The following is a 112,311-nucleotide window of genomic DNA, read 5'->3' as shown; positions in this document are numbered from 1 at the left end:
CCTTGGTGTCCGGCTCTCCCGGGACGGGCAGTTCGCCGCGGTCGGCGCGCTCCAGCAGCCCCTTCCAGATCGATCTGACGTCCTTGCCGTGCTGGACGCAGCGGCTGTCGCGGTCGCACCAGGCCACGAACTCGTTGAAGGCGTCCTGCGCGCCCCAGGTCTCCGTGTCCATGAAACCCCGCGTGTCCAGGCTGTGGTCCATCGTGCTGTCGAGCACGAAGGCGCGGACCCGCGACGGGTAACGCTCGGCGTACAGCTGGCCGAGGAGGGTGCCGTAGGAGCCGCCCCAGAAGGTCAGCTTCTCCTCGCCGAGCGCGGCGCGGAAGGCGTCGAGGTCGGCCGCGGTGCTGAGCGAGTCGACGTGGTCGAAGAGCGGGCCGGTACGGGCCCGGCAGTCGGCACGCAGGCGGTCGTTGTAGGCCAGCATCCGGTCGAAGTCGGCCTGGCTCTTCAGGAGCGGATCCGGGGCCTGCATCATCACGTCCGTGGAGCAGACCACGGGGTGGCTGCGGTTGGTGCCCCGCGGGTCGAGGCCGACGATGTCGAAGCGGCGCAGGATCTCGGGACTGAACGTGTGCGGGCTGCCGAAGACCAGCCGCACCCCGGATCCTCCCGGGCCGCCCGCTCCCAGCACGAGCGCGCCGATCCTGGCGGCGGGATCGGTGGCCTTGCGGCGGGCCACACCAACCTCGAACGTGCCGCTCGACGGCTGGTTCCAGTCGATGGGCACGGTGAGCGTTCCGCATTCGACGGCCGGCTCCTCCGGACACGGCGTCCACGAGATCGTGTCCCGTGGCTGCGCGGCCTGCGTGGTGGCGGCCGAGACCGGCGTGAGTAAGGCGAGCGGCGAAATGAGTCCTAACAACAATGCGGTGAGTCTTCGCATGCTCTGATCTTCAACGGCCTCCGGACAACTGTGAATCGGGCGCAAGTATGGACCGGCGACTCCTTCGCGAGGACGACGGCACTGGGTCTTTGGTCCTATGCACCGGTTTCCATTCATTCCGGAGGTATCGATTCTCATCAAAGGTCGGGCGCCTAGCGCCTGGCGGCGGACTCGCCCAGGCTGTGCGTTTCCACCCGGGCCAGTAGCTTCTCCCACGTTGTAGCGGGCACGCCGCGATACGCTCGCGGCGTGTCCGACGATGCCTCCGCGCAACCTCCCTTACCGGAGCTCACCCGAATCCTGATCGGTCCGCCTGGCAAGGCGCTGCTTCCCCTGGTCGTCCTGCTCGCGCTGATCATCCTGAACCACTGGAGCCTGCCGGGCGGCGGTCCCTTCCCGCTGGTGTTGACGGGCTTGCTGCTGGGGCTCGCCACGGTCGTCGTCTGGACCGCCCGGTTCCTGGTGGGCCTGCTGCGTTCGGACGGCCGCGCCGGGCTGCGACGGCACTGGCTGCGCTGGGCGTGCGCGCCGGTCATCGGGGTGGCCGTGATCGGCCTGGTGTATACCGACCTGCCGTTCGCTGCCCGGTTCGCGTTATCGGAGGCGAGCCTGGAGCAGCTCGCCCGGACGGTCGCCTCGGGGGACGAGGCCGGCGGGCACGACGACCAATGGGCGGGGCTCTACCCGTTGACGTCGATCGAGCGGATCGAGGGCGGGGCTCGGTTCCTGGTGAGCGGCACAGGGTTCCTCGATGGGTACGGCTTCGCGTGGAGCCCCGGCGGTGAGCCGCCGGACGAGTCCCACACCGGATACACGCATATCCGGGGCCCCTGGTACGTATGGGAGAGCCGGTTTTGAGAGTCCCCGGAACGCCCGGCTTCTGGGTCTACCTGGCTGCCGCGCAGCTGATTCCCGCCTGGTACGTCTCCGGGGAGATCGGCTGGCTCGTCGCGCCCGCCGTCGCGCTGCTCGCCATGATCGCCGCCGTGGTCCGGGCGTACCAGGACGCGGCACACCTGCGAACCGCGGAGGATTCACCACCGGACGAGCAGTAGGGGTGCCGCTGACCAACGTCTCCTGGCAGTACTTCACGCAGCACGGGCGCTTCCCACGCGGGTGAGCTCGGACCATCACCATCGGCGGCGGCATTGTTCGACGACTTCACGCCCGAAGAGCGAGGTAGGCCGGCGTGCGGGTCGCCGGAGTGGCGCCAGAGATCGAACAACTGGTCGCCACCTTCTGCGTGCCTACTCGGGGACGGGGAGCCGCGGCGCCGGGAACAGATCGCCGACCAGCAGCGTCGCCGCTTGCGTGGCGATGGCGAGGATGTCGTCGTCCGTGGCCTCGGTGCCCTGGGCGGCCAGCACGGCGTTGTGCACACTGAGCAGGGCCATCCGGACGCGCAGCCGGTCGGTCAGCGGCGCGTCGGGGCCGAGGAGGAGCTGTGTGGCCCTGCCTATCCGTTCCAGCGGGCCACCGTCCCGCAGCGGCATCACCTTGCGCAGGGTGGCATGGTTGGCGGCGGCGAACCGCATGACCCGCAGCCCCCGTATGCCGCTCAGAGCGATCCAGCGGCCCAGGAATTCGGAGGACAGCTCCGGGGTGAGCGCCTGGCCTGCGGCCCAGTCCAGGAGGTCGTCGAGGGCGCGCATGTTGTCTTGGAAGAGGCTGAGGATGATCGCCTCTTTGCTGTCGAAATGGTAGTAGAGCGCCGCCTTGGTGATGCCGATCTGTTCGGCGATCTCGCGCATCGAGGTGGCGTCGTAGCCGCGCTCGGTGAACAGCGACAGCGCGGCCTGCTGGATCTCAGCCCGCGTCTGGCTGCCCTTGCGTCGCGGGGCCGTCGCCTGTTCCGTCTTTGACATCGCTCTTCTTGCTCCCAGGCTCAGCTCTCCGGAAAGTCTACACCCACTTGCTTACCGGCCGGTCAGCAAGTAGCTTGCTAGCCGGCCGGTAGGCAATCACCTCCGGGGCGGAGCTGGGGTGTTCGATGACCTGGCCCAGCCGGAGGCGACTGGAATCGCCATGATCGAGGAAGGAAGGGCCGGCATGAGTTTGCGAGTTGTGGGAGCGGGATTTCCGCGTACGGGGACGACGTCGCTGAAGGCGGCGTTGGAACGGCTGCTCGGGGCGCCCTGCTACCACATGCAGGACCTGTTCGGGCGGCCGGACGACGCCGCGGTCTGGCGCGACGCCTGCGCGGGTGTCATGCCTGACTGGCAGCGATTCCTCGCAGGATACGCCGCCGGGGTGGACTGGCCGGTGTCGTGGTTCTGGCGGGAGTTGTCCGCCGAGTTCCCGGACGCGCTGGTGCTGCTGTCCCGGCGGGAAAGCGCCGAGCGCTGGTACCAGAGCATGGACCGGACGGTGCTGGAAGGGGCGCGCCGCCTGACGCGTGGCGACTTCGCCGGCGCGCGGCCGCCGATGGACGCCAGTGGCACCCCCGAGCAGGCCCGCGCCATGGAGGAGATGATCCGGGCCCTGTTCGGCGGCGCGTTCGGCGACCCCCACGACCGCGACAAGGTCGTCGCGGCCTACGAGCGGCACCTCGCTGAGGTCCGCGCCACCGTGCCGGCGCACCGGCTGCTGGAATGGCAGCCGGCCGACGGCTGGCAGCCCTTGTGCGCCGCACTCGACCTACCGGTTCCCGACGAGCCGTTCCCGCACGAGAACACCACAGCCGACATGCGGGCCCGGATGAGCGACCTCGGCGGGCAATGACCTCGGCGCCGCGTCAGATGCCGGCGAGGAGGGACAGTCGTGCAATTGCTTACCGGCCGGTTAGCAAGTAAGCTTGCCGACCGACCGGTAAGTTCTATTGCATCGATGGGAGCGCAATGATGGCAGGAGACGGCGCGACGAGTCCCCCGGTGGCGGGGCAGCAGGCCGGACTGGGGTTCAGCCATCGCCAGATCCTCGTGACCATGAGCGGTCTGGTCATCGCCATGATGCTGGCGATGCTGGACAACATGATCGTCGCCCCTGCGCTGCCGACCATCGTCGGTGATCTGGGCGGCCTGAACCACCTGGCGTGGGTGACCACCGGCTACGTCCTGGCCTCCACCGTGGCCACGCCGATCTGGGGCAAGCTCGGCGACCTGTACGGCCGGCGCATCGTCTTCGTCGCCGCCGTGGCGCTCTTCCTGCTCGGCTCGGTCTTGTGCGGGATGTCACAGGACATGGCGCAGCTGATCGGCTTCCGCGCGCTGCAGGGCCTGGGAGCGGGCGGCCTGATGGTCGGCGTGCTGTCGATCATCGGTGAGATGATCCCGCCGCGGGACCGCAGCAAGTACCAGGGCGTGATGATGGCCGCCATGCCGGTGGCGATGATCGGTGGCCCGCTCATCGGCGGCTTCATCACCGACAACCTGAGCTGGCGCTGGGCCTTCTACGTCAACCTGCCGCTCGGCGCCATCACCCTGGTCCTGTGCTGGATCACCCTGGCCAAGCTGCCCAAGGGCACCGGCAAGGCCGTGATCGACTGGTGGGGCACCGCGCTGCTGACAGTGTGGATCACCGCGCTGGTGCTCATCACCAGCTGGGGCGGCACCCAGTATGACTGGAGCTCGCCGCAGATCCTTGGCCTGGCGGCGCTGGCACTGGCCGGGTTCGTCGCCTTCGTGATCGTCCAGCGGCGGGCAGCCGAGCCGATCATGCCGCTGCGAGTCTTCAAGAGCCGCAATTTCTCCCTCGCCGGTGCCGTCGCCTTCATCTCGGGTTTCGCCATGTTCGGCGCCACGGGCTTCCTGCCGCAGTTCCAGCAGTTCGTCCAGGGCTCCTCGGCCACCAACAGCGGCCTGCTGCTCATGCCCATGATGATCGCCGCGATGGTCGTCAGCCTGGCCGGTGGCTCACTGATCAGCAAGACCGGGCACTACAAATCGCTGCCCATCATCGGCTCCATCCTCGTCACCGTCGGCCTGGCACTGTTCGCCACCGTGGGCCTCGACACCACCACCACGATGACGGCCCTCTACATGGTGGTCCTCGGCGCCGGCATGGGCGCGCTGATGCAGACCAGCACCCTCATCGCCCAGAACAGCCTCGACCTGCGCGACATGGGCGCAGGCACCGGGGTGTCGACCTTCCTGCGCAACATGGGCAGCTCGCTCGGCGTCTCCCTGCTCGGCGCCGTCTACACCAGCCAACTGGCCGACTCCCTGGCAGCCGCCGGGCCGGCCGGGCAGGGCGTGGCCGCCTCCGCCGTCTCGATGACCCCGCAAGCGCTGCGTGCCCTGCCCGAAGCAGCCCGGCACCTGTTCCAGCAAGCCGTTACCGACGGCATCACCACCCTGTTCACCTGGGGCGCGGCGGTGACCGCCGTCGGCGTCATCCTGGCCCTGTTCATCCGCCAGGTCCCACTGCGCAGCGCCGCCGCACCGGCTGCCAGCCCCGACACCGAGCCGGTCGCGGCCGGTAGGTGAGGCCATCCGCCGCCACCGGCCGGCACCAGGCAACGCCCACGACAGCGAGGCGATGCGGCACCCAGTAGTCATGCGGCCTTAGCGGTGCTAAATTTGCCTTAGCGACGCTAAGGGGGCGGCTGATGATCAGCGTGATGACGGCCGACGGGACCGAGGCGCGGGCTGTCGATGAGGGGCAGGGGCCGATCGTTCTCGTTCTCCATCCCGGCCTCGACGACGGCTCGTCCTGGCGGGAGGTGGCCGCGCGGCTCGCCGCGGGCTACCGGGTCGTGCGGCTGCACCGGCGGCGGTACCGGCTCGATCTCGACGGCGCCTCCTGCATGGTCGCTCAGGAGGTCGAGCACGTCCTGGCCGTGGTGGCGGCGCTGGGTGGCGGGCCGATGGTGCTCGTCGGGCATTCCTCGGGTGCCGTGATCGCGCTGGAGGCCCTGGTGGCCGACCCGTCGGCGTTCGCGGGGGCGGTCCTGTACGAGCCGCCCACCGTGATCGGGGTGCCGCTCGGCGGGCCGCACGGTGAGGTGCACGCGCGGGCTCGGGCGGCGATCGCGGCCGGTCGGCCGGGGAAGGCGTTGAGGGTCTTCCTGCGGCGCTCCGTGCGGGTTCCCGCGTGGGTGGCGTTACTGGCCGGGGTGTTCGTGACGGTGGTGCCGAGGATGCGGGCGCTCGTTCCGTCGCAGATCGAGGACAACGTGGGCATGGACTCGCTCGGCGTGCGGCTCGACGCCTACTCGGGGATCGAGGTGCCCACCGTGCTGCTCGGCGGTGATCGCAGTCCGGCGCATCTCGGGGAGCGGCTCGACGCGCTGGAGCGGGCGATGCCGCGGGTGGAGCGGGTGGTGATGCGCGGGCAGGGGCACGCCGCCCACGCCAAGGCTCCCGGTGAGGTCGCCGCCGTCATCGATGCCTTCGCAGCCAAGGTGCTCGGCCGACCCGGTCGCTGAGGTGCCGGAGTCGCGGAAGGTCCCGGCCGGTAGTCGAGGCTCAAGGGTCGCCGAGGTCTCGGCGGGCCGCTGCGATGGCCCGGTCAGCCCCGGCGGGTGCCGCGGTGGAGCCGGAGCAGGGCGCGCAGGGCCGCCAGGCTGGGGCGGGTGAGGCGGGTGTCCCCGTGGGTGGCGGTCCAGCCTGAACGATCCCGCTGGAACGACCACCCGGGGAACTCCCGCGTTGCCTCCTGAAGCAGTCGTTCCATGACGAACTCGGCACTCGGCGCTGTGGTCATGAACACAGCGTGTCACCCACACCCCGCTCCGTGACGAACTCCGGCCGCAGAACTCCCCGTTCATCCGGCCCGAACTCTCAGTTCGCGATGCCGTGGCGCTCGGCCAGGTAGCGGACCTCCGGCGCCCACGACGGCCGCGCGCGCCGCGCCAGGGACCGCACCATCTCCCTCAGCAGCAGCTTGTGGTCCAGCTCCTCCGGGCATTCGCGCTCGATCCGCAGGAGGTGGAGCAGGCTGGCGGCGTCGTCGCCCACGTCCTCGCAGGCGCGGGCGACCTGGCTGAGGTGGGTGGCGCGCCGCTCGATGGACGGCGTGTGCCGCAGGTCGATGTCGTCGGCGATCTGCAGCACCGCCTCCGGCCGCCCCAGGTCGTTCTCGATGCTGGCCATGTGGATGGCGACGTTGGTCGGCCCGAAGAAGGCCAGGTCGTAGACGTCGGCCCCGTCCTCGACGCGCTGAGCGAGCCGCGCCGCGGGCCCGCGGACGATCTCCCTGGCCTCGTCGTCGTCGCCCCCGCGCGCCGCGCCGATCGCGGTCAGCAGGTGCAGCGCGCCGAGCGCCTTGACGTGGCGGTCGTCGCCGTCGGCGACGTGGGGTTCCAGCATCTCGATGCCGCGCCGGCCCACGTCGTACGCGATCTGGTGCATGTCGTCCGACAACATCGACTGCCCCAGGCTCCAGTACGCCCACGCCCGGATCAGCGGATCCCCCGACTCCTCCGCGAACCTCATGGCCCGGTCCGCGGCCAGATGCGCGAGATCGACCCGCCGCAGGTGCTTGAGCACCCCCCTGGCCAGCATGTACGCGTCGGACGCGACGCGGTGGGCCTGCGGCGTGTCCGCGAGCGCGAGGTTCTCGGCGTCGGAGATCAGGGACGGCAGGGACGCCATCAGGATCGAGTAGCGGTGCGCCGAGGTGAACCAGGCGCTGCGGGCCGCCGCCACCCGTTCGGAGAGCTGTTCGGCGTCGGGCGGCTCGATGTCGGGCTCCAGCGAGCGCCACGTGAACAACGCCCGCTCGATGTCGCTGATCTGCGGCCGGCTGGGCTCGTGCGAGTCGCGCGGGGTCTCCCCCAAGAGCACGGCGGTGCGTACGCCCAGCACTTTGGCGATCTCCCGCAGCAGGGGGAGCGAGGGGGTTCGTTTGCCGTGCTCGATCAGCTCGATGTGCCTGGGGGTGCAGCCGGACTGGGTCGCCAGCGCGGTGGTGCTCATGCCCCTTCGTTCGCGCTGGAGCCTGATCATCTGCCCGGTGGCTATTTCGGACATGGACGTGCGGCCTCCTGGGTGGGTCCCGACATCCCACAGGCTAGGGCTCCAGGAGATCGCCTGTCCTGGATTCAGCCCTGCTCAGGGGAGCTGCCGGAGCGCGCGTGATGCTCCAGGAGGCGGGTCAGCAGACCTGACAACTGCTCGCGTTCCGGTTGGCTCAAAGGGGCGAACAGCTCGTCCTGAAGGCTCGCGATGAGCGTGTGCAGCCGTCGTACCTGCTGGATCCCCTCGGGGGTGAGGGTGATGACGTTGCGGCGGCGGTCGGCGGGGTCGGGGGCGCGCTCGACGAAGCCGCGCTCCGCGAGCTCGTTGATGACGGCGACCATGTCGCTGCGGTAGATGCCGGTGCGCCTGCTCAGCTCGGCCTGGCTCACCGGGCCCGCCTCGCGGAGCGCGACGAGCGCCGCGTAGTGCCACTTTCGGGCGTCGACGGCGGCCAGGCCCTCGTTGACCAGCCGGTCGGCGTGCATCGCGACCAGCGACAGCGTCCGGCTCGGCAGGAGCCGGAGCGCTGCGGGGGTGGCCCTGAGGTCGTCCGTCATGCTCCCGATGATAGTCCCTTGCGTTAGTGGCACTAACGATGTACGTTCGTTAGTGTCATAAACGTTAGTCGCACTTACGAAATGAGAACCGTCATGCCGACGATCGACGTGCTCGACTCGACCATGTACTTCGAGGACTCCGGCGGCTCCGGCCTGCCCTTCGTGTTCCTGCACGGGAACCCGGCCTCGTCCCATGCGTGGCGGAAGGTGCTGCGAGGGTTGGACGGCCGCCTGCTCGCCCCCGACCTCATCGGCATGGGGCGCTCGGGGAAGCCGGACATTCCCTACCGGTTCGGCGACCACGCCCGTTACCTCGACGCGTGGTTCGACGCGCTCGGGCTTGAGGAAGTGGTGCTCGTCGGGCACGACTGGGGTGGCGCGCTCGCGTTCGACTGGGCCGCCCGTCACCCGGAGCGGGTCCGGGGGGTGGCGTTCATGGAGAGCATCGTCCGCACGATGAGCTGGAGCGACCTGGGCGAGGCCCCGCGTGCCCGCGCCGAGATGCTGCGGAGCGCCCAGGGGGAGGCGCTGGCGCTCGACCAGAACTTCCTCGTGGAGACGGCGTTCTCGGGCGGCGTGCTGACGAGCCTGAGCGAGGAGGAGAAGGAGCCGTACCGGGCGCCGTACCCCACCAGGGAGAGCAGGCGGCCGCTGCTGGAGTGGGCGCGGTCCCTGCCGCTGGACGGCGAGCCCGCCGACGTGGCCGAGCGGGTCGAGGGTTACGGGAAGTGGCTCGCGGCCGGCTCTGACGTGCCCAAGCTGCTGCTGACCTTCGACTCCTCCCCGACGCTGCTGATCGGGCCCGAGGCGGCCGCCTGGTGCGCCGCGAACATGGCCGCCTTGGAGGTCGAGCACTGCGGCCCGGCCGGCCATCACGCCTCCGAGGACCAGCCGGAGGCCATCGCCGCCGCGATCGCCGGCTGGGCGGCCCGCCACGGGTGGCGCGCGAGCACGTCCTGAGCGGAGGTCAGCGGAAGCGGCGGCGGCCGAGGCGGGAGAGGACCTCGCGCAGCGCGTCGGCCGCCTCGCGCACGACCTCGTCCGGGATCCCGCCCGCCACCTCCTCGGTCGCCCGCCCCGAGGCCACCAGCGCGGCCTCCGCCACGCGCTGCCCCTCTTCGGTGAGCTGCACCCAGCGGCTGCGCGCGTCGCCCGCGTCGGCCTCGCGCTCGACGTATCCCGCCGCCGCCAGCCGCTGCAGCACGTTGCTGATCCCGCCCGACGTCAGGAACAGCGCCTTCGACAGCTCGCTCGGCTTCATCCGGTACGCCGGCGCCCGGCTGAGAGCGGCCAGCACGTCGAACTCGGCATACGTCAGCCCCAGCTCGGCCAGCTCGGCCTTGATCACCTGATCGAACAGCAGATGGAGCCGCGCCGTCCGCTTGCTGAGCTCCAGGGCGGCGATGAGCGACGGCGACAGGCCCGCGTCCTTCCAGCGGGGGACCAGCGCGTCGACCTCATCGTGTGTCACGCCATCGAGGATACCTGTCACAATATTGCTTTCTGAAAAGCTTCTTACTAAGCTTTCGGCCATGACATCTACGATCTTGATCAAGAACGGCGTCGTCGTGGACACCGAGCCCGAGCCCGTCGTGCTGGGTCAGGTGGACGTGCGGATCGAGGACGGCCTCATCGCCGAAGTGGGCCCCGGCCTGCCGGACGTCCCGGGTGCGGAGGTGATCGACGCGACCGGGCGGATCGTGCTCCCCGGCTTCGTCGACACCCACCGCCACACCTGGCAGGCGGGCATCAGGGCCGTCGCGACCGACATCACGTTCGACACCTACCTGCGGCGGGTCCTCACCGAGCTCGCACCCCGCCACCGCCCCCAGGACGTCTACGCGGGCAACCTCGCGGGCGCGCTGGAGTGCCTGGACGCGGGCATCACCACGCTGCTCGACTGGTCGCACGTCCAGTTCAGCCCGGAGCACACCGACGCGGCCGTGCGGGGGCTGGGTGAGTCGGGCATCCGGGCCGTGTTCGGCTACTGCTACGGCGGCGATTCCGACGAACTGACCAAGGAGACCCGGCGGGTCCACGACTCGCTCTTCTGCTCGTCCGGGCTGGTCACGATGGTGGTCGCGGCGCTCGGCCCGGAGATCGTGGGGGAGGAGCGCTCGCTCGAGGAGTGGCGCGTGGCGGCCGAGCTCGGCCTTCCCGTCACCGCGCACCTGGGCGGCCACGGCCCGGAGAGCGCCGAGCGCGGGCTCGCGTTCCTGGAGGCCAACGGCCTCCTGGCCACCCCCACGACCTTCGTGCACGCGCTGCACTACACCGACGAGGCGCTCCGGCGCATCGCGGCCGCCGGCGGCACCGCCTCGCTCGCCCCCGTGGACGAGATGAACCTCGGCCTCGGCTACCCCGCCACCGGCCGGCTGAGGGCGGCGGGGATCCCGACCGGCCTCGGCGCGGACACCGTGGTCTGCGCGCCGGGGGACCTGTTCAGCCTGATGCGGGCGGTCCACCTGCTCGAACGCGGCCGCCCCGACGGCGCCGGGATGGGCTTCACCACCCGCGACGCGCTGCGCATGGCCACCATCGAGGGCGCCCAGGTGCTGGGCCTCGCCGACGTCATCGGCTCGCTGCGGCCGGGCAAGCAGGCCGACCTCGTGCTGCTGCGTACGGACACGTTCGGCATGGCCGCGGCGCACGACCCGATCGGCGCCGTCGTGCTCAACGCCGACACCAGCGCCGTGGACACCGTGCTGGTCGGGGGCCGGGTGGTCAAGCGTGACGGGCGGCTGCTCCACCACGACGTGGCGGCGGTCCTCTCCACACTGATCGAATCCGCGGATATGGTGGCGAACCCCTGATCGTCGCCCCGGCGCCGGGGTAGTGGGTCCCCAGGAGGCGCGTGATGGCGAGCGTGATGAAGCGGATCGAGGCGGTCAAGGCCCGGGGCCGCCGCAAGGTGACACGCTGGCGGGAACGGCGTCCGGCGTTGGACCACGCGATCAGGGCGGTGCGGCGGTACCAGCACCAGTCCGGCGACACGCTGGCGGGCGCCGTCACCTACTACGCGTTCCTGTCGTTCTTCCCGCTCGTGGCGCTCTCGTACGCGGTGCTCGGGTTCGTGGTGGCGACCAGCGAGGCCACCAGGGACGCGCTGGAGAAGGCGATCGTCGAGCGGCTGCCCGGCATCGCCACCCAGCTCAACCTCGACGCCATCGCCACGGCCAGGCAGACGGCCGGGGTCATCGGTCTGCTCGGTCTGCTCTACGCCGGGCTCGGCGCGCTGGACGCGCTGCGGGGGGCCCTGCGCGAGATGTCGATGACCACCGCGCCACCGCTCGGCTTCCTCGTCGGCAAGCTGCGCGACCTGGCCTCGATCCTCCTGATCGGGGTCACGATGATCGCGTCCGTGCTGGTCGCCGGGTTCGCCACCACGGCCACGGACAAGGTCATGCAGTTCGTCTTCGGGAGCGAGTCGGCTCTGGCCACCTGGGGGCTGCGGCTCGCGGGCGTGGTGGCGAGCGTGGGGGCCGACTGGCTGCTGTTCCTGATCCTGCTCGGGTGGGTGGACCGGCCGACCCGGCCGTTCCGGCTGATCGCCAGGGGGGCGCTGCTGGGCGCGATCGGGTTCGGGGCGCTCAAGCAGGCGGCGACGCTGCTGCTCGGGCAGACGCTGAGCAACCCGATCTACGGGACGTTCGCCGTCATCGTCGGGCTGCTCGTCTGGATCAACTTCTCGGCCAGGCTCGTGCTCTACGTCGCCGCCTGGACGGCCACCGCCGGCCGCTGCCCGCCGCCTTCTCCGACCCCGGTCCCGTCCTGGAACCCGGACGGCTGGGCCGTGCGCGAGGGCACGTCAGGAGCCTGAGCGGCCGCGCCGGCGGCGGATGCCGAATCCGAGCCAGACCAGCCCGAACAGCAGCCCTCCGCCGATCACCACGGATCCGATCATCTTCGTGGAGTCGGTCTGCTTGGAGGCGGCCGTGTCCAGCAGCGGCGGCTGGGCCGCGGGCGTGACCTTGGAGGCCGGCGGAGCGGAGGAGCGCGGGGCGGCCTGGACCGCCGGGAGCGGGTCGACGAGCCGGCCGACCGGCTGGACCTTGCCCCTGACCGAGAAGCCCCAGTCGAGCAGTTTGGCCACCTCCTCCCAGAAATACCCCTCGTGCCGCATGATGCTCACGACGATCGTGTGCCCGTCGCGGGTGGCCGCGCCGACGAAGCTGCCCAGGGCCTTCGAGGTCCAGCCGTTCTTGATGCCGATCATGCCCTTGTAGCGCCAGAGCAGCTTGTTGTGGTTGCTGATCTCGTAGTAGCCCTTGGGCGCGGGGAACTTGGACGTCTTCGTACTGATATATCCACGGAAAGCGGGATTGGCGAGGCCGGCGCGGGCGATCAGCGCCAGGTCGTACGCCGAGCTGCTCTGCCCCGGCTTGTCCAGCCCGCTGGGCGTCTTGGCCACGGTGTCGTACGCCTGCAACTGCTTGGCCGTGGCATTCATGTCGCTCATGGTCTTGGCGACGCCGCCGTTCGTCTCGGCCAGGGCCATGGCCGCGTCGTTCCCCGACGACATCATCAGCGCCCTGAACAGGTCGTCGATCTTGTACGTCGCCTTGACCGACAGGCCGACCGCCGTGCCCTCCTGGTTGCAGGCGTTCTCGCTGGGCCGGATCCTGCGGTCCTTGTCGAGCTTGGGAATGAGCGTGAGCGCGGTCAGCGTCTTGAGCGTGCTGGCCGGCAGGTAGCGCCCGTGAGGGTCCTTGGCCGCGAGCACCTCACCCGTGTCCACGTCCGCGACGACGTACGACGTAGCCTGGGTTTTGGGCGGTTCCTTGACGCCCTCGGGCGTCACCAGGCCGCGGCTGCCCAGCGCCTCACCCCCGACCGGTGTCGTCGGAGCGGCATATGCGGTCCCGCCGGTGAGCGAGACCGAGGCGATGAGTGCCGTGACCGGCACGAGTTTCGTCCACATGGCGGTCTCAGCGTAGCTTCGAGTGAATGCCCATGTGGCGACACATCCCCCGTTGATCCACCTTCGATACTAGAGAGGCGCTCATGTCACGAAAGATCGCCGGATTCCTCATCATCCTCGGCGCATTCATGATTTTCGAGTGGGTGAACCTCGGGTTTAACTTGGCCGACGGGCATCCGACCAGCTTCTACGTGGTGCACGGAATCCTCATCGCGGTGAACATCATCCTCGCCATCGTGCTGGGGATCATCGGCTGGCGGGGGTTGCGCGGGAGTCGCGAGAAGGGGGTCACGGGCCGCACAGGAGACGCCGGGTGAGGGCGTGCAGCTCGTCCGCCTCCTCCCGGGAGTCGCCGATCGTGGTGAAGCCCAGCTTCCCGTGCTCGGGCACGGCGCCGAGCAGGTGGAAGACGTTGCCGGTACGCCGTTCCGCGTCGAACCCGACCCCGAGCCGATCGGCCATGCGCACGACCTCGCCGGGGCTGCGCCCGCGCAGGCAGGTCGATGAGCAATTGTCGGTCGCGGTGTAGAACTTCGGCTGATTTCCGGACATGAGGAGGCCGGTGGCCGGATCGTACGTGGCCTCGGTCGTCAGCACGGCGGCGCCGAACGGATGCGTGGTGCCGCCGATCCGCAGATTGATCTCGCACAGCAGCGCCGCGTACCCGGCGTCGGCCTTCAGCGCGAAGAAGTCCATGCCGAATATCCCCACCACGCCCCGATCGGCCAGCACCTGGGCGATCCGCTCGGCGGACGAGCCCACCTCGGCCCGGTACTCGAGCGCCGCGGGGAACGTGCAGCCCTGGTAGACGTGGCCGTTGGGCCCGCCGAGGATCTGGTCGTGCGTGGCCAGCACCTGCGCGGTGCCGCCCGGCGTGATGCAGGCCAGCGCGCTCGGGTAGTACAGCGGCCGGTGCTCGATGAACTCCTCGACCACGGCCCCTCGGTCCCTGATCTTCGCGGTGAAATTGGCCCAGGTCTCCCCGGAGGCCGAGAAGCTGGTCAGCGACCGGTCGGCCTTGGTGACGATCGCGTTGCCGAGCCCGGAGTAGCTGTCGTTCAGCTTGACGATCACCCGCTCGCCCGGCAGGGCCTCGATCGCCTCCTCGATCTCCAGCACGTGCCGGACGTCGCCGAAGCCCCGCGCCATCGGCACGCCCGCCTCGTGGCCGACCTCGCGCGCCCCGCTCTTGGAGCCGTAATAGGCCAGGGCGGTAGCCGGTCCGTAGAGGGGGACGTTGAGTAACGAGGCGAGCTCCTCCTCGAGCTCGCTCAGGACGAACGGCACCAGCCAGGCGTCGCCCTCGATGGCCGCGCGCACTTGCTCCAGCGCGTCCGGGCGGGCGAGCAGGGCCTTGGTCAGCGGCTGAGACCAAGGGTCGTCGAGGCTGATCAGCGTGAGCCGTTTGGCCGCGTCATCCGGATCCGGCAGGAACGCGAAGTAGTAGTCGATGATGTCGGGATCGATGGGCGCGGAGGAGAGGTAGACCACCTTGACCCCGGGCTCGCGGAGCGTGAGCAGCAGGAACAGCAGCCGCTCCTCGTAGGATCTGGCCCCTGTGATCCGGCGGAGCTCATCCTGAGGAAGGGAGAGCGAGGGTACGACCACCAGGGTCCCCTCGCTCGGCTTGAAGATGCTCAACCCAGCATACTTCTCCCCGAACGGGATATTAGTGATCATATTGCGAGTGAAACACGCATTCTTCTCAAATGCAGCCATCGTCGAAGTGTGATGACCATGACAGAAGGTGACAGGATTCGGAATCGCTGACCACGTTTGAACTGGCAGCATCGGGTCATGATCTACTGATCCGTTGTGACCATTTCCGGATCACCTGAATGTTCACGGACCGTGACCACCTGGGGTTACGGACATGCTCACAGGAACTTTTGGAGTATCTGTCACCGCGAACTTGCGCCGGGGCGATAAAGTCGAAGCATCGCCATCGGGCTCACGGCCGACCGCTGTGCTCCCGGGCTGCAGCGGCGCTCGCGACTGACGAACGCAAAGCCCATGCTGACGATCTCGCGCACCCTTACCAATGGGTGTGTTTTTTGATCCGCCGAGTGTGCCGCTCGACCGGGAGGCCACGGCGGGATGACGAGCTTTCACAGCGGATGAGCCGCGGTGGTCAGACATATTGGTGCGCGCGGCATGGACGGGACGGTGACATATGCGGGGACGTGAGCTTCGGGGGGAACTCGACGCGTTCCTGGCGGAGACCGAGCAGGATCTCGTGGCGTTCCGCCGCGACCTGCACATGCACCCTGAGTTGGCCTTCGCGGAATATCGCACGACGCAGCGGATCGCCGAGCGGCTCACCGCCGCCGGGTTGACCCCGTCGGTGCTCCCGCGCGGCACCGGGCTGATCTGCGACGTGGGCAGCGGCGACGGCCCGACCGTCGCGTTGCGCGCCGACATCGACGCGCTGCCGCTGCAGGACGAGAAGGACGTGTCCTACCGCTCCACCGTGGCCGGTGTCTGCCACGCGTGCGGCCATGACGTGCACACCACGGTCCTGCTCGGCACCTCGCTCTTCCTCGCCCAGCAGGCCGCCGCCGGCCTGCTGCCCGGCCGGGTGCGGCTGATCTTCCAGCCCGCCGAGGAGCTGCCCGGCGGCGCGCTCGAAGTCATGGCCCAGGGCGGCATCAGCGGCGTCGACCGCATCTTCGGCCTCCACTGCGACCCGCGCGTGGACGTCGGCCAGGTCGGGCTCAAGGCCGGCCCGATCACCTCGGCCTGCGACAAGCTGGTCGTCAGGGTGTCGGGCCCCGGCGGGCACACCGCCCGCCCCCACCTGACCGCCGACCTGGTCTTCGCCCTGGCCAAGATCCTCACCGAGCTGCCCGCCGCCCTGTCGCGCCGGGTCGACCCGCGCTCCTCGCTGAGCCTGGTCTGGGGCAAGGTCGAGGCCGGCACGGCGGCCAACGCGATCCCCGACGACGGCCTGGCCGCCGGGACGGTCCGCTGCCTCGACGAGGGCGCCTGGCACGCCGCCCCCGACCTGATCAAGTCGCTGCTGGAGTCGGTGGCCGGCGCCTACGGCGTGGAGGCCGAGATGGACTACACGCGCGGTGTGCCGCCGGTCGTCAACGACGAGGTCAGCGTTGAGATGCTGGCCGAGGCCGCCGAGCGCGTGCTGGGCGCGGGCGCGGTGGTCCCGACCCAGCAGTCACTCGGCGGCGAGGACTTCGCCTGGTACCTCGAGTCGATCCCCGGCGCGTTCGCCCGCCTGGGCACGCGTTCGCCCGACGGCGTGACGTACGACATCCACCAGGGCACCTTCGACGTCGACGAGAAGGCGATCGCGATGGGTGTGCGCGTCATGGCCGCCACGGCGCTGACCGCGCTGTGGGAGGTCGGCCCGCTCGACACGGTCACCACCACCGCGATGGCCTAGTCCCTACAGCAGCTTGCCGAAGACCACGGGCAGTCGCAGCGACGACTGCCCGGGCGAGACCGTGACCTTCGTGCCCGGCGGGTACCGCAGGGTGTAGTCGACGTCGGTCGAGATGATCACGAGGCCCAGCCGGTGGCCCTTCTTGAACAGGTAGTCCGTCGGCTGGAAGTCCCACGTGAACGTGTACTCCTTGCCCGGGCGCAGGGCCTCGGTCCGGTCCGCGCGGTGCCGGTTGCGGACGTCCAGCCAGCCCCTGGTGACGATCTTGTACGGAGTGGTGGCGGTGCCGAGCGTCCTGAGCGTCGTGCAGCCCGTGTCACCCGGGACGCCCTCGCCGTAGCAGTAGGACTGGCCGGTCGAGACCAGGGAGCCGTTGGCGCGCACGTCCGTGCCGTAGTCCACCAGCAGGGCCGTCAGGTACGGCGAGGAGCCGTCCTTCAGCGAGGCCCGCACCGACACCGTCGGGGTGCCGGAGATCCGCACGTCGGCGGGCAGGTCGCCGGTCACGTACGCCAGCCGGTTCGGATCGGAGCCCGTGGCCTCCACGAGCTGCTCGGCCGTCCTGGACTTCTGGTCCACGAACGACTCCCTGGCCGAGCGCGGGCTGGGCAGCAGGCCCAGCTTCGAGCCCGAGCCCGTCCAGAGCGGCACCGTGGCCGCGCCGGGCAGCGGCCATGAGGCGTGCTGGGCCCACTGGCCGGGCGCGATCTCCACGTCGGCCTGCGGCTCGCGCATGATGCCCGAGTCGATCCCGTACAGCCAGTAGTCGAACCAGCCGTGCAGCTGGCGCAGCCACTCGACCGTGCGCAGGTTGAAGGGGTTCATGTGGGTGCCCTGGTGCAGCCAGATCTTGCGCGGCACCTGCCGCTTGGCCAGGGCGTACCACCACTGGGCGAACTGCTTGGTCTTGACGTTCCAGTCGTTGAGCCCGTGCACCAGGAAGACGCTGGCCTTGACCTTGCCGACGTCGTTCAGGTAGTTGCGGGCGTCCCACATCCGGCTGTAGTCGCCGGTGATCCGGTCCTGGGCCGTGGTGATCCCGTCGATCAGGGCGCCGCAGGCGGCCTGGCCGTCCTGCCTGGTCAGCACGTACTTGGCGAGCACGTCCAGGTCCTCGCCCTGGAAGCCGCCGGGCGCCAGCACGCCGCCATTGGCCCGGTAGTAGTCGTACCAGCTGGAGATCGAGGCGATCGGCACGATCGTCTTCAGGCCCTCGACGCCGGTCGTGGCGACCGCGTTGGGCAGCGTGCCGTTGTACGAGACGCCGATCATGCCGACCTTGCCCGTCGACCAGGTGGCCTCGACCGGGTTGCCGGCGGCGTCGAAGCCCTTGGCGCGGCCGTTCAGCCAGTCGATCGCGGCCTTCGGGCCGGCCGTCTCGTTGCGGTCGCCGGAGGTGGGGCAGCCGGTGGCGCGGCCGCTGCCGAGGTTCTCCACCAGCGCGATGGCGTACCCGCGGGGCAGGAAGTAGTTGTCGTAGTAGCCGTCGAAGGGCTCGGCGGCCAGCTTGTTCCTGGCGGCGGCGAGGGTGGGCAGCGGGTTGCCGTTCGCGTCCACGTCCACGGGGTGGTTGGGAACGTCGTTGCCGCCGGCGTAGTACGGGCTGGCCTCCATGATGACCGGGACCTTCAGCCCCTGGTCGGTCTCCTTGGGGCGCAGGATGTCGACGGCGACCCGGTCGGGCTTGCCGTCGTTGTCGCTGTCGGTGCCCTCGACCTCGACGAACACCGTCTGCTTGACGGCGTCCGCGCGGGAGAAGACGGGCTGGGTGGCGTTGTTCTCGATCTTGACGGCCGGTACGTCGGCCGTCGCGGGCGTGTTTCCACTCAGGGCCACGACGAGCAGTGTGGCCAGCGGCACTGTCAGGACCTTCCAAGGATGCATACGGGGCTCCGAGATCAGGTTTCCACCGTCTGTCGGAATCTCCGTCATGATCCGCGCCGGCACAAGGGGTCAAAGTTGGGCAAAACCTTGCGTGTGTCACGGATTGCTCCCGATTCGTCCTTCAGGTCACGGACGCGAGTGATGTCGATAACGGAGCGGTTGCGACCCTGTGCGCTGGTTTGGTTCGCCCTGGTCAAGCAACTATCTTCCGTGCAGGTGCCGTACGTTCTTTTGGGCCTGACAGCGGCGAGGACGACGGGGAAATGGAAGGGAGTCGCCTTGCTCGGCAAGCGATTCAGCAGGATGGCGATCGGCTCCGTGGCCGGGGTCATGCTCATGGCCGCGGCGGCCTGCGGCGGCAGTGGTGGGGGTACCACGGCCAGCGAGGCGCCCAGCAGCGCCGGCGCGAGCAGCGAGGCGTCGAAGGGCGGGCTGAAGGTCGGACTGGCGTTCGACGTCGGCGGCCGGGGCGACAAGTCCTTCAACGACGCGGCCTACGCCGGTCTGGAGAAGGCCAAGACGGACCTCAGCGCGGACATCAAGGAGCTGAGCCCGGCGGCCGACGGCTCCAACCGTGGCGACCTGCTGCGCCAGCTCGCCGACGCGGGTTACAACCCGATCATCGGCGTCGGCTTCGCGTACGGCGACGACATCAAGAAGACGGCGGCCGAGTACCCCGACATCCAGTTCGCGGTGGTCGACTCCGCCTCCAACGGGCCCAACGTGACCGGCCTGCTGTTCGCCGAGGAGCAGGGCTCCTACCTGGCGGGTGTCGCGGCGGCCACCAAGTCCAAGTCCAACCACGTGGGCTTCGTCGGCGGCGTCGAGAACGACCTGATCAAGAAGTTCGAGGCGGGCTTCGTGGCCGGCGTGAAGTCGGTCAAGCCGGACGCCAAGATCGACATCAAGTACCTCACCCCCGACGGTGACTTCTCCGGCTTCAAGGCCCCCGACAAGGGCAAGGTCGCGGCCGAGAAGATGTACCAGGACGGCGCCGACATCGTCTACCACGCCTCCGGCGACTCCGGCCTGGGCGTGTTCCAGGCGGCGGCCGCGGCCAAGAAGAAGGCCATCGGCGTCGACTCCGACCAGCGCCAGACGGTCAAGGAGACCGACCTGCAGGGCGTCATCATGACCTCGATGCTCAAGCGGGTCGACGTCGGCGTGTTCGAGTTCATCAAGGCCTTCCAGGGCGGCGCCAAGGGCGGCTCCAACGTCACGTACGACCTCAAGGTCGACGGCGTGGGCCTGTCCACCACCGGCGGCGAGATCGACGACATCAAGGACAAGCTCGACGCGGCCAAGAAGGACATCGTCGACGGCAAAATCACGGTTCCGTCGAAGCCGTAATCGGGGTAGGAGTGACAGCTGAGGGCCCGGAGTCCCCACTTCGGGCCTTCTGTCTATCCCCCGCCCCCCGCTAGGAGAGGCGAAATGAGTGCTGACACCCTGGCCACGGCGAAACCCGCTGTAGAGCTGGAGGGCATCACCAAGCGTTTCCCCGGTGTCGTCGCGAACCACGACATCCGCATCACCGTCGAACCAGGGACGGTGCACGCCATCGTCGGGGAGAACGGCGCGGGCAAGTCAACGCTGATGAAGATCCTTTACGGCATGCAGAAGCCGGACGAGGGCACCATCAGGATCAACGGCGCCGAGGTCAGCTTCCGTACGCCGAGCGACGCCATCGGCGTCGGCATCGGCATGGTCCACCAGCACTTCATGCTGGCCGACAACCTCACCGTGCTGGAGAACGTCGTCCTCGGGGCCGAGCCGAAGAAGGCCGGCATGCTCGACATGGCCTCCGCCCGGAAACGCATAACCGAGCTGGCCGAGAGCCACGGCCTGCGGGTCGACCCCGACAAGCTCGTGGAGGACCTCGGCGTCGGCGACCGCCAGCGCGTCGAGATCCTCAAGGTCCTCTACCGAGGCGCGCGCATCCTCATCCTCGACGAGCCGACGGCCGTGCTCGTGCCGCAGGAGGTCGAGGAGCTCTTCCAGAACCTGCGCGAGCTCAAGGCCGACGGCCTGACCGTCATCTTCATCTCCCACAAGCTCGACGAGGTGCTCGGCATCGCCGACGCGATCACCGTGATCCGGCGCGGCACCACGGTGGCGAGCGTGGACCCCGGCGAGGTCACGGCGCGCCAGCTCGCCGAGCTGATGGTCGGCAGCGAGCTGCCCACGCCCGAGACCCGCGAGTCCACGGTGACCGACGTCGTGACGCTGCGGGTCGCCCAGGTCACCATGGAGGCCGACGGCTACCACGCCGCCGCCGACCCGGCCAAGCTGCGCGAAGAAGGCAAACGGCTGCTCCTCGACGACGTGTCGTTCGAGATCCACCGGGGCGAGATCCTCGGCATCGCCGGTGTCGAGGGCAACGGCCAGTCCGAGCTGATCGAGGCGATCATGGGCATCCGGCCCGCGCACGGCAGCATCGAGCTGGACGGCCAGGACATCAGCCAGTGGTCCACGCTCAAGCGCAGAGAGTCCGGCATCGGCTACATCCCGGAGGACCGGCACCGGCAGGGCCTGCTGCTGGAGGCCTCGCTGTGGGAGAACCGCGTGCTCGGCCACCAGACCAGGAAGCCCGCGCGCAGCGGCATCTGGATCAACAGGCGGGCCTCGAAGGCCGACACCGAGCGCATCGTCAAGGACTACGACGTACGCACGCCCGGCGTCGACACGCTGGCCCTGGCTCTGTCGGGCGGCAACCAGCAGAAGCTGATCGTGGGCCGCGAGATGAGCGGCGAGCCGAGGTTTCTCATCGCCGCCCACCCCACCAGGGGCGTGGACGTCGGCGCGCAGGCCGCCATCTGGGACCACCTGCGCAACGCCAGAGCCGCCGGGCTGGCCGTGCTGCTCATCTCCGCCGACCTCGACGAGCTGATCGGCCTGTCCGACACGCTCCAGGTGATCTACCGCGGGCGGCTCGTGGCCGCGCTCGACCCTTCCGACCTCACGCCCGAGCGGCTGGGCGGCTACATGACCGGCGCCATCGCCGGCACTGAGGAGACGTGATGCCCGCCGGGCTCAACCGGGCGCTGCTCACCGTGGCGGGCGCCGTCGTCGCCATCGTCCTCGCGGTCGCGATCTCCAGCGTGGCGATCACCGCGGCGGGCGCCAGCCCGCTCGACGCGTTCGCCGCCTTCTTCGACTTCGGCGCGACCCCGCGGGCCGTCTCCAACGGCATCGCGGCCTTCCTCAACCGGGCCGTGCCCCTGTTCATCGCCGGTCTCGCGGTGGCCGTCGGCTTCCGCATGAACCTCTTCAACATCGGCGTTGAGGGCCAGTACCGGCTTGCGGCCATCGTCGCCGCGTACGTGGGCTCGACGTTCGAGGCGCCTGCCCCGATCCAGATCGCGGTGATCATCGTGGTCGCCGCGGCCGTCGGCGGCCTCTACGCGCTGATCCCCGCGGTCATGAAGGTGACCAGGGGCGTGAACGAGGTCATCGCCACGATCATGCTGAACTACGTCGCGATCAACATCGCGTCCTACCTCGTACGCGGCCCCTTCGCGGGTCAGCGCGCCGCGGGCCAGCTCACCACGACCACGCCGCAGCTGCCCGAGTCGGCCATGTTCCCCAACCTGAACTTCCTGTTCGAGGGGTTCGGCCTGCTCCCGCCCACGCGCGGCGGTGGCCTGTGGGGCTTCCTGATCGTGGCGATCGTGCTCGGCGTGGTGATCTGGGTGGTGCTGGAGCGGACCAGGTTCGGCTTCAACGTCAAGGCCAGCGGCCTCAACGGCCCGGCCGCGCTCGCCTCCGGCGTGAACCCCAAGACCATGGTCATCGCGGCGATGGTGCTGTCCGGCGCGATCGCCGGGCTCATCGGCCTGCCCGAGATCCTCGGCGACAAGGGCGCGTTCAACTCCAACTTCACCGCCGGTCTGGGCTTCCTCGGCATCGCGGTGGCGCTGCTCGGCAGGAACAAGCCCGTCGGCATCGCGGTCGCCGCGCTGCTGTTCGCCTTCCTCGACCGGGCGCAGGGCCCCCTGCAGATCGCGAACGTCCCGCCGTCCGTCATCACGATCATCCAGGGCGTCACCGTCCTGCTGGTCGTCGTGGCCAACGAGGTGACGACCCGCCTCGCGCTCAGACTCGAGGAGCGCCGGGCCGCCCAGCAGCTCAGCAGCAAGACCCCGGTTGAGGTGGCAGCATGACCAGGCTAAGCAAATACCACCTGGCGCTCATCGGAGTCGCCGCGCTCATCCTGCTGATGTCGCTGGTACGCGTCGTGTCCGGCCAGAACGACATCACCTCGTCCGGCATGTTCGCCGCCGCCCTGATGCTGGCGGTGCCGATCGCCCTGGCCGGCCTCGGCGGCCTGTGGGCCGAGCGGGCCGGCGTGGTCAACATCGGCCTCGAAGGCATGATGGTGCTCGGCACCTGGTTCGCCGGCTGGGCCGGATACCAGTGGGGCGCCTGGGCCGCGCTGCTGGCCGGGCTGCTCGGCGGCGCGCTCGGCGGCCTCATCCATGCCATAGCGACAGTGTCGTTCGGCGTCGACCACATCATCAGCGGCGTCGCGATCAACCTGCTCGGCCCCGGCATCACCCGCTTCCTGTCCGAGGTGTTCTACAAGGACGGCACCGCCGCGGCGGACGCGGGCGCGGGCTTCACCGGCTCACCGGCGATCATCTCGCCCGCGCCGACACCCAGCCTGCCGCTGCTCTCCGACGGGCCGGACCTCCTGGGCAAGCTGGAAGGGACTCACTGGTTCCTCCTCTCGGACCTGGCGGGCATCCTGCGCGGGCTCACGCACGAAGTGAACGTGCTGGTCATCCTGGCGGTTCTGCTGCTGCCCCTGACGTACTTCGTGCTCTGGCACACCCCGTTCGGGTTGCGCCTGCGCTCGGTGGGCGAGAACCCGTGGGCGGCCGAGTCGCTGGGCGTGAACGTCTACCGGATCAAGTACTTCGCGGTCGTCATGTCCGGCGCGTTCGCCGGGCTCGGCGGCGTGTTCCTGGTCTTCGTCTCCTCCAAGTACGTCGAGGGCCAGACGCAAGGGCGCGGCTTCATCGGCCTGGCCGCCATGATCTTCGGCAACTGGCGCCCGGGCGGACTCGCCATCGGCTCCTCGCTGTTCGGCTACGCCAGCGGGCTCCAGCTGCGCAGCACCACCGGGGCGATCACCTCGTTCTTCCTGTTCGGCGCCATGCTGCTGCTCATCTACCTGATCGTCAGGGTCCGCCGGATGTTGTCACCCGGCCGGCCCGCCGAGCTCGAGGCCAGGAGCGCCAGGGAATATACGCTGATGGCGGTCGCCGCCGCGGGCATGGTCGTGCTCTTCTGGCTCTGGCGGACCGTCGACCAGCTGCCGAGCGAGTTCGTCTTCATCACACCACACGTGCTCACGCTGATCGTGCTCCTGGTGGCTTCGCAGCGACTGCGAATGCCCAAGGCCGACGGCGTGCGCTACCGCCGGGGAGAACAACATTGAGCACCATCAACTGGGACGGCCTGCGTTTCGAGGCCACGCAGGCCATGCACAACGCGTACGCGCCGTACTCGAAGTTCCCCGTGGGGGCGGCGGCGCTGGTGGACGACGGGCGGATCGTCACGGGCTGCAACGTCGAGAACGCCTCGTACGGCGTGGGCCTGTGCGCAGAGTGCGGCCTGGTGTCGGCGCTGCAGGCGACGGGCGGCGGCCGGCTGGTGGCCTTCACCTGCGTGGACGGGCACGGCGAGCTGCTGATGCCGTGCGGGCGCTGCCGACAGCTGCTGTACGAGTTCGGCGGCGAGGACCTGCTGGTCGAGACCGTGGACGGGCCGAAGCGGATGGCGGAGATCCTGCCGTACGCGTTCGGCCCCCAGGACCTCAGCCGGAGCGCCTGAATGGACGCGATCGAGGTCATCCGCGCCAAGCGTGACGGCGGCGAGCTGACCACGGCCCAGATCGACTGGGTGATCGACTCCTACACGCGCGGCGGCGTGGCCGACGAGCAGATGTCCGCGCTGGCCATGGCCATCCTCCTGAACGGCATGAACCGCCGCGAGATCGCCGACTGGACCCAGGCCATGATCCGCTCGGGCGAGCGCATGGACTGGTCCGCGCTCGACCGGCCCACCGCCGACAAGCACTCGACCGGCGGCGTCGGCGACAAGATCACGCTGCCGCTGGCGCCCCTGGTGGCGGCGTGCGGGGCGTACGTGCCGCAGCTCTCGGGCCGCGGCCTCGGGCACACCGGCGGCACGCTCGACAAGCTCGAGTCGATCCCCGGCTGGCGGGCCTCGCTCTCCAACGGCGAGATGCTGCAGGTCCTGCGCTCGGCGGGCGCGGTCGTGTGCGCGGCCGGGTCGGGGCTGGCACCCGCCGACAAGAAGCTGTACGCGCTGCGCGACGTCACCGGCACCGTCGAGTCGATCCCGCTGATCGCCTCGTCGATCATGTCCAAGAAGATCGCCGAGGGCACCGGCTCGCTCGTCCTCGACGTGAAGGTGGGCTCGGGGGCGTTCATGAAGACCCCCGAGACGGCTCGGGAACTGGCCGAGACCATGGTGGCCCTCGGGACGGACGCCGGGGTGCGCACCGTGGCCCTGCTGACCGCGATGGACCGGCCGCTGGGCCTGGCCGTGGGGAACGCGCTGGAGGTCGCGGAGTCGGTCGAGGTGCTCGCCGGAGGCGGGCCCGCCGACGTGGTGGAGCTGACGGTACGGCTGGCGCGCGAGATGTTGGAGGCGGCCGGGGTGTCGTCCGGCAAGGACCCCGCCAAGGCCCTCGCCGACGGGTCGGCCATGGACGCGTGGCGGCGGATGATCCTGGCGCAGGGCGGCGATCCGGACGCCCTGCTTCCCCGGGCGGCCGAGACCCTGACCGTGGAGGCGCCCGCGTCCGGGGTGGTGACCCGGCTGGACGCGTACGCCGTGGGCCTGGCCGCCTGGCGCCTGGGCGCCGGACGGGCGCGCAAGGAGGACCCGGTGTCGTTCGGGGCCGGGATCACCCTGCACGCCAAGCCCGGGGACCTGGTGCGAGAGGGGCAGCCGCTGATGACGCTGCACGCGGACGAGACGGCTCGGTTCGAGCGCGCTCTGGAGGCGCTGGAGGGCGGCTACGCGGTGGGCTCGGCGGGCGAGGAACACCTCCCCCTGGTCATCGACCGCATCACCGCCTCCGCCTCGCTGTAGCGCGCCGCGCCGCGCATCCAACCCCTCCCCGAAGGACACCGGCCACGGTCGGCGGGGTCGTCCATGAGGTCCTTCCCGGGGGGAAGGCGTCGGGTGTCAGCGAGCCAGGGCCGGGGCGTCGGCGAAGATCTCCGCGAGGACGGCGCGCTGTGTGGGGAGGGCCTCGGCGTGGCGGGCGCGGCCCTCGTCCGTGATGCACACGAACACACCCCGCCGGTCCGCGTCGCAGACCCCGCGTGACACGAGCGCGGCCTTCTCCAGGCGGGCCACCACCCGGGACAGGGCGCTCTGGCTCAGGTGGACCTCGTCGCAGAGCTCCTGGATGCGCAGCTTCCGGTCATGATGGACGATCCGGTCGAGCACCTCGAACTCGCTGGGCCCCAGCCCATGCCGATCCCCCAGCTCGCGCTCCAGGGCGCACATGCCCTTGGCGTGCTTGGCCAGGACGTAATGCCAGGTGTCGACCACGAACTCCTCGTCCATGTCGCGGAGGTTACCACTTCGCTAAAACTTATGCAACGGCATTAAATGCGTTTGCATTAGATGCAACTGCATGTACTGTTCTGTCCCATGTCCTCTTCCTCATCCCGTTGGGGCGCGCTCGCCGTGCTCTGCGCAGTGATCTTCCTTGACGCCCTTGACGTCTCGATGGTCGGTGTCGCCCTACCTGCCATTCAGCACGATCTGGGCCTGAGTACGTCATCTCTGCAGTGGGTGGTCAGCGGCTACGTGCTCGGCTACGGCGGTCTTCTGTTGCTCGGGGGCAGGACCGCCGACCTGCTCGGGCGGCGCAGGGTGTTCCTGGTCGCTTTGGGTGTCTTCGCCGTGGCGTCGTTGCTTGGTGGCATTGTGGACGACGGCGGGCTGCTGATCGCGGCCCGGTTCGTCAAGGGTGTGGCCGCCGCGTTCACCGCCCCCGCGGCCTTGTCGATCATCACGACGACTTTTCCTGAGGGGCCCGAGCGCAACAAGGCGTTGAGCATCTTCACCGCCTGCGGCGCCAGCGGTTACTCGCTCGGTCTCGTGCTGTCCGGCCTGCTCACCGAGATCGGCTGGCGCTGGACGCTGCTGATGCCGGTCCCCGTGGCGATCCTCGCCCTGCTGGTCGCGCCGAGGGTGCTGCGCGGCCGCGACGAGCGGGCCGAGGGCGGTCACGACCTGATCGGCGCCGCGCTGATCACCGCGTCCATGCTGCTGCTGGTGTTCACGGTCGTGCAGGCGCCGGAGGCCGGCTGGGCCTCGCTGCAGACCATCGGCTCGCTGGTGGCGGTGGCCGTGCTGCTCAGCCTGTTCGTCGTCACCGAGCGGCGGATGCGGCACCCGCTGGTGCGCCTCGGCATCCTGCGCTCCGGCCACATCGTCCGCGCCAACCTGGGGCTGCTCATCCTCATGGGCTCGTACGTGGCCTTCCAGTTCGTGGCGATGCAGTACTTCCAGAACCTCCTCGGCTGGTCGGCCCTGGGCACCGCCCTGGCGTTCCTGCCCGCCGGCCTGCTGGTCGCGCTCACCTCGACCAAGATGGGCGACTTCGCCGACAGGTTCGGCACCGGCAAGCTGATCGTCATCGGCTCCGCCGCGCTGGCCGGCGGGTACGCGATGTTCCTCGGCATCGACCGCACCCCCAGTCTGGGCGGCATGGTGATCCCGGGCATGCTCCTGATGGGCATCGCGTTCGCGCTGTCGTTCCCCTCGCTGAACATCCAGGCCACCACCGGCGTGGACGACGACGAGCAGGGGCTGGCCTCCGGGCTGCTCAACACCTCCGGCCAGGTGGGCGGCGCGATCGTGCTGGCCGTGGTCACCGCCGTGCTCACCTCGGGCGGCGGTGAGACGCTCTCGATCGGCTCGCTGCGCTCGGCGATCGTGGTCTCGCTGGTGCTGGCCCTGGTCGGGCTGGCGATCTCGGCGACCGGGCTGCGCGCCCGCAAGGCCCAGGCCGTCGAGAGCGAGAGCGTCAAGGTCTACGAGGCTGTCTGACCAGCGGCGTTTGTCACAGAAAGGGCTCCGTCGTCCCGGCGGGGCCCTTTCTCGTCATTTCAGCGCGCCGAGCGGGGAGTCGTAGCCGATCCACTCCTCGCCCCCGAAGTCGGCGCTCTTGCCCGACCGGACGTCCACCTTGGTCAGGTAGGCGTCCTCGTCGTCCTCGTCGGGCTGGCGTACGAGGACCTCGTCGGCGCTGAGCCAGCGCTCGACCGCGATCACGCCGTAGTCGTCGAGCGCCGTACGGGAGCCGAAGACGCGGCCGGTGCGGGCGTTCATGGTGACGAGCCGCTCGTCGGCCGACACCAGGGCCAGCGTGCGGCCGTCCGGGGAGAGCGCGGCGCCGTACTCGAGGAGACCGGGGTCGACGCGGTAACCGCCCGCGCGGCCCCTCGCGCCCCGGAGCGTGAGGGTGGCGACCGACGCGTGGCCCGGTACGTCGTCCACGTCCACCTCGTCGCTGACCACCCGGGTGCCGTCGTTCCCCACGGCCAGGATCTTGATCTTCGTTCCGCTGACGTGCCGGGTCGCGCCGGTGTCGAAGTCGAGCATCGCGCCGTCGGCGGCGCCGAAGTCGAGGGCGAAGTACCGGCCGTTCGGCGAGGAGGTGATGTGCGGGAGCGTCTCCTCGTGCTTGATGTCGATCTTCTTGACGACGCCCGTCGGCAGGTCGTGCACGACGTACGAGCCGTCGCGGTGCCGGTAGGCCAGGCGGTGGCCGTCCTGGCTGATGGCGAGGGGCAGGGCGATGAGCGTGTCCTCGTCGTAGCCGGCCCGCGCGGCCTGCAGCCGCCACTCCTTGCCCGACAGGGTCGTCAGCCGCCACTGGCCGCAGGGTTGCGGGTCGCCGGAGTCGGAGGAGGCGCCCTCGCAGTAGTCCGTGTACGCGTACCGGACGGCGTCGCCCAGCTTGTCCGGCATCGCCATGGGGACCTCGTCCGGCGGCGTGAGGGCGGTGCTGCCGTCGTCGGCCGCCTTCTCCAGGTTGCCCGCCAGGGTGCTCGCCGCGATCACGACCAGGGCCGCGAACGCGCCGACGGCCCCGGCCGACGCGGCCGCCCACAGGGTGACGCGGAGCCTGCGCCGCCTGCCGATGCGGGTCAGGACGGGCTCGGAGAGGTTGGTGTGCGGCATGCCGGCCGCGATCCGGACCAGGGCGGCACGCAGGCCTGGCTCGTCGGTGTCCGACCCCGGGGTGGGGACTGCCCACGGGGTGGCTTCCGCCTCATGAGCGATGCCCGGCGGATCCTCCGGGGCGACCCACGGCGTCTGGTCCGCCGCCTCCCGCACGTCACCGTCCGTCTCCGGAGACGCGTCACCGTCCGGCTCCGAGGGCGCGTCACCACCCGTCCCCGAGGGTGCGTCGCCATCCGGGTCCGGAGGCGGGGCGTCATCCGGCCCTGGAGACGGGGCATCGCCTGGCTCCGGAGGCTCCGGCGTTTCCTCGCGCGTGAAGAGGTCGGGGTGCGCGGCCCGGAGGAGGACGAGGGCCTGGTGCGCCTCCTCGTCCAGGGCGGCGGTCCACAGGCCCGTCACCATGGCCATCTGATCCGGCGGCAGCGCGTCGTGGTAGCGCCCCACGAGCACGGCTCGCGCCGTGGGCGGCAGCGTGGCCAGCGCATGGTCCTCGGGTGCGGGCGGCGGCGCGGCGGCCAGGAAGCGCGCGTACAACTCACGCAGCACCTCCACGGCCGGCTGGCCCCAGCGGATGGTGGACCAGCGGCGGCACGCCGTGACCAGCGCCTCGACCGCCAGCTCGCGGGCCCGGTCCGCGTCACCCGTCAGCAGGTACGCGGTCCGCGCGAACGACGGCGAGTAGTTGGTCAGAAAGATCGGTAAATCGCCAGACTTTTTCACGTATATAACTCCTCGTGGGGTGATCAGGGTACTCGGCAGGGCGGGAAGCCCGGTCGCATGCGGGACCGCAGGCCGGGCATCTTGGAGGTATGCGCCCGTCATCCCCGCGAGCGGGCTCCCGGCTCCTCGCCTCGCTCGCCTGCCTGGCCCTGCTCACCGCCTGCGGCCAGGCCGTCCAGACCGCCCTGCCGCAGCAGCAGCCCGCCGCCACCCGGACGGACCGGCCGGGGCCCGACACGCCGACGAGCACGGCCGAGGTGGACGTCCAGCGCGACGGGATCGAGCCCGCCGTCGTCACGGGCGTCCGGTTCGCCGGTCACGACACGTACGACCGCCTGGTCATCGACCTCAAGGGCAAGGTCCCGGGCTACAGCGTCGAGTGGGTGGACGAATTCGTCGAGGACGGCTCGGGCAAGCCCATGGACGTGAGCGGCGGCGCGTACCTTCAGGTCACGCTCGTCCCCGCGAACGCCCACGACACGAAGGGCAAGCCCACCTGGAAGGGCGGCCCCGTCTTCTCCACCGGCCTGCTCAACCTCACCGACGTCGTCAGGACCGGCGACTTCGAGGGACACGTCGGCATCGGCCTGGTGCTGGCCAGGAAGGCCGCGTTCCAGGTCAAGGAGCAGGGCGGTCCCAGCCGCCTGATCATCGACGTGGCACACTGACGTCGTGGTGAGAAAGATCGAGGGCCCGGCCCGCATACCCGTACCCGGCGGCAAGCTCATCGACGAGCACATCGGCCGCGTCAGCAGCGGCGACGACGGGATCTCCATAGCGCACATGACCGCCCCGCCCGGCTGGGAGGAGCCGCCTCAGCGGCCGCAGTTCATCGAATACACGGTGGTGCTGCGCGGCCTGGTGATGGTGGAGCACGCCGACGGCACGACCGAGGTCGCGGCCGGGCAGTCGGTGGTGACGTCGCCGGGGGAGAGGGTCCGTTACAGCGCAGGTCCCGAGGGTGCCGAGTACATCGCGGTGTGCCTGCCGGCCTTCTCCGCCGAGAGCGCAGGGCGCGACTGAACCGTACGCGAGGGACGCCCTATCATGGCCAGATGAGTCCCACGCTTGACGAGATCCGGCGGGCTCCCAAGGTGCTGCTGCACGATCACCTCGACGGCGGGCTCCGCGCCGAGACGATCGTCGAGCTGGCCAGGGAGACCGGCTACGATCGGCTGCCCACCGACGACCCCGACCGCCTGCGCCACTGGTTCGAGGAGGCGGCCGACTCCGGCTCGCTCGAGCGCTATCTGGAGACGTTCGCCCACACCGTGGGGGTCATGCAGACGCGCGAGTCGCTCGTCCGCGTGGCCGCCGAGTGCGCTCAGGACCTCGCGGCCGACGGCGTGGTCTACGCCGAGGTGCGGTACGCGCCCGAGCAGCACACCACGCGCGGGCTGAGCCTCGACCAGGTGGTCGAGGCGGTGCTCGAAGGGTTCAAGCAGGGCTCGGAGGGGCGCGGGATCCGGGTCGGCACGCTCCTGACGGCCATGCGGCACCAGGCGCGGTCCATGGAGATCGCCGAGCTGGCCGTGCGCTACCGCGACGTGGGCGTGGTGGGGTTCGACATCGCGGGGGCCGAGGCGGGCTACCCGCCCACGCGGCATCTCGACGCGTTCGAATACCTCCAGCGGGAGAACGCCCACTTCACCATCCACGCGGGCGAGGCGTTCGGGCTGCCGTCGATCTGGCAGGCGATCCAGTGGTGCGGCGCCGACCGGCTCGGCCACGGCGTACGGATCATCGACGACATCTCCGTGTCCGAGGACGGCTCCGCCAAGCTGGGACGGCTGGCCGCGTACGTGCGTGACAAGCGCATCCCGCTGGAGATGTGTCCCACCTCCAACCTGCAGACCGGGGCCGCCCCGTCGATCGCCCAGCACCCCATCGGGCTGCTGCGGCGGCTGCACTTCAGGGTCACGGTCAACACCGACAACCGGCTGATGAGCTCGACGAGCGTGTCGCAGGAGTTCGCCAAGCTGGTGGAGGCGTTCGGCTACGGCTGGGACGACCTGCAGTGGTTCACGGTCAACGCGATGAAGTCGGCGTTCCTGCCGTTCGACGAGCGGCTGGCGCTGATCAACGGGGTTATCAAGCCGGGGTTCGCGCAGCTCAAGTGGCAGCCGTGAAACAGACCTACCGGTCCAAGACCGCGTTCGTGCTCGCCTGGGTGTGGCTGGCCTTCGTCGCGTTCAACGTCTGGGACCTGATCGCCCACTACACCGGCAAGTCGTCGCTGGTGGCGCTGGCCGTGCTCGGCGCGCTGACCGCGCTGGTCTACGTGATCGCGATGCGCCCCGCCACCGTGTTCACGGAGGCGGGGCTGATCGGGCGCAACCCGCTGCGCACGACGTTCCTGCCGTGGGCCTCGATCGAGGACGTGACGGTGTCCCACTCGATCAACGTCGAGTACGGCGAGGAGCGGGTGCTGCGGTTGTGGACGCCGATGAGCAGCGCGCGGGAGCGGGCCAGGGCGCAGCGGCGCGGGGCGCCCAGGCAGCAGCGCGGACGCTTCAGCGCCGAGCCCACGCTGTCGAAGGCCGAGCAGGCGGCCGTGGAGGCGTTCGCGGGCAAGACGCACGCCGACTGGGTGGGCGACCAGATCCGCGACCGCGCCGAGTCGGCCAGGCGCCGTGAGGAAGAGGCGGCGCCGGCCCGGGTCACGTGGTCCTACGATTCCATCGCGGTGCTGGCGGCGGCGGTGGTCCTGCTGGTGGTGGCGATCGTCATCGCCTAGCCCGGTTGACGAAGCGGGACATGCCCTCCTGGGCGATGCCCGACTCCTCGACCTGCTTGGCGGCCTCCGTCTCCCTCTCGAAGGCGCGCTCGACCTCGTCCTGGGACGGCCTGAGAAGTGCCAGGTGGACCGCTGTGGCCGTGCCCGGCCGGGTCCAGTGGCGTACGCGTTCGGTCGCCGCGTCCAGCAGCCGCTCCTGGGGGACGATCTCGTCCAGCAGGCCCGTGGCCAGGGCCTGCTCGGCGGTCATCCGGGTCGAGTCGAGCACCAGCTTCAGCGCCCTGGCGCCCACCAGGCGGGGGAGCAGGTAGCTGGCGGCGTTCGAGACGGACAGGCCGATGTGGTTCTCCGGCAGGAAGTACTCGGTCGCCGGGGTGCCGATGCGGGTGTCGAAGCACAGCGTCCACTCGGCGGCCCCGCCCACGGCCAGGCCGTTGACCGCCGCCACGACGGGGACCCGCGTCTCCAGCACCGCCCTGGTCATGTCGTGGAAGAGCTCCACCTCCTCGACCAGCGACTTTCCGGCGGCCTCGTGGATGTCCTCCCCGGCCGAGAACGCCCGGCCGGTGCCGGTGACCACGATGCCCCTGACGTCCTCGCCGCACGCGCGGATCGCGGTCGCGAGGTCGCGGCGCATGCCCGCGGTGAGGGCGTTGAGCTTCTCGGGGCGCGCGAGCGTGATGAGGGCCACCCCGTCGCGTTCGGTCACTTCGATCATGCTCTCTCCTTGGGGATCGCGATGGCGGGGGCGGCGCGCTGGTCTTTCTTGGGATCGAGGAGATGGCGCTTCTCGATGCGGGACGACGGGGTGAGCGTGAACTCCGCCACGAACTCCACGTACTCCGGGATCTTGAAGCGGGCCAGCCGCTCCCTGGCGTGGCCGATGATGCTCCCGGCCGTCCCGGCGTCGGGGATGTGTCCCGGGCGGAGCTGGATGAAGGCCTTGGGCAGCTCGCCGAACAGGTCGTCCGGAACGGGCACCAGCGCGGCCTGGAGGACTGCGGGGTGCTCGGTGAGCACGCCCTCCACCTCGGCGCACGAGATGTTCTCGCCGCCCCTGCGCACCATGTCCTTCAACCGCCCGGAATGGTGGATGTAGCCGTACTCGTCGCGGAAGCCGAGGTCGCCCGTGTGGTACCAGCCGTCCCTGAACGCGTGGGCGGTGGCCTCCGGGTGGTTCCAGTAGCCGTTCATCATGGGCGTGCCCCTGACCAGGATCTCGCTGGTCTCCTCGTCCAGCGTGACCTCCTTGCCCGGGTACGCGAGCCCCATGGCGCCGGTGCCGACCGTCTCCACGGCGTCGATGGGCACCCCCAGGTCGGGGCCGCTCTCCGTGGATCCGTACAACTCGCGCCATGGCGCGCCCCAGCGCTCCTCGAACGCCCGGTGCAGGTCCGGCCGGATGCCCGAGCAGAGCACGAGGCGCATCCGGTTGTCGCGGTCGTGGGGGTGGGGCGGCTGCTTGTGCAGGAGGAGGGGCATCGAGCCGAGTACGTATGTGAGCGTCGCCCCGTGCTCCCGGACCGAGGCCCAGAAGCCGGAGGCGGAGAAGCGGGGGAGCACGACGAGGGGGATGCCGCCGACGAGGCAGAAGAGGGTGGCCCACTGGGGGTCTATGTACGAGTACGGCTGGGCGATCAGCATGACGTCGTCGTCGCGCAGGCGGACCTGGTCGGCGATGAGCCGGGCGGTCCTGAGCCAGTAGGCGTGGGTGAGCATGCAGGCCTTGGGGAAGCCGGTGGTCCCCGACGTGTACTGAAAATTCGCGATTTCGTGGGTCAAAGCCGGACGCTTGTCACGGGACTCGGCGTCGAGGACGTAGACCGTACCCGGGATGTGCGGGGCGTGCTCGTCGGTGGTCAGGGTGGCCACGGCGCCCGAGTCGCGCAGGACGTGCTCCAGGTCGGCGGCCCGGTAGCGGACGTTCACCGGCACGGTGACCGCGCCCGCCTTGAGCACGGCCAGCCAGCTCAGCGGCCAGCCGGGGACGTTGTCCATCATGATCGCCACCCGGTCGCCCGGCCGGACGCCCTTGTCGATCAGCGCGGCGGCCAGGCCGTCGGACCGGGCGTCGGCCTCGGCGAAGGTGAGCGAGGTGTCGGGGAAGCGGAGGAACTCGCGCGTGCCGTACGTGCTAGCGGCGTGCCTCATCAGGTCGGGGATCGTTGCGTGCATCCGGCGGCTCCCACGGGAAGTCGGGCAGCAGGGAGAGGTCGAGGGTGGCCCCGGCCGGGGCGGGCGCGCGGACGGCGGCCAGGCCGATCGTGACGAACTCGGCGCACACCTGCTCCAGCGTGGAGTCCCCGTCGGGGCGGTACCACTCGCTGGTGCCGGTGCACATGGACATCAGGGCGAGGCGGGTCAGCTTCTGGTCGGCGACGCGGAACACGCCCTGGGCGACGCCGTCCGCGAGGGCGTCCTTCCAGTGGGCCTCGTACGCGTCGCGCAGGGCGATGATCTCGTCGTAAGCGGCGGAGCCGGGGGTGAGGGAGCGGAGTTCGCCGTCCATGACGCGGCTGGTCATGGGGCTGAGCGCGTGGACGGAGGTGAGGGAGCCGATCAGCAGGGCCAGGCGGTCGGTGGGGCTGTGGACGTTTTCCAGCATGCGTTCCGTGGCGTCGATCAGCCCTTGCTGTCCGACGCGCATGAGGTCGGCGAGCAGGGACTCCTTGCTCGTCACGTGGTGATATATCCCGGCATTGGTCATGCTGACCGCTTTGGCCAGGTCGCGGATGCTCGTGGCCGCGTAGCCCTGCCGGGCGAACAGCAGCACCGCCGCCGTCCTGATCCGCTGGTTCGCATCCTCGCTGGCGGTCCTACCGAACGTTCGGTCGCCCATGATGGGAAAAATACCCCATGTCTTACGAAATCGCCATAGGTTGACCCTGACACCGTGTCAGGCCGTAGACCTGGAGCCGTCATGTTCAGCATCGGAGATTTCGCCAGGCTCGGACTGGTCTCGGTACGCATGCTGCGTCACTACGACGCCATCGGCCTGTTGCGCCCCGCGCACGTGGACCCCGTCAGCGGCTACCGGTCGTACCAGGCCGCGCAGCTGTCCCGGCTCAACCGCATCGTCGCGATCAAGGACCTCGGCTTCACGCTGGAGCAGGTCAGCGCCATCCTCGACAAGAAGGTGAGCACGGAGGAGCTGCACGGCATGGTGCGGCTGCGCCGCGCCCAGCTCGAAGCCCAGATCAGCGCCGACCTGGCCAGGCTCCGAGGCGTCGAGGCGCGACTGCGCACCATCGAGACGGAAGGGCACATGAGGACAGCCGAAGTCGTGCTCAAGAGGGTGGACCCGGTCCGGGTCGCCGAGCTCAGCGCCAGGGCGGCCAGCTACGAGGGGGAGGACATCGGCCCGGTCATCAAGCCGCTGTTCCGGGAGATCTGCCGCCGGGTGGAGGCCGCCGGGGTGAGCGTCGTGGCTCCCGGCCTGGCCTATTACCTGCCGGACGACGACGGCTCCGTCATGGTGCACACGTGCCTGCCGGTTTCCGTACCGCCCGGCCCCTACGACTTCGAGATCGTCGACCTGCCTCCCATCGAGACCGCGGCCGCGATCATCCACGAGGGGCCGATGGAGGCGGTGGGGCCGACGTTCCAGGCGCTGGCCCACTGGATCGAGGAGAACGGCTATCGCTCCCTGGGCCTGGCCAGGGAGATCTCTCTGCACTGCCCGGAAGACCCGGACGAGTGGGTCACCGAGCTCCAGATCGAAGTGACGTCGGCGTAGCCGATGAGTTTCGACCGCGCGCCCGGTCTGAAGGACGAAGGAGGAACACGACATGCCACAGATCGTCGAATTTCCCGAGCGCCCCTACATCGGGATCCGCAAGACCATCACCATGACCAGCTTCGGCCTGGTCGGGGACCGCATCGGTGGGCTCATCGGCTGGCTCGCCGAGCGCGGGGTGTCCCCGGCCGACGCCCCGTTCTTCAGGTACGACAGCATCAACATGCCGGAGGACCGGCTGGTGGTGCAGGCGGGAGTGCCCGTTCCGGCGCCGGTGGCGGGTGAGGGCGAGATCTTCGCCGACGTCCTGCCCGCGGGCCGCTACGTCACCACCTCCCACCACGGCCACCCGGACCAGCTGAGGAGCGTCATCGCCGGGATGCTGAAGTGGGCCGAGGAGCAGGCCCTGACCTGGGACCTGACCGAGAAGGACGGAACGGAGCACTGGGGCTGCCGCCTGGAGTTCTACAAGACCAACCCCATGGTCGAGCCCGACCTGAACAACTGGGACACCGACCTCCAGTTCCGCCTGGCCTGACCTTCGAGGGGAGGCGGGGTCCGGAGCGGACCCCGTGCTGCGGTCAGCCGTCGATGGCCTGGTAGAGCGTGGTCCAGAAGTCGTTCATCAGCCGCGCCGGGTCCGGGACGGTGTATCCGACCTGGGTGAGCAGGATTCCGGTGAGCCGCTTGGCCGGGTCGGCGTAGGTCGAGGTGCCGCTTCCGCCGTCCCAGCCGAACTGGCCGACGGAGGCGTAGTCGCCCCGGTACGTGCGCACCGCCATCCCCAGGCCCCAGCCGCCCTGCTGCCCCTGGCCGAAGGACACGTGGACGCTGTTGACCGCCAGCGCGTGCCGGGCGGCCTGCTGCTCGGCAGTGAGCCGGTTGGTGGTCATCAACTCCACCGCGGGCCGCGACAGGATCCGCTCGCCGCCGTGCATGCCGCCGTTGAGCAGCATCCGGAAGTAGGCGTGGTAGTCGTCGGCGGTGGAGACCAGCCCGCCGCCGCCGCCCTGGAACGCCGGAGCCTGGTTCCACCGTCCGCCCTTGGCCTCGTCCCACACGAGGAACTCGCCGGTCTGGGGGTCGGGGGCGTACAGGTCCGGCAGCCGGTCGATCTTGTCGTCGGGCACGTGGAAGCCGGTGTCGGTCATGCCCAGCGGCTCGAAGATGCGCTCGCGCAGGAACTCCTCGAACGACCGGCCCGTGACCCGGGAGACCAGCACGCCGACCAGATCGCTGCTGATCTGGTACTGCCAGCACTCGCCGGGCTGATGCATCAGCGGCAGCTCGCCCAGGCGGCGCATCCACTCATCCTGCTCGGGCACCGGCACCGGCAGATTGGGCGTGAGCCCCCGCTCGAAGATCGCGTTCAGGATCGGCGTGCCCAGCGCCGTCATGTCCATGCCGAGCCCGAACGTGGAGGTCAGCACGTCCCGCACGGTGATCGGCCGGCGCGCCGGCACGGTGTCGTCCAGCGGCCCGTCGATCCGCTTGAGCACCTGGCGGTCGGCCAGCTCCGGCAGCCACGCGTCCACCACGTCGTCCAGCCGCAACCGGCACTCGTCCAGGAGCACCATCGCCGCCGCGATCGAGACCGGCTTGGACGTGGAGGCCATCCGGAAGATCGTGTCCCGGCGCATCGGCGCGCCACCGTCATGACGCATCGTCCCGATCGCCTCGACGTGCGTCTCATCGCCCCGGCCGACCAGGGCGACCAGCCCGGGGATCTTCCCGGACTCGACATGCCGCGTCAGCACCTCACGCAGCCTGCGCAGCCCCGCTTCGGAGAAGCCGCTGTTGCTGTGTTCCATCATGAATCTCCTTGCGCAAATCGTTCGGGGATCTCTGAACGACTGCGACACTACATTGCGTTCACTGATCGGTCAACACGCAAAGATAGGTTGTTTGGCTAGCTAGAGCGGTTAATCAGGATCCGCTTTGCAATGACGATGAAGCTGAACGCAAAGGCTGATCAAGATGTGGATTGCAATGAGAATCCGCGCGAATGCATACTGTGCAGCGGGGCCGCACGGCGAGCGACAGGAGACGAGCACCGATGCCCGGAGGCAGACTCACCAACGAGGACCGTCAGCACATCGCCGCGGGGCTGGCCGAGGGGCTCGGATACGCGGAGATCGGCCGGCGTCTGGAGCGGCCCGCCTCGACCATCATGCGGGAGGTCACCCGCAACGGCGGACCCGACGATTACGGGGCGGAGCGGGCGCACGAGGCCACCCGGCATCGCGCGCGCCGTAACAAGCAGGCTCAGCCTCCGGCGTCGCCGATCCCCGACGGCGGCCACGGGCGTGACCCGCAAGAGGTGCGGGACTTCACGGAGTCCTTCACCGCCCTCCTCGTCCAGCAGGGGCTGCCCCAGATGATGGCGAGGGTGCTGGCCTGCCTGTACATCACCGACTCCGGCACCCTCACCGCCGCTGACCTGGTCCAGCGGCTACGCGTCAGCCCGGCGTCGGTCTCGCACGCCGTCGCCTTCCTCGAACAGCAGGGAATGCTCAGGCGGGAACGGGTCCCCGGCAGGCGGCGCGAACGCTATGTCATCGACGACGAGATCTGGCTCCGGTCCATGCTCGCAGGCCTGCAGATGAACGAGGCCCTCGCGGCCGCGTCGCGGCGCGGAGCCGAGGTTCTCGGGGCGGCGACCCCGGCGGGCGTCCGCTTCGAGTCCTCCGCCGAGCTCCTTCACCTCGTGAGCGAGGCCTTCCGGCAGGTCATGGAGCAGTGGCGGCAGGGCCAGGCCGCCCGGCACCCGGGCGCCCTGACCCCACGGGACGAAACTCCTCCAGGTCCGCGGTAGCTTCAGAGGCCCAGGCCGGCCGCCAGGTCGGCCTTCAGGGCGGCGAGATCGCGGGCCGCCTGCTCGCGGGCCTGCGCGACCTCCCCCGTCACCGGCACCACGACCTCCAGATAGCACTTCAGCTTGGGCTCCGTGCCCGAAGGGCGGACGACCACGCGGCCGTCCCCCGACAGCAGGTATCGCAGCCCGTCCGTGGGCGGCAGGCCGCCGTCGCCCTTCGCCAGGTCGTCCGTACGCGTCACCGCCCGGCCGCCCAGCGCGGTCGGAGGGTGGGCGCGCAGGCGGGTCATGGCGTCGGCGATCAGCGACAGGTCGGACACCCGGAAGGAGAGCTGGGACGTCGCGTGCAGCCCGTAGCGGCGGGCCTGGTCGTCCAGGAGGTCCAGCAGCGTACGGCCGGAGCGCTTGGCCGCCGCGGCGACGGCCGCGACCGTGAGGGCCGCCCCGATCCCGTCCTTGTCCCGGACCGGCAGGCCCGCGTCGGAGCCGACGCTGTAGCCGATGGCCTCCTCGTAGCCGAAGACCAGCCCCGGACCCGCCTTGATGATCCACTTGAAGCCCGTCAGCGTCTCGCCGTAGCGGACCCCGTGCGCCCGGGCGATCTTGCCCAGCAGGGTCGAGGAGACGATGGTGGTGGCCACCATGCGGTCGCCGGCGGTCTGCGTGATCACGTGCTCGGCCAGCAGGCCGCCGACCTCGTCGCCGGTCAGCATGCGGCACGTCCCGTCCGGCAGCGGGACCCCCACCGCGCACCTGTCGGCGTCCGGGTCGTTGGCCAGGACCAGGTCGGCGTCCAGCTTGGCGGCCAGCGCGATGGCCAGGTCCATCGCGCCGGGCTCCTCCGGATTGGGGAAGGAGACCGTCGGGAAGTCGGGGTCGGGGTCGCGCTGCTCCTCGACGGCCACCGGAGTCTCGAAGCCGGCGGCCAGGAACGCGCCGGTGAGCGTGGCGGCGCCCACGCCGTGCAGGGGCGTGTACGCCACGCGCAGGTCGCGGGCCTCACCCAGGGGCAGGGCGGTCACGGCGGCGAGGTAGTCGTCGACGATGCCCTCGCCGAGCTCCGTCAGCGTGCCGGGCCCGTTCAGCGGGAGCCGGTCCACCCGGCCGACGGCGTCGATGGCCGCCGAGATCTCGCCGTCGACCGGGGGCACGATCTGGGAGCCGTCGCCCCAGTAGACCTTGTAGCCGTTGTCGCGCGGCGGGTTGTGGCTGGCGGTGACCGTGACCCCGGCGTCCGCGTCGAGGTGGCGTACGGCGAAGGCCAGCACGGGCGTGGGCAGCGGACCCGGCAGGAGGGACGCGTGCAGCCCGGCGCCCGTCAGGACGGCGGCCGTGTCACGGGCGAACACGTCGGACTTGTGGCGGGCGTCGTAGCCGACGACCACGTGCTTGCCCGGCCCGAGGACCCGGGCCAGGCCCGCGGCGGCGCGCATGACGGTGACGCGGTTCATCCGGTTGGGACCCGCGCCCAGCTCTCCCCGCAGGCCCGCCGTGCCGAACTCCAGCTTGGCCCCGAACCGGTCGCGCAGGGCCTCCAGGTCGCCGCCGTCCAGGAGCCGGGAGAGCTCGTCACGGGTCTCCGGGTCCGGGTCCTGGGCCAGCCACTCCCGCGCCGCAAGCACCAGATCCTCGCTCACAGCCGGTCCACCACCTTGGCCAGCAGGACGCCCATGCGGGCCGCCGTGGACCGGCCGACCTCCAGGACCTCCTCGTGGTTGAGCGGCTCGCCCGCCAGCCCCGCGCCGGGGTTGGTGACCAGGGAGACGCCGAGCACCTCCAGCTTCGCCTCCCGGGCGGCGATGGCCTCCAGCACGGTGGACATGCCCACCATGTCGCCGCCCAGCGTGCGCAGCATGCGGATCTCGGCCGGCGTCTCGTACGTGGGCCCGCGGAAGGCCACGTACACACCCTCGGAGAGGCTCGGGTCGACCTCGCGCACCAGGTCGCGCAGGCGGCGCGAGTAGACCTCGGTGAGGTCGATGAACGTGGTGCCGGTGATCGGGTTGGCCCCGGTCAGGTTGATGTGGTCGCTGATCAGGACCGGGTCGCCGACGTTCTGCGTCTCGGGGCGCAGGCCGCCGGCGGCGTTGGTGAGCACGAGCGTGCGTACGCCGGCCGCGGCCGCCGTACGCACTCCGTGGACGACCGCGTCCACCCCGAGCCCTTCGTAGAGGTGCGTGCGCCCGAGGAACACCAGCGCGTGCCGCCCCGCCGAGGTGCGCACGACGCGGATCTTGCCGCCGTGCCCCGCCACGGCGGGCGCGCGGAAACCGGGCAAATCGGTGAACGGGACCTCGCTCACCGTCTCGCCGATGGCATCGGCGGCGGGCACCCACCCCGACCCCATGACGAGAGCCACGTCGAAGGTGCCGAGGCCGGTCGCGCTCTTGAGAGCCGCGGCGGCCTCATCTGCCAGGGTGTATGCGTCGTTGGTCACAACTCAGTAGTTTAGGAGCAGCCTGTCCAGCACCCGCACCCCGAACTGCAGGGCGTCCACCGGCACCCGCTCGTCCACGCCGTGGAACATCGAGGCGAAGTCCATGTCGGCGGGCAGCCGCAGCGGCACGAAGCCGAACCCGCGCACCCCCAGGTCCGCGAAGAACGTCTTGTTGTCGGTGCCGCCCGACATGCAGTACGGGATCGCCCGCGCCGCCGGGTCCTCGGCCTTGAGCGCCGCGATCATCGACTCGACCAGCGCCCCGTCGAACGTGGTCTCCAGCGCGATGTCGTGGTGCACGAACTCGCGCCGGATCTTCGGCCCGAGCAGCGAGTCGACGGTCTTGAAGAAGTCCTCCTCGAACCCGGGCAGGAACCGCCCGTCGACCACCGCCGTGGCCTGGCCGGGGATGACGTTCGACTTGTAACCGGCGTCGAGCTGGGTCGGGTTGGTGGTGTTGCGCAGCGTCGCGCCGACGAAGCGGACGAGCGGCCCGATCTTGTCCAGGATCGGCTGCGGATTGTCCTCGTCGAACGGGATCCCGAACGCGTCCGCGACCTCGGTGAGGAACTGCCGCACGGTCGGCGTGTACGTGAGCGGCCAGTCGTGGTCGCCGATCCTGGCCACGGCCTTGGCGATCTCGGTCACGGCGTTGTCGGAGTTGAGCATCGAGCCGTGCCCGGCCGTGCCGTCGGCGATGAGCTTCATCCAGGCCAGGCCCTTCTGGGCCGTCTCGATCAGGTAGAGCCGCAGGGACGGGTCCACCTCCAGCGAGTAGCCGCCGACCTCGCTGATCGACTCGGTGACGCCCTCGAACAGCTCGGGGTGGTTCGCGGTGAGGTACTTGGCGCCGTACACGCCGCCGGCCTCCTCGTCGGCCACCCACGCGAACACGAGGTCGCGGCGCGGCCGGCGCCCGTCGCGCTTGAGCTGGCGCAGCACGGCCAGCATCATCGCGTCCATGTCCTTCATGTCCACGGCGCCGCGGCCCCAGATGTAGCCGTCGCGCACCTCGCCGCCGAAGGGGTCGACGGACCAGTCGGCCGCGTTGGCGGGCACGACGTCCAGGTGCCCGTGCACGAGCAGGGCGGGCAGGGACGGGTCGGTGCCCTCGACCCGGGTGATCACGTTGCCGCGGCCGGGCTCGCTCTCGATGTACTTCGAGTCGATCCCGACCTCGGCCAGCCTGGCCATGACGACCTCGGCCGCGGCCCGCTCGCCGGGGCCCGTGCCGTCCCCGTAGTTGCTGCTGTCCACGCGGATCAGCTCTGCGCAAAGGTCGGCGACTTCGTTCTCGGCAGGTGTCATGGCGTCTTCTCCCAACGGTGATCCAACGTGAGCAATCCGGACTTGTGGAGGTGGCCGCGCTTGTAGGCGCGGGTGATCAGGGTGAGGTCGCTGTCGGCGATCTCGTCATACTGCCCGACGACGCCGGTCATGAAGCGGTAGAGGTCGGCCTCGTGCGCGGCCACGACCTGCACGATGAGGGAATGGGTGCCTGAGGTGGCGGCGCAGTAACGCACGCTCGGGTGCCCGGCCAGCCGCTGCCCGACCAGGTCCAGCCCGTACGGCCGGACTTTCAGCCACAGCATGGCCTCGACCTCGAGCCCGAGCAGCGCGGGCTCCACCTCGGCCCGCGGCAGCAGCAGCCGCCGCTCGATCAGCGAGGTCACCCGCCTGCGCGCGGTCGGCACGGAGACGTCGAGGCGCTCGGCGACGGTGGTGAAGGCGATCCTGCCGTCGGCGGCGAGCAGCCGGGCGATCTCCTCCTCCAGAGGCGACAGGCCCTCCTCGTCGGGCATGCACTCGGGGGGCGGCGCGGGTCGCAGTTCGAGCACCTCCTCCTCGCTGAGGTACGGCGCGTGCCACTCGGCCACGGTCCTGAACGTGTGGAGCACGACCTGAGCCTGCGTCTGCCGCACGCCGTAGATTTCGGACATCTGCGTGGACAGTACGTGATGCAGATCCTCGCGGGACGGGGAGACCAGCTCGCAGCCGATGTCGGCGGCGCCGGTCAGCGCGTAGACCGAGCGCGTGTCGGGCCGGTCGGCCAGCGCCTCGGCCACCTTGCCCGCCGTGCCGGGGCGCACCTGGACGTGCAGGTGGACGGGCCGCCCGTGGCCGGTGCGCAGGTCGTCGTAGATGGCCGTGACCCGGACGATCCCCTCGGAGATCAGGCGCTGCAGCCTCCTGGCGACCGTACGTTCGTGCTCACCGACGACCCTGCCGATCTCGCCCCACGAGGCGCGCGGGCTGACCTGGAGCGCGGCGACGAGGCGCCGGTCGAGAACGTCCACCTGCAACCTGTTCTGTGTCGGGTTTGTAAATATCTGGCCAGAGATTTGACTGTTTCGGTCGTCCAACTGCACAGTAAGCCATCTCCGCACTTTGCAGCAAAGGAGCCCCCCGTGGCGACCTCCCCCGTGGCGCATTCGCCAGTCGGCATCCCCAAGAGCCGTGTCCGCCAGCTCACGGCGGCCAGCATCGGCAACGTGGTCGAGTGGTACGACTGGTACGCCTACACCGCCCTCGCGACGGTCTTCTCCGTCCAGGTCTTCCCGAAGGACGCCGGGGGCCTGGTGCCCTTGCTGAGCACGTACGGTGTCTTCGCCGTCGGCTTCTTCATGCGCCCGCTGGGCGGCCTGCTGGTCGGCTCGTTCGCCGACAGGTTCGGGCGCAAGGCCGCGATGACGTTCACGATCGTGCTGATGGGCGCCGGTTCGCTGCTGGTGGGCGTGACTCCGACGTACGAGGCCGTGGGCCTGCTGGCGCCGGTCCTCCTCACCCTGGCCCGCCTCATCCAGGGGCTGTCGGTGGGCGGCGAGTTCGCCGCCGCGACCACGTTCCTGGTGGAGTCGGCTCCGACCGGCCGCCGTGGCCTGTTCTCGAGCTTCCAGTACGTCAGCACCACCATCGGTCAGCTGCTGGCCCTCGGGCTGTCCGCACTGCTGGCCGCCAACCTGGACAAGGCCGACCTGTCCTCCTTTGGCTGGCGCATCCCGTTCATCGTGGGCGCCGTGCTCAGCCTCGTCGGCCTGTGGATCCGCAAGGGCGCGGACGAGACCTCGGCCGTCGCGGAGGAGATCCAGCGCGGTGAGGTCAAGCGGCCGAAGCTGTTCGAGTTCCTGGTGGGCTACCCGAAGGAGGCCGCCACGATCGTCGGCATCACCGTCGCGGGCACCGTGGCGTACTACACCTGGACGACCTTCCTGCCGACCTACGCGCAGATCACGGTCGGCTTCGACGTGGCGGAGTCGCTCGAGATCGGCACGATCTCGCTGCTGTTCTTCATGGTGCTCCAGCCGCTGCTCGGCATGCTGTCGGACCGCATCGGGCGCAAGCCCATGCTGATCACCTTCGGCGCCGCCTTCGTGATCCTGCCGGTGCCGCTGCTCAGCATGCTGGGCAACTCGTTCGGGAGCCTGTTGACCGTGCAGCTGATCGGCATGTTGTTCCTCGGCTGCTTCACCTCGATCTCGGCCGCGGTGAACTCCGAGCTCTTCCCGACGAGGGTGCGCGCGGCCGGCGCGGGCTTCCCGTACTCGCTGACCGTGGCGCTCTTCGGCGGCACCGCCCCGCTCATCGGCACCGCGCTCAAGGACGCCGGGAACGTCGGGGTGTTCCCCTATTACATGTCGGCGCTGGCGCTGATCTCGACGCTGGTCTACATCTTCGTGCTGAAGGAGACCAAGGACCAGCCGCTGCGTTAACCGCCGTACGAGGTGCAGGGGCGCTCCCGCAACTCCTTGACGTAGTCGTCGGGGGCGCCCGCCCGCTCCGCCGCCTCGGCCAGGCTGCCGAGGTAGCGGGCCGACGGCAGGCCGCCCTCGTAGCCGTCGAGCACGTAGAACCAGGCCACGACCTCCCCGTCGAGGGTCTGCACCCGCAGCCGCACCTTGTGGTACGCCCCGCGCAGCGCGCCCTCCCACTGGTCGAGCGAGGTCTCCTCCCAGTCGGGCACGTCATAGAGCACCACGAACACGTGCTCGTCGGGATCCTCGACGATCGTGGCGATCGCGCCCTCCCAGGTGGGGTCGCTGCCGCCGAAGGTCAGCCGCCAGCCCGTCAGCCAGCCGACGCCCCAGATGGGGGAGTGCGGCGCGCGCATGGCCATCTGCTCGGGGTCCATGTTCGAGCCGTACGCGGCATAAAGCCTGGGCTCATTCGGCTTTCCTGCAGGACCTGAAAGCCACGCCACGGTCCACCCCTCTCGGCGGGTGCTGCACGTCATCCAGCTACCGCGCCATCCTGCCACGCTGGGCGGCCGAGTCGGTCCATCACTACGGATGTGGGGACGACGTGTCACCCCTCCGTCACCGAGCGGCATGATACCAGCCATCATGATCTTGAACCTTTTATCCGGCGTGTGCGGGTGGCAACGGCCCAGTTGCAGCCTTACCGAGACCATGCGGGACAATGGGTTACGTGACGAGGATCGTGATCATCGGTGGCGGACCCGGCGGCTATGAAGCGGCGCTGGTGGCCGCGCAGCTAGGCGCGCAAGTCACCATGATCGAGCAGGACGGCCCGGGCGGCGCGTGCGTGCTGACCGACTGCGTGCCGTCCAAGACGCTGATCGCGACCTCGGTCCGCAAGCAGGCGCTGCTCGACGCGCCGTCCCTGGGCGTGGCGTTCTCCGGCGGGCCCGACGGGGACGCGGGCGTGGTCGGGGTCGATCTGCCGCTGGTCAACAAGCGCGTGAAGGAGCTGGCCCAGGCCCAGTCCGCCGACATCGCCACCCGGGTCGAGGCCGAGGGCGTCGAGATCATCAGGGCGCGCGGGCGGCTGGTCGACCCGCAGGTGGTCCGGGCGGGCGACCGTACGATCAAGGCCGAGGTCGTGATCGTGGCCACCGGCGCGACGCCGCGTGTGCTGCCCGGCGCCGAGCCCGACGGCGAGCGCATCCTCACCTGGCGCCAGCTCTACGACCTGGAGGAGCTGCCCGAGCACCTGATCGTGGTCGGCTCGGGCGTGACGGGCGCGGAGTTCGCGGGCGCGTACCGCTCGCTCGGCTCGGAGGTCACGCTGGTCTCCAGCCGCGACCGGATGATGCCCAACGAGGACGCCGACGGCGCCGAGGTCCTCGAAGAGGTCTACCGCCGCCGCGGCATGAACGTCATGGGCCGCTCGCGCGCCGCCTCCGTCAAGCGCACGGCCGACGGCGTGGTCGTGACTCTGGAGGACGGCCGCACGGCCGAGGGGACCCACGCGCTGATGACGGTCGGCATGATCCCCAACACCGCCGGCATCGGCCTGGAGGAGGCCGGGGTCCAGCTCGACAAGGGCGGCTTCATCAAGGTCGACAAGGTCTCGCGCACGGCCGCGCCCGGCGTCTACGCGGCCGGCGACTGCACGGGCGTGCTCATGCTGGCCTCGGTGGCGGCCATGCAGGGGCGCATCGCCGTCTGGCACGCGCTCGGGGAGGCCGTCCAGCCGCTGCGGCTGGCCACGGTGGCCTCCAACATCTTCACCGACCCGGAGATCGCGGCCGTCGGGGTCGCCCAGCGGTCCATCGAGGCGGGCGAGATCGAGGCCAACGTCGTCAAGCTGCCCCTGGCCACCAACGCGCGGGCGAAGATGCAGGGGTTCAACGACGGCTTCGTCAAGCTGTTCTGCCGCCCGCACACCGGGATCGTGCTGGGTGGCGTGGTGGTGGCGCCGCGCGCTTCCGAGCTGATCCTGGCGGTGTCGGTGGCGGTGCAGCAGCGGCTGACCGTCGACCAGCTCGCGCACACGTTCGCCGTCTACCCGTCGCTCTCGGGCTCCATCACCGAGGCCGCCCGCCGCCTCATGCAGCCGGGCCACGCCATCTGACCCCTTCAGCTCTCCTTGGCGAGGCGATCGGCCTGCGCGCGGCCCACTTCGGCGGCTCGGCGCAGGTAGTCGGCGATGACGGTCAGCTCCGGGTCGCTGTACCGCTCCAGCACCTCGCTGAACGCCTTGCCCGGTAGGTCCCAGGCCGCGCCGATCCTCTCCCGCGCCGAGGGCGCCAAAGCGACCAGGGCCCGCCTGCGATCGTCCGGGTCCGGGCGCCGCACCACCAGGCCCGCCTTCTCCAGCCGATCCACCAGGCGGGTGGCGGAGCCGGGCGTCAGGCCCGTCAGCCGTGCGATCTCGCCGGTGCTGACCGGCCCCGACTCCAGATCCAGCAGCGCCACGCACTGCAGGTCGGTGGAGTGAATCTGCAGATGGTCGGCCAATGCCTGGTTGAACAGCACGTACGCCGCGTAGTGCCGCTGGCTCTCATCCATGATCTGCTTCAGCGTTTCGGCTCGGTTTGACACCCGACAGTCCCATGCCTCACATTTGTTTGCGTCACACAACTTTTGCGTGATGCAGTTTTTGTGTCACGCTCACATCTTAAGGCATGTACTGATATGACCATCCTTGTTACCGGCGCTCGCGGCGCCGTGGCCACCGAGCTCATCGCCCTCCTGCGTCAGCGCGGCCTGCCCGTCCGCCCCGCCTCAAGCCGTCCGACCGACCCGTCGATCGCCACCTGCGACCTCACCGACCCGGCCACCTTCCCCGGTGTCCTCGCGGGCGTCAGCTCGATTTTCCTGTACGCCGAGCCCTCGCACATCGACGCCTTCGTGAAGGAGGCCGTCACCGCCGGAGTGGAGCACATCGTGTTGCTCTCGTCGTCCGCCGTGCTCGCCCCGGACGCCGAAACCCACCCGCTGGCCAAGCCCCACCTCGACGTCGAGCGGGCCCTGACCGCCGCCCCCGTCCGGAGCACGCTGCTGCGTCCTGGCGCCTTCGCCGGTAACGCCCTGGCCTGGTCCTGGCCCGCCAAGAGCGGTGCCCCGGTGAGCCTGCCCTACCCGGGGTCCTACAACGATCCCGTCCATGAGGCCGACCTCGCCGAAGCGGCCGCCGCCGTCCTGGCCGACCCCGCCCTGAGCGGCAGGGCGTACACGCTGACCGGCCCCGAGGCGATCACCTGCGCCGAGCAGATCGACATCCTCAGCCGCGTGACCGGCCAGGACATCGCCATCCGGAACGTCACCCGCGAGGAGTGGAAGACGGAGATGGCCGACTACGTGTCCGGGCCCGTCGCCGACGCGCTGCTGGACTGGCAGCGCGCGAACGACGGCGTTCCGACCGAGCTCACCACGGACCTCGAGCGGCTGATCGGACGGCCCGGCCGCACGTTCGCCACCTGGGCGCAGGAGCGCGCGGCCGCCTTCAAGCCCTGACGACAGCGCAGGCGTCAGCTCTGCGAACAGATTGAACAAGAGGGCGTCATTGCAAGGTGAGCGGGGTCTCCGATGCGATGCGGGTCAGCTTGTGCGGGTTGCGGACGTAGTAGAGGCCGGTGATGCGTCCGTCCTCGACGCCGATCGCGACGACGCCGTCGATCTCGCCGTCCACGCGGAGAATGAGTGCCGGGCTGCCGTTGACCACGGTGGGCTCACCGGTGAGCGCGACGCCGGCCTTGCCGGGGCCACCGATGATGAAGCGGGCCACCTTGCCGGCGCTGACGATGGGCCGCGGCGCGGCCTGCTTGACGCCGCCACCGTCGCTCACCAGGACGACCTCGGGGGCGAGCACGTCCAGCAGGCCCTGTAGGTCGCCGGCTTCGAGCGCGCGCCGGAACGACTCCAGGGCCGCCCGGGTCTGGTCCGGGGAGACCGCCTCGCGCGGGCGGCGGGCTTCGACGTGCCGGCGGGCCCGGTAGGCGATCTGGCGGACGGCCGCGGGGCTCTTGCCGACGGCGGCCGCGATCTCCTCGTAGTTGACGTCGAAGGCCTCGCGCAGCACGAAGACGGCGCGCTCGGTCGGCGACAGCGTCTCCAGGACGAGCATGAGCGCCATCGACACACTCTCGGCGAGCTCGACGTCCTCGGCCACGTCCGGCGTGGTGAGCAGCGGCTCGGGCAGCCAGGGGCCGACGTACGCCTCCTTGCGGCTCTTCATGCTGCGCAGGCGGTTGAGCGCCTGCCGGGTGGTGATCCGGATCAGGTAGGCGCGCCGGTCGTGCACCTGATCCAGGTCGGCCCTGACCCAGCGCAGCCAGGTTTCCTGCAGGACGTCCTCGGCGTCGGCCGCCGAGCCGAGCATCTCGTAGGCGACGGTGAAGAGCAGGTTCCGGTAGGTGAGGAAGGTCTCGGTCGCTGGGCTGGTGCCGTGCTCGCTCATCTGTTGCCTTTCTCCTACGTGGCCGAGCGCTGGGCGTCGACGGCCGGCGTGCCGTGCGCCTGTGCCGAAAGATCCTGCCAGTCGGCCCAGGTCTTGAGCCGGTCGGCGTAGGCCTGCTGGATCATCGGGTAGAAGCCCTGGCCGAAGAGCACCCGCAGGGGCGGGTTGTCGGAGTCCACGAGCTCGAGGAGTGCCTGGGCCGCGGCGGCCGGGTCTCCGGCGGGCTGCTTTCCGGCGATCGCGCCGAGACGTCGGCGGAGACCGTCGTAGGCCGGGTCGGTCCGGGCCATGTGGCCGTTGGCGAGCGGGTCCGGGTTCCTGCCGGACCTGGTGGCGAAGCCGCCGGGCTCGATGATGGTCACCTTGACGCCGAAGTCGGCGACCTCGCCGGCGAGGGCTTCGTTCAAGCCTTCGAGGGCCCACTTGGAGGCGTGGTACGCGCCACCGAGCGGCATGGCGATGACCCCGGCCGCCGAGGACAGCTGGACGATGTGCCCCGAGCGCTGCTCGCGCAGGTAGGGCAGCGCGGCCTGGACCACCCACACCGCACCGAACAGGTTCGTCTCCATCTGGTCGCGCAGTTGCTGCTCGGTCAGCTCCTCGACGGCGCCGATCTGGGCGTAGCCGGCGTTGTTCACGATGACGTCCAGCCGGCCGAAGTGCTCCTTGGCCCGCTTCACGCTCTCGAAGACGGCGGCCTTGTCGGTCACGTCCATCTCGAGCGGGAGCACCGCGTCGCCGTGGGCGGCGACCAGCTCGTCGAGGCTTGCGGCGGTCCGCGCGGTCGCGGCCACCTTGTCGCCGCGCGACAGGGCGGCCTCGACGAAGTTGCGGCCGAGGCCGCGCGACGAACCGGTGACGAACCAGACCTTGCTCATGATGTCTTTCCGTTCTTTCCGCTGTCCGCTGTTCCACCCCCAAGACACGCGGTCCGGCAGAGACGTAACACCCGCCGGATGTGATCTGTGTCTCTCCTCACTTGCGGATGCGGAAGGGCGGGACCGTTGACGTTTGTTGGTATGGACAGCAAACTAACTCACGAGTTGGCGCAGCCGTTCGTAAGGAGCTTCCATGCCCTATCGCCCCCCATTGGTCGCGCACGAGTACTTCGTCGCGGACCCGCCCGAGCTTCCGGTTCGAGGACGAGGCGAGGGTGGTTTGTCGGCGGTGACCGCCGCGGAGCTGGTCGCGGCCGATGGCGCCGAGGTGATGGTGAAAGCGGTCACCACGGCGGAGGAGACGCTGGTCGTCCAGGTGGGAGTGGCCGGTGAGGGAGTCATCCGGGTGCGATTGTCGGAGGACGCGACCGCCCGGCCGCGCTCGGAAGGGGCCATCTCCCTGGTGACCCCCGGCACGTATCCAGGGGCACGTGCCGGGGTCGCGCCAGGCGAGCCGATCGTGATCGACGCGGGCTCGCTGCGGGCCGAGATCAGCTTGGCGCCGTGGCACCTGAGGTTCACGGACGCGACCGGTAAGACGCTGGTCGAGCAGGATCGGGGGCACACCGACATCAGCGGACGGCTGCGTACGCTGCCCTTCGGCCGCTCCAGCGTCAACGGCGCCCCCGTCGCCTACCACGAGAGCTTCGCCGCCGCGCCCGACGAGGCCTTCAGCGGGTTCGGGGAGTCGTTCACCCGGCTGGACAAGCGCGGCCAGCGCCCGCTCATGTGGAACTTCGACGCGTTCGGCGCCGAGTCGCAGCGCGCGTACAAGAACATCCCCCTGTACGTCTCCAGCAAGGGCTACGGGGTCCTCGTCGACAGCGGGGCCCCGACGGAGTTCGACGTGTGCCAGTCCACGCACAGCGTCGTGCAGATCCTCGTGCCGGACGACGTGATGGACTACTACGTGATCGCCGGGCCGACGCCGCCGGAGGTCCTGGACCGTTACGACCTGCTGACCAGCCGCCCGTCGCTGCCGCCGAAGTGGGCGTTCGGGACGTGGATCTCGTCGGGGTTCTGCGTGGACAGCCAGGAGCGGGTGCTGGCCAGGGCGCGGACGATCAGGGAGCGCGGCATCCCGTGCGACGTGCTGCACCTGGACACCTACTGGCAGAGCGACGGGCACTGGTCCGACCTGCAGTGGGACCCCGTGAACTTCCCCGACCCGGACGCGATGCTGGCCGAGCTCAAGGGGATGGGGTTCCGGGTCTGCCTGTGGATGAATCCGTATATCTCCCACCTGAGCCCCGCCTTCGCGCAGGCATCTGATGCCGGATATTTCTTGAAGAATCGGGCGGGGGAGACGTACGTCGCCGACTGCTGGCACGGGTCGTTCCCGGCGTGCGGGATCGTGGACCTCACCAACCCGCAGGCCGTCGCCTGGTTCCAGGGCCTGCTGCGCGACCTCCTGCGCCAGGGCGTGGACACGTTCAAGACCGACTTCGCCGAGGGCGTGCCCGCCGACTCCGTGGCCTTCAACGGCATGAGCGGCACCGACCTGCACAACGTCTACACCCTGCTGTTCAACGACGCCGTCGCCGCCGTGACCCGCGAGGTGCACGGCCACGACCTGGTCTGGGCCCGCTCCTCGTACCTCGGCGGCCAGCGCCACAGCGCCCAGTGGGGCGGCGACACCTACACCAGCTACGCCGCCATGGGCAGCACGATCAGGGGCGGCCTCGCGCACGGTCTGTCCGGCGTGCCGTTCTGGAGCCACGACGCCGGCGGCTTCACCGGCCGGCCCACCGACGACCTGTACGTGCGCTGGACCCAGTTCGGCGCGCTCTCCCCGCTGCTGCGCCTGCACGGCACGACCACCCGCGAGCCGTGGGAGTTCCCGGCCGTCGAGGAGCAGGCCGTCGGCGCGCTGAAGCTGCGTTACCGGCTGATGCCCTACATCTACACGGCGGCCGTCGAGGCGGCCCGCACCGGCGCGCCCATGATGCGGGCCCTGTGCGTGGACCACCCGGACGACCCGGTGGCCTGGCAGGCCGACCTGCAGTACCTGCTCGGCCGGGACCTGCTCGTCGCCCCCATGACCGCGCCCGAGGGCTCCCGCCAGGTGTACCTGCCGCGCGGCACGTGGGTCGACTACTGGACGGGCGAGGTGCTCGAAGGCTCCCGCTATGTCACGGTCGGCAAGCCGCTCGACCAGATCCCCCTCTTCGTCCGGCACGGCGCGCTCATCCCGGTGGTCACCGACCCAGGGGACACGGTGGACGTGCCGGCCGAGATCACCCTCGTCGCCTTCGGGGGCGGCGACGCGACTGCGGAAATCCACGACGCGGACGGCGTGACGGTCGCCGTCGCCACCAGGGACGGCGATGTGCTGCGCGTCGCCGTCACCGGCCCGAAGCGCGTCACCGGGATCGAGATAGCCCCGGTGGCCGGTGCTCCCGCGCGGGCCGAAATCTCGTAACACCCCCTGGAGGGATCATGGTGAAGTCAAGAGCCGCGGCGGCGCTGGCCGTCGCGGTCCTGGTTCTGTCGGCGTGCGGCTCGGGAGGCTCGGAGACCCCGTCCGCCCAGAGCAGCAGTCAGCCGCGCACTCTCAAACTCTGGCACTACGAGTCGGCCGACAGCGCCATGGGCAAGGCGTGGACCGAGGCGATCAAGAAGTTCGAGGCGTCGCACCCGAACGTGAAGATCAAGTTCGAGGCCAAGGGCTTCGAGCAGATCCAGAAGACGGCGAGCATGGTCCTCAACTCCGACGAGGCGCCCGACATCATGGAGTACAACAAGGGCAACGCCACCGCCGGTCTGCTGTCCAAGCAGGGGCTGCTCACCGACCTGAGCGAGGAGGTCGCCAAGCGCGGCTGGGACAAGCTGCTGCCCGGCGGCCTGCAGACCACCGCCAAGTACGACGACCGCGGCGTCATGGGCTCCGGCAAGTGGTACGGCGTGCCGAACTACGGCGAGTTCGTGATGGTCTATTACAACAAGGACCTGTTCGACAAGCACAAGGTCCAGGTGCCGACCACGTTCGAGCAGTTCACGGCTGCGATGGACACGTTCGTCAAGGCAGGGGTGACCCCCATCGGCACCGCCGGCGCCGAGTACCCGGCCCAGCAGATTTTCTACCAGCTCGCGCTGACCAAGGCGCAGAAGCCGTGGCTGGACGCCTTCCAGTCCTACAAGGGCAAGGTCGACTTCCACGGTCCCGAGTTCACCTACGGCGCCGACACGTTCGCCGACTGGGTGAAGAAGGGCTACCTCGCCAAGAACTCGTCCGGGCTGAAGGCCGAGGACATGGGCGTGGCGTTCATGAACGGCAAGTTCCCCATGATGATCAGCGGTAGCTGGTGGTACGGCCGCTTCGCCACGGAGATCAAGAAGTTCGAGTGGGGCCACTTCCTCTTCCCCGGCGCCACGATGTCCCCGGGATCGAGCGGCAACATCTGGGTCGTGCCCGAGAAGTCGGAGAACAAGGACCTGGCCTACGACTTCATCGACATCACGATGAGCAAGGACATCCAGAACCTCCTGGGCAACTCCGGCGGCGTCCCCGTGGCCGCGGACCCGGCCGCGATCACCGACGCGAAGAGCAAGGAGCTCATCGAGACGTTCAACAAGCTCACCAGTCAGGACGGCCTGGCCTTCTACCCCGACTGGCCCGCGCCCGGCTACTACGACGTCCTCGTCGCCGGGGTCCAGAACCTCATCAACGGCAGCAAGGCCCCGGCCGCGGTGCTGGACGAGATCGCCAAGCCGTACGAGGACAACCTCGCCGACATCGGTAATTAGATGAGGGTGCGCACGAGGGGGTACTGGCTCTACCTGGCCCCCAGCCTGCTGCTGTTCCTGGTCGTCATCGTCGTGCCGTTCCTCATGAACGTGGGCGCGAGCTTCACCCGCTGGTCGGGGGTCGGCACGCCCAGGTGGATCGGGTTCGACAACTACACCAGGCTGCTGAAGGACGAGCGGTTCTGGCAGTCGTTCCAGCACAACGTGGGCCTGATCGTGGCCATGGCCATCGTGCCGACCGCGATCGGCCTCGTGCTGGCGGCCGCCCTGTTCGACTACATCGGCAAGAAGTTCGGAACGCGCACGGCCTCGGCGCTGCGGGCCATGTACTACCTGCCGCAGGTGCTGCCGGTGGCGGTGGCCGGCGTGGTGTGGGGCTGGATGCTGCACCCGTCGTACGGCGCGATCAACCAGATCTTCGGCCTCGACCTCGACTGGCTCGGAGATCCCGACCTGGCGCTGGCCACGGTCATGGCGGTCATGGTCTGGTTCCAGCTCGGCTACCCGGTGGTGATCTTCATGGCGGGCCTGCAGCGCGTGGACCCGGCCTACTACGAGGCGGCCGAGATCGACGGGGCCTCGTGGTGGCGCAGGTTCTGGCACATCACGCTCCCGCAGATCCGGCCGGAGATCTTCGTGGTGCTGCTGACGTGCACGATCGCCGCGCTCAAGGTGTTCGGGCCGATCTTCGTGCTGACCCGCGGAGGGCCCGGCAACGCGACGATGGTGCCGTCGTACTTCTCGTACCTGAACTTCTTCCAGAAGAGCAATGTCGGGTACGGCTCCGCGATCGCCACGGTGCTGGCCCTGATCATCATCGTGGTGACGTTCCTGTTCCTGCGGGTCCAGGAGCGTGCGGAATGAGGGGCCCGGGACGCTGGGCGGTGCTGTTCGCGCTGGTCGTGCTGGCGGTCGTGATGGTGTTCCCGTTCGCGATCGTGGCGATCAACGCGGTCAAGTCGCCGGCCGAGTACAGCTCCGACGGGCCGCTGAGCCTGCCCGACGGGCTCTACCTCCAGGGGCTCGTCGACTTCTGGAACCGGGTGGAGTTCGGCACGAAACTCTGGAACAGCCTCCTGATCAGCGCGTCCGTGGCCGTGCTCGCCGTCGTGCTGTCGGTGCTCAACGCGTACGCGCTGGGCATCGGCAGGGTGAAGGGCCGGCTGTCGATCCTCGTGCTGTTCCTGGTGGCCAACACGCTGCCGCAGGAGGCGCTGGCCTACCCGCTGTACTACCTGGCCAAGGCGGTCGGGCTGTACGACACGCAACTGTCGGTGATCATCGTCATGACGGTGATCCAGGCGGCGTTCGGCACGTACCTGCTGAGCGCGGTCCTGGGCCAGTTCCCGAAGGAGATCCTGGAGGCGGCGGCGATCGACGGCGCGGGGCGGCTGCGGTCCCTGTGGCGGATCGTGGTGCCGATCAGCAGACCCACCCTCAACGTGCTGCTGATCTTCTTCTTCATCTGGACCTGGAACGAGTTCTTCCTGCCGCTGATCTTCCTGATCTCGAACGACACCCAGACGGTGCCCGTCGCGCTCGCCGTGCTGCAGGGCGAGAAGTACATGGACGCCACGATGTCCAGCGCCTCGGCGCTGCTCGGCCTCCTGCCGGCGGTCGCCTTCTTCCTGATCTTCCAGCGCACGCTGACCCGAGGTGTGACGGTCGGCGCCATCAAGTGATGGAGAACCATTGATGCGAAAGATCCCGTTATTAGCCACCCTCACGCTGGCGGCCTCGCTGCTGGCCGTACCTCCCGCGCAGGCCGCCGGCCTCCCGTTCCAGAACCCGGCCCTGCCGGTGGAGCAGCGCGTCGACGACCTGCTCGGCCGGCTCACGCTCCAGGAGAAGCTGGGCCTGCTGCACCAGTCGCAGGCGGCCATCCCGCGGCTGGGCATCGCGTACCACAAGAACGGCACCGAGGCGCTGCACGGCGTCGGCTGGTCCAACCACCTCAACGACGGCTGGAGCCAGAAGTTCGCCAGTGGCACCGTGTTCCCGCAGGCCGTCGGGCTGGCCAGCACGTGGGACCCCGAGCTGATCAAGCGGGTCGGGTCGGCGGTCGGCGACGAGGTCCGCGGCTACAACGACGCGGACCCGGTCCTGTGGGGCCTGCAGGTGTGGGCTCCCGTCGTGGACCTGCTGCGGGACCCGCGGGCGGGCCGCAACGAGGAGGGCTACTCGGAGGACCCCCTGCTGACCGGGGCCATCTCCACCGCCTACGGCAAGGGCCTGCAGGGTGACGACCCCGTCTACCTGAAGACCGCGCCCGTGCTGAAGCACTACCTGGCCTACAACAACGAGACCAACCGTGGCACCAGCTCCTCCAACCTGACGCCGAAGCTCAAGCACGAGTACTACGAGCAGGCGTTCAAGGCGGCCATCTCGGCCAACGCCGCGACCGGGGTCATGGCGTCGTACAACCTGGTCAACGGGCGGCCCAACCACGTCAACCCCGACCTCGGCGCCACGGTCAGGTCGTGGACGGACAAGACGCTCTACAACGTCAGCGACGCCTGGGGGCCGTACGCGCTCACCGAGCTGGAGAAGTACTACGACAACAAGCCCGAGGCGTTCGCCGCGGTGCTCAAGGCGGGGCTCGACAGCTACACCATCGACGACAGCAACGCCGGGCCGCTGGCCGAGCACCTGACGGCCGCGCTCGACCAGGGGCTCATCACCCAGGCCGACGTGGACCGGGCCGTGCGCAACGTGCTGACCATCCGGACGCGGCTGGGGCACTTCGACCCGGACGGCGGGCCGTACAAGAAGATCACCAAGGACGTGATCAACAGCCCGGCCAACCAGCGGCTCAACCGGGAGGCCGCGGGCAGGGCCGCGGTGCTGCTGCGGAACTCCGGCGCGCTGCCGTTCAAGGAGCCGAAGTCGGCGGCCGTGGTCGGCCCGCTGGCCGGGACGCTCTACCGCGACTGGTACGGGGGCAAGGCGCCGTACCAGGTCACGCCCCTGGACGGGATCAAGGAGCGCGTCGGGGACGTCAGCACCGGCGCGGGCCTGGAGCGGATCGCGCTCAAGCACCTCGCCTCCGGCAAGTACCTCACCGCCACCGGCACCGGGGCCGACGACAACGCCGCCCTGGTCGACACGGCGCCGACCGCGGCCTCCCAGTGGGACCTGACCGACTGGACCGGCGGCGTGTCCACGCTGCGCAACGCCGGCAACGGCAAGCTGCTCGGCGGCGACTGGCGCTCGCTCGACACCGACGACGCCGACCCCGACGGCTGGTACGTCCAGCAGCAGTTCGCCCTCGAAGTGCAGCCCGACGGCAGCTACCTGATCAGGTACGCCGGCTACGAGACCGTCGAGGGCTGGTACGGCCTGCCCGACCCGTACGTGACCGTCTCCGCCGACGGCACGCTCGGCCTGGCGCCCAAGGCTCAGGCGGCCAAGTTCGGCAAGGAGATCGTCTCGGACGGCGTCGCCGCGGCCGCCGCGCAGGCCGCCAAGGCCGAGGTCGCGGTCGTGGTGGTGGGCAGCCACTCGTTCGTGTCCGGGCGCGAGTTCCACGACCGTGCCAACCTGCAGCTCGGCGCCGGGCAGCGGCGGCTGATCGAGGCCGTGCGCAAGGCGAACCCGCGCACCGTCGTCGTCCTGGAGACCAGCTACCCGGTCGTCGTGGACGCCCCGAACCTGCTGTGGACCACCCACGCGGGCGCGGAGACCGGTCACGCCGTCGCCGACGTGCTCTTCGGCGCCGTCAACCCGGCCGGCCGGCTCACCCAGACCTGGCCCGCCGGCGACAGTCCGACGGACATCTACAACTACGACCTGGCCAAGACCGGGATGACGTACCTGTACGGAAAGGGCAAGCCGCTCTACGCCTTCGGGCACGGCCTGAGCTACACCACATTCGGCTACCAGGGCCTGACCGTCCAGGGCGACAAGGTGAGCGTCAAGGTCACCAACACCGGCAAGGTCAAGGGCGACGAGGTGGTCCAGCTCTACACCCACCAGCGCGAATCCCGCTTCAAGCAGCCGGTCAGGCAGCTGCGCGCCTTCCAGCGGGTCACGCTGAACCCGGGCGAGACCCGTACGGTGACCTTCACCCTGAAGAAGTCCGACCTGGCGGTCTGGGACTACACCCGGGGCAAGTGGGCCGTGGAGAGCGCCACCCACGACGTCCTCGTCGGCTCGGCGTCCGACCGGATCCGCCAGTCCACCACGCTGCGGGTCTCCGGCGAGACCGTCCCCGTGCGTGACCTGGCGAAGACCACGCGGGCGATGGACTTCGACGACTACGCGGGCGTGGCGTTCGCGGACGAGACCAAGGCCGGCGGCGAGGCCGTGGAGGGGTCGGCGGGGGACTGGATCTCCTTCACCGGCGCCTCCTTCGGCTCCAGGTTCACGGCCGGCGTGTCCTCGGTGAGCGGCGGCTCGCTGGAGCTGCGCTCCGGCTCGCCGACCGGCGCCCTGCTGGGCACCGTCCAGGTGCCCGCCACGGGCGGCGTCTATCAGTGGGGTACGGCGACCGCCACGGTCAAGGCGGGCGGCGGGAGCCTGTACCTCGTGTTCAAGGGTGACCTGCGGATCAAGGACTTCGCGCTCGCCCGATGACGTTTCGTGGCGGCCATGAGCATGGTCATGGCCGCCACGGAACACCCCTTGCCTCATTTGGATAGTTGTGCTATCTATTGCCTAGATAACTCGACTATCCAATGGAGGCTCCGGTGATCGTGATCGTTCTGCTGGTCGCCACGCTGGCGTTCCGACTGCTGGGCGCGCTGGGTGTGGCCAGGTTCGCCACCTGGAGGGTCAGTGCCGCCCACGGGCTGGCGGTCATGCTGGTGATGACGGCCAGCGCGCATTTCGTTCCGGAGGGCGTGACGTTCATGCCCAACCGGGGCGACATGGTGGCCATGGTGCCGCCGTTCGTGCCGTTCCCGGTCTTCGTGGTCTATCTGACCGGCGTGCTGGAGCTGGCCGGCGCGGCCGGGCTCGTGCTCGAAAGGACCCGCAGGGCCGCCGGGATCTGCCTGGCGCTGCTCTTCGTGGGCCTGCTGCCGGCCAACGTGTTCGCCGCCCTCGCCGGCCAGGACGTGACGCCGCTCTGGGAGCGGGTCCCCGAGCAGGTCCTCTACATCGCGATCGCGCTGTGGGCCGCCGCGCGCAGCCGCGAACTCAGCCGCGTGTGATCATCGGACGGTCCACCCTCCGTCGACCACCAGCGTGTGCCCCGTGACCAGGGAGGCGGCGGGCGAGACCAGGAACAGCACCGCGCCGGCCACGTCCATGGGCTCGCCGATGCGGTGCAGCGCCGCGATCCGCTCGACCACGTCCGCCTCGAACGCCGGGTCGGACAGGGCCTGCTCGGTCCCCGGGGTGCGGATGAAGGTCGGGGCCACGTTGTTGACGGTGATGCCGTGCGGGCCCCACTCGACCGCCAGGCAACGGGTCAGGTGGGCGATGGCCGCCTTCGTCATGCAATAGACGGACTCGCCGGGCAGGGCGACCTCGCCGGCCTGGGATCCGACGTTCACGATCCTGCCGTACCCCTGCCGGATCATGGCCCGGCCCACGGCCTGGCCGGCCAGGAAGGTGCCCTTCAGGTTGACCGCGAGCGTCCGGTCGAAGTCCTCCTCCGTGACGTCCTCGGCGGGGTTGCCCGGGGCGATGCCGGCGTTGTTGACCAGGATGTCGATCCGCCCGAACCGGTCGAGCGTCTCCTCCACCGCCCGGGAGATCTGGCCGGGGACCGTCATGTCCATCTGGAGGGGGAGCGCGGCGCGCCCCAGCCCGGTGATCTCGCCGGCCAGGCCGCCGTCCTCGCCGATGTCCCGCAGGCCGATGGCGACGTCGGCCCCGGCGTTGGCCAGCGCCAGCGAGATGGCCCGCCCGAGGCCCCTGGCCGCCCCTGTGACCAGGGCGACCTTCCCGTCGACGCGGAATTCGGGAAACTCCATGCTGCCGTCCTTAATTCGTTGTATGTCCAAACTATTGACCGTCAGCGCGCCCGTGTGTGAGCCTTCTTGAGTAGCTCATGCGCGAAGGCGCGGTGACGGTCAGGGTCCCTGCACTCTGCTCGTGCATGGCGGTCATCTGAAGCCTTTGGGGCGCCTGCTGGCGTGCCTGGAAAGGGAGAGCCGCGCATGCGAAGAAGATTATTGGTCATGTTCACGGTCGCCGCCGTGCTGCTCGTGGCGGCTATCGTGCGGATGTCGCCGGTCTCGGCCGTCGCCTCGGATCCGTACGCGTACAAGAACGTCAGGATCGACGGCGGCGGCTTCGTACCCGGCATCATCTTCAACCCCACGGAGAAGAACCTCATCTACGCCCGCACCGACATCGGCGGGGCGTACCGGTGGAGCCAGTCCACCAAGTCCTGGACCCCGTTGCTGGACTGGGCCGGCTGGGACAAGTGGGGCTACAACGGCGTGATCAGCCTCGCCACCGACCCCGTGCAGACCAACCGGGTGTACGCCGCCGTCGGCATGTACACCAACAGCTGGGACCCCAACAACGGCGCGATCCTGCGTTCGACGGACAAGGGCGACAACTGGCAGGTCACCCCGCTGCCCTTCAAACTGGGCGGGAACATGCCCGGCCGCGGCATGGGCGAGGCGCTGTCGGTGGACCCGAACAACAACAGCGTCCTCTACTTCGGCACCCCCAACGGCAACGGGCTCTGGCGCAGCACCGACTACGGCGCCACCTGGGCGAAGGTGGCCAGCTTCCCGAACCCGGGCAACTACGCCCAGGACCCGAACGACTCCAACGGCTACCTCAGCCACAAGCCGGGCGTGGTCTGGGTGACCTACGACCCGCGCTCGTCCACCAAGGGTACCGCCACCAAGACCATCTACGTGGGCGTCGCCGACAAGGAGAACACCGTCTACCGCACCACCGACGCGGGCGTCACCTGGTCGCGCGTGGCCGGCCAGCCGACCGGCTACCTCGCCCACAAGGGCGTGCTGGACACCACCAACGGCTACCTCTACATCACGACGAGCGACACCGGCGGCCCGTACGACGGCGCCAAGGGCGACGTGTGGCGCTACGCCACCGCGACCGGCACCTGGACCCAGATCAGCCCCATCCCGTCGTCCAGCTCCGACGACTACTTCGGCTACAGCGGCCTGACCATCGACCGGCAGAAGCCGGGCACGATCATGGTGGCCACGCAGATCTCCTGGTGGCCGGACGTGATCTTCTTCCGCTCCACGGACTCCGGTGCGACCTGGACCCGCGTGTGGGACTGGACCTCGTACCCGAACCGCAGCTTCCGCTACAAGCAGGACATCTCGGAGAATCCGTGGCTGACCTTCGGCGCCAACCCGCAGCCCCCTGAGGTCACGCCCAAGCTCGGCTGGATGACGGAGTCCCTGGAGATCGACCCGCTCGACTCCAACAGGATGATGTACGGCACCGGCGCCACGATCTACGGCACCGAGGACCTGGCCAAGTGGGACTCGAACACCCAGTTCACCATCAAGCCCATGGCCAAGGGCCTGGAGGAGACGGCCGTCCTCGACCTGATCAGCCCGCCGAGCGGCGCGTCCCTGGTCAGCGCCCTGGGCGACATCGGCGGCTTCCGCCACACGAACCTGGACGCCGTGCCGTCGATGATGTTCACGGCCCCGGTCTTCACCACGACCACCAGCCTGGACTACGCCGAGAAGTCCCCGTCGATCCTGGTCCGGGCGGGCAGCTTCAAGGACTCCGACCGCCCGAACGACAGCCACGTGGCCTTCTCCACGGACGGCGGCGCCAACTGGTTCCAGGGCACGGAGCCGGGCGGCATCGACGAGGGCGGCACGGTGGCGGCCGCCGCCGACGGCTCCCGCTTCGTCTGGGCGCCCAAGGGTGTCACGCCGGTCTACTCGGTGGGGTACGGCAACTCCTGGCAGCAGGCGTCCGGCCTGCCCACGGGGGCGATCGTGGAGTCGGACCGCGTCAACGCGATGAAGTTCTACGGCTTCAACGGCGGGCGCCTCTACGTCAGCACCAACGGCGGCGCGGCCTTCACCGCCACCGCCGCCTCGGGCCTGCCCACCAGCGGCAAGATCAAGGCGGTGCCGGGCAAGGAGGGCGACCTGTGGCTGGCCGGCGACGGCGGCCTGTGGCACTCCACCGACAGCGGCGCGTCCTTCACGAAGCTGTCGGGCGTCACCAATTCGGTGAACGTCGGCTTCGGCAAGGCGGCGCCCGGTGGCACGTACATGGCGATCTTCGCGGTGGCCACGATCGGCGGCGTCACGGGCCTGTACCGCTCGGACGACGCCGGGGCGAACTGGGCGCGCATCAACGACGACAAGCACCAGTGGGGCAACATGGGAGAGGCCCTGACGGGCGACCCCAGGGTGTACGGGCGCGTCTACGTCGGCACCAACGGCCGCGGCATCCTGTACGGCGACCGCACGGGCCCGCCGGTAACCGTCACGCCCACCGTGACCCCGACGGTCACCCCCACCGTCACGCCAACCGTGACCCCGACGGTCACCCCCACCACGGGGTCGGGCTGCGCGGCGACGTACAAGGGGGTGAACGAGTGGTCGGGCGGCTTCCAGGCGGAGGTCACCGTCAAGAACACGGGCGCGGCGCAGATCACCGGCTGGAAGGTGACCTGGACCTGGCCGGGTGACCAGAAGATCGGCCAGCTCTGGAGCGGCACCCCGACCCAGACGGGCGCCAACGTGAGCGTGGTCAACGCCGGCTACAACGGCACTCTGGCCCCGAACGGGACGACGTCGTTCGGCTTCACCGGCACCTTCACCGGCACCAACACCCCACCCGCCACCCTCACCTGCACCCCGGCGTAAGCAAGTCCTTCCACGAGGGGGGCGCTGCGCGCCTTGGGATTCCAGCCAGCGCCCCCTTTCGATCCCCCTCAACCCCCGCTCGCTCCCGGTCCCGGGCCGGCACGCTCGCGCTGCCGCACTGGTCCCGTCGCCCGCGTATCCGCTGGGAGATCCGCGACGACATCCACCAGGCCCTTAGAGCTCCAGGATCGCATGAGGGTGTGGCGGGACCGCCGGGCCAGTCGGCGCGGGCGTATCCTCCGGTGCCGGGTCATCGAGCGGCGAGGACATGCGCCCACGGCTCATCGATGTCGGCCAGACCCAGCACGGCGACCACGTTGTCGAGCATTCCGGCGCCGAACCAGTGCCGCACGGCGTCGTCGTCGCCCAGCAGCTGCCGAACGGTGTCAACCTGCTTGGCGTAGCACCGACGCACGGCCTGTCCTACCAGCGGCTCGCCGGCGGCACAGTTCGCGTGCATGAGGAAACGCAGGATCGTCCGGTCCGCGACGAGCGCGGCGTAGGCGCCGCGCGCCGCATCCAACGCCGCCTCGGGCGCCGGCCCGGCACCACCCGACGCCGACGAGTGAGCGACCAGCGTTTCGTTCATCACGACGGACACGTGGTCGACCGCCGCCGCGAACAGCGCTTCCTTGTTCGGGTACAGGCGATAGAGATACGGCTGAGAGATGCCGACCCGGTCGGCTATCTCGTGCGTCGTCGTACCGTAGAAGCCCTTCTGGGCGAAGCAATCGATCGCGGCGGCCATGATGGCCAGACGTCGTTCGTCGCTCTTGGTGCTGGTGCCGGCGGCGGGCATGGGCATCAGTTAAACATGGCTCTTCTCAGCCTCCAAAAGTCACGCTGAGGTCAGGGTCGGACGGCACGTCGTGGGGTGTGAGTGCCTCGATCGCCACCAGCGGGTTCCAGTAGTCCAGGTAGTGGGTGATGAGCGCGTCGTCATCGGTCCGGACGACGGAGATGCACGTCTGCTCGTACGGCTTGCCGGTCGGCCGGGCCGTGCCCGTCGAGCGGAACTCGGCGATCACGAGACTCGGATCGACCGTCTCGTGGAACACCAGGTCGACGAACTCGACGTCGAAGGTCTCGGGAAAGCTGCTCATGTGCGCGAACAGTGCGTCCCGCCCCGTTACCCGTCGAGGCACGCCGACCGGCGCGAACGGGAACTCGAGCACCGCGTCCGGGGCGAACAGCGTCACCCATTCGTCCGTGCGTCCTGCGGCGGTAAGGCGCAGGTGCTCGGCCACGGTGTGCTGGGCAGCGGCGCGGCGGCTGGCGTCGTCTTTCTCGGCTGTCATATCGACTCCTAGGTTAGTGATTGACCTATAACCTACCAGGACGCAGCAGCCGTGTCGGAGCCCTGAGTCCGTGCCGCACCGCATGCGGTGGCCGGCGCTCGGTGCGATCGGGGCGTCCTCGTCGGAGACGGCGATTTTCCGGCCTACCAGCTGGTCCAGCTTCTCGGGGAGAGCTGACCGGCCCTCCGTCACGAAGTCCGATCGACCTCGATCCAGGTTCTAGGGGCGGGCCCGGTCCAGGTCGAACGCCACGCCGGCCAGGCGGATCGTGCGCACCTTCGGGTCCTTGATCAGCTCCCGCAACTCGCGGACCGAGCTGAGCTGGTCGACATAGCCGTAGGCGAGCCCGGCCGAGGCGGCCTTGCGCAGCCGGTCCAGGGACAGGTCGAAGGAGCGCAGGTTGGCGTTGTCGTGGTCACGCAGCAGGCCGGTCCATTTGCGGAACTGCGGCAGGCCGCCGCCGCACGTGTCATCGGTCATGTCGCCGCCCTTGCCGAGCTCCATCCCGTCGGCCCAGTAGTCGAAGCTCCAGGTGATCGGGAGGGAGCCGGGTCTGCGCTCGTACGCGACCCGGTCGGCGCAGGTGCCGTACTGCTTCACGAACGCCTTCAGCTCGGCCTCGCCGAGCGGCTGCTCGAACTCCACCACCGCCAGCGCGCTGAGGTCGGCGGGCAGCCGGGCGAGCACCGCGCGCACCTCGTCCTTGGTCGTCAGCGTGGTGCCGAGGTCGAACAGGGACTGGGAAAGCCTGGTGTTGGCGGTGTGGCCCAGCGGCAGGCGGCCCACGCGGCCGAAGAAGTCCTGGCTGAGCGTGTACGACTCGCTCCCGACCGGCCAGGCTCCGACCGGCCCCAGGGGACGCGCGGCCACCTCGAACGACATCGACACGGGCGTGGTCTGGCAGCAGGAGCCGATCGTCACCGCATAGGCCGGGTTGTAGATCTGGAAGGCGGTGCCGAGTACGGCCTGCATGCGGCGTTCCCGGTCGCCGCGGGTCTGCACCAGGGACGAGCCCTCGGTCGTGGCCACCGCGAGCAGCGCCAGCACGGCCAGGACGATGGCGACCGTCCGGAACAGCCCCCGCCGCACCGCGCGCCGGGTGCGCTTGGGGTCGAAGTCCGGCAGGTCTGGCATTTCAGGCATCTCGGGCATGTTCATGGGCTCTCCTGGTAAAGGTCGGCGAAGGCGGCCCTCGCCCGCCACACCGCGGTCTTGATCGAGTTGTGGGACCTGCCGGTCATCGCGGCGACTTCCACCATCGAGAAGCCTTCGAAGTAGACCGGTTTGAGCAGTCGCCACTGCTGCTCGGGCAGCCGCTCGAGCGCGTCGCGCACGTCGAGCGATTCCACGTGCAGCGGTGGTACGCCCAGTTCGTCCGGGTTGGGGAGGGCCAGCTCGCGGCGGCTCCTGCGGACGTGATCCAGCAGGGTGTTGCGCGCGATCGTGAGGAGCCAGGCTGCCGCGTTCTCCCCGCGCCAGCCGAGCAGTGCCCTGGTCGCCTTGATGAACGTCTCCTGCGCCAGGTCCTCGGCGAGATGCGGATCGCGGGTCCTGCGCAGGAGGAACCCGCACACGAGCGGCCAGTGCTCGCGGTACAGCTCCTCGATGATGTCGCCCCCCGAACGGTTTCGATTGTCACGTCACATGCAGACGCGACCGGGGCGGGAATGGTCACACGGCTTGCCGGCCGGAGTCCGGTTCTACGACCCGTCCGCCGTACGGAACCGACCCACCGCACGCGTCCTAGCGGCTCGCAGGCGGCCGGACGCAGAGGCGCAGCGTGCTTTCCAGGCAGAGAGCCGCCGCCTCATCGGCGGTGAGGCGGCCGTCGGCGAGTTCCGCCGCGGCGGCGTGCTGGAGTCCGATGACGGCGGCGGCGAGCCAGGCGGCCGGGGGTGACGGGTCGAGGTCGCCCGTGTCCTGGCCTCGCCGGATGAGCCGTTCGAGGCGCGGTGGCACGACGTCGTGGGGGTCGTTGCTCTTGGGCCGGTGGACGGAGGTCGTGGTGGGGTCCAGCAGGAGGGGGTAGCGGCTCAGGAACCGCCAGCCGGCGTCGAGGAACCGGGCCAGCGCGTCGGCGGGCGGCGCGGTCTCGAGGCCGGCGGCGTCGAGCAGGGCGGAGTATTCGGCGGCCGCTGTCTCGATGAGGGCGTCGATGAGGGCGTCGCGTGAGGGGAAGTGCGCGTAGACGGTCTGGCGGCTGACGTTCGCCGCGGTGGCGATCTCTTCCATGCTGGCGTCGGGTCGCTCGCCGAGCGCGATGCGGGCCGCGTTGAGGATCGCGTCGATGCTGCGCCGGGCGTCGGACCGGCGACGGCGGGCGGGCCTGGCGGGGTCGAGTGTGTCGGCCATCGCAGCGATGATATCGGCTCGGAATAACCTTGACAATCTGTAAGAGATAAATAAGTCTTACGGCATGTCAAAGAACAGCACGGTTGGGGACGGGCCGGCGATCGAGGCGTACGGCCTGGTGAAGGTCTACGGCGAGAACCGGGCTCTGGACGGGATCGACCTCACGGTCCGGCGCGGTCAGGTGTTCGGGTTCCTGGGCCCCAACGGAGCGGGCAAGACCACCACGATCCGCATCCTGGCCACCTTGACCCGGCCCGACGGCGGCACCGCCCGCGTCCTCGGCCACGACGTGATCGGCGAACGGGACGCGATCCGCGCCCGGGTGGCCGTGACCGGCCAGTTCGCCGCCCTGGACGAGGACCTGACCGGGTACGAGAACCTGACCGTCCTCGCCCGCCTCCACGGCCTGCCCCGCGCCGCCGGCAAGCAGCGAGCCGACGACCTGCTGGCCGCCTTCGACCTGACCGGCGCGGCCGGCCGCCCGGTGGGCGGATACTCCGGCGGGACACGCCGCCGGCTGGACATCGCGGCCAGCCTGATCGTGACCCCCGACCTGCTGTTCCTCGACGAGCCGACCACCGGGCTCGACCCGCGCAGCCGTACCCAGGTCTGGGAGCTGGTCCGCCAGATCGCCGCGGCCGGCACCACGGTGCTGCTCACCACCCAATACCTCGAGGAGGCCGACCAGCTCGCCGAGCAGATCGTGGTCATCGACCGCGGCCGGATCGTGGCCGAAGGCACCAGCGCCCAGCTCAAATCCCGGGTCGGCTCGGGCACCCTGCGGGTCCGGCTCCTCGACGGCGAGCAGCGTCCGCGAGCGCGGCAGATCCTGGCCGTCGCCCTGAACGGGACGGTCCGTCTCGCCGCCGACCCGCTCTCCCTGTCCATGCTGCTCGCCACCCCGGCCGACGCGACGGACGTGAGCCGGCTGGTCGGGCACGCCATGACCCGGCTCGCCGACGCCCGGGTGGGCGTCGCCGAGGTCGCTCTCGGCCAGCCCAGCCTGGACGAGGCCTTCCTCGCCCTGACCGGCCACCCGGCCACCACCGACCACCAGGACGTGAACGCATGAGCACCCCGGCCGCCGTCACGCGCCCCGCCGCGGCACAGACCTCCCCGATCGACATCCTGCTCGCCACCGGCCGGCAACACCGCCGCGCCGGGGCGCTGGCCGCCTCCGCGACCTTCGGCCGGAGAGCCATGCTCAAGATCAAGCACGACCCCAAACAGCTCGTGGACTCGATCGCCATCCCGATCCTGTTCACCGTGCTGTTCACCTACCTGTTCGGCGGCGCCGTCAGCGGCTCGACCGGCGACTACCTCACCTTCCTCCTGCCCGGCACGCTGAGCATGAGCATCGCCATCGTCACCATGTACGGCGGTGCCCGGCTCGCCAAGGACGTGACCACCGGAGCCTTCGACCGCTTCCGTTCGCTGTCCGTCTGGCGCGGCGCCTTCGTGCTCGGCGGCCTGCTCAGCGATGCCGCCCGTTACCTGTTCGCCTCCGGCATCGTGGTGGTCCTCGGGCTGATCATGGGCTACCGGCCGGAAGGTGGCGCACCTGGCGTGCTCGCCGCCATAGCCCTGATCATCGCCTTCGGGCTCTCCCTGTCCTTGCTGTGGGCCACGGTCGCCCTGCTCGTGCCCGATCCGGCCGTCGTCATCAGCATCGCCAACGTCGTGCTGATGCCACTGTCGTTCGCCAGCAACATCTTCGTCCAGCCCGGCACCATGCCCGGCTGGCTCCAGGCCTTCGTCGAGGTCAACCCGCTCAGCCACGTCGCCGCCGCGGCCAGGGGCCTGATGAACAACGCCGCGGGCACCGGCGGATCTCTCGTCTGGTCGCTCATCGCGACGGCTGCCATCGCCGCGGTGTGCGCGCCGCTCGCCCTCCACCTCTACAACAAGCGGGGCTGACGCGCCGGGCGCGTGGTCAGGGGCCGCCGCGGCAGGAGCGTCTGACGCCTCTCTCGGCGCCCACCAGGTCGGGCATGTCGAGGCAGAGGAGCTTGTAGCGGATCTCGTCGGCCGTCGACGGATCGACGACCTCGTCGACCAGGTCCAGGGCATGTTGCCAGGAGTCCCGGGCCGCGTCGTGGTCGCCGGCCTCGCGGTGGCTGTCGCCGAGGTGGCGCAGGGTGCCGATCTCGTTGTAGCGGTCGCCGACGTCCCGGTAGAGGGTCAGGGCGTGCCGGTAGTAGACGATGGCCCGGTCGTAGTCGCCCATCCGGTGCAGGGCGTAGCCGAGGCCGTCCAGGACACCCGCGTCGCCGTAGCGGTTGCTCAGGCCGTTCAGCTTGATCAAGGCGTCCTGGAGGTACGTGGCGGCCCGGCAGTCCTGGTCCAGCCTGATGTGGGTCCAGGCGAGCGCGTGCAGCATGCTGGCCTCGCCGGCGGGGTTGCCGGTGGCCGCGTACAGGGCGAGCGCCCGTTCGGCCTGCTGGATCGACTCCTCGTACCGGCCGACCTGGTCGAGCAGCCACGCGTGGCTGCGGTGGGCGGTGGCCAGCCCGGCCAGGTCGCCCAGCTCCTCGTGCAGCTCCAGCGAACGCCGGATGCCGGGCCAGGCCACGTGATAGTCCCCGAGCCGCGCGGAGGCGCGGGCCAGCGCCCTATGCAGGTGCGCCTGCGCGGTCCGGTGCCCCAGCCTCTGGGCGGCGGCGAGTCCATGGCGCTGTACGGTCGCGCAGTCGCGCCAGTGGCCCTGCTGGTCGAGGAAGCGCTCCAGCGCCCAGGCCAGTTGCCAGCTGTGCGTGTCGAACCCGCCTTGGGCCGCCAGCTCCACCACGGACATCAGCACGGGGTGCTCGGCCGTGAACCAGGCCAGCGCCTGCCGGTCGTCATCGAACTCCGGCACGGGCCGGCCCAGCTCCGGCCGTACCCAGAACGGCGCGAACTTCCTGCAGGCCCCGTGCGCCTGCTGCGTGTAGTGGTCGAGCAGCCGTCCCATGGCCGCGTCCCGGTCGTCCTCGGAGTCCGCCACGAGCTCGGTCGCGTAGGCGCGCAGCAGATCGTGCGCGGCGTACCGGCCGGGGGCGTGCTCGGTGAGCAGGCTGGCCCTGGTCAGCTCGTTCAGCGCACGCCGTACGGGCTCACCCGCGAGGGCGGCGGCCGCCCCGGCGCTGACGTCAGGCCCCGGATGCAGCGCCAGCAGCCGGAACAGGCGGGCCGCCTCCGCGCTGAGCGACCGGTACGACCACGAGAACACCGCCCGCACGTCGACGGCCGGATCGCCGTCCGCGAAGGCGTCCAGCGTCGCGGGCGTCCCGCGCAGCTCGGCGGCGATCGCGGACAGCGGGAAGGCCGGGTTGGCGGCGGCGCGGGCGGCCACCACGGCCAGGGCCAGCGGCAGGCCGCCGCATCGTTCGACGATCTCGTCCACCGCCTCCGGCTCCCGCGCGAGGCGCTCCTCGCCGAGCCGCCGGGCCAGCGACTCCCGGGCGTCCTCGGCCGGGAACAGGTCCAGCGTCATCGGCAGCGCCCCCTCCGTCGCCAGCAGGCCCGGCAGCCGGTCCCTGCTGGTGATCAGCACCAGGCAGCCGGGGCTGCTGGGCAGCAGCGGGCGTACCTGCTCGGCGTCGCGGGCGTTGTCCAGCAGGATCAGCACCCGGCGCTTGGCCAGCAGGCTCCGGTACAGCCCGACCTGTACGTCCAGCGCGACCGGGATCCGGTGCGGCGGCACGCCGAGCGCCTCCAGGAAGCTCCTCAGGGCCTCGGCGGGGTCCATGGCGGAGCCCTGGCGGTCGAAGCCGCGCAGGTTCACGTACAGCTGGCCGTCCGGGAAACGGTGGGCCACCTGGTGCGCCCAGTGAACCGCCAGCGTCGTCTTGCCGACGCCCGCCATGCCGCCGATGGCGCTGATCACGACCGTTCTCAGCGCGTCGCCGTCGAGCAGGGCGAGGGCCTTGGCCAGGTCGGCCCGCCTGCCCGCGAAGACGGCGAGATCGGCGGGCAGCTGCGCGGGCCGCACCACCGTGTCCGCCGTGTCCGCCGCGAGCCCGGCGGCGGGCTCGGTCAGTACGCGCTGCTGGGCGGCGCGCAATTCCTGGCCCGGTTCGACGCCCAGCTCCTCGGCGAGCTCGTCCCGGACCGCCTGCCAGGTGTCCAGCGCTTCGGCCTGGCGGCCGGTGGTGGCCAGGGCGAGCACCAATCTGGCCTGGAGCCGCTCGTCCAGCGGATGCCGGGTGGCCGCCGCCCTCAGCGTGGGCAGCAGTGCGACCATCCCGCCGTGCTCCAGCGCCACGTCGGCCGCCTCCAGCGCGACCATGATCCGCTCCTGCTCCAGAGCGGCGAACACCGGCAGGGACCGCACCTCGGCCGGAATGCCCGCCGCCGCCTCCCCCTGCCATACGGCCAGCGCCTCCGCGTACAGGTCCACCGCCTCCGCCGGGGCGGCCGAGCGGGCCTGTCCGGCCAGGTGGCGGAAGCGCAGCAGGTCGAGCGTGCCGGCATCGGCCTTCAGGCGGTAGCCGCCCGCGCCCCGGAGCAGCCAGCCGCCCTCCGCCCTGGGCGGCAGCCCCGGTTCCAGCAACCGGCGCAGGTTGCCCACGTACCTGTGGACGACGTTGATCGAGCTGGACGGCGGGTCCTGCCCCCAGAGGACGTCGACCATCTCGTCCAGGCTCACGGGCCGTCCCGCGTACACCAGCAGGAGGGCGAGCAGGGCTCGTTGCTGCGGAGGACCGGAGTTCAGCTCGACGTCTCCTCGCCAGAGGCGCACAGGCCCCAGCACCGCGAACCGCATCCGTCGCATCCCCCTCCGCCGACTCTGACATTTGGGAGTATTTTTAACCGGCCATGCAATCGGATTGCAGCGGGCTGAACGCCCCAAGCGCTCTCAAGCCTCATGTTTCGGACGAGCCAGAGCCGGGGAATGGTTTGCGGGGTAATGTGGCTGTATGAGGGGTATGTCCGAATAGCCGGTTGGGGATGTGCGCTCCAGTCCCTCGACCGCTCCATCACATTCTCGAAAGGAGCGAATCATGATCTTCCCGAGTTACATGTCAGCTGCGAGGATCTTGCCCGTGGTCATGGAGCCCCCTGGGCCCAACCCGCTGGGGCCGAAGAAGAGGATCAACAGCGACAGCAGCAGTCGTTCCAGCCGCCGCCGCAGCCGCCGTCGCCGTTGAGCGAGGCGTAGTTCAGACCTGATCACGACCTGGCCGCCAGTGGCCAGGTCTTCGTCTTCCGCGGTCATCCACGGCGTTCGCGGTCCAGCTCGTTGAGGATCCCGGCCAGGCCCAGCTCGAAGCGGCGGGTGAGGCCGGGGGCGCCGGTGAGCTCGTCCGCCACGGCCGTCACGTGGGGATAGCGGTCGGCGGGCAGCTCGCGCAGGAAACGGGTGATCTGGGCGAGGCGGGCGGGGTTGTCGGGGCCCTTGCCGAAGGCGATCTCCTGGCCGGCGAAACCGGTGACGTAGAACAGCAGCAGCAGGTAGCCGTAGCTCGACAGCCGGTTGTCGAACCCGGCCTGGCGCAGGACGCCGATGATGTGGTCGGCCAGCCGCAGCCCGTTCGGCCCGAAGGGCACCCTGCCCGGCAGGAGCCGGGTGGCCGCGGGGTGGGCGAGGAGGACCTGCCGGAGTTCGAGCCCGATGCCGGCCAGCCGCTCGGTCCAGGGGCCGTCGTCGTCGGCCGGCAGCCGGCACTTGCCCAGGACCACGTCGATCAGCAGGTCGAACAGCTCGTCCTTGCTGCGTACATGCCAGTAGAGCGACGGCGATTTGATGTCGAGCGCCACGGCGAGCTTGCGCATGCTGAACGCGTCGAAACCGTGCTCGTCCAGGAGATCGAGGGCCGCCTGGGCGATCTGGGCGCGGTCCAGCCTCGGCTCGGTCTCCTCGATGCCACTGGGAAAGCCGGGATCTTGACGTGCCATGCGCGAACTCCTCCGTCTGCCACGCACCAATCTAGCAGTGCAAGGCAATCCCTAGCGGTGTTAGGGTTTCCCTCGCACTGCTAGGGATTGCCGGCGAGAGGACTGCGGGACATGCATGTGATCGTCATCGGTGCGGGGCTGGGCGGGCTGTGCCTCGCACAGGGGCTCCGGCAGAAAAACATCAGCGTCGCCGTGTACGAGAGCGACGACGCCCTGACCTCGCGGCAGCAGGGCTACCGCATCCACATCGACGAGCACGGCGACCGGGCCCTGGCCGCGAACCTGCCCGAGCGGCTGCACCGGTTGTTCCGCGCCACGGCCGGACGACCGCGTACCAGCACACCTGTCTTCGACCACCGTCTTGAGCGGCTCACGGTCCTGGAGCCGTCCGACGGCGGCGTGCACCTGGCGGTCGACCGGCTGACGCTGCGGCGGATCCTGCTCTCCGGCCTGACGGACACGGTCCGGTTCGGCAAGCGGCTCACGCACTACCGCACCGGCGCCGACGGCCGGGTCACCGCGTACTTCGCCGACGGCAGCACCGCGACCGGCGACGTGCTCGTGGCGGCGGACGGCGTCAACTCTCCGGTGCGCAGGCAGTATCTGCCGCACGCGCGCGTGGTGGACACGGGTCTGCGGCAGCTGTACGGCAAGGTGCCGCTCACGGCGCGGACCCGCGAGCTGTTCCTGGACGACATGTTCGCCGTGTTCACCCCGATCATCGGCCCGGACGGCAGCTTCGTCGGCGTCGCCCCGGTGGAGTTCCCCGAGCCCGTGCCGGCCGAATCAGGAGTCACCCAGGACTACATGACCTGCTCCTTCGGCGCCCGCCGCGAGCTCCTGCCGCCCGACGACGAACTGCGCGCCATGCCGGGGACCGAACTGCGTGCCCTGACCCTGCGGACGATCGAGGACTGGCACCCCCGGGTCCGGGCGATCATCGACCACTGGGACACCTCCACGGTCTTCGCCCTGGTGCTCCGTACCAGCGTGCCGATCGAGCCCTGGCCGGCCACCAACGTCACGCTGCTCGGGGACGCCATCCACGCGATGAGCCCCGCGGGCGGGATCGGCGCGAACACCGCCCTGCGCGACGCGAGCGCGCTCACCGCCGCCCTCGGCGCGGCCGCCGCGGGCCGGCCGCTCCTCCAGGCGCTGGCCGAGTACGAGTCCGCGATGACCGCCTACGGCTTCGCCGCCGTACGCACCTCCGCCGAGAACGGCCACCGCCTGCTCGGCCAGGACCCGCTCCCCGCCGCCTGAGTGGCGCGTTCTCCGGCGATCTGGCGAGAATGATGACCTGGCGCGGGGAGGTGCGATGGAGAACGAGGACCGGACGTCGGACTCGCCCTACATCGAGCGGGTCTATCGCAGCGAGGGCGTCTCCACGGTCAAGCGGATGCACTCGGTCGCCAACTCCAACTGGGAGCTGGTGATCTGGGAGCACTGCGGGCGCGCGCACGTCGCGATCCGCGGGCCGGAGACCAGGCCGACCACGGTGGACATGAGCCCCGATGGGTCCGCGTTCGGGATCATCTTCGCCCACGGCGCGGCCATGCCGCACCTGCCCGTCCAGGGCCTGGTCGACTCCGCCGTGCTGTCCCCGCACGTGACCTCGGACACGTTCGTGCTGCAGGGGGAGGAGTGGGAGCTGCCGGGCTTCGACAACGCCGAGGTCTTCGTGGACCGGCTCGTGCGTTCCGGCATCCTGGTGCGCGACCCGCTGGTGACCGACGTCGTCGCGGGCGACGACGCCCCGCGGCTGAGCGCCCGCTCGGTGCAGCGCCGGGTGGTCGCCGCCACCGGGCTGACGCAGGGGGCGATCCGGCAGATCGAGCGCGCCCGGGAGGCGGCCATGCTCCTCGGCGAGGGCGTCGCGCCGCTGGACGTGGTGCACCGGCTCGGCTACTACGACCAGCCGCACCTTTCCCGCTCGCTCACCCGGTTCATGGGCCGTACGGCGACCGAGCTGCAGCATCCGGACCCGGACGAGCCCCTGTCGCTTCTGTACAAGTCCGGGCAGTGAATCTCTCATAGCGTGCAACCACCTACCCACCTCGGTTAGCACAGGAGCGGGACCATGCCCAAGTTCGCCCTCGTCTACCAGTACGACCCCGCAGCGACGGGCCCGGCCGAGGGAGAGGTGCCGGACTGGTTCGCCTATGACAAGGAGGTGCGAGAGGCCGGCGTCCTCGCGTACGAGGCCGGCTTCCACGAGGCCAGCAGCGGCCGGACGGTGAGCGTGCGCGACGGCGCCACGGTCGTGGACGACGGGGTCGCGCCGACGTCCGGCGCCATCGTCGCCGGCCTGTACGTCGTCGACGTCGCGGACATCAACGCCGCCACCTCGTGGGCGGAGAAGATCCCCACCGCCCGCTACGGCAGCGTGGACGTGCGCCCCGTCGTCGAGTAGGAGGGGTGGCAGTCTATGGTCGCCTATGGTGTGTTTGTGACTGCCAGCCAAGGCCGCCGTGACCAGCTCAAAGAGTTCCTGCGTGGCAAGCGGGAGGCTCTCACCCCCGCCGACGCCGGAATGCCCGCCGGAGGGCGCCGCCGCACTCCGGGACTGCGCCGGGAAGAGGTGGCGGTGCTCGCCGGGGTGGGAGTGTCCTGGTACACCTGGCTGGAGCAGGGACGCGACATCAAGGTCTCCGACGCCGTGCTGGACGCGGTCGCCCGCGCGCTGCAGCTTGACGAGGCGGAGCGGGCGCACCTGTACGTGCTCGCCGGGCTGAACCCGCCGGACCCCGCGGGCCGGCCGGGCGAGCCGGTGAGCGAGCAGCTGCGCGCGGTGCTGGACGCCTGGATGCCCAACCCGGCACACGTGCTGGATCGGCACTACAACCTGGTGGCGATGAACGACGCGGCCAGGTGGGTGTTCGGATTCGACGGCGAGGTCCGCAACTGCATGGTGGCGTTCTTCACCCATCCGATCTACCGCGGCAGGTTCACCGCATGGCACGAGTTCGCCCCGGACATGGTGGCCGACTTCCGTGCCGGCGCGGCTCGCTATCACGACGATCCGCTCTTCGGGCAGATCGCCGAAGAGCTGTGCGGCGCCAGCGCGGAGTTCGCCGAGTTGTGGGCCCGGCCGGATGTCCGCTCCCGCTCCCAGGGGATCAAGGCGATCACGCACCCCGAAGCCGGGGACCTCGTCTTCGAGTACTCGCTGTTCCGGCTGCCGGATCGTACGGACCTCAACGTGGTTCTCCACACGCCGCATCCCGACACCGACACCAAGGCGAAGGTGGAGAGCCTGGTGGTGGCACACCCAGGATGAGCTGACACTGCCTCACCGAAAGCCGTCCCACCACGATGGACGGCATGAAGGCAATCACGATCCCCGAATTCGGCAGCGCGGACGTCCTCCGCCTCGACGAGGTCAAGCTCCCCGAGCCCGGGCCTGGGCAGGTCTCCATCGACGTGGCCTACGCGGGCGCGAACTTCGCCGAGATCCTCTACCGGCAGGGCGTGGTGGACGTACCGCTGCCTTTCGTACCCGGCATCGAGGTGTCCGGCCGCATCCGGGCGCTCGGCCCCGGCGTCGAGGGCCTGCGCGTGGGCCAGTCGGTCGCCGCCCTGACGATCGTCGACAGCGGCGGCTACGCGGAGGCGGTGGTCACCTCCGCGGACCTGGTGGCCCCGTTGGACGGCCACGACCTGGGGCTGGGCATCGCGGCGGCGCTGCCCTCCAACAGCACCACCGCGTTCCTCGTGCTCGACCGGGTGGCCCGCATCGAACCCGGGGAAAGCGTGCTCGTGCACGCCGCCGCCGGAGGCGTGGGCAGCCAGCTCGGCCAGGCCGCCCGGTTGCTGGGCGCGGGCCGCGTGGTGGGCACCGTGGGCAGCCCCGCCAAGATCGAGACCGCCAAGGCGTTCGGCTACGACGAGGTCGTCCTGCGCGACCAGGTGGCCGAGGCCGGTCGGTTCGACGTCGTGGTGGACATGGTCGGCGGTCCGGCCCGGCGCGGCAGCCTGGACCTGCTCGCGCCGATGGGCCGGATGGTGGTGATGGGCAACGCCTCCGGCGCCGAGGACGTGGGGATCTCGGCCAACGAACTGTGGTTCACCAACAAGACGGTGTCCGGGTTCAACCTGGCGGCCTTCTCCGCCGCCTTCCCCGCGGAAGCAGGCCGGGCGCTGCGTCGGGCCGTGGCCGCGGCCGCCGGTGGGGAGCTGCGGGTGCAGGTCGAGTCGCTACGGCTGGAGCAGGCCGCACAGGCCCACCGCCGCATCGAGTCCGGCCGCACCACCGGCAAGCTCGTACTCGAAGTCGAACGAATCTAGGCGCGCAGCGCCCCCTCGTGGAAGGCCTTGCTTGTCAGCCCTTGATGGCGCCCACGATCACGCCCTTGGTGAAGTGGCGTTGGACGAAGGGGTAGATGATCAAGGCGGGGATCACCGCGATGACCACGATGGCCATTTTGATGGCGAGTGTCGGCGGGGAGTCGCCGGTCACGCCTGCCGTGGCGCTGGGCAGCGGGTTGGAGTCCACCACGTACTGGCGCAGGATCAACGCCAGCGGCCACTTCCTGGTGTCGTCGATGTAGAGCATCGCGTTGAACCAGGCGTTCCAGTAGCCGACCGCGTAGAACATCGCCACCACGGCCGTGACCGCCTTCGACATGGGCAGGACGATGCGCCACAGGATGCGGAACTCGCCCGCCCCGTCGATGCGGGCGCTGTCCAGGACCTCTCCCGGGATGCTCATGAAGAACGAGCGCAGCACCACCACGTTGAACGCCGAGACGGCCGTCGGCAGGATCAGCGACCAGTAGCCGTCCTTCAGGCCCAGGCCGCTGACCATCAGGTAGACCGGGATGATGCCGGGGAAGAAGACGAACATCAGCAGCACGCTGAACAGCAGCGGGCGGTGGAGGAACGAGCCCGGGCGCGACAGCGAGTACGCGCCCAGGATGCTCACGCCGGCGCTGAGGAGCGTCCCGACCACCGTGACGCCCGTGCTGACCAGGACGGCCCTGCTGACGACCGTGTCGGAGAAGATCTGCTCGTACGCCTCGAACGTGATCCCTTCCGGCACCAGCACCAGCCCGCCCGCACGGTTGACCGTGGCGGCCGAGCTGAGGCTGGTCAGGACGATGGTGTAGAGAGGGCCGAGCACCACCACGACGACCAGGGTGATCAGCGAGCCCTTGCCGAGCCGGCCGAACGGCGAAGGGCGTTCCTCCCACGGCGCGAGCCGGGAAGGCTTACGGGAGGTGAGTACGGTCATGATCGCGAATACACCCCTCGCTCGCCGAACGCGTGCGCGACCCGGTTGGCCGCCACGATGAGCAGCAGCCCGACCAGACCCTTGAACAGCCCGGCCGCCGCCCCGTACCCCAGGTCCCCGGTACGCAGGCCCGACCAGTACACGAACGTGTCGAAGACCTCGGACGCCGCGCTGCCGACGGCGCTGCGCTGCAGCATGAACTGCTCGAACCCGACGTTCAGCGCGTCCCCGAGCCGCAGGATCAGCAGGAGCACGATCACCGGACGCAGCCCGGGCAGCGTGATGTGCCACATGCGACGCCAGCGGCGGGCCCCGTCCACGGCGGCGGCCTCGTACAGGTTGGGGTCGATGGTGCTGAGGGCGGCGAGGAAGATGATCGCCCCCCAGCCGGCGTCCTTCCAGACGGTCTGGGACGTGATCAGCAGGATGAACGTGTCCGAGTTCGTCATCCAGTCGACGCCCTCATGGCCGCGCTCCCGCAGGATCTGGGCCAGCAGCCCCGCCCCGCCGAACATCTGCTGGAAGATGGCGATGACCAGCACCCAGGAGAAGAAGAACGGCATGTAGACCACGCCCTGCACGAACGCCCTCAGCCTGGCCGAGACGATGCTGTTGAGCAGCAGCGCCAGCATGATCGGCACGGGGAAGTAGAAGACGAGCTGGAAGGCCGTGATGGACAGGGTGTTCGCGATGGCGCGCAGGAACTGGGGGTCCTGGAAGAGCAGCGCGAAGTTGGTGAAGCCGATGATCGGGGAGCCGGTGATCCCGCCGGTGTACGGGTTGTAGTCCTGGAACGCGATGACGTTGCCCAGGGCGGGGATCCACCAGAAGGCGAGGACGAGCAGCAGCATCGGGAGGTTCATCACGAGCAGCGGCCAGTCCCGCCGGAGCTTGGCCCGCCAGGTCAGCTCGTGGGGCTTGGCGGTGACGCTCAAGGGGTGCCGGGCCGTTCGCCTGGCCGTCGTCACGCCCATGAGAGGCCCCTTGCGGTACCCAACGTCACAGCCTGCCGTTCTCCCGCGCGACCTTCATGTAGAACTCGCGCGCCTCGTTCCCGCCCTGCTCCTGCCACTCCTTGACGATCTTCGGCCACTCGGACATCGGCCGCTTGCCCCGGAAGATCTCCTGCATCTTGTCCTCGGTGGGCGTGGCCAGCCCGGCCATCTTGGAGGGCGTCTCCACCCGGATGCCCACGAACGGGTCGTTGTCCAGGATCTTCGAGGCCTGCGTCTGCCAGTCGTACTGCGCCTGGACCAGGCCCTTGTACTGGCTCTTCTCGTTGGCGTTCGGCCGGCCCGACAGGAACATGTACGTGGGCGCGACCTCCTTGCGCCCGAGCGCCGTCTGCTCGACCTTGCCGTCCTTGACGTCGTAGTGCTTGCCCTCGACGCCGTTGAAGACCAGCTCGTACTCCTGGGTGCCGAACGGCGCCGCGCACCAGTTGGACAGGGCGAGCAGCTCTCGGGTGCGGGCGTCGCCGAGGCCCTTCTTGATGAAGACGAACATGCCGGCGGGCTCGTTGCGCCACATGATGGTCTTGCCGCCGGGCTTGGCCGGGTAGGGGGCGACGATCTGCATGTCGAACTTGGGGTTGTCGGCCTGGAATCGGCCCAGGGCCTCGTGCCAGGCGCCGGGCCCGTCCCGGTAGATGACCATCTGGCCGCTGCCGAAGATGGCTTTGTTGTCGGCGTCCTTGTTGGCGACGACATCGGGGTGCACCCACCCGGCTGCGAAGAGCTTGCTCATGAACTCGATCGAGGCGGCCCACTCGGCGGTCTCGTACTTGTACTCGAGGGTGCCGTCGCTCTTCTTGCGCCACTCGCGCGGCGCCCCGAAGGCCCGCTGCATCTCCTGCTCCATGGCGCCGCCGAAAGCCCAGCGCTTCTTCTTCGGGTCGGTGATGGCCTTGCCGAGCACGAGCAGGTCGTCGCCGCTCTTGGGCTGCTGCAGGCCCAGCTCGTTCAGGATGTCCTGGCGGACGAAGGTGGCGAACGGGTACGGGTCGTTCTGCCAGGGGATGCCCTGCAGGACGCCGCCGAAGACGCCGTACTGCCAGGCCGCGGTGTCGAAGTTGGCCAGCAGCGGGAACTCCTTGGCCTTGTCCCCGGCCAGGTAGGGGGACAGGTCGGCGAAGAGCTTGTTGACCGCCTCGGTGAAGTGGGCGATCTTGATGAGCTCCCAGCCCGGGACCATGAGCATCTCGGGCACGTCGCCGCTGGCCAGCAGGGTGCTGAGCTTCTGCCCGTACGTGTTGCCGTCGGAGATGTTGAAGCGCACGACGCCGCCGAGGCGCTCGTTCACGTAGTCGTAGTAGGAGTTGCTGCCCAGGCCGGGCGGCACCGTGCCCCACAGCGGAGTCATCGCGGTCACTTCCTTGCCGCTGGTCAGCGGCTTGGTGGTGACGGCCTGCACCATGGTGGCCGGGCGGGTCAGGAAGCCGGGCGAGACGAACTCGGCGCCGGGCAGATCGGGCTTGAGCCCGGGGATCTCGAACGGCACCCGTGTGGGCACCAGGCTCTTGAGCTTGTCGGCCGCCACGGCCGTACCCTTGGACAGCTGCTTCTTCTCGGCGCAGCCGGCCACCAGAACGCTCGCACCGACCAGGCCGAGGAATCCGCGGCGGGACGTGTTGGTTGCCATGGCCCGCTCCCTTCTCCAAGTGGGGATGACCTCGTTAAAATTAGTTGGTATTACGACCAAACAAATTAGTAGACTGTGACCGTGGCCACAAGGGATCGCGACGTCACAGGTTGGTGCCGATGAGAAGCTGCGCGGCATCGACTCCTGTTGGTGAAGGGAGACCGGGATGCGGCATGCTGGGGTCATCTCTTGGCGGGAACGGGGCTGATTTTGATCACTTCTACGACCGGCCCTCAGCCGGCCGACTTCGCCGACGTACGGGCCACCAACCTCGCGGTCGTGCTGCGGTTCGTCCGGGAGCACGCGCCCTGCTCGCGGGCCGACATCGCGGCCTCCACCGGGCTCAACAAGGCGACGGTCTCCAGTCTCGTCGCGGACCTCATCGACCGGCGGCTGGTCCGTGAGACGGGGCTGACGGAGAACCGGGTCGGGCGGCCGGCCACGATGCTGGTGCTGGACGGCTCGCCGTACGCCGCCATCGGGGTCGAGATCAACGTCGACTACGTGTCCGCCGTGGCCGTCGACCTGGCGGGGGAGCGGCTGCTGACGTGGCGGCGCTCGTTCGGCGGCGGCGAGTCCGTCAACCAAGGGGTGGCGGGCGTCGGCGCGATCATCAGGCGGGTGGTCAGCCGCATGACCAAGGAGGAGCGCCAGGTCCTGGGCCTGGCCGTGGCCGTGCCGGGGCTGGTCGACGTCCAGGGCACCGTACGCATCGCGCCCAACCTCGGCTGGCGCGACGCCGACATCGGCGGAGACCTGACCAAGGCGCTGCGCGACCCCGGCTTCCCGATCCAGGTCGACAACGACGCCAACCTCGCCGCCCTGGCCGAGCAGCGCTTCGGCGCGCACGCGGGGGCCTCCGACCTCGTCTACCTCACCGGCGAGATCGGCGTGGGCGCGGGGATCATCCTCGACGGGCGGCTGCGCCGCGGCCGCCTCGGCTACAGCGGCGAGATCGGCCACGTCCAGCTCGATCCCGACGGTCCCGAGTGCCACTGCGGGCGGCGCGGCTGCCTGGAGGTCATGGCCGGGATCGGCGCCGTGCTGGGCAAGGACCCCTCTCCCGCCGAGATCCAGATGGAGATCGAGGAGTCCGTACGCCTCGCCCGCGTCGGCGACCCGGCCACTTTGGCCACGCTGGAGTCGGTGGGCCGGAGCCTGGGCAGGGGCGTGTCGATCCTGGCGAACCTGCTCAATCCCGAGGTGGTGATCCTGGGCGGCTACTACGTCCCGCTGGCGCCGTGGCTGCTGCCCGCCGTCCAGGACGAGATGGACGACCGCGTGATCGCCTCCGGGTCGGGCGGCTGCCAGGTCGTCGCCTCGACGCTGGGCCACGACGCGGCCGCGCTGGGCGGTGCCGCGAGGGTGCTCGACTCCATTGATTCGGGGAGATTGCCCCGAGTCCCTTGACCTTGGTCACCGGGGAGTGCACTCTTCAGTCAACCCACCGAAATGTCCGTGTAACTTCCCCAGGCCGGTCGTCGAAGCGCTTCGACACTTTCATAGGGATGACCATGCAAGAACCCTTCCGCGACCCAGCGATCCCGATTCCCGACCGGATCGACGACCTGGTGCGCCGGCTCACCCTTGAGGAGAAGGTGGGGCTGCTGCACCAGTATCAGGCGCCGGTCGAGCGGCTGGGCCTCGGCGCGTTCCGCACCGGCACCGAGGCGCTGCACGGGCTGGCCTGGCTGGGACCGGCCACCGTGTTCCCGCAGGCCGTGGGGCTGGCCTCGACGTGGGATCCCGACCTCGTGCGCAGGGTGGGCGAGGCCACCAGCGACGAGGTGCTGGCCTTCCACCACAAGGATCCGGCCGGCGCGGGGCGCAATGTGTGGGCCCCGGTGGTGAACCCGCTGCGTGACCCCCGCTGGGGGCGCAACGAGGAGGGTTACTCCGAGGATCCGTGGCTGACCGGCGTGATGGCCACGGCCTATGCGCGTGGACTTAGTGGGAGCGCTCCCGAAGTCCTCAAGACCGCCCCCACGCTCAAGCACTTCCTGGCCTACAACAACGAGACCGACCGCTGCACGACCTCCAGCAACCTGCCGCCGCGGGTGCTGCGCGAGTACGAGCTGCCCGCCTTCCGGCCCGCCATCGAGGAGGGGGTGGCGGTGGCGGTCATGCCGTCGTACAACCTGGTCAACGGCCGACCCGCGCACCTCAGCCCGCTGATCGGCGAGGCGCTGCGCGCGTGGGCGCCCGACGACCTGCTGGTGGTCAGCGACGCGTACGCGCCGGGCAACCTCACCGCGCTCCAGGGCTACCACGACACGCTGCCCGAGGCGTACGCGCACGCGATCAAGGCGGGGATCGACAGCTTCACCCAGGACGACGACCGCTCCGAGGCCACGCTCGGCCACCTGCGTGACGCGCTCTCCCAGGGCCTGCTGGCCGAGGAGGACGTGGACCGGGCCGTGCGGCACGCGTTGTCGATCAGGTTCCGGCTGGGGGAGTTCGACCCGGCGACTCCGTACGACGACATCAGCGACAACGTGGTCAACTGCCCCGAACACCAGGCGCTGGCCAGGGAGGCGGCGCGGCGCTCGTTCGTGCTGCTGAAGAACGACGGGCTGCTGCCGCTCGACGGCGTGACCAAGGTCGCGGTGATCGGGCAGCTCGGCGACGCGCTCCTGGAGGACTGGTACAGCGGCACCCTCCCGTACGCGGTCACCGCCCGCCAGGGGCTGGGCGAGCGGTGCGAGACGGTGTTCTGCGAGGCCGTGGACCGGGTGACGCTGACCGCCGAGGCCGGGCCGGTTGCCGCCGATCCCGCGGGCGGGCCGCTCAGCGTGGGCTCGGAGGCGGGCACGTTCGACCTGTTCGACTGGGGTGGCGGGGCCTACGCGCTGCGGGCCGTGGCGACCGGCCGGTTCGTGTCGGTGGACGGCGTCACGCTGGTGAACGACCAGCCGGGCCCCAACGGGTGGGAGGTGCGCCAGACGTTCCGGATGGAGGAGCGACCGCGCGGCACGCTCGCCCTGCGCCACATCTCGACCGGCTGCTACGTCGGCGCCGGCGACGACGGTGTGCTGCGCCTGGTCGACGACGCCGACCAGGCGGTCTGGCTGGCCATGGACGTGCTCAGGAGCGGCACCGACCAGGCCGCCCGCCTGGCCGCGGCGGCCGACGTGGCGGTCGTGGTGGTCGGCGACCACCCCCTCGTGAACGGCCGCGAGACCGAGGACCGCATGACGCTGGCCCTGGCCCCCGGGCAGGACGCCGTGGTGCGGGCCGTCCGCAAGGCGAACCCCCGTACCGTCATGGTCATCACCAGCGGCTACCCGCTCACCTGGACCGACGACGAGGTCCCGGCCGTGCTGTGGTCGGCCCACGGCGGCCAGGAGTACGGCCACGCCCTGGCCGAGGTGCTCTTCGGTGACGCCGACCCCGAGGGCCGCCTCACCCAGACGTGGTACCGCTCCGAGCAGGAGCTGCCCGACCTGCTCGACTACGACATCATCGCCTCCGACGCCACGTACCTGTACTTCCGCGGCGTCCCGCTGCACCCGTTCGGCCACGGCCTGAGCTACACGACGTTCGAGTACGCCGACCTGCGCGTACAACTGGACGGCGACCTGGTGCGGGCCCGCGTCACCGTGACGAACGCCGGCCCGCGGCCCGGCGTGGAGGTCGTCCAGTTCTACACCCACCAGCAGCGCTCCCGCGTCAAGCAGCCGCTGCGCCGCCTGCGCGGCTTCGAGAAGGTCCGCCTGGCGCCCGGCGAGAGCCGCGCCGTCACCCTGACCCTGCCGGTGCCGGAGCTGGCGTTCTGGGACGTGACCAGGAGCAGGTTCGTCGTGGAGAGCGCGCCGCACCAGCTCATGGTCGGCCGCAGCGCCACCGACCTGCGCCTGAGCGCCCGCTTCGAGGTGGACGGCGAGAGCGTGCCGCCCCAGTCGGGGCTGCTGCGCGCGGCGGCGCACGACGAGTACGACGCGATCACGTTCGTGGACGAGACCAAGGTGGACGGCGACGCCGTCAGGTCCGACGCGGAGGGGGCCTGGATCCTCTTCCGGCAGGTCGATCTCAGCGGGGCCACGACGTGCGTGGCGACGGCGGGCAGCGCGGAAGGCGGCATGATCACCATCCGCCGCGGCGACCCCCTCTACGGGGAGGCCCTCGCCACCTTCCCCGTCCCCAGGACCGCCCGCTACGCCTACCACGCCATCACGGCCTCGCTCGCGGCCGCCGACGGCGTGCACGACCTTTATGCCGTGTTCGAGGACGACGGCGTCACGCTGGCCCGGCTCGACTTCGGAGCCGGGGCTTGAGCGGGCGCACGGTCACGATCTCCCAGGTCGCCAAGCACGCGGGCGTGGCCGTCAGCACGGTCTCCTACGTGCTCAGCGGCAAGCGGACGATCTCGGCCGACACCAGGCGCCGGGTGCTCGACAGCATCAGCGCCCTCGGCTACCACCCCAACGCCGGCGCCCGCGCCCTGGCAAGCAAGCGCTCCAACGTGATCGCGCTGGTGCTGCCGCTGCGGGCGGGCATGCACGTGCCCGTCCTGATGCGCTTCGCCAGCGCCGTGGTGACGGCCGCGCGCCGGTTCGACCACGACGTGCTGCTGCTGACCGCCGACGAGGGCACCGAGGGCATCCGGCGGGTGGCCGCGAGCGCGCTGGTGGACGCGCTGGTGCTCATGGACGTCGAGCTGGACGACCGCAGGGTGCCGCTGCTGCGCGAGCTGGCCGAGCCGAGCGTCCTCATCGGCTTCCCCGCCGAGCCCGCCGGGCTGACGTGCGTCGACCTCGACTTCGCCGCCGCGGGCGCGCGGTGCGTGGACCACCTCGCCGAACGCGGCCACGAGGAGATCGCGCTGCTCGGGGCGCCTTCCGTGGTGTACGAGCGGGGGACGGGGTTCGCCCGGCGGACGCGTGAGGGGTTCGTGGAGGCGGTGGCCGCCCACGGTCTGCAGGGCGTCGCGCTGCCGTGCGAGGACACGTTCGACGAGGTGTACGAGACCGTACGCGGCCTGCTCCTCGACCGCCCCGGCCTGTCCGGGCTGGTCGTGCACAACGAGGCCGCGGTCGGCCACGTGCTGGCGGCGCTGCGGCAGCTCGACCGCCGGGTGCCGCACGACGTGGCGGTGGTGGCGATCTGCCCCGACGACGTGGCCGAACGGGCCAGCCCGCCGCTCTCCTCCGTGCTGATCCCGGCCGAGGAGGTGGGCAGGGAGGCGGTCCGCCTGGTCATGGACAAGCTCGAAGGCCGCGCGGTGCCCGACTCCACCCTCCTCACCCCGCTCCTGGCCGTGCGCGCCAGCACCTGACCCAAAGCGGCGTCAAGCGTGTCCGCTTTTTCGCCTCCTGGAGTTCCGCGTCCCCTTCTGCGGGCAGGCTGGCCGAGGCGAGGGGAGAGAACGCATGACTGAGCCGCGCATGCCCCCGGGGGCCGCCGACTCGGACGCGGAGGGGCTGACGGCCGTGACGGCCGGCGGGGTCGGGCTCCGCCACATCATCGATGTGACCGCGAAGGAGGCCGAAGGGGTCACGGCGGTCGAACCGGTCGAGGGCGGCTGGAAGATCGGCGTCGAGGTCGTCGAAGACCGTCGCATCCCCTCCTCGGACGACATCCTCGCCCTGTACGAGGCCCGGATCGACGCGGAGGGCGGCCTGCTGTCGTACCGGAGGCTGCGGCGCTACCGGCGCTGCGACGCGGATGGGTCACCTACAGGAGGGTGACCTAGCATCGGGTGCGTGGACGACCCTGGCGCGGAGGTGTTCGAGGGGCAGCGGGCGCGGCTGTTCGGGCTGGCGTACCGGCTGCTCGGCTCCGCCGCCGAGGCCGAGGATATGGTGCAGGAGACGTACCTGCGATGGAGCCGGGTCACCGGGCCGGTCGAGGTCCCGGCCGCCTGGCTGACCAGGGCGATCACCAACCTCTGCCTCAGCCGGCTCACGACCGCTCGACGGCAGCGGGAGAGCTACGCGGGCCCGTGGCTGCCCGAGCCGGTGCTCACCGCTGACGGGGCCCTCGGACCGCTGGAGACCGTCGAGCAGCGCGAGTCCGTGTCGATGGGGGTGCTCATCCTGCTGGAGCGGCTGACGCCGGTGGAGCGGGCGGTGTTCGTGCTGCGGGAGGCGTTCGGGCACAGCCACGCGGAGATCGCCGACGTGGTGGGCATCGAGGAGGTGCACTCCCGTCAGCTCCACCGGCGGGCGCGGGCGCACGTGGGGGAGCCGCGCAAGCGCTTCGCGAGCGACCAGGAGCAGCACCGGCGCATCGTACGGCGATTCCTGGAGGCCGCCGTGCACGGCGACGTCGCCGCCCTGGAACGGTTGCTCGCCGACGACGTGGTCGCCTGGACCGACGGGGGCGGCTCCGTGACCGCGGCCCGGCGGCCGGTACACGGGCCGGCGAAGGTGACGCGCTACCTGGGAGGGCTGGTCACCCGGCCGGAGGCGGCCGGGGTGGTGGCCGAGTTCCTGGAGGTCAACGGGGAGCCCGCGGCGCTGATCCGCGGCCCCGGCGGTGACCTGCTGGCGATCATGACCATGGAGCTGGACGGCGACCACGTCGCCGTCGTCCGGACCACCGTCAACCCGGCCAAACTCGCCTTCGCCGGGGCACAGCTCGCCTGATCCGGGTGTGAGCACGATCACACGCCAGTCCTGTCACGGATGGGCGGACTCGCCAGTTCAGGAACCATGACAGATCGCATCGTGGTGCTGGGAGCCGGATATGCCGGACTGGGAGCGGCCAAGCGCGCCGCACGACGGCTGCGGGGCGCCGGAGCTCGGGTGACGCTGGTCAACGCGGCCGACCGGTTCGTGGAGCGCATCCGGCTCCACCAGCTCGCCGCCGGCCAGCGGCTGCCCGACCTGCCGCTGGCCGGCCTGCTCGACGGCACCGGCATCGAGCTGGTGGTCGCCCGGGTGACCGGGATCGACCCGGGTTCGAGGACGGTACGCCTGGACGCGCCTCCGTACGAGCTCTCCTACGACGTGCTCGTCTACGCCCTCGGGAGCGCGGCGGAGCTGGATTCGGTGCCCGGGGTGCGCGAGCACGCGTACACGCTGGCCACCGCCGACGAGGCCGTCCGGTTGGGCACCCGCCTCGCGGGGACCGGCGAGGTGACCGTGATCGGCGGCGGACTGACCGGGATCGAGGCCGCGACCGAGTTCGCCTTCACCCGTCCTGGGCTGCGCGTCTCGCTGCTGTCGGGCGGCCTGATCGGGGAGAGCCTGTCCGCGCGTGCCCGCCGCCACCTCCACCGGGCCTTCCGCCGCATGGGCATCGCCATCCGCGAACGCGCGCCGATCGCCAAACTCGGCCCGAACGGCCTGCTGCTGGCGAACGGGGACGAACTGCCCGCCGAGACCGTGGTCTGGGCCGCCGGTTTCCGCGTCCCCGGCCTGGCCGCGGAGGCCGGGCTGGCCACGGACCGGCACGGACGCATGCTCGTGGACCGGTCACTGCGGTCGGCGTCGCATCCGGAGGTGTTCGGCATCGGCGACGCCGCCCGCACCCTTGACCGGAGCGGGCAGGTCGCCCGGATGGCCTGCCAGACCGGCCTCCCCATGGGGATCTGCGCGGGCGACGCGGTGGCCGACCTGCTGAGCGGGCGGGCGCCGCGGCGGGCCAGATTCCGGTACGTCTGGCAGAACATCAGCTTGGGCCGGCACGACGGCGTCACCCAGTTCACCCGTCCCGACGACAGCCCGCTCGACGCCGTCCTCACCGGCCGGACCTCGGCGGCCTTCAAGGAGAGCATCGCCCGTGGCACCGTCTGGGCTATGCGCCACCCGGGCCCGTACCGGCCGTGACGGCCCATCGCTCGTGGTCCCGCCACGCCCCGTCGATGAACTGGAAGTCCGGCGAATACCCCTCCCGCCGGAAGCCGGCCCGCTTGATCAGGTTCAGGGAGGGGGTGTTGGACGGCTGGATGTTGGCTTCGACCCGGTGCAGCCCCAGCTCGCCGAACGCGTACCGGACGAGCAGCCGCAGCCCCTCGGTCATGTAGCCCCTGCCGGTCGTGGACGAGTAGGCGCAGTAGCCCAGGGTGCCGTCCTGGCGGGTGCCCCGGATGATGTTGTTCAGGTTGGCCCGGCCGACGATCGCGCCGGTGTCGACCCGGCAGATGACGAATCCCTCGTTCGCCGGGTCGTCGAAGCGCGCCATGTAACCGTCGAAGGCCTCGTCGGTGGTGATGGGGGCGCCGGGCATCCAGCGGGCGAGCAGGTCGGCGCTCTCCCGGTTCAGGGCCAGGAATTCCGTACGGTCGCGGTGGCCGATGCGGCGGATGCCGACGCGGGCGCCCTGGGCGAGGTAGGTCACTTATCGATCTTGTCGTAAGGCCGGCCACGACGCGCACCGCCAGGACCGGCCGTCCCACTCGACCGGGAACGGCACCGCGTGCGGGAGCGGCGCTCCCCACACCTGCTCGCCCAGCCCGGGGCACAGCACGCTGAGCCCGGCGGTGAGGCTGCCCACATGCCCGACCAGAGCGACCGTCCCGCTGCCGCAGGCGGCCATCTGACCCGGGTGGGTGGTGGGCTCGCCTGGGTGGACGGTCGTCGTGCTCGGGGAGGTGGCGGGCTCGCTTGGATGGACGGCCGTCATGCGCGGGTGGGCGGCCGGCTCGCTCGGGTGGGTGGCTGCGATGGAGGTGAAGGCGGCGACCACCCGGGCCACGACCGCGTGCCCGGTCTCGCCGTCCGCCACCGCCTCGCCCAACCGCCCGTCCACGACCCAGGAACGCAACACCTCGGCGGTACGCGCCCGGACCGCCGGGTCGGCGGTGCCCTCCAACCGCCCGATCCCGAACTCCACGAGCCCTCGCAGCGCCACCACCTCCTCCCGCAGCCCCAGCGCCCGCGCGATGATCTCGGCGGTCTGCCGGGCGCGCACCGCCGTACTGGCGTGGATCCGGATGACGCCCTCTCCCCGCAGCCGCTCGGCCGCCTCCGCCGCCTGTGCCCGCCCCTTCGGGGTCAGCTCCGCCGACGGCAGCGCCCCGGCCACCCCGGCGACGACGTTCTCCGACTCGGCATGGCGCAGGCACAACACGCGGACACCCATGCGCCCGACCCTACGAGCCCGAGCCCCTGGCGTGCTCAAGACTCCGGAGAAGGGCGTCGAGCGACTCCTCGGGGGCCTGTCCGGCGGTGTCGACGAGGACGCGTTCGCGCTCCCACGGCTCGTACTCGCGCTCGACGACCTCCCGCCAGTCAGGCGGCCGCAGGTCGGGGATGTCGATCGAGCGCGAGGTCACGCGGTGCCGATGCTCGGCGGGATCGGAGCAGACCACCTCCACCTCGGCCACCGGAACGCCCGCCTTGACCCCGACCTCCCGCCAGGCGTCGCGGGTGACGCCCAGTGGGTTCACCGACTCCGCGATCACCGTCAGCCCCTGCCTCAGGTGCTCCTCGGCCAGCGCGTAACCGACGACGTATCCGGCGGGGCCGATGGGGTGGCGGGCCAGGCCGGAGCGGACGATCGCCTGCTCGATGGTGTCGATCCGCACGTGCACCGCGCCGATGCGGGCGGCGAGGAGCCGGGCGAGCGTCGTCTTGCCTGTCGCGGGGAGACCGCCGATGATGATGAGCACGCACCCCATGCTAGGAAGCCCACCCGGCGAGCGCGGAAATTGTCACTCCCGTAGTCCAAGCTGAACCCGTCCGCTCTCGCGAAGGGGTGCCGTTCGTGTCGATCCAGGTCGCCGGCCGCCGTCGTTCGGCTGCCTCACTCGCCAAGGCCTTCCCCGGCGCCGAGGTCATCGACGTGACCTCCAAGGCGGACGAGCCATGGGTGCGGCTGAGCCCGTTCTACCCGCACGGCGGCATCCCTGTCCCGCAGACCCCGGGCGTCACCAGCCAGAGCGTCGAGGGGATCTGGCAGGCGCTCAAAGTCTTCGAGACCGCCGACGTCGACCCGGCCAAGCTCGCGATCACCACCATGACCGGCCTCAAACGCACCGTACGCAAGCACGGCCCGGTGCGCGGCCACCGCGACGGCCTCCACGGGGACCGCCTGCTGACCTACCAGGCCGCGCGGCGCCGCATCTACCTCCCGGCCTACCGCTGGGTCCTGGAGCACAAGACCGGCGATCTCGTGGAGCGCCTGCGCCTGCTCGCCGCCGACCGCGAGGTCGTCCTCCTCGACTACACCACCAACGGCGACATCGACGACCCCGCCACCCCGCTCTCCCACGCCGCGCTGATCTGCCTGCACATCCAGGAGAAATGGCCCGAGGAAGACTGACCCGCGGTCACCATCAGGTTCCCCAGTCACTAAAAAGTGCGTTCTTCCATGTCAGGGCACACTCTCTTATGGTTTCTGAGTAACTACAAGAGATCACGGGCGTCCCGGTTCGGCGGACGCCCGGACAAGGAGGCAGGCGACATGGCCATCACTCTCGTCAACCCCGACGGGTTGCCCAAAATCGATGTCTACCGGCAGGTGTCGATCGCGTCAGGGACGAAGCTCGTCTTCCTCGCCGGACAGGTCTCCTGGGATGCCCAGGGGGTCACGGTCGGCGAAGGCGACCTCGCCGCGCAGGTCGAACAGTGCTACCTCAACATCGCCACCGCCCTGGCCGGGGTAGGCGGCTCCTTCGACGACGTGGCGAAACTGACCGTCTACGTCGTCGACTGGACCCCCGACAAGATGCCCGCGCTCCTGGAGGGCATCTCCCGTGCGGGTGCGAAGCTGGGGGTCACTCCGGTCCCACCGGCCACACTGCTGGGCGTTGCGGCACTGGACATCCCCGAGCATCTGGTCGAGATCGAAGCCACCGCGATGCTCAGCACATAAAAGGGGATGAACCTCTCCAGGGTTCGGTGCGAGGCTGGGCTCGTGAGCGACACGCAAACCGTGGTCCTGGTCGAGGGAGTCAGTGACAAGTCGGCCGTCGAAGCGCTGGCCGAGCGCCGCGGCCGGAACCTGGCGGCCGAGGGCATCTCCCTGGTGGCGATGGGCGGTGCCACGAACATCGGGACGTACATCGGCAAGTTCGGCCCTCCCGGTCGCGATCTCCGGCTGGCCGGTCTGTGCGATGTCGGGGAGGAGGGCGACTTCCGGAGAAGCCTCGAGCGCGCCGGCCTCGGATCCGACCTCAGCCGAGGCGATCTGGAGGCGCTCGGATTCTTCGTGTGCGTCGCCGACCTGGAAGATGAGCTGATCCGCGCCCTCGGCACCGCCACGGTCGAGCGCGTTGTGGACGAAGAGGGCGAGCTCAGATCATTTCGCTCGCTCCAGAAGCAACCCGCATGGCGCGGGAGGGCCACTCACGACCAGCTGCGCCGGTTCATGGGATCGGGCGGTGGCCGCAAGATCCGCTACTCCGCCCTGCTCGTCGCGGCCCTCGATCTCGATCGCGTGCCGCGCCCGCTGGACATGCTGCTGGCCCACACCGCCGCGTGAGGCCCCCACGTAGCGCCTAACGCGCGAGCGCTCCCCGCGGGCTCGTGAGCCCAGGGGGAGCGCTCGTTGTGCGTTTACCAGTCGTCGGGGCTCCGGGTTACCAGTCGCCGCCGCCGAAGTCACCGCCGCCGAAGTCGCCTCCGCCGCCGCCGAAGTCGCCCCAGCCGCCGCCGCCGTCGCCGCCGCCGAAGTCACCGCCACCGCCGCCGTCGGCGTAGCCCTCGGCATAGCCGGCGCCGTAGCCGCCGTAGCCGAAGCCGCCGCTGAGCATGCTGCCCATCATGGTGCCGATGAACATGCCGGTCATGATGTCGCCGAAGCCGCCGTAGTAGCCGTACGCGTACGGCTGGTACGCGGGCCCCGCGTCGTAGTAGGGGCGGCGCTGGCCGTCGACCATGACCTCGCGCATCTGCGGGTCGAAGCCGCGCTCCACGGCCTCGGCGTCCATCTTGCAGGCGGGCACGTCACGGACGGCGCCACCGGGCGGGGCCCAGCGGACGTCGCGGGCGGACGGGCCGTGCTGCGGGTTGAAGAAGCAGGGGGCGCGCCGCTCGGGGACCGGGTCGTTGTGGACCTTGGCCTTCACCACGGCCAGCGCGTAGCGGCCGTCCTCGAGGGTCTGGGTGACCTCGCGGACCTGCTCGGCGCGCTGGACGTTGGCCAGCTGGGTCTTGGCCTTCTCGTAGGAGTCGAGCGCCTGCTGCCACTCCTCGATGTGCTTGCCGCCCTGGCCGGCGAGCGTCACGTCGGTGTCGAGGGAGGTGATCTCCTCGCCCAGCTTGGTGACGTCCTCGTCCACGGTCTGCTTGACGGCCGCCAGGTCCTTGGCCTCCTGGATGGCCTTCTTCTTCTTGCGGTTGCTGGAGTAGAGGAAGTAGCCGCCACCGCCGACCACGACCAGGCCGCCCAGGGCGATCAGCGCGGCGGTGCCGCCGGCGCCGGGGTTGGCCTGGCTGCCGCTGTCGAGCGCGGAGCGCTTGCCGTCGACGGCGAGGTCAACGCGGTTGACGAAGTCCTTCATGCCGTCCACGACGTTGCCGGAGTTGGCGCTCACCGCGAGGTTGGCCAGCCTGCCCGCGACACCCTGCTGGCGGATGGCGCTCGAGGCCGCGAACAACGTCTCGCCGTCGAGCACGGCGAACGTGGCGCGGTTGCGGCCGGCCTTCGTGAGCTCGGAGTTGAGCGAGCTCATGTACGACGCAATCGTGGAGTTGTCCAGCGTGCCGTCGGGGAGCGCCACGGTATAGATCTTGCTCTTGGCCCCCTTCAGCGCGTCACGGATCTCATTCTGCTGGTCCGACGACAGCGGTGAACCGGACTCCACGAAAAGCGGGTCCTTCTTGTCCTTCCAGTAGGACACCACCGACTGAGCATCAGGGGGAGCCGCCGCGTTGGCGGCAGGGGACAGCGCAAGCACGACGATTAGACCGGCGATCAGAGCCGCAAGCGCGGCCCCTGCTCGGCGCAGCGAGTGGGTCATTGGCAGCAAGCCTCCTTCGCCCATGAGGACGAACGAGCGGTCGGCAAAGTTCCTCACTGTCGCACGTTACCTGTCCGCGAGCGCGCGGGCGCACACCGTGGCGAAGATGCCGGAATCTCCGTCAGGTGTCCTTGATCTCACAGATCGCGGCGCCCGACGTGACCGTCTGCCCGACCGCGGCCGTGAGTCCCGTGATCGTGCCCGACTTGTGGGCGGCCAGCGGCTGCTCCATCTTCATGGCCTCCAGCACCACGACCGTGTCGCCCTCGTTCACCACGTCCCCGTCCGTGGCCACGACCTTGACGATCGTCCCCTGCATGGGACTGACCAGCGCGTCTCCGCCCGCCGCCGACGCCTTCCCGGCGCGGGCGGCACCGCGTCGCGGCGCCTTCGCGGGTGCCGGCGCGGACGCGCCGAACCCGGCGGGCAGCACCACTTCGAGGCGTTTGCCCCCGACCTCGACCGTCACCGTCTCGCGAGCGGCGGCGCCGGCGTCCGGGCCCGAGGCGATCTCTTCCTCGTACGGCGCGACCGTGTTCTCCCATTCCGTCTCGATCCACCGCGTGTGCACCGAGAACGGCGAGGAGACGAACGCCGGATCGGACACGACGGCCCGGTGGAAGGGCAGCACGGTGGGCATCCCCGAGATCTCGAACTCGGCCAGCGCCCGCCGCGACCGCTCCAGCGCCTCCTGCCGCGTCCGGCCGGTGACGATCAGCTTCGCCACCAGCGAGTCGAACGTCTGCGGCACCGTCATCCCCGCCTCGTAGCCGGCGTCGAGGCGCACCCCGGGCCCGGCGGGCGGGCGCATGACGGTCAGCGTCCCGGGGGCGGGCAGGAAGTTGCGCCCGGCGTCCTCCGCGTTGATCCGGAACTCGATCGAGTGCCCGCGCAGCTCCGGGTCGCCGTACTCCAGCGCCTCCCCGTCGGCGATCCTGAACATCTCCCGCACCAGGTCGATCCCCGACACCTCCTCGGTGACCGGGTGCTCGACCTGCAGCCGGGTGTTCACCTCGAGGAACGAGATGGTCCCGTCCTGCCCTACGAGGAACTCGCACGTGCCGGCCCCGACGTAGCCCGCCTCCTTCAGGATGGCCTTGGAGCCGGAGTAGAGGATCTCGAGCTGCTCCCGCGACAGGAACGGCGCCGGCGCCTCCTCCACCAGCTTCTGGTGGCGGCGCTGGAGCGAGCAGTCGCGCGTGCTGACCACGACCACGTTGCCGTGCGCGTCGGCCAGGCACTGCGTCTCGACGTGGCGCGGCCGGTCGAGGTAGCGCTCCACGAAGCACTCGCCCCGTCCGAACGCCGCGACGGCCTCGCGCACGGCCGACTCGTACAGCTCGGCGACCTCCTCCAGGTTGCGCGCCACCTTGATGCCGCGCCCGCCGCCGCCGTACGCCGCCTTGATCGCGATCGGCAGCCCGTGCTCCTCCGCGAACGCCACGACCTCGGCCGCCCCGGAGACGGGGTCCTTGGTGCCCGCGACCAGCGGCGCGCCGACCTTCTGCGCGATGTGCCTGGCCCGCACCTTGTCGCCGAGCGCGGCGATGGCCTCCGGCGGCGGGCCGATCCAGATCAGGCCCGCGTCGATGACGGCCTGCGCGAAGGCGGCGTTCTCGGCCAGGAAGCCGTATCCGGGATGCACGGCGTCGGCGCCGGAGCGCCGCGCGACGTCGAGCAGCTTGGCGATGCCGAGGTAGGTCTCCGCGGGGGATCGACCACCCAGCGCGTACGCCTCGTCGGCGACCTTGGCGTGCAGGGCGTCGAGGTCCTGGTCGGCGTAGACGGCCACACTTCCGATCCCGGCGTCCTGGCACGCGCGGGCCACCCGTACCGCGATCTCGCCGCGATTGGCGATCAGAACCTTCCGCACCGACCTAAGTCCTTCCTGAGAGGTTCAGCGGCCCAGGTACGCGCCGCCGTTCACATGGAGCACCTGCCCGGTCACATGCCTGGCTCCCGCGGAGGCCAGGAACAGAACGGTATCGGCGACGTCAGAGGGGGTGCCGGGGCGCCCGTTCCGCGTGTTCTCCACGCGTGCCCTGATGCCGTCCTCGGTCAGCCGGCCGCGGAAGAACTCGGTGTCCAGGACGAGGCCGGGGGCTACCACGTTCGCGGTGACGCGCCGGGGGCCGAGCTCGGCGGCCAGGTCGGCGGTCCAGGACTCCAGGGCGGCCTTGGCGGCGCCGTACGAGCCGGAGCCCGTGCCGTGCGCGGCGATGGAGCCGATCGAGACGATCCGGCCGCCCTCCCTCAGGCGCGGCATCAGCGCGGTCGTGACGAGGACGGCGGACATGAGGTTGGCGTTGATGTTGGCCCACCAGGCCTCGGCCACGTCCGTCAGCTCGCCGGGCTGCCTGCGGTCGAGGTTGGTGTTGCCGCCGGCGTTGTTGACCAGCACGTCCACGTGCGGCGGCAGGCTGCCGAGCGCCTCTTTCACGGCGACGGGGCTGGAGGCGTCGAACGCCACGTGCGCCGCCCCGAGCCGCGCCGCGGCCTCCTTCAGCACGTGCTCGCGGCGGCCGGTGATGGTCACGCGGTCGCCGAGCGAGACGAACGCGGCCGCGACGGCGTATCCGATGCCGGTGCCTCCGCCGGTCACCACAACCTCGCGCATGACCCGAGCGCTCCCCGAGACGAATCCGAACAGTCCTCGGGTAGACTATAGCCGCTCGGTATAACTCAGGCGACGGTAGGTGGTCACCCCTTAAGTTGAGGGCGCTTTCCCCATGTTCCAGGAGGTATGCATGAGCCAGAGCATGCTCGGCGGCGACCCCGCGGAAATGCAGCAGATGGCCAGTCAGTTCACGCAGCAGTCGGAGGCGGTCCGCACCACCATGACCGCGCTCGACCGCGAGGCCGCCAAGGTCGGCACGGCGTGGACGGGGCCGGGCGCCCAGCGTTTCCAACAGGCGTGGCAGAACTACCGCACGGCCTTCCAGCGCATGACCGAGGAGTTGCAGGAGGCTTCGCGCGTCATCGGCACCTACCGCCAGAACATCGAGTCCGCAACGAAATGAGCAACGGATCGGGGCCCTGGCAAGGGAGCCGGGGCTTCCTTCCGTCAAAGCCGAACCGAAGCCGAAGCCAGACCGATGCCAATGCCGGACCGAAGCCAGACCGATGCCGATGCCGGACCGAAGCCGGACCGGCGCTGATTCGGGCCTGATTCGGGGCTGATTCGGGCAGGCCCCGCCGCCGCCCGAATCCGGCAAGCTACGCTTTTTCCCCATGATTGGTCGCGCCTTGGTGGCGAGCGTGCTCGCCCTGCAGGTCCCGCTGGCGCCCGCGGCCGTGAGGGACGAGTGCCGGCCGCCCAGGGGCACCATGCAGGTGGGCGAATCCTGGGCGCAGAAACGGCTCGATCCCAAACGCGTCTGGTCGCTGTCCACCGGCGCGGGCGTGAAAGTCGCCATCGTCGACAGCGGCGTCGATCTGCAACATCCGCAGATCCGCCTGGCGGGCCGGGCCGACCTCACCGGCACCGGCTACCGCGACTGCGTGGGCCACGGGACCGCGGTGGCGGGCATCATCGGCGCCCAGTACATGCAGGGCGTGCTCTTCTACGGCATGGCGCCGGGCGCGCGGCTGCTGTCGTACAAGCAGACCGCCTCCGAGCGGAACGGCGACCCCGATCTGCTGGTCAAGGCCATCAAGGCGGCGGCGGATGAGGGCGCCAAGGTCATCAACGTGTCGGTGTCGACGAGCGACCTGCCCGCGCTGCGCGAGGTGGTGCAGTACGCGCTCGCCAAGGACGCGGTGATCGTGGCCGCGGCCGGCAACGTCACGAAGGAGGACGGAACCCCCGTACCGGCCTATCCGGCCGCCTATGAAGGGGTGCTCGCGGTCGGCGCGGCGGGCCCGAACGGCATCCTGTCCAACTTCTCCAACGTCAAGACCCCCGTAGCCGTGCTCGGCCCCGGCCAGGGCATCACGTCCACCTGGCCCGGCCGCTCCTACTTCAAGGACCTCAACGGCACCAGCTACGCCGCCCCCTACGTCGCCGGGGTGGCCGCGCTCGTCCGGGCCCGCTTCCCGAAGCTGGACCAGGCCCAGGTACGCCAGCGCATCATCGCCACCGCCGACGGAGCCACGGGCGGGGGCAAGGGCGCGGGCATGGTCAATCCGATGCTCGCGCTCAGCGCGATCCTCCCGTACGAGCCCGCCGGCGCCCCCGTGGTCGCGCCCCCTCCGCCCAGCCCGCTCGCCGCGGAGGCCGTGGCCAAGGTCCCGCCCGTGGACCACGACGCGATCGACCTGGCCCTGATCGTCGCCGGGTCCGCGCTCGGGCTGGCGCTGCTGGTGGCGGTCGCCCGCGTCATGATCCCGATGGGCCGCCGCAGGGGCTGGCGGCCCGGCCGCCCGGAGTGACTCGGGCTGCAAGGAAACAAAACGGTGAATTGTCGGGTACGGCCCGAAACTTCTGATGCTGAAGTGAAAGATCTGGTTCAATGTGTCCAGATCATGCTTTGCCGTGAAAGGTTTAGTCATGCACGCTTTGCGCCCTGATGATCCCGAGCGGATCGGCGATCTCAGCATTGTTGGCCGGCTGGGAGAGGGGCCGCGGGGCGAGGTGTTCCTTGGCCGCGAGTCCGAGGACGCCCCCATCGTCGCGGTGAAGCTGCTCCCGGCGGAGCCGGACGCCGACGCCGACGCGCCGGTCAAGCACCTGGCAGCCAAACAGGTCTCCAGCTCGTACGTGGCCAGGGTCCTGGACGCCGGAATGCACGAGGACCGCCCGTACGTCGTCAGAGAGCACGTCGAAGGCAAGAGCCTGGCCCAGGCGGTGGCCGACGACGGCCCACTGACCGGGGACGCGCTCGAGCGGGTCGCGGTCGGGGTGCTGACCGCCCTGTCGGCCGTCCACCTCGCCGGCCGTTCGCACAAGTCGCTCACACCCCACAACGTGATCCTCGGCCCCGAGGGCCCGCGGGTCACCGACGCCGGGATCGGCGAGCCGGTGGGCGAGATCGCCTACCAGGCCCCCGAACAGCTGCTCGGCCTGCAGTACGGCCCCTACGCCGACGTGTTCGCCTGGGCGGCGACCATCGCGTTCGCGGCCACGGGCAGGGCGCCGTTCGCCGACCGTGACGCGGTGCTGACCGGTGAGCCCGAGGTGGACATCGAGGCCGAGCCGGTGCGCAGGGTGGTGCTGGCGGCGCTGTCCAAGGAGGTCGGCAAGCGGCCGACCACGTACAGCGCGCTCATGCAGCTGCTCGGCGGCAACGCCAAGCCGCCCGCGGCCCAGCAGACCGCCATCGAGGGCGTGCCGATCCAGGGCATCCCGGTCCCCGGCGTGCCCGGCCAGGGCGGTCCCGTGCCGCCGCAGGACACGCTGGTCGCCGGGCCGCCGATGCTGCAGGACGGCCCGCCGCCCGTCCAGGGTCCGCCGTTCGTGCCGGGCCCGCCCATGCAGGGTCCCCCGATGCAGGGTCCGCCCATGCAGGGCCTGCCGGTTCCGCATCAGCACCAGTCCGAGACGCCGATGTGGGGCCCGCCGGAGCCGGACCAGCAGCCGCAGCACATCAGGCTCGAGGCCGTGCCCTCCGGGGCCGCCGCCCGGCCGCGCCGTGGCTTCCCGCTGGGACTGGTCGCCGGGGTCGCCGTGGTCGCGCTCATCTCGGTCCTGGGCCTGTGGGGCGCGAACAGGTACGTGAAGCTGCAGCAGGTCAACCCGGCCTCCATGGCGCAGGCCAACGCGGACGAGATCCCGGTGCCCGCCAGCGCCCCGGCGACCACCGGCCCGCAGGGCACGGACCCTCTCGGCGGCGGTGCCGATCCGCAGCAGACGCAGCCCGAGGCCACCGTGCCCTGGGGCGCCACGGCCGCCCCGGACGACTCGGGCGTCGGGCCGCTGACGCTGCCCACCGAGTGGTCCTCGACCTCGGCCGCGCCCCAGGTGCCCGAGCTGACCACCGTGCCCACGACCCCGGCCGCGATCCCGACCCAGCCGGTCCCGACGCAGCCGGTCCCCACGGCCACGCAGCCGGCCGCGAACAACACGGCCGAGTCGACGCCGACGCCCAGCAAGACGCGGCACGCGAAGCCGACGGCGACGGTCACGAAGACGGTGGACAGGACGCCCACCCCGACGCCGAGCCAGGAGCCGACGCCGAGCCAGGAGCCGACGCCGAGCCAGGAGCCGACGCCGACCCGGGAGCCCACGCGGGAGCCGGCCCCGACTCCGACGAAGACGACGCCCAAGCCGACCCCGACGAAGACCACGGCCAAGCCCACGCCCACCCCCACGAAGACGACGCCCAAGCCGACCCCGACCAAGACCACGGCCAAGCCCACGCCCACCCCCACGAAGACGACGCCCAAGCCGCCGACCACGAACCCGTACTCGCCCACCCAGGTGTGCGGCTCCGGCTTCTCGGTCCAGCGGTCCAGCCCGTTCGGGGGCGGGGTGACGTACCAGCTCTGGAACAACAGCACCGGCCAGAACTGCGTGGTCACCATCAAGACCACTGACATCGGCAAGAAGACGCCGGTCAGCGCGACCCTGGAGGTCCAGGGCGGCGGCAGCCAGACGGACTCCGGCAGCTTCGAGTACTACGCCGGCCCGGTCAAGCTGCCCGCCAGAGGCAAGTGCGTGCGCTTCTCCGGCAGCGCCGGCGGCACGAACACCAGCGCGGCCTGGGGCAGCTGCGGAGCCTGAGCGCCCTTTCGAAAGACAGATGGGCCCGGATCGCTGAGATCCGGGCCCATCTGTCGTTTCAGTAGCCGACGTAGTCCAGGCCGCGCTTGGAGTTGACCACGCCGGGCACGTTCGACACCGAGCCGTAGCGCGAGATCGCGTACCGCACGCCCGCGATGATGTTGTCCACCGGGTCGTAGATGTTCTTGTGCCCGGCCAGCGAGTACGAGCTGAACGTCGGGTCGATGGTCTGCATGAGGCCCTTGGACGGCGTGCCCTTGGCCGCGTTGGAGTCCCAGTTGTTGATCGCGTTGGGATTCCCGCCGGACTCGTGCTGGATGATCATCCAGATGTCGCTGGCGTTCATCTTCGAGGCCGGCACGCCGTTCTTCTCCAGGATCGCGATGGCCTGCTCGATCCACTGCTTGACCTGGCCCGTCGGCGCGGGACCGCCTCCGGCGGGCGGGGGGCCGCTGGGGCCGTAGCCCCCGAAACCGGACGGGCCGCCGCCGCCGGGCCCGTTCCCGCCGGCCCCTTGCAGGGTGGTGCGCGGCTGGTACTCGGGATCCGGCTCCCATTCGATCTTCCGCCCGGGCGCCGGCGTGAAGTCCTGCGTGGAGACATCCGGGATCGCGTGGAAAGTGAGCGTGCGATCGTCCAGGAACCCGTTGATGTCCTTCTTGGCCTTGCTGACCGCCTTGTTCGCCGAGTCCACCCACGGCTGGGCCTCGGTCTTGGCCTGGTCGACCAGCTTCCTCAACCCGGGCTCCACGTCCGCCTCCTTGGCGTCGGGGTGCTCGCGGTAGTAGGTGGTCTTGTAGGTGGCGGCGCTGGTGGTCAGGTCCCGGCAGATGGAGCTGATCTCGGTGTGCGAGGTACGCAGCGCCGAGGCGGCGGCCTCGAGCGAGGACGCGGAGTTGGACAGCGCCAGCTTCAGGTCCTCGGCCGCGGTGCCGTACTTGCGCATGTAAGTGGCGAACTGGTCGGAGGAGCGGCCCTTCCAGGCGTCGTCCACCGTCTGGACCGCGGCCCCCAGCGCGCCGTCGAACTCGTTGACGTCGCCCGACACGCTGCGCCAGGCGGTGGCGATCTTGTCGATGGCGCCGGGGTCGCCGGTCACCTTGTTCAGCATGGTGTCGAGCGCGTCGCCTCCGGGCAGGTGGGCGACGCTCATGAGGTCGCCCTGTGCGCCTTGCGGATGTTCTCCTCCACGTTGCTCAGACCCCGCTCGACCCCGCCGAGCTTCCTGCGGGCCTGGTCCGTCTCGCCGATCACGGCGGTCCAGACGCCGTTCGCGGCCGTGGCCAGCGTGCCGGAGTCGTCCAGGTGGCCGAAGGTGGTGGCGGCGACGGCGGTGCGGTTGTTGTGCGGCTCACCGCGGTCGTCGTAGGTGAGCTTGCCGGGGTTGCGTTCGTTCAGCGTCTCCTCGTACTGGCCGGCGGCCTTGTGGATGGCTGTGCGGCACTTGTCCAGCGCCGAGAGGTAGATCTCCAGATCGGCCATCATTCTCCCCGTGTCTTGTCCGCGTCCAGGTATGCCGTCTGCGTCAGGCGCGCGCCGTATCGCCGGTCGACCAGGAAGCCGCGGCCCGGCGGCAGTGTCTGAGGCCGTACGTTGCCGAACAGGTAGCCCTCGTCCTTGTTGCCGGACATGAGCAGCGCCGGTGTGGCCATGTCCTTCATGCGCTGGATGACCGGGTCGAACATGGCACGGCCCGCGCCGCCCATCTGGCGGGCCAGCACGACGTGCAGGCCGATGTCGCGGGCCTGCGGCAGCAGGTCCACCAGCGGGTGCAGCGGGTTGGACGAGGTCGCGACCAGGTCGTAGTCGTCGACGACGATGTACAGGTCGGAGCCCTGCCACCAGCTGCGGTCGCGCAGTTGCTCGGGCGTCAGGTTGGCCGGGGGCAGGCGGCTCAGCAGGGCGCCCTTGGCGTCGTTGATGAGGTCGGCGGCGGCCGCGCTGGAGGCGGCGTAGCCGATGCGATGCGGGGTCACCGCCGAGTCGAGCAGCGCCCTGCGGTAGTCGATCACGATCATCATGGCTTCGCTCGGCTGCTTGCGCGCCACCAGCCCCTCGGAGATGAGCCGCAGCAGGTTCGACTTGCCGCTCTCGTTCTCGCCGAAGATCACGAAGTGCGGGTCGGCGTCGAAGTCGAGGGAGACGGGCGCCAGCGCCGCCTCGTCGATGCCGATCGGGATCCGCTCCCGGTCGTCCGGCAGCGCGGAGACGGGCAGGACGGCGGGCAGCAGCCTGACCCGCGGCGCGGGCGTGCCCTGCCAGGAGTCCCGTACGGCCTGCACCAGCGAGCGAGCCCCGGCCGCCAGGTCCGTGGAGTTCTGCACCCCGTCGATCCTGGGCAGCGCGGTCAGGAAGTGGAACCCGTCCTTCGTCAGCCCCCGGCCCGGCGCCGCCTCCGGCACGGCCAGCGCCTTCTTCCTGCTGACCTCCGACTCGTAGGCGTCGCCGAGCTTGAGCTCGATCTTGGTGCCGAGCAGGTCACGGATGCTCGGCCGGAACTCCGACCACTTGTTGGTCGCGGCGACGAGGTGGATGCCGTAGCCGAGCCCGCGCGCCGCGATGTCGGTGATGGTCGGCTCCAGCGAGTCGAACTCCTGCCTGAGCGTCAGCCAGCCGTCCACGACCAGGAACACGTCGCCCCAGCCGTCGCCCTCGATCGCGCCCTCCGCGCACAGCTGCCGGTAGGAGGCCATCGACTCGATGCCGTGCTCGCCGAAGTCGCGCTCGCGCTGCTCCAGGATGGCGCCGATCTCGGCCACCGTACGGCGTACCCGGTCGCCGTCGAGGCGGGTGGCCACGCCGCCGACGTGCGGGAGCCCTTCGAGCGAGGCGAGCGCGCCACCGCCGAAGTCGAGGCAGTAGAACTGGACCTCGCGCGGCGTGTGCATGAGCGCCATGCTGGCCACGAGCGTGCGCACGACGGTGCTCTTGCCGCTCTGGGTGCCGCCCGCCACCCCGACGTGTCCGGCGGCGCCGGAGACGTCCAGCCAGAACGGGTCACGGCGCTGCTCGAACGGCTTGTCGATGATGCCGATGACGGCGTGCAGCTGGCCCCGGCCCTGCCAGCCCGCGGTCGTCAGCCCGAACTCGGGGGTGACGGAGAGCGGGGGCAGCAGGTGCGCCAGGGTAGGCGGCTCGGCCAGCGGCGGCAGCCAGATGCGGTGCGCTCCCGGGCCGTGCCCGGCCAGCCGGCCGACCACGACGTCGAGCAGGCTGCGCTGGTTGCCGCCCGCGGGCTCTTCCTGCTCCGGCTGCGTCGCCAGCTGGACGGGCTTGGTGATCTCGGGCAGCGGCATGTAGGTGGGGCCGTACTCGACGACCTCGCGGATCGCCGCGGTGCCGTCGGGGGCGACCGTCTGCGCCGGGTCGTCGTGGTGGGCGCCGGAGACGTAGGCGGCCTTGAATCTGGTCATACCGGTCGTGTCGAACTTCAGGTAGCCGTTGCCCGGCGCCGACGGCAGCTCGTACGCGTCCGCCACGCCCAGCACGACCCGGCTCTCCATGGCGGAGAACGTCCGCAGGCCGATCCGGTAGGACAGGTGGGTGTCCAGGCCGCGCAGCCGCCCCTCCTCCAGCCGCTGGGAGGCCAGCAGCAGGTGCACGCCGAGCGAGCGGCCCAGCCGGCCGATCATCACGAACAGGTCGATGAACTCGGGCTTGGCCGACAGCAGCTCGCTGAACTCGTCCAGCACGATGAACAGCGTCGGCATCGGCCGCAGGTCGGCGCCCTGTTCGCGGGCCCGCTCGTAGTCGCGCAGCGAGGCGTAGTTGCCCGCCGCGCGCAGCAGCTCCTGCCGGCGCACCATCTCGCCGTGCAGCGCGTCGTGCATGCGGTCGACCAGGGGGAGCTCGTCCTCCAGGTTGGTGATGACGGCGGAGACGTGCGAGAGCCCCTCCAGCCCGAGGAACGTCGCGCCACCCTTGAAGTCGACCAGGACGAAGTTGAGGATCTCGGAGGAGTGGGTGATCGCCAGGCCCAGTACGAGCGTGCGCAGCAGCTCCGACTTGCCGGAGCCGGTCGCGCCGATGACCAGGCCGTGCGGGCCCATCCCGCCCTGCGCGGACTCCTTGATGTCCAGCTCGACCACCCGGCCGTCGCCACCCATGCCGATGGGCACGCGCAGCCGGTTGCGGCCCGCCCTGGGCTGCCAGGTGACCGCGGGCGAGAGCCGGCCCGGGTCGCCCACGCCGAGCAGCTCGGTCAGCGTGGTGTTGGTGCCGAGCAGGTCCTGCGACTCGCCGCCGGAGCCCGCCGAGGCCCGCAGCGGCGCGAGCTGCCTGGCCAGGCCCTCCGCGCGCGCGTAGTCCAGCTTGTCGGGGTCGCCCAGCCGGGTCGTGGACCGCTTGCCCGCGTGGTCGATCTTCACCATGTGGAACCCGTCGGGCTGGATCTCCAGCCGCAGCGTGCTGGCCTCCTCGACCGGCCCCGTCACCTCCGACAGGTCGATCACCGTGACGCCCTGGATGGCGTCGCTGCCGAGCTGGGAGTCGTGCGGCACGTGCCCGCCGTCCACGATCACCACGTGGTACGGCAGCGCGTCCGACGCCGTTCCCGGACGGAACCTGGCCCGCTCCTTCAGCTCGTCGCCCACGAGCTGGTCGAGCTGGGACAGGTTCTCACCCATCAGCCGCACCTGACCGGCCGCGTCCATCTCCTCGGGGTGCAGCGCGTGCGGCAGCCACTTGACCCAGTCCCAGTGGGGCATCGACTCCTTGCCGGCGCACACCAGGACCCGCATGTCGTCGGGGGAGTGGAAGGTGACGAGCTGGGCGATGATCGCCCGTACGAGGCCGCGTACGGCCCGCGGATCCCCGCTGAGGTGGATCCGGGCGAAAGAGTTGAGCGCCACCGCCACGGGCAACTCGGACACCGTGGAGTGGGCCCGTACGAACCTGCGCAGCGCGCCGGCCGTCAGCGCGTCGAGGTCCTCGACCGGCTTGGAGTCGGGCGGGATGAGCTGCACGGCCAGCTTCTGCACGCCGGTGCCGAGGCGTACCGTGCCGAAGTCGTCGTCGCGGGGCCTGCGCTCCCACAGGCGCGGCCCCATGGCCACCCACCAGAGCGCTTCGGGGGCGGGGCCGCTCCACTCCAGTGCCTCGCGCTGCTGGACGGCGGCCTTGCGGACCCTCTTGCGGATCTGGGAGAGGTAGCGGAAGTAGTCGCGGCGCAGGCCGTTGAGGCGGTTCTTGCGCTCGCCCGCGTTGCGGCCGAACTGGCCGACCGTCATGCCCAGCATCGAGACCGCGAACAGGCCGCTGGCCACGTACATGATGGGGTTGGCGTTACCGCCCGCGGTGAACATCAGCCCCATGGCCGCCCCGCCTGCCAGCATGGGGACGTACATGAGGACGCCGGTCATACCGGCGGGCTGCACCTCGGGGATCTCCGGCGGAGACTCCAGCAGGATTTCCCCACGCGGTGGCTGGGGGCTGGGACGGCGTTCGGGACGCCGAACAACAACAATGCTCACTGACGGGACAACCCTCCTGTCACCTGGAACACTTTCTTACCAGACGTGCCATCCCTATATGTTCGGCATGTCGGATTTCGTCAGCCAGACCTGGAGTGGCCGTGACCTCGCTCGCCCACCAGCCGATGCAGCCCATGCGGCCGATGCCGCCCGGGCCGCCCGGGCTGCCGCCGACGCATCCAGGCGCTCAGCCGCAGATGCGCGCGCCGGTGGCGCCGTTGTGCCACGTCACGATCGTGGCCCCGCGCCGCCGCGTCGATCTGGCGCTGCCTGCCGACATCCCGCTCCCGCACGTGCTGCCCGGCCTGCTGCGCGCGGTCGGCGAGGCCGGCGGCGACGCGGCCGGACCGCCTGGCTGGGTGCTCCAGCGGCTCGGAGGCGCGCCGTTCGACCTCGGGCAGACGCTCGCGTCCCTGGGCGTGCTGGACGGCGAACTGCTCTACCTGCGGCCGCGCGAGCTCACGCTGCCGCCCGCGCTCTTCGACGACGTGGCCGACGTGGTCGCCACGGGCGTCAAGGACAGCTCGGGCAAATGGGAGGCCCGCCACACCCGGGCCATGGGCGCGGGCGCCGCCGCCATCATGCTCGCGCTCGGTGCGCCGGCGCTGGTGCTGTCCGGCAGCGCGCCGCTGGGCGTGACGGTGGTCGCGGGCATGCTCGCGCTGCTGCTGATCGGCGTCAGCGCGGCCCTGTCCAGGGCCGTCGGCGACTCCTCCGCGGGCGCGCTGATCGGCTACGCGGCGCTGCCGTACGCGTTCCTGGCCGGCCTGTACGGCCTGGTCAGCGGCTCCACCCTGGCCGGGCTCGGCGCCCCGCACCTGCTGGCCGCGCTGACCTGCACCGCGCTGGTGGCCACCATCGGCGGCACCGTGGTGGCCGACGGAGTCGCGGGTTTCCTCGGTACGGCCATCGCGACCGTGGCGGGGGCGCTCGCGTCCGCCGCGGTCATGGTGTTCGCCCTGCCCGCGGCGGGCGTGGCGGCGATGACGGTGACGATCCTGATCGCGTTCAGCCCGCTGATCCCCACGCTGTCGTTCAGGATCGCCAGGGTGCCGCTGCCGGCCCTGCCCACCAACGCTGAGGAGTTGCGGGCCGACAACCAGCGGCTGGACAGCGAGGGCGTCCTGGCCCGCACCGTGCAGGCCCGCCGGTACGCGACCGGCATGGTCGTCGGCATCGTGCTCACCGCCATCGGCGCGATGGCCTTCCTGGTCACCACGCCGACCTGGATGGCGGTCTCGATGACCGTCGTGCTCTCGCTGGTGCTGCTGCTGCGCGCCCGCGTCTTCCACGGCCTCGGCCAGCGGCTCTGGCTGCTGGGCGCCGGCCTGGCCGGGCTGATCGCGGTGGGGATCGAGCTGAGCGCGGGCGCGGGCACGGTGGCCGCCGCGGCCGTCGTGATGGGCGTGCTCTGGCTGGCGATGCTGGTCGTCGGGCTCGGCCTGTGGCTGCCGTCCGGGCGGCTCTCGCCGTTCTGGGGGCGCGCGGGCGAGATCGTGGACGTCATCCTGCTGATCGCGCTCTTCCCGCTGGCGCTGGGCGTCCTCGACGTCTACACGTGGATCCGCGGCCTGGCGGGCTGACCGCCTCGGACCGCTTTCGACGACCCGCCGAGGCGGCCCGGCGGGCCGCCTCGGCGGGTCAGACGTCGCGGGGGTCCTGCTCGCCGAGCCGCCGGAGCCGGTCGTTCCGCTCGGCGGTCTCCGCGCCGAACATGTCCTGGAACTCGGCGAACTGCCGCTGGATCTCCTCGAGCCCGATGATCTGCGACTGCGGCACGGCCAGCAGCTCCTGGGCCTGGCGCCCCTGGTCCTCCTGTGCCTGGCGCACCGCCTGGACGACCTCCTCCGCCAGGGTCCTGACGTCCAGCCGCAGGACGCGCGGCGAGAAGACCACGTTCTGGAGCCGGCCGTCGGCGTCCACGACCGCGGTGGTCAGGCCGCTGCGGCTCTCCCCCTTGCCGGTGATCAGCTGCAGCTCGGCGGCGGCCGCGGCCAGGCGCGTGAGCTCGCGCTCGTTGTCCCGCAGGAGTTTGTCCACGTCGTCGTCGGTGTAGTCCATGACACGCCACGCCATCGGCGCCGGGTTAACTGGAGGCGATCACAGGCTGGCGAGCCGCTGAATCGATCATGAAGATCGAGGCAAGTGTGCCACTTAGTAGCGATATGTGGACAAGAATGCCGATTTGTGGGGCAACAACAGGGTAAAACGGGGCAAGAGATCTACGTCACCTCCTCCACCATCGCGCACACGCGAAAGCGCGTCGACGAGGAGCTGCATCCGAACGTGGAGTTCATCCACGGGCTCATGTCGTACACGGCCGTGGGCGGGCTCGGCTTCGGGGCGATCGGCGGCGTGATGATCGGCGGCGCGTACGAGGAGTTCCGCCGCTGGGCGGACACCACGTTCACCGAAATGGAAGACGCCGTGGAGAGCTGGTCGGACGCCCTCGAACGGGCCAGGCGCAACTGGCGCGCGGCCGAGGAGGCCAGCATCGTGAGGTACCGCGGCTGATGGGCACGCCAGATCCCTGGGGCGGCGCTCCGGACCCCTGGGCGCACACCCAGACCCCGCCGGCCACCCAGGCGCCTCCTGGCAATCCCTACGGCACGCCGGCCCAGCCGGGCGCTCCGGACCCCATGGCGCGGGCGGCCACGCCGCCGCAGCCGGCCGCCCCGGATCCCTGGGCGCACACCCGGCCCCCGGCGCCGGGCCAGCCGGTGCCCGCCAATCCCTACTCCAACCCGTACGCCACCCCGAACCCCTACTCCACGACGCCCACCAGCCCGCGCCCGTACCAGCCGCAGCCCAGGCCCGTTCCCGGCAACCCCTACGCCCAGCCCGTCACCCACACCCCCCAGAACTACGCCGCCAACGGCGCCCAGCGCGCGAACCTGGGCGCTGGGAGGTTCGGTCCGGCTCCGGAGATGAACGCGGCCCGCTCGTCCTTGCCGTCGCTGGGGGAGAAGGCGCTCAACATGCTGAAAAGGGCGGGCAAGCTCGCCCTGGGCCTGGCTCCCGCCATCGCCATCTGCGGCGGCATGCTCGCCAACGAGCCGGGCATGGCCCAGGCGGTCAGCGTCTGGCAGAGCGGCATGGCCCAGCGGCTCGACGGCGGTATGAAGAACCTGCTCCCGCAGCTGCGCGACACGGCCAAGGACGGCTGGATCGCGATGGACCGCGACGAGTTCGACCGGGTGCTGTGGACCTTCCAACGCGAGTCCGAGGTGCTGCGCAACGTCCTCAACACGGGCGGCAGCTCGCTCGACGAGGTCGCGGCGGCCTACCGGAGCTTCTGGACCTGGGTCCTGCGCACGTCGGCCGCCGCGCTCGGCCTGCTCGTCGCCGCCAAGGCGCTGCAGCGGGTGCCGCAGAGCTCGGTGTGGGGGGTGCTTATGGAGAAATACATCACGGCCGAGGTCAACATCGCCACGCTCTTCCTGGCCACCTCGCTGGCCAGCACCCTGAAAGAGGGCGGCGAGGTGCTGTCGACCATGGTGAAGCGGAACCACCAGTGGAACTACATCACGCCGGCCGGCGAGGCCGCGGTCAACTTCAAGTCGATCGAGATCGACGCCAAGAAGTACCCCTCCTTCTCGGAGCCCGCCAAGAAGAACGGACTGCCCCCGCGCTACCAGGACTTCGACTGGATCGAGCCGAAACGGGAGATCTCCAAGCCCTGATGGATAGGGTGGTGAGAAAAGCGGCTTCTGTGTCTTGTGGGGTATGAGGGATGATCGAGCGGGAATTCGGCGCGCTGGACATCGACCGGATCCTCCGGAACGCCGACCAGCAGATGGCGCGGGCCGGCGAGTTCCAGCAGGTCCTGCAGGACCTGACGGGCCACGCCCAGGACGAGGACGGGTTCGTCATGGCCGAGTGCGGCAGCACGGGGCTCAAGGAGCTCGTCCTGCACCCCAAGGCCATGCGCCTCAACTCGGCCGACCTGGCCGAGCGCATCAAGGTCGTCATCGCGGAGGCCAACGCCGACCTGCAGCGGCGGATCTCGGAGGAGATGGGCAACGTCTTCGGCGAGGAGAACAACCCCATGCGCTTCGCCCAGAACCCCGAGGGCGGCCTGGAGCTGGTACGGCAGGCCGAAGCGGCCTACAACCGCACGTACGAGGACCTCATGGGAGAGCTGGACAGGATCCGGCAGCGCATGGAGGGCTGAAAAAGCCCGGCTCACGTGGCGTGAGCCGGGCTTTCTTGTTTCCTGTCAGCCGATGCGGTCGGGGCCGGCCTGGTGCGCGGAGGACCAGATGTCCCCTTCGGGGTCGTAGATCTCGCGGTTGCGCTCGCTGCTCTGGTCGCCGCCCGCGCCCATGCCGCCCGGCGGGTACGCCATGAGCCCCGTCCCCGAGGCCCCCGGCCCGCCGCGGAGCACCGACGGAGCGGCCCCCGATGCCGAGCCGCCCGCGCCGTACCAGGTGCTCGGGCCGCCGCTCTGCCCCGGAACCGGGGAGAACGGGGTGCTCGTCGGCACCTGTGTGGTGGGGTTGGTGAGCACGGTGGGCGTGGACTGCTGCGGGTAACCGGTGTTCGGCGGCGTCGTGGTGGTGGTGGGGAAGTTCGGGTTTCCGGCGTCGGCGAGCTGGGTCTTCGGCTGGTCTGCGCCGATCACCGGAGGCACGCTCTGGTCCTGGTCCCCGGGCTTCTGCGGCGAGCCGCCGGTGCCCGGGCCGTTGCCCGGCTGCTGGGGGTTGTTGGGGTCCTGGGTGCCCGTGGACGGGTCGTCCTGACCCTTGCCCGGGTCCTGGCCCGGATCGTCGCGGCCCGGGTCCTGGTCCTTGCCGGGGTTCTGGTCGCCCTTGCCGTCGGTGCCGTCGGAGCCGTCACGGCCGCCGCCGGTGCTGCTGCCGTCGGAGCCGGACGAGCCCTTCGAGCCGTCGCCCGTGCCGTCGCCCGTCCAGTACCTCGTCTCGCCCGACGGCGTCTTCGTGCCGCTGCCGGGGTCGAGGGGCTGCTGCTTCTGGGTCTCCACCACCATGGGCTGGATCTCGGGCAGCTTGAACGCCAGGCCGTCGGCCATCTGCGCGTTCAGGTCGTTGATCTTGTTGTTCAGCTGCTCCAGATGCGCCCGGGCCGCCGAGTCCACCAGATACCCGGCGGTCCCCAGCTGCGGGCTGTTGAGGGTCGTCGAGGACTCGTTGTCGACATCGGTCGTGCTGCCGAGGGTGGTGGGCCCGGGCATGGTCGTCTTGGACGTCCTGAGCTGCTGGGCGTACTCGACCATCGGCTTGCCGGTCTTCTCCATGGCGTCGCCGAGCGCCGCGGCGCTCGCGTGCAGCAGCCGCAGCGCCTCCAGCGCCGTCGTGGCCCCTTCGCCGCGCCAGACCTCCGCGAGCTCCTCAGCGGCCTTCAGGAGCGTGCCCTCGAGCCCGCTCTTGCCGTGGACCAGACCGGCCGCCTTGACGTAGCTGTTGCCGGCGCTCTCGATGCGGTCCGGCTGGGTGTCCTTCAGATAGGCGACGATCTGGGCCCTGGTGACGAAGATGCCCGGCTTGCTGTTGCCGAGGTAGTCATAGAGCCTGATCGGCTTCCACTCATCGCCCATCTACGCCATCCCTGCAGATATCTCACGCACTGCTGTCCCGCTGCCCTTTTTCGTAGTTGGAGACGGCCCGTTCGACCGCCTCGGCCCACTTCTCGACATAGTCGATGAGCTGGCTGTAGCTCTCGCCGAACACCTTGTACGCCGACTCGAAGTTGGCGCCGAAGTTGCTGGCCACCTCCCACTTGCCGGTGGCCTCCGATCCGACGTTGCCCAGCCCTTGCACCTCGCCGATCGTGCCGGGGCCGCTCCACGTGGCGCTCATCGACGGCTGCGGGTTGCCGTGCACGGAGCCCAGGTTCTTGCGCAGCCGCGAGACGACGTCCCTGATCCCCTCGTGATCCGCGTACTGCCCGCCGCCGTTCCCGCTGAGCCCTGGGAAGTCCTTGGCGAGCTCCAGTCCCGGGGTCGGCGAGTCGTTGTCCTTCGGAACGCTCACGCCTTGCCTTTCGAGTCACCCTTGATGGTGTGGTTGGTCGTCGTCACGTCGCTCCTGAAGAGGTCCTCGTCCTCCAGGAGGTACGTGGTCCGCACGATCTCCTGCTGCTCCTGGGCGCCCCGGCCGCCGGACGGAGGGACCGCCGAGACCATGGAGGGGCCGCCGCCCAGGCCGCGCAGGGTGGCCGCGCTCACGCCGTTGCCCGCTCCCGAGGCCGCGCCTCCACCCCCGCCGAAGCTACTTCCTCCCGTGGTGGAGCCGCCGTACGGGCTGCCGATGCCCGTGGTGGGCAGGCTGGTGGACGGTCCGGACACGGACGGATCGGGCATCCCGGCCAGGGTCGTCGTCGGACCCCCGGCATTCGGGCCCTGGGAGCCGTTCAGGTTCGGGTTCACGTTGGCGTTCGCGTTCAGGGCGTTGGAGGGGTCGGTCAGGCCGGGGATGTTGCCGGCGCCGTTCTGGCCGTTGCCGCCGATCCCGTTCTGGCCGTTCCCGATTCCCGAGCCCACGGTCCCGACCGTGCCGTCGGGGAACGTGCTCGTCGGGTTGTTCGTGGTGTCGATGCCCGGGATCTGGTGCCGGTTGGGGTCCTGCAGGCCGTCCTGGTTCAGGCCGTCGAAGCCGGCCGCCGGGTCGTACCCCTGATTGAGGCCGGCCGGGATGTTGCCGCCGATCCCGGTCTTCCCGCCGAACGGGCCGGTGGGAACGTTCGGCGAGAGCGCCATGAACTGCGGGATGTCGGTCTTGAGCTCGGCGGGGAACACGTCGTTGTTGAGCTTGGTGTCCTGGCTCAGCAGCTTGATGGCCTCGGCGGCCTTCTTCCTGTCCTTCTCCTCCTTGGAGTCGCCCCAGAGGTTGGCGAAGGGAAGGTCGCTGATGAAGCGGGTGATGCCGCCGACGAGCACGCCCACGCCCGCGCCGATCACCACACCCGGCACGGCTCCCACCCCGCCGAAGAAGGAGCCGATGGCGGCCCCGGCCACGCCGCCCGTGACGGCGGCCTCTCCGAAGTCGATGTCACTGCCGGGGTTGTCGGGCACGTCTCCCTTGGCCGCCGACAACGTCCGGGCGTGGACGATGAGCGCGGGGGCGACG

105 protein-coding genes (2 of these 105 cut by a window edge) are annotated in these 112,311 nt (G+C 70.4%); 57 read left to right on the top strand and 48 right to left on the bottom strand.

Going from position 1 to position 112,311, the window contains the following annotated elements; genetic code table 11:
* Nucleotides 1-886, bottom strand: partial view of an alpha/beta hydrolase gene (locus ACWDRB_RS15945; RefSeq protein ID WP_449894390.1) — the 5' portion only. The gene continues 659 nt to the left of window position 1, outside the view; 886 of the gene's 1,545 nt are visible here — the first part of the coding sequence; the start codon lies at nt 884-886; the stop codon falls past the left edge of the window.
* A gap of 249 nt (nt 887-1,135) precedes the next feature.
* Here ACWDRB_RS15945 and ACWDRB_RS15940 point away from each other — a divergent pair, with 249 nt between their 5' ends.
* A complete protein-coding gene (locus ACWDRB_RS15940; RefSeq protein WP_449894388.1) occupies nt 1,136-1,744 on the top strand; it encodes a hypothetical protein in 609 nt (202 codons plus the stop codon).
* Nucleotides 1,741-1,941, top strand: a complete 201-nt coding sequence (locus ACWDRB_RS15935) for a hypothetical protein (RefSeq protein ID WP_397371120.1) — start codon at nt 1,741-1,743, stop codon at nt 1,939-1,941. The genes ACWDRB_RS15940 and ACWDRB_RS15935 overlap by 4 nt, the downstream gene beginning before the upstream one ends.
* Nucleotides 1,942-2,133: 192 nt before the next feature.
* On the opposite strand, the gene ACWDRB_RS15930 is transcribed toward ACWDRB_RS15935, so the two are convergent.
* Nucleotides 2,134-2,751: a TetR/AcrR family transcriptional regulator gene (locus tag ACWDRB_RS15930; RefSeq protein WP_397371121.1), complete on the bottom strand. Its 618-nt coding sequence runs from the start codon at nt 2,749-2,751 to the stop codon at nt 2,134-2,136.
* 184 nt (nt 2,752-2,935) lie between these two features.
* On the opposite strand from ACWDRB_RS15930, the gene ACWDRB_RS15925 reads away from it, so the two are divergent.
* The 3 genes from ACWDRB_RS15925 (at nt 2,936) to ACWDRB_RS15915 (ending at nt 6,251) form a co-directional block, all read left to right on the top strand.
* Nucleotides 2,936-3,607, top strand: coding sequence for a sulfotransferase family protein (locus ACWDRB_RS15925; protein WP_449894384.1), 672 nt, complete (start codon nt 2,936-2,938; stop codon nt 3,605-3,607).
* 116 nt (nt 3,608-3,723) lie between these two features.
* Nucleotides 3,724-5,310, top strand: a complete 1,587-nt coding sequence (locus ACWDRB_RS15920; protein WP_449894382.1) for an MDR family MFS transporter — start codon at nt 3,724-3,726, stop codon at nt 5,308-5,310.
* A gap of 122 nt (nt 5,311-5,432) precedes the next feature.
* The gene (locus tag ACWDRB_RS15915; RefSeq protein WP_449894380.1) at nt 5,433-6,251 is read left to right on the top strand and encodes an alpha/beta fold hydrolase; all 819 of its coding nucleotides are present in this window, start codon (nt 5,433-5,435) and stop codon (nt 6,249-6,251) included.
* A gap of 83 nt (nt 6,252-6,334) precedes the next feature.
* On the opposite strand, the gene ACWDRB_RS15910 is transcribed toward ACWDRB_RS15915, so the two are convergent.
* The 3 genes from ACWDRB_RS15910 to ACWDRB_RS15900 form a co-directional block, all read right to left on the bottom strand.
* Entirely contained in the window at nt 6,335-6,529 is a 195-nt protein-coding gene (locus ACWDRB_RS15910; RefSeq protein WP_397371125.1) for a hypothetical protein, read from the bottom strand.
* 77 nt (nt 6,530-6,606) lie between these two features.
* Nucleotides 6,607-7,797, bottom strand: a complete 1,191-nt coding sequence (locus tag ACWDRB_RS15905; RefSeq protein WP_449894377.1) for a helix-turn-helix domain-containing protein — start codon at nt 7,795-7,797, stop codon at nt 6,607-6,609.
* 71 nt (nt 7,798-7,868) lie between these two features.
* Complete coding sequence (locus ACWDRB_RS15900; protein WP_449894375.1) at nt 7,869-8,342, bottom strand: MarR family winged helix-turn-helix transcriptional regulator; 474 nt, start codon at nt 8,340-8,342, stop codon at nt 7,869-7,871.
* Nucleotides 8,343-8,435: 93 nt separating this feature from the next.
* Between ACWDRB_RS15900 and ACWDRB_RS15895 the strand changes: the two genes are divergently transcribed.
* A complete protein-coding gene (locus ACWDRB_RS15895) occupies nt 8,436-9,302 on the top strand; it encodes a haloalkane dehalogenase (protein ID WP_449894373.1) in 867 nt (288 codons plus the stop codon).
* A 7-nt stretch (nt 9,303-9,309) separates the two neighbouring features.
* Here the strand turns inward: ACWDRB_RS15895 and ACWDRB_RS15890 are convergent, their stop codons facing one another.
* A complete protein-coding gene (locus ACWDRB_RS15890; RefSeq protein WP_350731282.1) occupies nt 9,310-9,813 on the bottom strand; it encodes a MarR family winged helix-turn-helix transcriptional regulator in 504 nt (167 codons plus the stop codon).
* Between the two features lie 61 nt (nt 9,814-9,874).
* Between ACWDRB_RS15890 and ACWDRB_RS15885 the strand changes: the two genes are divergently transcribed.
* Together ACWDRB_RS15885 and ACWDRB_RS15880 are read left to right on the top strand one after the other, a co-directional pair.
* Nucleotides 9,875-11,155 carry an amidohydrolase family protein gene (locus ACWDRB_RS15885; protein ID WP_449894371.1) on the top strand — a complete coding sequence of 427 codons (1,281 nt, stop codon included), beginning with the start codon at nt 9,875-9,877 and terminating at the stop codon, nt 11,153-11,155.
* Between the two features lie 44 nt (nt 11,156-11,199).
* Nucleotides 11,200-12,162: a YihY/virulence factor BrkB family protein gene (locus ACWDRB_RS15880; protein ID WP_449894368.1), complete on the top strand. Its 963-nt coding sequence runs from the start codon at nt 11,200-11,202 to the stop codon at nt 12,160-12,162.
* Here the strand turns inward: ACWDRB_RS15880 and ACWDRB_RS15875 are convergent.
* The gene (locus tag ACWDRB_RS15875) at nt 12,151-13,263 is read right to left on the bottom strand and encodes a D-alanyl-D-alanine carboxypeptidase family protein (protein ID WP_449894366.1); all 1,113 of its coding nucleotides are present in this window, start codon (nt 13,261-13,263) and stop codon (nt 12,151-12,153) included. The two genes, ACWDRB_RS15880 and ACWDRB_RS15875, sit on opposite strands and share 12 nt — an antisense overlap.
* Nucleotides 13,264-13,346: 83 nt before the next feature.
* Here ACWDRB_RS15875 and ACWDRB_RS15870 point away from each other — a divergent pair, with 83 nt between their 5' ends.
* Nucleotides 13,347-13,580: an SCO4848 family membrane protein gene (locus ACWDRB_RS15870; protein ID WP_350731290.1), complete on the top strand. Its 234-nt coding sequence runs from the start codon at nt 13,347-13,349 to the stop codon at nt 13,578-13,580.
* On the opposite strand, the gene ACWDRB_RS15865 is transcribed toward ACWDRB_RS15870, so the two are convergent.
* Nucleotides 13,552-14,904: a peptide ligase PGM1-related protein gene (locus ACWDRB_RS15865; RefSeq protein ID WP_449894364.1), complete on the bottom strand. Its 1,353-nt coding sequence runs from the start codon at nt 14,902-14,904 to the stop codon at nt 13,552-13,554. The two genes, ACWDRB_RS15870 and ACWDRB_RS15865, sit on opposite strands and share 29 nt — an antisense overlap.
* 532 nt (nt 14,905-15,436) lie before the next feature.
* Here ACWDRB_RS15865 and ACWDRB_RS15860 point away from each other — a divergent pair.
* On the top strand, nt 15,437-16,663 hold the full coding sequence (locus tag ACWDRB_RS15860; protein ID WP_350731293.1) for a M20 family metallopeptidase: 1,227 nt from the start codon (nt 15,437-15,439) through the stop codon (nt 16,661-16,663).
* A gap of 3 nt (nt 16,664-16,666) precedes the next feature.
* On the opposite strand, the gene ACWDRB_RS15855 is transcribed toward ACWDRB_RS15860, so the two are convergent.
* The gene (locus ACWDRB_RS15855; RefSeq protein ID WP_449894361.1) at nt 16,667-18,547 is read right to left on the bottom strand and encodes a Xaa-Pro dipeptidyl-peptidase; all 1,881 of its coding nucleotides are present in this window, start codon (nt 18,545-18,547) and stop codon (nt 16,667-16,669) included.
* A gap of 279 nt (nt 18,548-18,826) precedes the next feature.
* Here ACWDRB_RS15855 and ACWDRB_RS15850 point away from each other — a divergent pair, with 279 nt between their 5' ends.
* From ACWDRB_RS15850 to ACWDRB_RS15825, 6 genes are all read left to right on the top strand, one after another.
* The gene (locus ACWDRB_RS15850) at nt 18,827-19,897 is read left to right on the top strand and encodes a BMP family lipoprotein (protein ID WP_449894359.1); all 1,071 of its coding nucleotides are present in this window, start codon (nt 18,827-18,829) and stop codon (nt 19,895-19,897) included.
* 84 nt (nt 19,898-19,981) lie between these two features.
* The gene (locus ACWDRB_RS15845) at nt 19,982-21,568 is read left to right on the top strand and encodes an ABC transporter ATP-binding protein (protein ID WP_449894357.1); all 1,587 of its coding nucleotides are present in this window, start codon (nt 19,982-19,984) and stop codon (nt 21,566-21,568) included.
* Entirely contained in the window at nt 21,568-22,710 is a 1,143-nt protein-coding gene (locus ACWDRB_RS15840) for an ABC transporter permease (protein WP_364243386.1), read from the top strand. Before ACWDRB_RS15845 ends, ACWDRB_RS15840 begins: the two co-directional genes overlap by 1 nt.
* Nucleotides 22,707-23,990: an ABC transporter permease gene (locus ACWDRB_RS15835; protein ID WP_449894354.1), complete on the top strand. Its 1,284-nt coding sequence runs from the start codon at nt 22,707-22,709 to the stop codon at nt 23,988-23,990. The genes ACWDRB_RS15840 and ACWDRB_RS15835 overlap by 4 nt, the downstream gene beginning before the upstream one ends.
* Nucleotides 23,987-24,385 (top strand): cytidine deaminase, encoded by a 399-nt coding sequence (locus ACWDRB_RS15830; RefSeq protein WP_350731303.1) that lies wholly within the window; start codon nt 23,987-23,989, stop codon nt 24,383-24,385. The genes ACWDRB_RS15835 and ACWDRB_RS15830 overlap by 4 nt, the downstream gene beginning before the upstream one ends.
* A complete protein-coding gene (locus ACWDRB_RS15825; protein ID WP_449894351.1) occupies nt 24,386-25,675 on the top strand; it encodes a thymidine phosphorylase in 1,290 nt (429 codons plus the stop codon).
* A 96-nt stretch (nt 25,676-25,771) separates the two neighbouring features.
* Here ACWDRB_RS15825 and ACWDRB_RS15820 read toward each other — a convergent pair whose 3' ends face one another.
* Nucleotides 25,772-26,158: a MarR family winged helix-turn-helix transcriptional regulator gene (locus ACWDRB_RS15820; RefSeq protein ID WP_350731306.1), complete on the bottom strand. Its 387-nt coding sequence runs from the start codon at nt 26,156-26,158 to the stop codon at nt 25,772-25,774.
* Between the two features lie 87 nt (nt 26,159-26,245).
* On the opposite strand from ACWDRB_RS15820, the gene ACWDRB_RS15815 reads away from it, so the two are divergent.
* On the top strand, nt 26,246-27,652 hold the full coding sequence (locus ACWDRB_RS15815) for an MFS transporter (RefSeq protein WP_449894348.1): 1,407 nt from the start codon (nt 26,246-26,248) through the stop codon (nt 27,650-27,652).
* A gap of 54 nt (nt 27,653-27,706) precedes the next feature.
* On the opposite strand, the gene ACWDRB_RS15810 is transcribed toward ACWDRB_RS15815, so the two are convergent.
* Nucleotides 27,707-29,512: a hypothetical protein gene (locus ACWDRB_RS15810; protein ID WP_449894345.1), complete on the bottom strand. Its 1,806-nt coding sequence runs from the start codon at nt 29,510-29,512 to the stop codon at nt 27,707-27,709.
* Nucleotides 29,513-29,601: 89 nt separating this feature from the next.
* On the opposite strand from ACWDRB_RS15810, the gene ACWDRB_RS15805 reads away from it, so the two are divergent.
* From ACWDRB_RS15805 to ACWDRB_RS15790, 4 genes are read left to right on the top strand one after another with little or no spacing between them, the layout of a single operon-like run.
* On the top strand, nt 29,602-30,180 hold the full coding sequence (locus ACWDRB_RS15805; protein WP_449894343.1) for an AMIN-like domain-containing (lipo)protein: 579 nt from the start codon (nt 29,602-29,604) through the stop codon (nt 30,178-30,180).
* A gap of 4 nt (nt 30,181-30,184) precedes the next feature.
* Entirely contained in the window at nt 30,185-30,535 is a 351-nt protein-coding gene (locus ACWDRB_RS15800; protein WP_449894340.1) for a cupin domain-containing protein, read from the top strand.
* Between the two features lie 32 nt (nt 30,536-30,567).
* Complete coding sequence (locus ACWDRB_RS15795) at nt 30,568-31,641, top strand: adenosine deaminase (protein WP_350731313.1); 1,074 nt, start codon at nt 30,568-30,570, stop codon at nt 31,639-31,641.
* Nucleotides 31,638-32,249 carry a PH domain-containing protein gene (locus ACWDRB_RS15790; RefSeq protein WP_449894337.1) on the top strand — a complete coding sequence of 204 codons (612 nt, stop codon included), beginning with the start codon at nt 31,638-31,640 and terminating at the stop codon, nt 32,247-32,249. The genes ACWDRB_RS15795 and ACWDRB_RS15790 overlap by 4 nt, the downstream gene beginning before the upstream one ends.
* Here ACWDRB_RS15790 and ACWDRB_RS15785 read toward each other — a convergent pair.
* From ACWDRB_RS15785 to ACWDRB_RS15775, 3 genes are read right to left on the bottom strand one after another with little or no spacing between them, the layout of a single operon-like run.
* Nucleotides 32,239-32,967, bottom strand: a complete 729-nt coding sequence (locus tag ACWDRB_RS15785) for an enoyl-CoA hydratase/isomerase family protein (RefSeq protein WP_449894336.1) — start codon at nt 32,965-32,967, stop codon at nt 32,239-32,241. The genes ACWDRB_RS15790 and ACWDRB_RS15785 overlap by 11 nt on opposite strands.
* Nucleotides 32,964-34,424 carry an AMP-binding protein gene (locus ACWDRB_RS15780; protein ID WP_449894334.1) on the bottom strand — a complete coding sequence of 487 codons (1,461 nt, stop codon included), beginning with the start codon at nt 34,422-34,424 and terminating at the stop codon, nt 32,964-32,966. Before ACWDRB_RS15780 ends, ACWDRB_RS15785 begins: the two co-directional genes overlap by 4 nt.
* The gene (locus tag ACWDRB_RS15775) at nt 34,384-35,088 is read right to left on the bottom strand and encodes a TetR/AcrR family transcriptional regulator (protein ID WP_449894332.1); all 705 of its coding nucleotides are present in this window, start codon (nt 35,086-35,088) and stop codon (nt 34,384-34,386) included. Before ACWDRB_RS15775 ends, ACWDRB_RS15780 begins: the two co-directional genes overlap by 41 nt.
* Before the next feature lie 81 nt (nt 35,089-35,169).
* Here ACWDRB_RS15775 and ACWDRB_RS15770 point away from each other — a divergent pair, with 81 nt between their 5' ends.
* The gene (locus ACWDRB_RS15770; RefSeq protein WP_449894330.1) at nt 35,170-35,985 is read left to right on the top strand and encodes a MerR family transcriptional regulator; all 816 of its coding nucleotides are present in this window, start codon (nt 35,170-35,172) and stop codon (nt 35,983-35,985) included.
* A 52-nt stretch (nt 35,986-36,037) separates the two neighbouring features.
* Complete coding sequence (locus ACWDRB_RS15765; protein WP_449894328.1) at nt 36,038-36,523, top strand: GyrI-like domain-containing protein; 486 nt, start codon at nt 36,038-36,040, stop codon at nt 36,521-36,523.
* Between the two features lie 43 nt (nt 36,524-36,566).
* Here the strand turns inward: ACWDRB_RS15765 and ACWDRB_RS15760 are convergent, their stop codons facing one another.
* The gene (locus tag ACWDRB_RS15760; RefSeq protein WP_449894693.1) at nt 36,567-37,796 is read right to left on the bottom strand and encodes a serine hydrolase domain-containing protein; all 1,230 of its coding nucleotides are present in this window, start codon (nt 37,794-37,796) and stop codon (nt 36,567-36,569) included.
* A 245-nt stretch (nt 37,797-38,041) separates the two neighbouring features.
* On the opposite strand from ACWDRB_RS15760, the gene ACWDRB_RS15755 reads away from it, so the two are divergent.
* Nucleotides 38,042-38,800, top strand: a complete 759-nt coding sequence (locus ACWDRB_RS15755; RefSeq protein WP_449894326.1) for a helix-turn-helix domain-containing protein — start codon at nt 38,042-38,044, stop codon at nt 38,798-38,800.
* 2 nt (nt 38,801-38,802) lie between these two features.
* On the opposite strand, the gene ACWDRB_RS15750 is transcribed toward ACWDRB_RS15755, so the two are convergent.
* From ACWDRB_RS15750 to ACWDRB_RS15735, 4 genes are read right to left on the bottom strand one after another with little or no spacing between them, the layout of a single operon-like run.
* Complete coding sequence (locus ACWDRB_RS15750) at nt 38,803-40,437, bottom strand: phospho-sugar mutase (RefSeq protein WP_449894324.1); 1,635 nt, start codon at nt 40,435-40,437, stop codon at nt 38,803-38,805.
* On the bottom strand, nt 40,434-41,237 hold the full coding sequence (locus ACWDRB_RS15745) for a purine-nucleoside phosphorylase (protein ID WP_449894322.1): 804 nt from the start codon (nt 41,235-41,237) through the stop codon (nt 40,434-40,436). Before ACWDRB_RS15745 ends, ACWDRB_RS15750 begins: the two co-directional genes overlap by 4 nt.
* A gap of 3 nt (nt 41,238-41,240) precedes the next feature.
* Complete coding sequence (locus ACWDRB_RS15740; RefSeq protein ID WP_350731333.1) at nt 41,241-42,545, bottom strand: M20/M25/M40 family metallo-hydrolase; 1,305 nt, start codon at nt 42,543-42,545, stop codon at nt 41,241-41,243.
* On the bottom strand, nt 42,542-43,534 hold the full coding sequence (locus tag ACWDRB_RS15735; protein WP_449894319.1) for an Lrp/AsnC family transcriptional regulator: 993 nt from the start codon (nt 43,532-43,534) through the stop codon (nt 42,542-42,544). The genes ACWDRB_RS15740 and ACWDRB_RS15735 overlap by 4 nt, the downstream gene beginning before the upstream one ends.
* A 111-nt stretch (nt 43,535-43,645) precedes the next feature.
* Between ACWDRB_RS15735 and ACWDRB_RS15730 the strand changes: the two genes are divergently transcribed.
* A complete protein-coding gene (locus tag ACWDRB_RS15730) occupies nt 43,646-44,947 on the top strand; it encodes an MFS transporter (protein WP_449894317.1) in 1,302 nt (433 codons plus the stop codon).
* Here the strand turns inward: ACWDRB_RS15730 and ACWDRB_RS15725 are convergent.
* Nucleotides 44,944-45,435, bottom strand: a complete 492-nt coding sequence (locus ACWDRB_RS15725) for a gamma-glutamylcyclotransferase (RefSeq protein ID WP_313044612.1) — start codon at nt 45,433-45,435, stop codon at nt 44,944-44,946. The genes ACWDRB_RS15730 and ACWDRB_RS15725 overlap by 4 nt on opposite strands.
* Before the next feature lie 227 nt (nt 45,436-45,662).
* Between ACWDRB_RS15725 and ACWDRB_RS15720 the strand changes: the two genes are divergently transcribed.
* Nucleotides 45,663-47,051: an NAD(P)H-quinone dehydrogenase gene (locus ACWDRB_RS15720; RefSeq protein ID WP_449894314.1), complete on the top strand. Its 1,389-nt coding sequence runs from the start codon at nt 45,663-45,665 to the stop codon at nt 47,049-47,051.
* A 5-nt stretch (nt 47,052-47,056) separates the two neighbouring features.
* Here ACWDRB_RS15720 and ACWDRB_RS15715 read toward each other — a convergent pair whose 3' ends face one another.
* The gene (locus ACWDRB_RS15715) at nt 47,057-47,488 is read right to left on the bottom strand and encodes a MarR family winged helix-turn-helix transcriptional regulator (protein ID WP_449894312.1); all 432 of its coding nucleotides are present in this window, start codon (nt 47,486-47,488) and stop codon (nt 47,057-47,059) included.
* A 126-nt stretch (nt 47,489-47,614) separates the two neighbouring features.
* Between ACWDRB_RS15715 and ACWDRB_RS15710 the strand changes: the two genes are divergently transcribed.
* Nucleotides 47,615-48,436, top strand: a complete 822-nt coding sequence (locus tag ACWDRB_RS15710; protein ID WP_449894309.1) for an NmrA family NAD(P)-binding protein — start codon at nt 47,615-47,617, stop codon at nt 48,434-48,436.
* Nucleotides 48,437-48,482: 46 nt separating this feature from the next.
* Here the strand turns inward: ACWDRB_RS15710 and ACWDRB_RS15705 are convergent, their stop codons facing one another.
* Both ACWDRB_RS15705 and ACWDRB_RS15700 read right to left on the bottom strand, forming a co-directional pair.
* Nucleotides 48,483-49,379 (bottom strand): RNA polymerase sigma-70 factor, encoded by an 897-nt coding sequence (locus tag ACWDRB_RS15705; protein WP_449894307.1) that lies wholly within the window; start codon nt 49,377-49,379, stop codon nt 48,483-48,485.
* Nucleotides 49,380-49,393: 14 nt separating this feature from the next.
* On the bottom strand, nt 49,394-50,257 hold the full coding sequence (locus ACWDRB_RS15700) for an SDR family NAD(P)-dependent oxidoreductase (protein WP_449894305.1): 864 nt from the start codon (nt 50,255-50,257) through the stop codon (nt 49,394-49,396).
* Nucleotides 50,258-50,450: 193 nt separating this feature from the next.
* On the opposite strand from ACWDRB_RS15700, the gene ACWDRB_RS15695 reads away from it, so the two are divergent.
* The 6 genes from ACWDRB_RS15695 to ACWDRB_RS15670 all read left to right on the top strand — a co-directional run bounded on the left by ACWDRB_RS15695 (nt 50,451) and on the right by ACWDRB_RS15670 (nt 59,217).
* Entirely contained in the window at nt 50,451-52,739 is a 2,289-nt protein-coding gene (locus ACWDRB_RS15695) for a TIM-barrel domain-containing protein (RefSeq protein WP_449894303.1), read from the top strand.
* A gap of 17 nt (nt 52,740-52,756) precedes the next feature.
* Nucleotides 52,757-54,064, top strand: a complete 1,308-nt coding sequence (locus tag ACWDRB_RS15690; RefSeq protein WP_449894301.1) for an ABC transporter substrate-binding protein — start codon at nt 52,757-52,759, stop codon at nt 54,062-54,064.
* Entirely contained in the window at nt 54,065-54,928 is an 864-nt protein-coding gene (locus ACWDRB_RS15685; RefSeq protein WP_449894299.1) for a carbohydrate ABC transporter permease, read from the top strand.
* Nucleotides 54,925-55,746: a carbohydrate ABC transporter permease gene (locus ACWDRB_RS15680; RefSeq protein WP_192790081.1), complete on the top strand. Its 822-nt coding sequence runs from the start codon at nt 54,925-54,927 to the stop codon at nt 55,744-55,746. Before ACWDRB_RS15685 ends, ACWDRB_RS15680 begins: the two co-directional genes overlap by 4 nt.
* Before the next feature lie 118 nt (nt 55,747-55,864).
* Complete coding sequence (locus ACWDRB_RS15675; protein WP_449894296.1) at nt 55,865-58,639, top strand: glycoside hydrolase family 3 C-terminal domain-containing protein; 2,775 nt, start codon at nt 55,865-55,867, stop codon at nt 58,637-58,639.
* Between the two features lie 113 nt (nt 58,640-58,752).
* On the top strand, nt 58,753-59,217 hold the full coding sequence (locus ACWDRB_RS15670; protein WP_449894293.1) for a DoxX family protein: 465 nt from the start codon (nt 58,753-58,755) through the stop codon (nt 59,215-59,217).
* Here ACWDRB_RS15670 and ACWDRB_RS15665 read toward each other — a convergent pair whose 3' ends face one another.
* Complete coding sequence (locus ACWDRB_RS15665; protein ID WP_350731357.1) at nt 59,218-59,985, bottom strand: SDR family NAD(P)-dependent oxidoreductase; 768 nt, start codon at nt 59,983-59,985, stop codon at nt 59,218-59,220. It abuts the gene before it with no gap.
* Nucleotides 59,986-60,171: 186 nt separating this feature from the next.
* Between ACWDRB_RS15665 and ACWDRB_RS15660 the strand changes: the two genes are divergently transcribed.
* Nucleotides 60,172-62,841: a cellulose binding domain-containing protein gene (locus ACWDRB_RS15660; RefSeq protein ID WP_449894291.1), complete on the top strand. Its 2,670-nt coding sequence runs from the start codon at nt 60,172-60,174 to the stop codon at nt 62,839-62,841.
* Between the two features lie 250 nt (nt 62,842-63,091).
* On the opposite strand, the gene ACWDRB_RS15655 is transcribed toward ACWDRB_RS15660, so the two are convergent.
* The 5 genes from ACWDRB_RS15655 to ACWDRB_RS15635 all read right to left on the bottom strand — a co-directional run bounded on the left by ACWDRB_RS15655 (nt 63,092) and on the right by ACWDRB_RS15635 (nt 66,491).
* Entirely contained in the window at nt 63,092-63,646 is a 555-nt protein-coding gene (locus ACWDRB_RS15655; RefSeq protein WP_449894288.1) for a TetR/AcrR family transcriptional regulator, read from the bottom strand.
* A 19-nt stretch (nt 63,647-63,665) separates the two neighbouring features.
* The gene (locus ACWDRB_RS15650; protein WP_449894286.1) at nt 63,666-64,139 is read right to left on the bottom strand and encodes a nuclear transport factor 2 family protein; all 474 of its coding nucleotides are present in this window, start codon (nt 64,137-64,139) and stop codon (nt 63,666-63,668) included.
* A gap of 219 nt (nt 64,140-64,358) precedes the next feature.
* On the bottom strand, nt 64,359-65,282 hold the full coding sequence (locus tag ACWDRB_RS15645; protein WP_449894284.1) for a hypothetical protein: 924 nt from the start codon (nt 65,280-65,282) through the stop codon (nt 64,359-64,361).
* An 11-nt stretch (nt 65,283-65,293) separates the two neighbouring features.
* Nucleotides 65,294-65,737 (bottom strand): RNA polymerase sigma factor, encoded by a 444-nt coding sequence (locus ACWDRB_RS15640; protein WP_449894691.1) that lies wholly within the window; start codon nt 65,735-65,737, stop codon nt 65,294-65,296.
* Nucleotides 65,738-65,882: 145 nt separating this feature from the next.
* The gene (locus ACWDRB_RS15635; RefSeq protein ID WP_449894282.1) at nt 65,883-66,491 is read right to left on the bottom strand and encodes a TetR/AcrR family transcriptional regulator; all 609 of its coding nucleotides are present in this window, start codon (nt 66,489-66,491) and stop codon (nt 65,883-65,885) included.
* Nucleotides 66,492-66,555: 64 nt separating this feature from the next.
* On the opposite strand from ACWDRB_RS15635, the gene ACWDRB_RS15630 reads away from it, so the two are divergent.
* Together ACWDRB_RS15630 and ACWDRB_RS15625 are read left to right on the top strand one after the other, a co-directional pair.
* Nucleotides 66,556-67,563 (top strand): ATP-binding cassette domain-containing protein, encoded by a 1,008-nt coding sequence (locus ACWDRB_RS15630; RefSeq protein WP_449894280.1) that lies wholly within the window; start codon nt 66,556-66,558, stop codon nt 67,561-67,563.
* Complete coding sequence (locus tag ACWDRB_RS15625) at nt 67,560-68,408, top strand: ABC transporter permease (protein ID WP_449894278.1); 849 nt, start codon at nt 67,560-67,562, stop codon at nt 68,406-68,408. The genes ACWDRB_RS15630 and ACWDRB_RS15625 overlap by 4 nt, the downstream gene beginning before the upstream one ends.
* A 16-nt stretch (nt 68,409-68,424) precedes the next feature.
* Here ACWDRB_RS15625 and ACWDRB_RS15620 read toward each other — a convergent pair whose 3' ends face one another.
* The 3 genes from ACWDRB_RS15620 to ACWDRB_RS15610 form a co-directional block, all read right to left on the bottom strand.
* The gene (locus ACWDRB_RS15620; RefSeq protein ID WP_449894276.1) at nt 68,425-71,235 is read right to left on the bottom strand and encodes a BTAD domain-containing putative transcriptional regulator; all 2,811 of its coding nucleotides are present in this window, start codon (nt 71,233-71,235) and stop codon (nt 68,425-68,427) included.
* Nucleotides 71,236-71,487: 252 nt separating this feature from the next.
* Nucleotides 71,488-71,688 (bottom strand): hypothetical protein, encoded by a 201-nt coding sequence (locus tag ACWDRB_RS15615; RefSeq protein WP_449894274.1) that lies wholly within the window; start codon nt 71,686-71,688, stop codon nt 71,488-71,490.
* Entirely contained in the window at nt 71,685-72,368 is a 684-nt protein-coding gene (locus ACWDRB_RS15610; RefSeq protein WP_449894271.1) for a TetR/AcrR family transcriptional regulator C-terminal domain-containing protein, read from the bottom strand. The genes ACWDRB_RS15615 and ACWDRB_RS15610 overlap by 4 nt, the downstream gene beginning before the upstream one ends.
* A gap of 111 nt (nt 72,369-72,479) precedes the next feature.
* Between ACWDRB_RS15610 and ACWDRB_RS15605 the strand changes: the two genes are divergently transcribed.
* The 5 genes from ACWDRB_RS15605 to ACWDRB_RS15585 are packed head-to-tail and all read left to right on the top strand — an operon-like array spanning nt 72,480 to nt 76,655.
* Entirely contained in the window at nt 72,480-73,631 is a 1,152-nt protein-coding gene (locus ACWDRB_RS15605; protein ID WP_449894269.1) for an FAD-dependent oxidoreductase, read from the top strand.
* 55 nt (nt 73,632-73,686) lie between these two features.
* Nucleotides 73,687-74,394 (top strand): helix-turn-helix domain-containing protein, encoded by a 708-nt coding sequence (locus ACWDRB_RS15600; protein ID WP_449894267.1) that lies wholly within the window; start codon nt 73,687-73,689, stop codon nt 74,392-74,394.
* A gap of 54 nt (nt 74,395-74,448) precedes the next feature.
* Entirely contained in the window at nt 74,449-74,781 is a 333-nt protein-coding gene (locus tag ACWDRB_RS15595; protein ID WP_449894265.1) for a YciI family protein, read from the top strand.
* A gap of 36 nt (nt 74,782-74,817) precedes the next feature.
* Nucleotides 74,818-75,648 carry a helix-turn-helix transcriptional regulator gene (locus ACWDRB_RS15590; RefSeq protein ID WP_449894263.1) on the top strand — a complete coding sequence of 277 codons (831 nt, stop codon included), beginning with the start codon at nt 74,818-74,820 and terminating at the stop codon, nt 75,646-75,648.
* Between the two features lie 44 nt (nt 75,649-75,692).
* Entirely contained in the window at nt 75,693-76,655 is a 963-nt protein-coding gene (locus tag ACWDRB_RS15585; RefSeq protein ID WP_350731378.1) for a quinone oxidoreductase family protein, read from the top strand.
* 34 nt (nt 76,656-76,689) lie between these two features.
* On the opposite strand, the gene ACWDRB_RS15580 is transcribed toward ACWDRB_RS15585, so the two are convergent.
* The 3 genes from ACWDRB_RS15580 to ACWDRB_RS15570 are packed head-to-tail and all read right to left on the bottom strand — an operon-like array spanning nt 76,690 to nt 80,241.
* Nucleotides 76,690-77,601 carry a carbohydrate ABC transporter permease gene (locus tag ACWDRB_RS15580; RefSeq protein ID WP_449894259.1) on the bottom strand — a complete coding sequence of 304 codons (912 nt, stop codon included), beginning with the start codon at nt 77,599-77,601 and terminating at the stop codon, nt 76,690-76,692.
* Nucleotides 77,598-78,575: an ABC transporter permease gene (locus ACWDRB_RS15575; RefSeq protein ID WP_449894256.1), complete on the bottom strand. Its 978-nt coding sequence runs from the start codon at nt 78,573-78,575 to the stop codon at nt 77,598-77,600. Before ACWDRB_RS15575 ends, ACWDRB_RS15580 begins: the two co-directional genes overlap by 4 nt.
* A gap of 25 nt (nt 78,576-78,600) precedes the next feature.
* Entirely contained in the window at nt 78,601-80,241 is a 1,641-nt protein-coding gene (locus ACWDRB_RS15570; protein WP_449894254.1) for an extracellular solute-binding protein, read from the bottom strand.
* Between the two features lie 210 nt (nt 80,242-80,451).
* On the opposite strand from ACWDRB_RS15570, the gene ACWDRB_RS15565 reads away from it, so the two are divergent.
* From ACWDRB_RS15565 to ACWDRB_RS15540, 6 genes are all read left to right on the top strand, one after another.
* The gene (locus ACWDRB_RS15565; protein ID WP_449894252.1) at nt 80,452-81,651 is read left to right on the top strand and encodes an ROK family protein; all 1,200 of its coding nucleotides are present in this window, start codon (nt 80,452-80,454) and stop codon (nt 81,649-81,651) included.
* Between the two features lie 104 nt (nt 81,652-81,755).
* The gene (locus tag ACWDRB_RS15560) at nt 81,756-84,515 is read left to right on the top strand and encodes a glycoside hydrolase family 3 C-terminal domain-containing protein (RefSeq protein WP_449894689.1); all 2,760 of its coding nucleotides are present in this window, start codon (nt 81,756-81,758) and stop codon (nt 84,513-84,515) included.
* Nucleotides 84,512-85,516, top strand: coding sequence for a LacI family DNA-binding transcriptional regulator (locus ACWDRB_RS15555; protein ID WP_364243256.1), 1,005 nt, complete (start codon nt 84,512-84,514; stop codon nt 85,514-85,516). Before ACWDRB_RS15560 ends, ACWDRB_RS15555 begins: the two co-directional genes overlap by 4 nt.
* Nucleotides 85,517-85,610: 94 nt before the next feature.
* Complete coding sequence (gene gvpO / locus ACWDRB_RS15550) at nt 85,611-85,928, top strand: gas vesicle protein GvpO (protein WP_397371182.1); 318 nt, start codon at nt 85,611-85,613, stop codon at nt 85,926-85,928.
* A gap of 15 nt (nt 85,929-85,943) precedes the next feature.
* Nucleotides 85,944-86,828 (top strand): RNA polymerase sigma factor SigJ, encoded by an 885-nt coding sequence (gene sigJ / locus ACWDRB_RS15545; protein ID WP_449894249.1) that lies wholly within the window; start codon nt 85,944-85,946, stop codon nt 86,826-86,828.
* 66 nt (nt 86,829-86,894) lie between these two features.
* Nucleotides 86,895-88,013, top strand: a complete 1,119-nt coding sequence (locus ACWDRB_RS15540; protein WP_449894247.1) for an NAD(P)/FAD-dependent oxidoreductase — start codon at nt 86,895-86,897, stop codon at nt 88,011-88,013.
* Here ACWDRB_RS15540 and ACWDRB_RS15535 read toward each other — a convergent pair.
* Genes ACWDRB_RS15535 through ACWDRB_RS15525 form a run of 3 tightly spaced genes read right to left on the bottom strand, consistent with a single transcriptional unit; the run spans nt 87,982 to nt 89,797 of the window.
* Nucleotides 87,982-88,524 carry a GNAT family N-acetyltransferase gene (locus tag ACWDRB_RS15535; RefSeq protein WP_355190581.1) on the bottom strand — a complete coding sequence of 181 codons (543 nt, stop codon included), beginning with the start codon at nt 88,522-88,524 and terminating at the stop codon, nt 87,982-87,984. The genes ACWDRB_RS15540 and ACWDRB_RS15535 overlap by 32 nt on opposite strands.
* Complete coding sequence (locus tag ACWDRB_RS15530; RefSeq protein WP_449894244.1) at nt 88,525-89,268, bottom strand: histidine phosphatase family protein; 744 nt, start codon at nt 89,266-89,268, stop codon at nt 88,525-88,527. It abuts the gene before it with no gap.
* A 10-nt stretch (nt 89,269-89,278) separates the two neighbouring features.
* Nucleotides 89,279-89,797: an AAA family ATPase gene (locus ACWDRB_RS15525; protein ID WP_449894242.1), complete on the bottom strand. Its 519-nt coding sequence runs from the start codon at nt 89,795-89,797 to the stop codon at nt 89,279-89,281.
* A 95-nt stretch (nt 89,798-89,892) separates the two neighbouring features.
* Here ACWDRB_RS15525 and ACWDRB_RS15520 point away from each other — a divergent pair, with 95 nt between their 5' ends.
* From ACWDRB_RS15520 to ACWDRB_RS15510, 3 genes are all read left to right on the top strand, one after another.
* Nucleotides 89,893-90,450 carry a DUF6939 family protein gene (locus tag ACWDRB_RS15520; RefSeq protein WP_449894240.1) on the top strand — a complete coding sequence of 186 codons (558 nt, stop codon included), beginning with the start codon at nt 89,893-89,895 and terminating at the stop codon, nt 90,448-90,450.
* Between the two features lie 141 nt (nt 90,451-90,591).
* Nucleotides 90,592-91,002: a RidA family protein gene (locus tag ACWDRB_RS15515; protein WP_449894238.1), complete on the top strand. Its 411-nt coding sequence runs from the start codon at nt 90,592-90,594 to the stop codon at nt 91,000-91,002.
* 42 nt (nt 91,003-91,044) lie between these two features.
* Nucleotides 91,045-91,611 carry a TOPRIM nucleotidyl transferase/hydrolase domain-containing protein gene (locus tag ACWDRB_RS15510; protein WP_449894236.1) on the top strand — a complete coding sequence of 189 codons (567 nt, stop codon included), beginning with the start codon at nt 91,045-91,047 and terminating at the stop codon, nt 91,609-91,611.
* A 97-nt stretch (nt 91,612-91,708) separates the two neighbouring features.
* Here the strand turns inward: ACWDRB_RS15510 and ACWDRB_RS15505 are convergent, their stop codons facing one another.
* The 3 genes from ACWDRB_RS15505 to ACWDRB_RS15495 form a co-directional block, all read right to left on the bottom strand.
* Nucleotides 91,709-93,091 carry a hypothetical protein gene (locus ACWDRB_RS15505; RefSeq protein WP_449894233.1) on the bottom strand — a complete coding sequence of 461 codons (1,383 nt, stop codon included), beginning with the start codon at nt 93,089-93,091 and terminating at the stop codon, nt 91,709-91,711.
* A gap of 121 nt (nt 93,092-93,212) precedes the next feature.
* Entirely contained in the window at nt 93,213-94,964 is a 1,752-nt protein-coding gene (locus ACWDRB_RS15500) for an acetyl/propionyl/methylcrotonyl-CoA carboxylase subunit alpha (protein WP_449894231.1), read from the bottom strand.
* 24 nt (nt 94,965-94,988) lie between these two features.
* Nucleotides 94,989-95,708, bottom strand: a complete 720-nt coding sequence (locus ACWDRB_RS15495; protein WP_449894229.1) for an SDR family NAD(P)-dependent oxidoreductase — start codon at nt 95,706-95,708, stop codon at nt 94,989-94,991.
* A gap of 130 nt (nt 95,709-95,838) precedes the next feature.
* Here ACWDRB_RS15495 and ACWDRB_RS15490 point away from each other — a divergent pair, with 130 nt between their 5' ends.
* The 3 genes from ACWDRB_RS15490 to ACWDRB_RS15480 all read left to right on the top strand — a co-directional run bounded on the left by ACWDRB_RS15490 (nt 95,839) and on the right by ACWDRB_RS15480 (nt 99,752).
* Nucleotides 95,839-96,111 (top strand): WXG100 family type VII secretion target, encoded by a 273-nt coding sequence (locus ACWDRB_RS15490; protein ID WP_026214895.1) that lies wholly within the window; start codon nt 95,839-95,841, stop codon nt 96,109-96,111.
* Nucleotides 96,112-96,322: 211 nt separating this feature from the next.
* Nucleotides 96,323-97,462: a S8 family serine peptidase gene (locus tag ACWDRB_RS15485; RefSeq protein WP_449894227.1), complete on the top strand. Its 1,140-nt coding sequence runs from the start codon at nt 96,323-96,325 to the stop codon at nt 97,460-97,462.
* 118 nt (nt 97,463-97,580) lie between these two features.
* Entirely contained in the window at nt 97,581-99,752 is a 2,172-nt protein-coding gene (locus ACWDRB_RS15480; protein ID WP_449894225.1) for a protein kinase domain-containing protein, read from the top strand.
* A 58-nt stretch (nt 99,753-99,810) separates the two neighbouring features.
* On the opposite strand, the gene ACWDRB_RS15475 is transcribed toward ACWDRB_RS15480, so the two are convergent.
* The 3 genes from ACWDRB_RS15475 to eccCa are packed head-to-tail and all read right to left on the bottom strand — an operon-like array spanning nt 99,811 to nt 105,223.
* A complete protein-coding gene (locus tag ACWDRB_RS15475; protein ID WP_449894223.1) occupies nt 99,811-100,905 on the bottom strand; it encodes a transglycosylase SLT domain-containing protein in 1,095 nt (364 codons plus the stop codon).
* Nucleotides 100,902-101,237: a hypothetical protein gene (locus tag ACWDRB_RS15470; protein WP_449894221.1), complete on the bottom strand. Its 336-nt coding sequence runs from the start codon at nt 101,235-101,237 to the stop codon at nt 100,902-100,904. The genes ACWDRB_RS15475 and ACWDRB_RS15470 overlap by 4 nt, the downstream gene beginning before the upstream one ends.
* Entirely contained in the window at nt 101,234-105,223 is a 3,990-nt protein-coding gene (gene eccCa, locus ACWDRB_RS15465; protein ID WP_449894219.1) for a type VII secretion protein EccCa, read from the bottom strand. The genes ACWDRB_RS15470 and eccCa overlap by 4 nt, the downstream gene beginning before the upstream one ends.
* Before the next feature lie 101 nt (nt 105,224-105,324).
* On the opposite strand from eccCa, the gene eccD reads away from it, so the two are divergent.
* Entirely contained in the window at nt 105,325-106,806 is a 1,482-nt protein-coding gene (gene eccD / locus ACWDRB_RS15460; protein ID WP_449894217.1) for a type VII secretion integral membrane protein EccD, read from the top strand.
* A gap of 58 nt (nt 106,807-106,864) precedes the next feature.
* On the opposite strand, the gene ACWDRB_RS15455 is transcribed toward eccD, so the two are convergent.
* Nucleotides 106,865-107,299, bottom strand: coding sequence for a YbaB/EbfC family nucleoid-associated protein (locus ACWDRB_RS15455; protein WP_449894215.1), 435 nt, complete (start codon nt 107,297-107,299; stop codon nt 106,865-106,867).
* A gap of 111 nt (nt 107,300-107,410) precedes the next feature.
* Here ACWDRB_RS15455 and ACWDRB_RS15450 point away from each other — a divergent pair, with 111 nt between their 5' ends.
* Genes ACWDRB_RS15450 through ACWDRB_RS15440 form a run of 3 tightly spaced genes read left to right on the top strand, consistent with a single transcriptional unit; the run spans nt 107,411 to nt 109,397 of the window.
* Nucleotides 107,411-107,737: a hypothetical protein gene (locus ACWDRB_RS15450; protein ID WP_350731426.1), complete on the top strand. Its 327-nt coding sequence runs from the start codon at nt 107,411-107,413 to the stop codon at nt 107,735-107,737.
* The gene (locus tag ACWDRB_RS15445; RefSeq protein WP_449894212.1) at nt 107,737-108,906 is read left to right on the top strand and encodes a hypothetical protein; all 1,170 of its coding nucleotides are present in this window, start codon (nt 107,737-107,739) and stop codon (nt 108,904-108,906) included. Before ACWDRB_RS15450 ends, ACWDRB_RS15445 begins: the two co-directional genes overlap by 1 nt.
* Before the next feature lie 50 nt (nt 108,907-108,956).
* Nucleotides 108,957-109,397, top strand: coding sequence for a YbaB/EbfC family DNA-binding protein (locus ACWDRB_RS15440; RefSeq protein WP_355190613.1), 441 nt, complete (start codon nt 108,957-108,959; stop codon nt 109,395-109,397).
* 45 nt (nt 109,398-109,442) lie between these two features.
* On the opposite strand, the gene ACWDRB_RS15435 is transcribed toward ACWDRB_RS15440, so the two are convergent.
* The 3 genes in view from ACWDRB_RS15435 to ACWDRB_RS15425 are tightly spaced (at most 22 nt apart) and all read right to left on the bottom strand, a layout consistent with a single transcriptional unit that may run on beyond the window.
* Nucleotides 109,443-110,780 (bottom strand): hypothetical protein, encoded by a 1,338-nt coding sequence (locus tag ACWDRB_RS15435; protein ID WP_449894210.1) that lies wholly within the window; start codon nt 110,778-110,780, stop codon nt 109,443-109,445.
* A gap of 22 nt (nt 110,781-110,802) precedes the next feature.
* Nucleotides 110,803-111,216 carry a hypothetical protein gene (locus tag ACWDRB_RS15430; protein ID WP_449894208.1) on the bottom strand — a complete coding sequence of 138 codons (414 nt, stop codon included), beginning with the start codon at nt 111,214-111,216 and terminating at the stop codon, nt 110,803-110,805.
* Nucleotides 111,213-112,311 carry the 3' portion of a hypothetical protein gene (locus tag ACWDRB_RS15425; protein WP_449894206.1) on the bottom strand. The gene runs 335 nt beyond the window's last position, so only the last 1,099 of its 1,434 coding nucleotides appear in the window; its start codon lies off the right edge, out of view — the gene reads right to left on this strand; it ends in the stop codon at nt 111,213-111,215. Before ACWDRB_RS15425 ends, ACWDRB_RS15430 begins: the two co-directional genes overlap by 4 nt.

It is taken from the genome of Nonomuraea sp. NPDC003707, assembly GCF_053587055.1.
Note: the sequence above shows the minus strand (reverse complement) of the source record. Positions and strands in the feature narration are given on the sequence as shown.

Coding starts and splice junctions, on each gene's coding strand:
- ACWDRB_RS15600 (WP_449894267.1), top strand. CDS start 73,687: ATGGAGAACGAGGACCGGACGTCGGACTCGCCCTACATCGAGCGGGTC.
- ACWDRB_RS15855 (WP_449894361.1), bottom strand. CDS start 18,547: ATGCATCCTTGGAAGGTCCTGACAGTGCCGCTGGCCACACTGCTCGTC.
- ACWDRB_RS15605 (WP_449894269.1), top strand. CDS start 72,480: ATGCATGTGATCGTCATCGGTGCGGGGCTGGGCGGGCTGTGCCTCGCA.
- ACWDRB_RS15685 (WP_449894299.1), top strand. CDS start 54,065: ATGAGGGTGCGCACGAGGGGGTACTGGCTCTACCTGGCCCCCAGCCTG.
- ACWDRB_RS15575 (WP_449894256.1), bottom strand. CDS start 78,575: ATGGGCGTGACGACGGCCAGGCGAACGGCCCGGCACCCCTTGAGCGTC.
- ACWDRB_RS15705 (WP_449894307.1), bottom strand. CDS start 49,379: ATGAGCGAGCACGGCACCAGCCCAGCGACCGAGACCTTCCTCACCTAC.
- ACWDRB_RS15910 (WP_397371125.1), bottom strand. CDS start 6,529: ATGACCACAGCGCCGAGTGCCGAGTTCGTCATGGAACGACTGCTTCAG.
- ACWDRB_RS15885 (WP_449894371.1), top strand. CDS start 9,875: ATGACATCTACGATCTTGATCAAGAACGGCGTCGTCGTGGACACCGAG.
- ACWDRB_RS15795 (WP_350731313.1), top strand. CDS start 30,568: ATGAGTCCCACGCTTGACGAGATCCGGCGGGCTCCCAAGGTGCTGCTG.
- ACWDRB_RS15625 (WP_449894278.1), top strand. CDS start 67,560: ATGAGCACCCCGGCCGCCGTCACGCGCCCCGCCGCGGCACAGACCTCC.
- ACWDRB_RS15905 (WP_449894377.1), bottom strand. CDS start 7,797: ATGTCCGAAATAGCCACCGGGCAGATGATCAGGCTCCAGCGCGAACGA.
- ACWDRB_RS15470 (WP_449894221.1), bottom strand. CDS start 101,237: ATGATGGCCGATCTGGAGATCTACCTCTCGGCGCTGGACAAGTGCCGC.
- ACWDRB_RS15740 (WP_350731333.1), bottom strand. CDS start 42,545: ATGACACCTGCCGAGAACGAAGTCGCCGACCTTTGCGCAGAGCTGATC.
- gvpO (WP_397371182.1), top strand. CDS start 85,611: ATGACTGAGCCGCGCATGCCCCCGGGGGCCGCCGACTCGGACGCGGAG.
- ACWDRB_RS15930 (WP_397371121.1), bottom strand. CDS start 2,751: ATGTCAAAGACGGAACAGGCGACGGCCCCGCGACGCAAGGGCAGCCAG.
- ACWDRB_RS15860 (WP_350731293.1), top strand. CDS start 15,437: ATGCGGGGACGTGAGCTTCGGGGGGAACTCGACGCGTTCCTGGCGGAG.
- ACWDRB_RS15785 (WP_449894336.1), bottom strand. CDS start 32,967: ATGATCGAAGTGACCGAACGCGACGGGGTGGCCCTCATCACGCTCGCG.
- ACWDRB_RS15530 (WP_449894244.1), bottom strand. CDS start 89,268: ATGGGTGTCCGCGTGTTGTGCCTGCGCCATGCCGAGTCGGAGAACGTC.
- ACWDRB_RS15760 (WP_449894693.1), bottom strand. CDS start 37,796: ATGGAACACAGCAACAGCGGCTTCTCCGAAGCGGGGCTGCGCAGGCTG.
- ACWDRB_RS15630 (WP_449894280.1), top strand. CDS start 66,556: ATGTCAAAGAACAGCACGGTTGGGGACGGGCCGGCGATCGAGGCGTAC.
- ACWDRB_RS15475 (WP_449894223.1), bottom strand. CDS start 100,905: ATGAGCGTCGCCCACCTGCCCGGAGGCGACGCGCTCGACACCATGCTG.
- ACWDRB_RS15835 (WP_449894354.1), top strand. CDS start 22,707: ATGACCAGGCTAAGCAAATACCACCTGGCGCTCATCGGAGTCGCCGCG.
- ACWDRB_RS15780 (WP_449894334.1), bottom strand. CDS start 34,424: ATGCACGCAACGATCCCCGACCTGATGAGGCACGCCGCTAGCACGTAC.
- ACWDRB_RS15770 (WP_449894330.1), top strand. CDS start 35,170: ATGTTCAGCATCGGAGATTTCGCCAGGCTCGGACTGGTCTCGGTACGC.
- ACWDRB_RS15680 (WP_192790081.1), top strand. CDS start 54,925: ATGAGGGGCCCGGGACGCTGGGCGGTGCTGTTCGCGCTGGTCGTGCTG.
- ACWDRB_RS15580 (WP_449894259.1), bottom strand. CDS start 77,601: ATGACCGTACTCACCTCCCGTAAGCCTTCCCGGCTCGCGCCGTGGGAG.
- ACWDRB_RS15815 (WP_449894348.1), top strand. CDS start 26,246: ATGTCCTCTTCCTCATCCCGTTGGGGCGCGCTCGCCGTGCTCTGCGCA.
- ACWDRB_RS15540 (WP_449894247.1), top strand. CDS start 86,895: ATGACAGATCGCATCGTGGTGCTGGGAGCCGGATATGCCGGACTGGGA.
- ACWDRB_RS15595 (WP_449894265.1), top strand. CDS start 74,449: ATGCCCAAGTTCGCCCTCGTCTACCAGTACGACCCCGCAGCGACGGGC.
- ACWDRB_RS15505 (WP_449894233.1), bottom strand. CDS start 93,091: ATGACCCACTCGCTGCGCCGAGCAGGGGCCGCGCTTGCGGCTCTGATC.
- ACWDRB_RS15585 (WP_350731378.1), top strand. CDS start 75,693: ATGAAGGCAATCACGATCCCCGAATTCGGCAGCGCGGACGTCCTCCGC.
- ACWDRB_RS15700 (WP_449894305.1), bottom strand. CDS start 50,257: ATGAGCAAGGTCTGGTTCGTCACCGGTTCGTCGCGCGGCCTCGGCCGC.
- ACWDRB_RS15515 (WP_449894238.1), top strand. CDS start 90,592: ATGGCCATCACTCTCGTCAACCCCGACGGGTTGCCCAAAATCGATGTC.
- ACWDRB_RS15445 (WP_449894212.1), top strand. CDS start 107,737: ATGGGCACGCCAGATCCCTGGGGCGGCGCTCCGGACCCCTGGGCGCAC.
- ACWDRB_RS15915 (WP_449894380.1), top strand. CDS start 5,433: ATGATCAGCGTGATGACGGCCGACGGGACCGAGGCGCGGGCTGTCGAT.
- ACWDRB_RS15880 (WP_449894368.1), top strand. CDS start 11,200: ATGGCGAGCGTGATGAAGCGGATCGAGGCGGTCAAGGCCCGGGGCCGC.
- ACWDRB_RS15825 (WP_449894351.1), top strand. CDS start 24,386: ATGGACGCGATCGAGGTCATCCGCGCCAAGCGTGACGGCGGCGAGCTG.
- ACWDRB_RS15570 (WP_449894254.1), bottom strand. CDS start 80,241: ATGGCAACCAACACGTCCCGCCGCGGATTCCTCGGCCTGGTCGGTGCG.
- ACWDRB_RS15655 (WP_449894288.1), bottom strand. CDS start 63,646: ATGCCCATGCCCGCCGCCGGCACCAGCACCAAGAGCGACGAACGACGT.
- ACWDRB_RS15485 (WP_449894227.1), top strand. CDS start 96,323: ATGATTGGTCGCGCCTTGGTGGCGAGCGTGCTCGCCCTGCAGGTCCCG.
- ACWDRB_RS15635 (WP_449894282.1), bottom strand. CDS start 66,491: ATGGCCGACACACTCGACCCCGCCAGGCCCGCCCGCCGTCGCCGGTCC.
- ACWDRB_RS15755 (WP_449894326.1), top strand. CDS start 38,042: ATGCCCGGAGGCAGACTCACCAACGAGGACCGTCAGCACATCGCCGCG.
- ACWDRB_RS15920 (WP_449894382.1), top strand. CDS start 3,724: ATGATGGCAGGAGACGGCGCGACGAGTCCCCCGGTGGCGGGGCAGCAG.
- ACWDRB_RS15710 (WP_449894309.1), top strand. CDS start 47,615: ATGACCATCCTTGTTACCGGCGCTCGCGGCGCCGTGGCCACCGAGCTC.
- ACWDRB_RS15820 (WP_350731306.1), bottom strand. CDS start 26,158: ATGGACGAGGAGTTCGTGGTCGACACCTGGCATTACGTCCTGGCCAAG.
- ACWDRB_RS15715 (WP_449894312.1), bottom strand. CDS start 47,488: ATGGATGAGAGCCAGCGGCACTACGCGGCGTACGTGCTGTTCAACCAG.
- ACWDRB_RS15660 (WP_449894291.1), top strand. CDS start 60,172: ATGCGAAGAAGATTATTGGTCATGTTCACGGTCGCCGCCGTGCTGCTC.
- ACWDRB_RS15765 (WP_449894328.1), top strand. CDS start 36,038: ATGCCACAGATCGTCGAATTTCCCGAGCGCCCCTACATCGGGATCCGC.
- ACWDRB_RS15490 (WP_026214895.1), top strand. CDS start 95,839: ATGAGCCAGAGCATGCTCGGCGGCGACCCCGCGGAAATGCAGCAGATG.
- ACWDRB_RS15620 (WP_449894276.1), bottom strand. CDS start 71,235: ATGCGGTTCGCGGTGCTGGGGCCTGTGCGCCTCTGGCGAGGAGACGTC.
- ACWDRB_RS15695 (WP_449894303.1), top strand. CDS start 50,451: ATGCCCTATCGCCCCCCATTGGTCGCGCACGAGTACTTCGTCGCGGAC.
- ACWDRB_RS15480 (WP_449894225.1), top strand. CDS start 97,581: ATGCACGCTTTGCGCCCTGATGATCCCGAGCGGATCGGCGATCTCAGC.
- ACWDRB_RS15650 (WP_449894286.1), bottom strand. CDS start 64,139: ATGACAGCCGAGAAAGACGACGCCAGCCGCCGCGCCGCTGCCCAGCAC.
- ACWDRB_RS15495 (WP_449894229.1), bottom strand. CDS start 95,708: ATGCGCGAGGTTGTGGTGACCGGCGGAGGCACCGGCATCGGATACGCC.
- ACWDRB_RS15845 (WP_449894357.1), top strand. CDS start 19,982: ATGAGTGCTGACACCCTGGCCACGGCGAAACCCGCTGTAGAGCTGGAG.
- ACWDRB_RS15870 (WP_350731290.1), top strand. CDS start 13,347: ATGTCACGAAAGATCGCCGGATTCCTCATCATCCTCGGCGCATTCATG.
- ACWDRB_RS15840 (WP_364243386.1), top strand. CDS start 21,568: ATGCCCGCCGGGCTCAACCGGGCGCTGCTCACCGTGGCGGGCGCCGTC.
- ACWDRB_RS15455 (WP_449894215.1), bottom strand. CDS start 107,299: ATGGCGTGGCGTGTCATGGACTACACCGACGACGACGTGGACAAACTC.
- ACWDRB_RS15895 (WP_449894373.1), top strand. CDS start 8,436: ATGCCGACGATCGACGTGCTCGACTCGACCATGTACTTCGAGGACTCC.
- ACWDRB_RS15440 (WP_355190613.1), top strand. CDS start 108,957: ATGATCGAGCGGGAATTCGGCGCGCTGGACATCGACCGGATCCTCCGG.
- ACWDRB_RS15925 (WP_449894384.1), top strand. CDS start 2,936: ATGAGTTTGCGAGTTGTGGGAGCGGGATTTCCGCGTACGGGGACGACG.
- ACWDRB_RS15560 (WP_449894689.1), top strand. CDS start 81,756: ATGCAAGAACCCTTCCGCGACCCAGCGATCCCGATTCCCGACCGGATC.
- ACWDRB_RS15875 (WP_449894366.1), bottom strand. CDS start 13,263: ATGTGGACGAAACTCGTGCCGGTCACGGCACTCATCGCCTCGGTCTCG.
- ACWDRB_RS15610 (WP_449894271.1), bottom strand. CDS start 72,368: ATGGCACGTCAAGATCCCGGCTTTCCCAGTGGCATCGAGGAGACCGAG.
- ACWDRB_RS15690 (WP_449894301.1), top strand. CDS start 52,757: ATGGTGAAGTCAAGAGCCGCGGCGGCGCTGGCCGTCGCGGTCCTGGTT.
- ACWDRB_RS15645 (WP_449894284.1), bottom strand. CDS start 65,282: ATGCCTGAAATGCCAGACCTGCCGGACTTCGACCCCAAGCGCACCCGG.
- ACWDRB_RS15805 (WP_449894343.1), top strand. CDS start 29,602: ATGCGCCCGTCATCCCCGCGAGCGGGCTCCCGGCTCCTCGCCTCGCTC.
- ACWDRB_RS15665 (WP_350731357.1), bottom strand. CDS start 59,985: ATGGAGTTTCCCGAATTCCGCGTCGACGGGAAGGTCGCCCTGGTCACA.
- ACWDRB_RS15775 (WP_449894332.1), bottom strand. CDS start 35,088: ATGGGCGACCGAACGTTCGGTAGGACCGCCAGCGAGGATGCGAACCAG.
- ACWDRB_RS15900 (WP_449894375.1), bottom strand. CDS start 8,342: ATGACGGACGACCTCAGGGCCACCCCCGCAGCGCTCCGGCTCCTGCCG.
- ACWDRB_RS15435 (WP_449894210.1), bottom strand. CDS start 110,780: ATGGGCGATGAGTGGAAGCCGATCAGGCTCTATGACTACCTCGGCAAC.
- ACWDRB_RS15615 (WP_449894274.1), bottom strand. CDS start 71,688: ATGACCGCGGAAGACGAAGACCTGGCCACTGGCGGCCAGGTCGTGATC.